The sequence below is a fragment of the Rhodococcus sp. PAE-6 genome (assembly GCF_025290685.1).
GTDB classification, from domain to species: Bacteria; Actinomycetota; Actinomycetes; order Mycobacteriales; family Mycobacteriaceae; genus Rhodococcus; species Rhodococcus pyridinivorans.
This window is the reverse complement of record NZ_JAOCLZ010000012.1, coordinates 1-115343: the sequence shown is the minus strand read 5'-3', so window position 1 is coordinate 115343 and position 115343 is coordinate 1. Positions and strand designations below refer to the sequence as shown.

The window sequence follows — 115343 nt, the reverse complement described above, 5'->3', positions numbered from 1 at the left end:
GGTCTGGTCCTCAACGCCGCGGGTGGCGGGCTCGCCGCCTACGTCCGGACGATCCTGCTCGGCGTGGGGTTGCTGGTCCTTGCGTCGCTGGTGGGGTGGACGACGCGACTGTCCGACCTCGTCGACGCCCTGCCCGTGTTGTTCGCCCCGCTGCGACTGTTACGGCTACCCGTCGACGAATGGGTGACGGTGTGCGCGCTGGCACTGCGGATGCTGCCGACCGTGCGTGCCGAGATGCGGGTGCTGTTCGCTGCGCGCAAGGTCCGCGGCCGGCCCGGCATCCGCAATCCGGCGGGATGGTGGCAGGAGGTGGCCGACTCCGTCGGCGCGGTGGTGTCGGTGTCGATGCGGCAGGTCCGCGATCTCGGCGATGCGCTGTCGGTGCGGGGTCCTCGATCGGCGACCCGCCGGGGTCCTCGATCGGCGACCCGCCCGCCACTGCGACTGCGGCTTGGAGACGTCGTCACCGTCCTGGTCGTCGCGGGCACGTGCACGGTGATCACCGTGTGGGGCTGAGCCGTCAGTCGCGGCTCTCCGAAGCACTGTCCTTCGACCGCGAGCGGATCCGCTTCACGAGCGCGTAACCGATCACCGCGACGACGACGGCGATCACGACGTACTGCAGCACCGAGGCATACGGTTCCACGGCGCTCCAGTTTTCGCCGAGCTGGTAACCGGCCAGCACGAAGATCGAGTTCCAGATCAGACTGCCCGCGGTGGTGAAGGCCAGGAACTGCCAGATCGGCATCTGTGTGACACCGGCGGGGATGGAGATGAGACTGCGGAAGACGGGCACCATCCGGCCGAAGAAGACAGCCTTGCGTCCGTGCCGCTCGAACCACGCGGTCGAACGATCGAGGTCCTCGACGTCGACGAGCGGCAACTTCCGCACGACCTTACGGATCCGGTCCTCACCCACCCAGCGGCCGATCGAATACAGACCGAGAGCGCCGACCACCGAACCGAGGGTCGTCCAGAACAGCGCACCGAACAGGGTGAAGCTGCCCAGGCTCGCGGCGAACCCGGCGAGCGGCAGGATGACCTCGCTGGGCAGCGGAGGAAAGAAGTTCTCGAGTGCGATGGCGATGCCGGCACCGACACCGCCGAGGCGGTCCATCAGATCCAGCGCCCATCCCGCGAGACCGTCGGTGGGGGCTGACTGTGAATCCGCGACACTCATCCACCCGACCCTACCGAGGGGTCGTCGAGGTTTCCGCTCGTACGGATCGAAACAGTTCCGGTCTGCTCGATCGGCGAGAAGGATGGCGGCGAATGTCGCTCTCCACCCCGAGGGCCGATCCGGAAGGTGATCTCCAGTGACGATCGTTGTCGTCGCGGGCAACCCGAAGCCCGCGTCCCGCACCCTCGACGCCGGAGCCCGCCTCGCCACGGCCCTCACCGGACGAGAGCCCGATCACGTTGTGGATGTGATCACACTCGGTGGTAGAACTGGGCGCTACACCCCGGCCTCCGGCCTGTATCTTCACGATTCGACCTACACAACCGATACCCGTATCGCGGACAACGCTGGTCGCCGATGCTGTCCGCCGCACTCCGAAACGAGGCCGCCTCATGACCACTCTCGACGGACCGTCTCTGCGCCAGGCATTCGCGCACGTCCCCTCGGGCGTCGTCGCGATCTGCGCGGAGGTGGACGGGGAGCGGATCGGGATGGCGGCGAGCACTTTCGTGCCGGTCTCGCTCGACCCGCCGCTCGTCTCGTTCTGCGTACAGAACACCTCGACCACCTGGCCGCGACTGTCGGCGCTCCCTCACCTGGGCATCAGCGTGCTCAGCGAGGAACACGACGGTGCGGCACGGGTGCTCGCCGCGAAGAACGGCGATCGCTTCGCCGGCATCGACATCGAGAGCCGCGAAGGCGGCGCGCTGTTCGTCTCGGGCACGAGCGTGCGCATGGACGTGACCGTGCAGCAGGAGGTTCCGGCGGGCGACCACGCGATCGTCGTACTGCGCATCAACGAACTGCTCACCGACGCCGATGTCGAACCCATCGTGTTCCACCGCAGTTCGTTCCGTCGACTGCTCGCGTCCTGACCTACATACGATCGATTTCGGTGGTTCACCCCCGCTCAGCGCGGGTGAACCACCGAAGTTCTCTAGGGCGGTGGTGTTCCGACCGATCGTCGCGGCAGCCGTCCGGTTCCGAACAGCGCCGCGATCGCGAGGAGCGCTGTCACAGCGAACGCGGTGCGCAGCGCGTCGAGTCGCGCATCGGCGTTGACCGCGACGAGTGCTTCCGTTGTGGACGGGTCGACACCCGCCTCGTCGAGCCCGGTCCGCAACTGGGTCGTGGACAGGAACGGCACACCGGTGGCCAACTCGGTGGTCGCCTGCTGCTGTACCGACGGCGGGACGCCGGGGTTGTTCTCGATTCCGGCGACGACCGACGTGGTGAGGGTCGCGATCAGAATCGATCCGATCAGCGCGGTGCCCAGCGACGCCCCGAGGTTCGTTGCGGTGTTCTGCAAACCGCCGACCTCGGCGCTCTGGGAATCCGGTACCGACGAGACCGTGACCGCGCCGAGCTGAGAAGCCAGCGCCCCCAGGCCGAGACCCATCAACAACATGGGTATCGACACGACGGACGCATCGGCACCCGGGTCCATACCGGCAACGAGGATCAGGATCCCCAGGATCATCGAGCCCAGGCCCAGGCGCACCACACGTCGGGGATCGGCGTGGGGTCGCACCTTCGGAATCACCGTTGCGGCCAGCACCAGCGCGATCGACAACGGCAGGATTCGGACACCTGTCTCGACTGCGCTGAGTTCGAGTACGACCGACAGGAAGAGAGGGACGGAGAAGAAGACTCCGGCCTGCACCGCGAACTGCGCGAAGAACATCGTCAGACCACCGACGAGCTGTCGGTTGGCGAACAGCCCCGGATCGACCAGCGGGTCGCGGCCCTTGCTCATGAGAGCGCTCTGCCACCGCATGAACGCGTAGAGCACCAGCGAGCCCGCAACGAGAAGCCAGATGACCGGGGACAGGCCCAGTACGGCGGGTGCGCCCGGCTCGGCCCGCACCCAGCCCCACTCGCTCGAGCGCAGGACGCCGTAGACGACGGATCCCAGACCGAGCACGGACAGTGCGGATCCCACGAGGTCGAGGTGGACGCGATGAGGGGGAACGTCCTCGATGCGGCGCAGCACCAGCAGGATCAGCACTACCAGGACGACCTCACCGAAGAAGACGTAGCGCCACGACGCGAACGTCGTGACGGCCCCGCCCAGCAACGGCCCCACAGCCACGGCCGACGCACCGGCCGCCGCCACCAGACCGTACGCTGCGGAACGTCGCTCGGGAGCGAAGTTGGCCGCGACGAGCGAGACGATCGCCGGCATGATCAGGGCCGCGCCGATGCCTTCGAGCAACGACCAGCCCACCAGTAGGACCGCGAGGTTCGGGGCGAGCCCGGTGGTGAACGAGCCGATGCCGTAGATGACCAGTCCGATACCGAACGCGCGACGTCGACCGAGGATCGTGCCGACCTTCCCGCCGGTGATCATCAAGGATGCCATCACCAGGGTGTAGAGGGTGATCGCGGTCTGGATGCCGGTGATCGTGGTGCCGACGTCCTGCGCGACGGTCGCCATCGACACGTTCATCACCGAGCTGTCGAGCGTCATCAGGAACTGGCCCGACGCCAGCACTGCGAGTACCAGTGTCGAACCCGAGCGGACCTCCGGCTGCGACGACACCTGTCCGTCCTTCAGCTCAGGTCGCCGGCAACGGCCGACAGGAGCTACTGCCGCTACCGGTGGGCACCGACATCCGATGCGACATGACTTCTATTCTTCGCGTTCGAACGTCACGAGCATTCCCTCGACGCCACCGGGACCGATCCGTCCCTTGATGTCGGCGGAGGTGATCGCCTTCAGGCGCCACCCATCTCGGGCATGATCGTTGAGGATCTTCTCGAGCTTGCCGCCGGACATCTTCCCGCCGAGCATGCCCTCTCGGATCTCGATCACCTTGTACGAGTACACCCGTTCAGCTTACGGTCGTCCCGCGAGAATCTCGTCGAAATCCGACGGCTGTACGTGACACTGGAAGGCGACGTTTTCGAAACCCGGAGGCAGCAGTGGAGACGATGCCGGACCGTCGGACTCTCGAGTCGGCAGTTGCGCTCGCGGGTCGCGCGCCGTCGCTTCACAACAGCCAGCCGTGGCGGTGGACTCTGGACGCGGACGAGCTTGCGCTGTTCAGCGACAGTGATCGCATCCTTCCGGCCACCGATCCGTCCGGTCGTCAGATGTTGTTGTCCTGTGGAGCGGTGCTGCACCATCTGCGGGTGGCGCTCACCGCCCGGCGCTGGGCCACGGTGGTCGAACGGATGCCGGACGCGACGAATCGTCGTTGTCTCGCGACGCTGCGCTTCCGCCGAGTTGACGCGGTGACCGACACCGACCTCCGGATGGCAGAGGCGATCGGCCGCCGACGTACCGAGCGGTTACCGATGGGCGCTCCGCAGGAGTGGGCTCGGACCGAGAGCGCTCTGCAGATGCTCGTCGAGCCCGCGGGTGTCCGCCTGAGTGCCATCGCCGAACACGAGCGACCTGCACTGGAAGAGTTGTCCCGTCGCATCGGCGGTGAGCGTCGCTCCGATGCGGCCTACCAGACGGAACTTTCCTGGTGGGCCGGGCACGGGATGTACCCGGACGGAATACCTCCGGACGCACTCCCACCGGGACGGCGCATGGTAGCGACGGAACGGGAGTTCCCTCCCGGCAACGCGACCGGCGAGTCGGCAGAGACGGAGGACCGAGCCGCGATACTTCTCCTGTCGACCACGACGGACACGCGGCTCGACTGGCTGCGGAGCGGTGAAGCCCTATCGGCCGTGCTCCTCGCGTGCACCGCCCGTGGACTGGCCACCTGCTCCGTCACGCACCTGACGGAATCCGAATCCTCACGTGCGTTCCTGCGGGAAACGGCCCGCATCGAGGGCGTGCCGCAAGTGATGATCCGGGTCGGTGTACGCGCGGGACCGGGTCCGGATGCGGCGACGCCGCGCCGTCCGACTTCCGCGATTCTGTTCCGCAAGCAATCCTGATCCCGAACTTCGGTGTTCCCGACCGCGCTCAGCGACGTCGAAACCACCAGAATCGTTCGAGGACAACAAAAGCCCGGATCAGCGGGCGGCGCCGTAGAAGCGGGAGACCCGTACACGCAGCAGCAACCTGCGATCGGCGACCATCGCGGCCCGGAAGTCGTCCCAGTCCGGATGCTCGCCCTGCACCGCTCGATACAACTCGACGAGCTGCTCGACGGTGTCGTCGTGGGGGTCCGCGGCCACCGGCGTCAGCTCGGCCTCGCCCTCCGCGACGGCGTAGGACCACTTGTCGTCGGAGTCGACGAACAGGCTCACACGCGGGTCGCGGCGCACGTTCCGGGTCTTTGCCCGGTCGTCGGTGATGGAGACGGAGAACGTGCGGGTCGCGGGCTCGTACCGGTAGGTGACGTTCGACAACTGGGGTCGCCCGTCGCGCTTGATCGTCGCGAGCACAGCGACACCGGTGGGAGGGAACAGGGCTTCGAGTGCGCTCTCGTCGGCCGGCATGGCGCCCAGACTACGGCCGACCGTGCAGAATCGGGGCGGGTATCGGGCCGAGCACGAAGGGTAGGCATGCTGGACTACGCGCGTTACTGCGGAGAGATCGTCGAACAGACGGAACTGCTGGTGGACTCACTGGCCGGGCAGGACATGACCACACCGGTGCCGTCGTGCCCGGGATGGAACCTCGGTCAGCTCGCCCGGCACATCGGCTACGGCCACCGCTGGGCGAGCGAGGCGGTCCGCGGTGAAGGGGCGATGCCGCGCACCGACCGCGCGATGCAGGAGTTGGCGGACTACGTCGACGAGGATCCGGACGAGCTGATTCCGTGGTTACGGGAAGGAGCGCGCGAATTCGGGGCCGCGTTGCGGGAGGTCGGTCCGAACATGCGGGTGTGGACACCGATCCCGGGCGGCAAGAAGACCCCGGAGTTCTTCGCCAGGCGCTTCGCCCACGAGACCGTGGTGCATCGCGCCGACGCCGCGCTCGCACTGGGAGCGGATTTCGAGCCGGCTCACGATCTCGCCGTGGACTGCGTGGACGAATGGCTCGACCTGGCGGTGGTCACCTGGCCACGACTCGATGTCGAACGGCACCGCGCGTTGCACGGACCCGACCGGACGCTGCACTTCCACGCGACGGACACGTCGGCGGAGTGGGTCGTGGACCTGTCCGGCAAGGACTTCGCGTGGCGGCATGCCCACGAGAAGTGTGTCGTGGCGGTACGCGGCCCGCTGACGGAACTGCTGTTGGTGCTCTATCGTCGGCGCGCTGTGGGCGCAGCCGACGTGGAGGTCTTCGGCGACTCCGGGTTCCTGGCGTCCTGGCTCGACGTCAGTCCCTTCGGATAGAACGCACAGCGGGTGGCCGCACCGCGACGTTGAGGCGCGGCTACCCGCCTGCGAGTCAGACCGACAGGCGCGAGGCCGAGTACGCGTGGCGGATCGCGTCGAGTGCGCTGGTGCAGGGAATATGAGCTTCCTGCAGCGAATGGATCACCTCGGCGATCGGTCCGGACTGCTCGAAGGCGCTACCGGCGGCCACGGCCCAGGCGACTTCGCCGGGCTCGAACGTCCGGGTGGGCTTCCATCCTCGCTGAGGAGCGAGCTCGCGCAGAGTGCTCCAGTGCGCGACCTCGTCCGCATCCGGACGTCCGATGAAAAGTAGGCGGTCGTGTCCCACGATGAACCCCTTCGTTCCTTCTCGTGCTTCGACAGGTAGGTCGTCTTCACTGTGCGCTTCGTTACATTCACCTGATCGAGAAGCGTCGCAGGTTTAGGACCTTCCACTATGTGGTACACCCGCCCGAATCCGACGGACCTGTCCGACAAGGGCGATCATCCACCGCCGTAGCGAGCCGCGAACGCGCCCGGCGTCATGCCCATGACCCTCGCGAAATCACGTACGAAATGCGGCTGGTCGGCGTAACCGAGGACCGCGGCGACCTCCGACAACGAACCGGGTTTCTCGCGCAGGCGACCGGCGGCCTCCTGCAGTCGCCGCCGCTGGATCAGCCACTTCGGCGTCAGCCCGATCCGTCGCTGGACGAGGCGTTGCAGCGCGCGCTCGCCGAGACCGAACTCCGCGCGCACCTGCTCGACCCGCAGGACGTCGGAGTTCTCCTCGACGAACGCCACCACCCGGTTGACCAGTCGCCCCTCCTCATCGATCGGCAGATGGGCGCGCAGCACGTCGTCGAACGCCTCCGTCGCGGCGCGGTGCGACTCGCGAGAGTCCGGGCCGTGTGCCATCGCCTCCCGAACCCGCGTGATCAGACGCGCGCCGGCATCGCCGAGGACATCGGTGAGGTCGACGGCCCGGTCGGTGAACGCCGCGAGCGAGGTGCCCGTGATCAGTGCCCCGGCCGCCGGGCTGAGCATGGACCCGACCGCCCAGCCCTCGCCGGTGAGGGTGACCGTGGACAGTCCGTGTTCGACACCGTAGAAGCGCGCGTAATCGTGCGCAACCACCAGTTGGCAGACCGGATAGCGCAGCACCCGCTGCGGTGCCTCCCGCCCGGCCGGCACCGACCACACGGGAATCCAGTACCGCTGCATCAGATCCGTGAGGTCGGACGCGGCGGGATAACGGTGGATGGTGTGCGAGGCATCGCGCGGATCCTTCAGGTGGGCACGTTCGGTGCCGTCGCGACCGCCGACGCGGTCGGTGCCGTCGCGACCGCCGAGGGGGTCGCCGCCGTCGGGTTTCATCAATACCTCACGCTCGCCGGTCGTCAGTATCGAGTCATGAATACAACAGCACTGCGACACGCAGAGGCCGACAAGCCGCTCACCGACGTGATCTCGTCGCTCCTCGGCACCGACTGGGATGCGCAATCGCCGTGTGAGGGGTGGACGGCGCGCGACGTCCTGGCCCACGTCATCGACACGCAGCGGGACTTCTTCGCCGGACGCGGTGTCGAGATGGGGGAGCGGCCCGAGACCGACCGTCCTGTCGAGGCGTGGAGGACGCACACGGCACGGATCGCCGAGATCCTCGCGGACGACTCGTTCGTCTCGACGACATACGACGGATACTTCGGGCCGACCACGGTGGGTGCGACCTTCGAACAGTTCTACCTCTGGGACATGCTCGTGCATCGCTGGGACATCGCACGCAGCGCGGGGGTCGATGTGACCTTCTCGGACGCCGAACTCGACCGGATGGAGGCCGGCGCCGACAGTTTCGGCGACGCGCTCTACATGGACGGTGTCTGTGCTTCGGCGGTGCCGGTTCCCGAGGACGCAGACCGCACGGCCCGGATCCTCGCGAAGATGGGACGTCGCACGGCCGCGTCGATCGGTTAGGCCGCGTTATCGTCGGTCGTATGAGCGAAACGATCCGCGTCGCGGACTACGTGCGCGAAGCGATCGCGGCCGGACGGCCGGTCGTGGCGCTCGAATCGACGATCTTCACACACGGCCTCACCCGGCCACGCAACGTCGAGGTCGCCCTCGGGGCCGAGAAACGTCTGCGCGATTCCGGGGTGCTGCCCGCGACCATCGGGGTTGTCGACGGCACGCCGACGGTCGGTTTGTCGGAACAGCAGATCCGCATGCTCGGTGCCGAGGACGTCCCGGTCGTCAAGCTCGGTATCCGCGACCTGCCGGTCGCGGCGGCGAAGGGATTGCACGGGGGGACCACGGTGTCGGCGACGGCGCTGCTCGCGCATCGCGCCGGGATCGACGTATTCGCCACCGGCGGCCTGGGCGGCGTGCATCGGGGGGCTTCGTCGACCTTCGACGAGAGCGCGGATCTCGTTGCGCTGGCGACACTTCCGATCCTCGTGGTGAGCGGCGGCGTCAAATCCGTCCTCGACATCCCTGCCACACTCGAACGGCTCGAGACGCTCGGGGTGGTCGTGGTCGGCTATCGGACCACGCGTTTTCCCGGCTTCTATGTGCGCGACAGCGGCTGCGATGTCGACGAGGTGGAGTCGGCGGAGCAGGCCGCGGCGGTGGCGCGGGCGCGGGACGGGCTGGGTCTGCGGGCGGCGGTGCTCGTCGGGAATCCGGTGGCGGCCGAGGCTCAGATCGATCCGGAACTGCACGATCGCGTGCTCGCCGAGGCCGAACACGCCGCAGCCGAGGCCGGGACACGCGGCAAGGCGATCACCCCGTTCCTGCTCGAACACATGCACCGGGCCACCGAGGGGCACTCGCTCGAGACGAATGTCGCGGTCTATCGCGGGAACGTCGCGGTCGCCGCGGAGATCGCGCACGCGCTGGCGTCCTGATTCTTCATTGCAGGCCGACGGCCTGATTTCTCACTGCAGGAGGAAGGCGGCGGTGGACGACGGCAGGGGAGTGCCGCGCCGGCGGTAGATCTCGGCGGGCCGGCCCGTGCCCTCCCTGTGCAGTTCGCCGGTGGGTTCGAGGCCGTGCAGCAGGTGCCGGCGGAAGGTGTCCTTGGGATAGCTGCGGGCATAGACGGTCTCGTACAGCAGCCGCAGGTCGAGCACGGTGAACTGCTCGCCGAGGAAGTTGCCGGGGTCGACCTCGGCGGAGTACCTGCGTCGCAGGTCGGCGACGGCCAGGTCGACGATCTCGGCATGGTCGAAGGCGAGGTCGGAGGTCTCGGTGGTCGGCACGAGATACGCCTCGGCGGGGATCTCGGCGACCGGCACCGCGGCGCCGTGGGCCATCGACAGCACCCACCCGCGGTCGTCGCGCTCGGGATCGTCGAGCATGGCCAGCTGGTGGAAGTCGACACCCGTGAGTCCGGCCTTGTCGCGCAGGGCGCGTTCGGCGGCCTCGGCGAGTCGCTCACCGGGGTGCAGGAAGGTGCCCGGCAGGGCGAAGGTGCCGTCGGGACGTTCGACGACCAGTACCTTCAGTACTTCGTCGATGGTGAGGACGGCGACGTCCACGGCCACCGAGGGGCGCGGGTAGTCGGTGAGCGACCTGCCGGTCGAGTCGGTCGGTGTGCCCATGATGGACATTCAATCATTGATGCGCTAACTTTAGCGCAGACTTGATCGAATGGAGGGGTTCATGGAAACAACCGCAGCACAGAACGACCGGGCAGCCGGAGTCCTGCTCGCCACCGCAGCAGGCGACGCACTCGGGGCCGGGTACGAATTCACGTATCCGACGGACACCACGCCCATCGACATGATCGGCGGCGGACTCGGGCCGTTCGCGCCCGGTGAGTGGACCGACGACACCTCCATGGCCCTCGCGATCGCCGAGGTCTCGGCGACCGGCGTCGACATCGGTGAGGGCGCCGGACTCGACGCGGTCGCGGCGCAGTTCCTCCGCTGGTACGCCACGAACCCCAAGGACATCGGCAACCAGACGCGTGCCGTCCTGCGCGAGGCGGGCCCCACCGCCGTCACCATGACGGCGCGCGCCCGCAGCCTCCCCGGACGCACCGGTGGCAACGGATCGCTCATGCGCACCGCACCCGTCGGGCTCGCCTACCTCGACGACGCCGAGCGGTGCCTGTCCACGGCGCATGCGATCAGCAGCCTCACCCACGCGGACGAGCAGGCATCCGAGGCATGCCGACTGTGGTCGTTCGCGATCCGTCACGCCGTCCTCCACGGCACCTTCGACGGGGTGCGGGTCGCCCTGTCCTGCCTGTCCCAGCCCGCCGCACAGCGGTGGACGGCACTGCTGGACGAGGCGGAGACCGCGCCGAGTCCGCGCGTGTTCGACAACAACGGCTGGGTCGTCCACGCCCTGCAGGCGGCGTGGTGGGCGATCACGCACGCCCGCACCGACGGCCCCGGACACCTGCCGGAGGCGCTCGAACTGGCCGTGCGCGCAGGCAACGACACCGACACGGTCGCGGCCATCGCGGGCGGACTGCTCGGCGCCCGCTGGGGTGCGTCCGCGGTGCCGGAACGGTGGCGTCGCATGCTGCACGGATGGCCCGGTTACCGCGCGGACGACCTCGAGCGCCTCGGGCTGCTCACCGCGCGGAAGGGCTCCGGGGCAGGCGGGGATGTACTACGGGTCGTCCAGAGCTGAGACTCCCCGAGATCCGCCGGATGTCTCCACTCGCGGTTGTGATGCGGTAGACACGACCCGTCCGACGGATACTCGAGGAGGGATCGCACGTGGCTTCCATCGCACTTCCACGCATCATGCGCGTCGGCGGGGGCGCCGTCGAGGAGATCGGTGAGGTAGTCGCCGGACTCGGACTCGCCCGGCCCCTGGTGGTGACCGACAAGTTCCTGGTCGGCACCGGTGCGGTGGATCGGATGGTCGCGCAGCTCGAGGCCGCCGGACTGCGGCCGGCCGTCTTCGCCGAGACCGTTCCCGACCCCACCACCGCCTCGCTCGACGCGGGTATCGCAGCGGTCGCCGAGCACGACGCCGACTGTGTGATCGGGTTCGGTGGAGGAAGCCCGATGGACACGGCCAAGGCCCTCGGCCTGCTCGCCCGGAAGGGCGGTCACATGCGCGACTACAAGGTGCCGCGCGACAACATCGGCCCGGCGCTACCGGTGATCGCCGTGCCGACCACGGCGGGAAGCGGCTCGGAGGCAACCCAGTTCACGATCATCAGCGACAGCGAGTCCGACGAGAAGATGCTGTGCACGGGCCAGGCCTTCCTGCCGGTCGCTGCGATCGTCGACTATCGGCTCACCATGACGATGCCCCCGCGCCTGACGGCGGACACCGGTGTGGATGCACTCACCCATGCCATCGAGGCCTATGTCAGCAGGAAGGCGAACCCGTTCTCCGACAGCCTCGCGCTCGTCGCGATCGACACCATCGGACAGGTACTGCGGCGCGTCTACGCGGACGGGCAGGACGCCGAGGCGCGCGAACGGATGATGCTGGCCGCCACGCAGGCGGGCATCGCGTTCTCCAACTCCAGCGTCGCGCTCGTGCACGGCATGAGCCGTCCGATCGGGGCGCACTTCCATGTTGCGCACGGACTGTCGAACGCGATGCTGTTCCCGGCGGTCACCGAGTTCTCGGTGGATGCCGCCGAGTCCCGCTATGCCGACTGTGCCCGCGCGCTCGGCGCGGCCTCGACGGACGCCTCGGATGCGACCGCCGCCGCAGACCTGGTCGTCGCGCTGAAGGAACTGTGCCGCGACGTGGAGGTGCCGACACCGAAGTCGTACGGCATCGACAAGCAGACCTGGGACGAGAGGCTCCCGGTCATGGCCGAGCAGGCGCTGGCGTCGGGATCCCCGAACAACAACCCGAGGATCCCGACGGCCGAGGAGATCCGCGATCTCTACGGGCGGATCTACGCCTGAGGCCGGCTCATTCGGGAGCCTGATCGTCGGGCTCGACCTTCTCCGTCCTCACCCGGTCCGCGACGTTGCCGGGCGCACCCTCCTCCTCGCGTTCCTTCTCGACCTTCTGCTCGAGCTTGTCGACGAGATGCTTGATCTTCTGCCCGGTGAGGTCGTCGTTGTCCTCTGGGCGGCCCGAACCGTGCTTGGGGGCGTTGTCCATCGACGTCCGTCCTTCGTTCGTAGGGTGCAGGGGAGCGGTACCCGAGCGCCGGAACGGTCAAACGGGCAACGGTTCTGCTTACACCGATCACCACCGGCAAGCTCGATGAGACCGTTCCCGCCGCCTAGCTCATCCCGCCCGCTCGGCTGCGGCGGCGATGTCGGCGAGGTCCTGTTCGAGGGCCTTGCGGGTCGCGCGTTTCGCGAGCGGCGCGAACAGGGTCATCGCAAGCTGCGCGAAGGCGCCGAGGGGTCCGCTCTCGCCGGAGAACTCCACGGACAGATCCGTGCCGCCCGCCGAGGGGGTCAGATCGAAGACGGTCCGGTAGCGGGCGCCGCGGGATTCGGCGACGACGACGGTGCGCCGCTCCGGATCCGCCTCGGCGACCTGCATCTCCTCGGTCGCCGACTGCCCGAACATCACGCGGGTCTCCCGCCACCGTGTGCCCACCTCGTAGCCGGTGCCGTCCAGTCGTTCCACGGCCTTCACCGCACGCAGGGTGGTGGGCGCCTCGTCCAGCGCGGTGAGCACCCGCCACACCGCGGATGGCGGTGCGGCGATGTTGCGCGAGACCTCGATGCGTTGTTCCACTTCTCTCCTCGTGATCGTTCGGGTCAGAGCGGGAGCTCGGTCTCCTGCAGCCCGGGCGGAACACCGCGGCGCCGGAACCATTCGACACCGAAGGCGGCCCGCAGGTGTTCCTCGGGCATGTTCAGCATCGGCCCGAAGTCTCCGATCTGCGACTCGTAGCCGATCATGGCAGCGCGTTTGGCGCCCAGTGCCATCGACACGTCCACCGCGGTGGTCAGTTCCGATTCCGGTAGACCGAACGTCTCGAGGTCCGGTGGGCGCACGTCGTCGGGGGTGCCCGGCAGCGCCGAGAGCAGCCGCATCAGGTGGTCCCGGTTGCTCGATGCCTCATAGACGGCGTCGTGTCCGGTGATCCGTTCGGCATGGATCCCGGCCCGGTGGACCTGGACGTGATCGGGATGGCCGTAGCCGCCGTGCTCGTCGTAGATCGTGACGACATCGGCGCGTTCCTGCTCGATCACGGCGGCCAGTCTGGCTCCCACCTCGCTCGGATCGGCGTTGGCGAAGGCATTCGGGTCGTGGTTGCCGGCGGTGCCGGCCATCCCCGAATCGCCGTAGCCGAAGGGCACCACCCTCGCCGCACCCAGCGCCCGGGCGGATTCCTCCAGCTCCTTCGTGCGCCGGGCGGCGAGGGATTCGCCGGGCGCGAGCAAACCGTCGGGATACTCGCCGCGGGCACCGTCGGTGGCGACGACGAGGACGACGCGATGCCCGGCGTCGGCGGCTCGGCGCATCACGCCACCGGTGAGGAACACCTCGTCGTCGGGGTGTGCGTGAAAGCACAGCAGAACGCTCATGGCGTTCATGCTGACACGCTGCTCGTGCGGTGCAGCGGTCAGTCCGACTCGCCGTAGTGGGCCGCGAGATTCTCGGGCATCGGTTCGTGCCGCAGATACTGGCGGGCGAAATCGGCGGTCCCCTGCGTGATGGCCCGCAGTTCCACCGGATAGCGGCCGAGTTCGAGCTCGGGAACCTCCGCGCGCAACAGGGCGATACCCGGCTCGGGGGATTCGGTGCCGAGCACCCGTCCGCGCCGGGCCGACAGATCGCCGAGGACCGCGCCGAGATACTCCTCCGGCACGATCACCCGCACGGCAGCGACCGGTTCGAGTACGCGAACGGTGCTGTGTGAGGCCGCATCCCGCAAGGCCAGCCCGGCGGCGGCCTGGAAGGCCGCGTCGGACGAATCCACCGAGTGGGCCTTGCCGTCGACCAGGGTGACTTGCACGTCGACGAGCGGATATCCCGTCGTCACGCCCTTCTCGGCCTGCGCGTACACGCCCTTCTCCACGGACGGGATGAACTGGCGCGGAACCGCACCGCCCACCACCTTCTCGGCGAACACCACCCCGCTGCCCACCGGCAGTGGTTCGACCTCGACGTCGACGACCGCGTACTGACCGTGCCCGCCGGATTGTTTGACGAGCCTGCCGTGGCCTTTCGCGGGGCCGGCGAAGGTCTCCTCGAGCGGCACCCGATGCTCGACCGTGTCGACCTGGACACCGTGCCGGGTGCGCAACCGTTCGAGGACCAGTTCAGCGTGCGCTTCACCCGTGCACCACAGCACGAGCTGATGGGTCTCGGGATTCTGCTCGACGCGCAGCGCGGGATCCTCGGAGGCGAGGCGCGACAGGGCCTGGGACAGCTTGTCGTCGTCGGTGCGGGTGTGTGCTTCGATCGCGACGGGGAGCAGGGGAGTGGGGGTGGGCCACCGGTCGAGCGGGACCGGATGGTCGGGGTCGTACAGGACGTCACCGGGTTGTGCCGTCGCGAGCTTCCCGACGGAGGCGATGTCTCCCGCCACGGCTTCACCGACCGGGCGCTGTTGCTTGCCGAACGGGCTCGTCAGGGCGGGAATGCGTTCGCGGCTGTCGCGGTCGCCGTCGGCCAGCGCGACGATCGTGTCGGGTCGCAGCGTGCCGGAGTACACGCGCACCAGGCTGATCCGCCCGACATAGGAGTCGCCGGCCACGCGCACGACCTGCGCGGCGAGCGGACCGTCCGGATCGCACGGCGGTGCACCACGACCGCGCTGCGTCGGTGCGGGGAATCCGGTGGTGATCAATTCGAGCAGTTCGACGGCACCGATCCCCGTCTCGTCGGCGGGAACGGCCGGGTGCAGGGTGCACGCCAGGATCTCGCGGGTGAGTCCTTCCTGCAGGGAGGCCGTGTCGAGTTGCTCGCCGGCGATGAACCGCTCCATGAGCGTGTCGTCCTGGCCGGAGATGGCCTCCACGAGGCTCTCGCGCGCTTCGGTGGACACCGGGCACGGACTGGGTTCGCCGTAGCTGCGGCCCGTCAGCAGACCCATCGACCCGATCGGGCGGTCGCCGTCGTAGACGGGATAGAACATGGCCCTCAGGGTGTCCGGTCCCAATCCGAAGGCGACGTGACAGTCGGTGAGCATGTCGTCGAAGCTGTGCCGGGCGACATCGAGTTTGTTCACCACGATCGCGCGGGGGATCGCCTCGTCGTCGCATTCGCGCCAGAGCGCGCGGGTCGCTGCGCTGATGGGATCGGTGGCGGAGACGACGAAGATCGCCGCGTCGGCCGCGTGCAGGGCTGCGCGGACCTCGGCGTCGAAGTCGGGGTGTCCCGGCGTGTCGATCAGGTTGATCTTGATGTCGTTCCATTCGAGGGGGACGACGGACAGCTGCACCGACCTGCGGTGGCGCTGCTCGATCCCCTCGTAGTCGGACACCGTGGTGCCCTCTGCCACGCGCCCGGCGCGCCCGACGGCGCCCGCTGCGACGGCGAGGGATTCGGTGAGGGTGGTTTTCCCGGAGCCGCTGCACCCCACCAGGGCAACGTTGCGGATCCGGTCGGGACTGTCGGCGGTCGGTGCCTGCCGGCTGCGTGCTGCGGAGCGATCGGGCATCGAGCTACTCCCTCGTGTGACCTGCAGCACAGTCTAAGGCATTCCGATGGTGCCTCCGGGGAGGTTCGCAACACGCGCTCGGGGCTCGCAACGCCACCGGTGACCGATGGTGTTGCGAGCCTCGCGGCGGCGGTGCGTACCCCCGGCCTGCTCAGTACACGTCGCGCACGTACCGCTTCTCGCGCTTGAGGGTGGTGACGTACTCGGCGGCCTGCTCGTCGTTCATGCCGCCGTGCTCGGCGACGATCTCGTGCAGCGCACGGTCGACGTCCTTCGCCATCCGCGACGCGTCGCCGCAGATGTAGAAGTGTCCACCCTCCTCGAGCCACGCGAACAGTTCCGCGCCGTGCTCCTTCATGCGGGTCTGCACGTAGATCTTCTCGGCCTGATCGCGGGAGAACGCCAGGTCCAGGCGCGTGAGCACACCCGAGTCGGCGAACTCGGCCAACTCCTGTTCGTAGATGTAGTCGCAGCCGCGCTTCTGGTCGCCGAAGAACAGCCAGTTCTTCCCCGTCGCACCCCGTGCGCGACGTTCCTGCAGGAAGCCGCGGAAGGGTGCGATGCCGGTGCCCGGACCGACCATGATCATCGGTGCGGTGTCGTCGGCGGGCACGCGGAAGGCCTTGTTCTTCGACACGAAGATGCCGACCTTGCCTTCACCGACACGATCGGCGAGGAAGGTCGAGCACACCCCGCGACGCTCGCGGCCGTCGGTGCCGTAGCGCACCGCCGCGACCGTCAGGTGCACCGAACCGTCGCACGCGTTCGGGCTCGACGAGATCGAGTACGCCCGGTGCTGCAGCGGACGCAGCAGCGCCAGGAACTGCTCGGCCGACAGCTCGGGCGCAGGATCGAGCAGCAGCACGTCGAGAATGTCGCGGCCCCACAACCATTCGTCGAGCGCGGCCTTGTCACCGTGCCGCAGCACATAGGTGAGTTCCTCGTTACCCGTGTGTTTCTCGATCTCCTCGAGGAGATCGACGGACGGAGCGGTGATCTCGTAGTTGTAGGTGAGGAGGTGCTCGAGCGTGTCGTCGTGACCCTCGGGGACGGTCGCGCCGTCGAGACCGAGCCGACCGAGGATCGCGTGCACGAGTTCGGTGTCGTTGACGGGCACCACGTTCAGCGCGTCGCCCGCTTCGTATTCGAGACCGGAATCGGCGAGCGCGAACTCGTAGTGCCGAATCTCCTTGGCCGAGTCCTCCCCGGACAGGAGCACGTTCGACGTCAGCACCGCCGGATAGGGATTCTTGCGGGTCCACTGCGACTTCGCCCGGGCCGGCGCCGCGGGGGCGGGAGCGTCATCGCCCACGATGCCCTCGACGGCCGCGACGAGCGGCAGCGTCTCCGCGATCCACGTCGCGGCGAGCTCCTCGAACTCGACGTCGCAGTCCACCCGCGGCACGATGCGCTGCGCACCGAGCTGCTCGAGACGCATGTCGATGAGCTTGCCGGCCTGGCAGAACCCGTCGTACCCCGTGTCACCGAGAGCGAGCACCGCGAAGTTCATGCCGTCGAGGCGCGGCGCGCTCTCGGCCGACAGCGCATCCCAGAACAGCTCGGCGTTGTCGGGCATCTCGCCCTCGCCGTAGGTGGATGTGACGATCAGGACCTGGCCCAGACCGGCGAACCGGTCGAGGTCCATGTCGTCGAGAGCGCACACGACGGGCGCGAAGCCCTGGGTGCGCGCTGCAGCCGCGGCGTCCTCGGCGACGGCTTCGGCATTGCCGGTCTGCGAGCCGTAGAGCACGTGCAGAGCAGGCGCCGAGCCGACGGTCCCGGCATCGGCGGCGGGACCACCGGAGAACAGGCGGGTCTGCATCCCGGCGACGAAGCCGGAGAGCCACGACCGCTGATCGGCGGTGAACGGAGCGTCGAGGGGAATGAACGGGCCGGTGGTGGTCACGCGGAGACTCCCATCGTGGAGGTGAGGACGTTCGGGACGGCGTTGCGTGCGAACAGTTCCTCGTAACCGGGCAGGCGACCTGCGGCGTCGAGATTCTTGCGGCTCTGCAAGAGGATCCAGCCGTAGGTACCCGGCGCATCGACCGAGCGGACGTTGCGCAGGGCCAGGGCCTGCTTGTAGTCGTTCAGGCGCTTGTCGGCGACCAGCGCCGCGAGCTGCTCGTCGGTGTGATCGGCGATCGCCGCGAGGGCGTAGCGCTCGAGCTTCGCGACGAGGAAGAAGTCCTCCGTGAGCAGCAGATTGCGAGCGGCCTTCTGCACCGCCGGATCCGACACGTCGGTGGCGCCGGGGACCTTCTGCAGCGCCATCTCCTGCGCGGCGGCGAGCACCGTGTAGTTGTTGAGCAGCGCGTACATGGCCTCGGTGTCGGTCGCGTCCGGGGTGACACCACCGGCGACGGGAACACCCGAGCGGTAGTTCTCCTTGAACTTGCGCACCTGGTGCGCGACCAGCGCCGTGGCGACCTCGGCGGCGAGGTCCTTGCGCGACGCTGCGGCGAGGATCTCGTCGAGGTCCTGGTACTGCAGCAGCGCGCGCGGCATGCCGTACGCGAAGCGGTGCTGCTCGACCTGCCAGTTGTCGATCAGGAAGCGGGCCTTCACCGAGCCGGTCGCCTCGACGTGCAGGTGCAGCAGCTGCAGCACGGCGGCGTTGTGGATCGCGGCCTGCGGGTCGTCACCGGTGATCGACCCGAGGACGATCGAGTCGGCGCTGGCCTTGCGGGGGAGCAGGCCCTCGGGGTCGTACTGGTAGACGAACCCGCCCGACATGCCGTTGCCGAAGCCCTTGCCGAACTCGCCGATGTTGAGCACCGCGCCGTTGGTCATGTACTCGCAGGCGAACTCGCCGACACCCTCGACGACGGCGGTGGCGCCGGAGTTGCGCACCGCGAAGCGGTCGCCGGCCTCACCCTCGACGAACAGGCGACCACCGGTCGCACCGAAGAGCGCGAAGTTGCCGATGAGCACGTTGCCGCCGCGTCGGTCGCTGCCGCCGCCGGGGGAGTGCAGCACGATCTGCCCGCCGCACTGGCCCTTGCCGACGCCGTCGTTGGCGGTACCGGTGTGCTCGATGTGCATGCCGTCGTTGCAGAACGCCCCGAAGGACAGGCCCACCGAACCGGAGGTGGTGATGGTGACGGTGCCGTCGCGTAGCCACCGGCGTCCGCGCTCGTCGTCGAGCACGGCCGGCAGGGCGCCGAGATCCTCGTGGTTGAGCATGCGCTCGATGTCGATCGCCAGCTGCGCGCCGACGCTCTTGTTGTTGTTCGTCAGCTGCACGCCGTCGCCGAGCGAGACGGTGAGCTCCTTCGCATCGACGAGGGCCTCGCGCAGCCGGGCCACCCACGCCTCGTCGAGCGAGTAGTCCTTCTCCATGTAGACCGGATTGTCGATGTGCACCTCGGGCAGCACCGCGAGCATCGCCCGCAGGTCCAGCCGGCCCACGCTCGACGGGTGGTCGAGCAGGTGCAGCAGGTCGGCGCGGCCACGTGCGTCGCGCAGCGACCGCAGACCCAGGCGGGCGAGCAGCTCTCGGGTCTCGTGCGCGACGTTGAGCAGGTACTGGGCCATCGCCCGCGGATCGCCGTTGAACACTTCGGGATTCGTGGTCAGACCTGCCGGGCACTTGACGTTGCAGTTCTTCGCCATGACGCAGCCGAGCATCATCAGCGCGGTGGTGCCGAACTCGAAGCTGTCGGCGCCGAGCAGCGCGGAGACGATGACGTCCGACGCCGTCTGGTGCGCACCCGAGCAGCGCAGCACGACCTTGTCGCGCAGACCGTTGGCGGTGAGGGCCTGGTGGACCTCGGCCACACCGATCTCCGCGGACCGGCCCGCGTACTTCAGCGAGGTCACCGAGGCGGCACCCGTGCCGCCGGTGTTGCCGGCGACGTTGATGACGTCGGCGCCGGCCTTCGCGACACCCACGGCGATCGTGCCGATGCCCTCCGAGGAGACGAGCTTGACGATTACCCGCACCCGCGCCGCCTTGGCGTCGTGGATGAGCTGGGCGAGGTCCTCGATGGAGTAGGTGTCGTGGTGCGGCGGCGGCGAGACCAGCTCGACGCCCGGGGTCGCACCGCGCGCCGCGGCGATCTCCACCGTGACCTTCTTGGCGGGCAACTGGCCGCCCTCACCGGGCTTCGCGCCCTGCGCGATCTTGATCTCGATCTCCTCGAGCATCGGATCGGCGAGATAACCGGCCCACACACCGAAGCGGCCGGACGCGAACTGCTTGATGCGCGACCCGCGGATGGTGCCGTAGCGGGAGATGTGCTCGCCGCCCTCACCGCAGTTCGACATGCCGCCGACCATGTTGGTGCCGTGGGCGACGGCCTCGTGGGCGTTGGAGTTGAGCGCGCCATGGCTCATCGCACCCGACGCGAGCGCCGGGGTGATCTCGTGCGCCGGCTGCACCCGGTCGAGCCGCACGCTCAGCGGGGCCTGGCGGACCTGCTCGAGATAGCGCGCGGCGTCACCGATCGCGTGCACGGTCAGGGTGTCGCCGTAGCAACGGTGCGAGACGATGCCGTCACCGAAGCGCGCGACGAGCGAGGCCGCGAGCGCATCGGGACGACGGTGGTCGTCTGCGAGCGGACCGGTCAGACGCAGGACGAATTCGCTCTCACCGACCCGCGCCGCGGAGATCCCGCGCACGAGCATCGAGTTGTTGCCGAACCGCGCGAAGCGGCCCATCTCCTTGGTGAAGTCCTCGGCGGTGACGGCGTAGGTGACGTCGGCGGGCAGGGCGAGCACGTCGCGCAGCGCCGCGGGACGCTGTGTGCGCTCGTCGGCCATCGTGCGGGCGAACGCGCGGTAACCCGGGGTGATCTCGAAGGCATCGATCTCGGCGGGTGTCAGGGCGCGGAAGCCGCCGTAGCGGTACGACGCGTCGTCGAGACCGTGCGCGTCGGAGAGCCGGTGCAGCGGCAGCAGACGCAGCGCGTCGGTCAGATCCGGCTCGGCCTCCTTCTCCACGGGCAGCGCGAAGGGCTCCTCGGTCATGTCCACGAAGCCGCGCACGGCGGTCGTGCCGAACGAGTGACCGGCGCCCTCGGCGCGCTCCTTGAACAGACCCAGCAGCGGGACGTCCTTCTCCGTCTCCACGGTGAGAGCGCGACGGTGCCAGTCGGCGACGGCCTGCGCGAGGGTGGTGAAACCGACACCGCCGACCGGGGACTTCACGTTCGGGAACCAGCGCGCGAGCACCTCGTCACTCGTGTCGAGATAGCTCGGCTCGAAGAACTCACCGCCGATGTACGACTCGACGGTGCACAGGCCGACGCGTCCCATCGTCTTCATGAGCGACTTCTCCGCAGCCTTGCGGAACTTCAGGAACGCGGCGTCGGCATCGTCGCCGAACTTCTCCTCGGCGCGCATCTGCACCGTGAGCGGATACACCGCAGCGGCACCGAAACCGAGGGTCGCGGCGATGTGATGCGACGAGAACAGCTGTCCGGATTCGACGATGACGGACACGCGCAGACGCAATCCCTCGTCGATCAGGCGCTGGTTGACCGCGGCGACGGTGAGCACCATCGGCAGTCCGGCGCGGTCGGTGGAGACGTGGCGGTCGGTGAGCACGGCGATGCCACCGGATTCGCGGGCGAAATCGGCAATGGCCTCGGCCGTACCGTCGATCGCGGCGGCGAGCGCGGCCGCGTTCGCCTTGGCGTCGTCGAAGACGGGGGAGTACAGCATCTCGAAACGCCGCACCGGGGTGTCGGACTGCTCGCGGATACGCAGCATGTCGAGGTGCGTGAGGATCGGGGTGGGCACCACGATCTGGGTCGCGGACGAGACGGGAGCACCGCTACCGGGGCGAGCACCGAGCGCGACGCGCAGGGTCATGCCGTCCGCTTCGCGGATCGAGTCCAGCGACGGGTTGGTGACCTGGGCGAAGCGCTGCGAGAAGTACTTGGCCACACCGCCTTCCTGATCCGACAGCGCGTTGATGGCGTTGCCGTAACCCATCGCGGAGATGCGCTCCTGACCCGACGCGAGCATCGGGTCGAGCATGAACCGGAAGGATTCCTGGTTGATGCTGTAGGACACGTAGCGCTGGTAACGCTCGAGATCGCCGTTGTAGCGCAGCGGGGAACCGGCCTTCTCGGCGGGAACCTCGGGCAGGGCATCGAGATTGCGGCGGGCCTCGTCGACGAGCGACGCGTAATTCTGCCGGGCAGCAAGAAGTTCGAGCGCCTCATCCGCTCCGTAGGAGCGGCGCGTGCGGTGATCGAAGTACAGCATGCCACCGGCCTCGATGCGGCCGCGACGCAGCACGGTCTCGGGCGCGAAGTCGAACTGGCCGGCCTCGGAGGTGACGGCGAGGTACTCTTCGGTCTCCACGGTGCGCAGCGGACGCAGGCCGAGGCGGTCGAGGCGCGCGCCGACGACGGTGCCGTTGCCGAAGATCAGCGCCGCGGGGCCGTCGTTCTTCTCCTCGTACAGGGAGAAGAACTCGAGCATCGCGCGGACCTGTGGCGACAGCTCGGTGTCGTTCTCCCAGGCAGGCGGCATCATCTGCACGACGGCGGTGACGAGGTCGAGTTCGTTGTGGGCGATACGCGAGGCCAGGGTCTGGTCGAAGCGGCAGCTGTCGGACTGTCCCGGCGGGCGAATGATGTCACGGCCCATCGCGCGGGCGAGAGCGCCCTCGAACAGCCGGTTCTTGCGATCGGTGTTCAGCTCACCGTTGTGCGCCATGAGGCGGAACGGCTGCGCCATCGTCGGATGCGGATCGGTGTTCGTCGAGAACCGGGTGTGGAAGAACAGGGTGTGCACCGCGTGCCGCGGATCGGTGAGATCGCGGAAGTACGGGATGACCTCGTGAGAGTTCAAGCGGTTCTTGAGAACCTGCGTGCGCGCACTGAGCGAGAGCGGGTACAGCCCGCCCAGTTCCGGCTCGGTGTAGGCGCGGGCCTCGACCTCGAGGAGCACGCCGTGCAGCAGTCGGTCGAACTCGTCGACGGAGTCGCACGCATCGGGCCGCGTGAAGATCCACTGACGGATCGGCAGCTGGTATTTCGTTGCGGCAGGACGCAACACGCTGTCGTCGACGGGGACGTCGCGCATCGTGAGCACGGTGACCCCGGCTCCGGCGAGTGCCGACGAGACGAGTTCCTCGGCATCGGCATGCGCCGCGGGATCGGTGGGGAGGAAGAAGTTTCCGACACCGAAGTGCGCTTCCTGCAAGGGTTTTCCGGTGATCTCGGAGAAGAAGGCGACCGACAGGTCCACGTTGATGCCGGCTCCGTCGCCGACACCCTCGGCGGACATGCCACCGCGGTGCGGCACGACGCACAGGGCCTCGTGACCGCGGGTGAGCACGTCGTGGGTCTGCACGCCGTCCTTGCGGGTGATGAAACCGACACCACAACTGCTCTTGTCCAGCGTGCTGTCGTACAGGCCGGTGTCACTGGCGTGCGTCACGGACGTCCTCCTCGGTGCATCGAATTCGACGTCGACCGGCAGTGACGATGCGAAGAAGGGGAACGCGTGGGAAGGCGCAGCTCCTGAGGTGCATAGACGTGTGCCGGAGACGATGTGTGTGAATGCAGACGTCTTTGTCCGAATGCGCCGTGCGTTGCGACGGTGGAGCGCGCGAGCAGCAATGGCAAGTGTAGCGCACGTGTTAACTCCGGTGACGGCGGGATACATCACAACCCGCCGGGAGTAAACGCTTTATTGCGGGAGGGTCTTCGCTACGCTCGCGCCCAACGGCGTCGACAGGCCGGACTGCGAGCAGGGAGAGCGATATGACCGACATTCTCGACCGCACGAAGATCTACATCGACGGGCAGTGGGTGGACTCCGACGGCGCCGGCCGCATCGAGGTCGTGAACCCGACGACCGAAGAGGTCGTCGCCGCGGTCGCCGAGGGTGCCGCCTCCGATGTCGATCGGGCGGTCGCCGCAGCGAAGGCGGCCTTCCCGGCCTGGTCCGCGCTCAGTGGTGCGTCGCGCGCCGCCTACCTGGAGAAGGTCTCCTCGCTGGCGAACGAGCGTGCCGACGAACTCACGAGCGTCGTCTCCCAGGACATGGGGATGCCCGCTCACTTCGCGCGTGCCATCCAGGTCGGGATGCCGCTGAAGAATATTGCCGCCTATGCGTCGCTGGCCGGAACGTACGACTTCGACGACCAGGAGATCGGCAACGCCCTGGTCGTACGCGAACCCATCGGGGTCGTCGGGGCGATCACCCCGTGGAACTACCCGCTGCACCAGGTGGTGCTCAAGGTGTTCGCCGCGCTCGCCGCCGGGTGCACCGTGGTGCTCAAGCCCACCGAGGTCGCGCCGCTGGTGACCTACGCGCTCGTCGACATCGTCGACGAGGCCGGCCTGCCGCCGGGCGTGTTCAACCTCGTCAGCGGTTACGGACCGGTCGTCGGCGAGGCCATCGCCGCACACCCCGACGTCGACATGGTGTCGTTCACGGGCTCGACGCGTGCCGGCAAGCGCGTCTCGGTCGTCGCTGCGGAGACGGTGAAGAAGGTCGCGCTCGAACTCGGCGGCAAGTCGGCCAACATCATCCTCGACGATGCCGACCTCACCGCCGCCGTCACCGAGGGTGTCGGCAAGTGCTTCCTCAACTCCGGCCAGACCTGCACCGCCCTGACCCGCATGCTCGTCCCCGCCGACCGTCTGCAGGAGGCCACCGCCGTCGCCGAGCAGGTCGCGCGGGCCTACACCCTCGGGCTGCCCGACGATCCGTCGTCGAAGCTGGGCCCGCTCGTCAGCGGCACGCAGCAGGCACGCGTGAAGGCGTACATCGACAAGGGCGTCGAGGAGGGGGCCGAACTGGTGCTCGACGGACGCGAAACCGAGTTCACCACCGGCTACTTCGTCGGCCCGACCGTGTTCACGAACGTCGCGCCGGAGATGACGATCGCCCGCGAGGAGATCTTCGGGCCGGTGCTGTCGATCATCGGATACCAGGACGAGGACGATGCGGTGCGCATTGCCAACGACAGCGAGTACGGCCTGTCCGGTGGGGTCTGGTCGGCCGACCCAGCGCGAGCGGAGGCCGTGGCCCGCCGTATGCGCACCGGTCAGGTCTACATCAACGGCGGCGCCTTCAACACCGACGCACCTTTCGGTGGTTACAAGCAGTCGGGTATCGGACGCGAGGCCGGTGTCTTCGGGCTCGAGGAGTTCCTGGAGATCAAAACGATCCTGCGCTGACGGCGGTGCCGTCGAATCTTGCGCTGACGGCGGTGCCGTCGAATCTTGCGCTGACGGCGGTGCCGTCGAATCTTGCGCTGACGGCGGTGCCGTATCGTTTCGTCGGACCGGTCAGTAGTAGACCGCGCCGGGTATGCCGCCGCCCACGGCGATCGCATCGCCGGTGATGCCGATGCTGCGCGGGCTCGCGAGGAACGCGACGACGTCGGCGACCTCGCTCGCGTCGATGAGGCGGTTCACGGAGTTCTTCGCGATCTGCCGTTCCAGTTCGGCTATCGGCGTGCCCGTCTCGGCGGACTCCTCGGCCAGTCGCGCCGCCAGCCGTTCGGTGCGGGTGCGGCCGGGTGGACCACGGTGACGTTGATGCCGTGCGGGCCGAGTTCGTCGGCGAGGTTCTTCGTCACGGCTGCAACGCTGACGTTCCGGACCGTCTGGGCGATGGAGTTCGCGCTGCGCGCGCCGAGCCCGCTGATGTTGATGATCCGGCCCCAGCCCTGCTCGATCAGGTAGGGGGCGACGGCGCGTGCGGTGCGCAGACAGCCGAGGATCTTGATCTCGACTTCGTTGCGCACGATGTCGTCGGTGGTCGCGGCGAAACTCGTCGGCTTGTCGGCGGTCCAGGGTGTGGGGGCGGAGTTGACGAGGATGTCGACGCCACCGAGTTCGGCGACGGCCCGCGCGACGAGTGCGTCGACCGAGGCCTGGTCGCTGGTGTCGGTGGGCACGGGAACGATTCGTCGCCCGGTCTCCTCCGAGAGGGTCTTCGCCGCGATGTCGAGATCGGCCGCGGTACGGGCCGCGATCACCACGTCGGCACCTTCGGTGGCCAGTGCCCGCGCGATGGCGTAGCCGATGCCGCGGCTACCGCCGGTGACGATGGACCGCTTGGCAGCGAGTCCGAGATCCATGCTGCCTTGTCCGTTCTTCGGGGATGTCCCGACGGTATGCCGACAGGGGAGCGGGCGGCCACATTTGCGACCGGCGTGATGCGAAGCGGTGGACGGCTACGGCGACGGCCCCCGCACCATGTGGTGCGGGGGCCGTCGGTGGTAGGTCTCAGGCCTTGCGGGTGCGGCCGAGGCGCAGCAGCGTCATCGCGAGCGTGCTGCCGTCGGTGCCGAGTTCGGCGAAGCGTCCCATGACGGCCATTTCCTCGGCCTGTGCTTCGCGGCTGGCGTCGGTGCCCTTCGCGGATGCGCCGGCGCGCTGAACGAGCTCCGAACGCCGCTTGATCACCGCGAGCAGCTGAGCGTCGAGCTCCTTGATCTGCTCGAACAGCTCCCCGAGCTCTGCCTCGGCCGACGAAGCTTCGCCGACGGACGCAAGGCCAGGCGAATCAAGCTGGACAGTCATGCAGACTCCTCCGGTCTCGTCTGAATCGTCACAGATTGTGTCGTGCTTACACCTATAGGTGTTACCGACACGTAGGGAAAAATTCTCGCGAGATTCTCCCATGCGCGTCCTGTTCCTTCATAAACGGCCGTGACCTGGTTCAACACCCTGATGGCCGGGGGGTATGTTAATTGTCACACCGACCGGTGCCAACTCGTGTGTCCGTCGGTGACGCCGCGCCCGAAGGGTCCGCATCGGGTCCGCCGCTCGAGGTAGCGTTCCGGCCGACCGGCAGGGCCGAGGACGTCGGGGCTCCTCGGTGCACCTGGAGGGGAGACCGATGCGACGACCTGTTGTCCCGTGGGGTGGGCGCGGCACGGAGGCTGCGACTTCCGGTACCGAACCGACTTCCGGTACCGAACCGACTTCCGGTACCGAACCGACTTCCGGTGCCGAACCGACTTCCGGTGCCGAACCGACTTTCGGTGCCGAACCGACATCCCACATCGAACCGCCGAGCGAATGGCAGCACGGCACGCGCAATCTGCACGTGTACGCAGCGGCCGGTGCGGCGGTGCTCGTGGCGATTTTCGCCGCGGCCCGCGGAGCGAGCGCGTGGGGCACCGATTCGGTGGGCGCCGACCGCTTCTATTCGATCCTGGCGGTGCTGATGCTGCTGACGGCGGCCTTCGGCGCCACCTTCTGGTGGCCTGCCGGATCTGGGGCCCGGCGACCGTCGTCGTGGCCTCCGAGCCGCACACCGCGGTTCCGGTACGTCGAGACGGCCCATCGCGGCAGTACCGAGATCGCGGGCCGTCGCCCCGTCTTCGGTCTGCTGCTCGCGATGGTGCTGTGCGGGACGTTCCTCTCGCTCGGCGCAGCCGTGGAGATCGTGGTCGGGAACGAGGGTCTACCTCTCGTGGCGCTGGTGCTGGCGCTCGTCGCCGGGGTGTGTCTGGCCTTCCTCGTGGAGGTGGCACTCGGGCGCATCCGGGCCGGTTCGCTGGTTCTCGGGCCGGACGGGATCAGGCTGCGCGGCTGGTTCGTGGAGTCCTATCTGCCGTGGGTGTCGGTGCGGGGTCTTCGTGCGGTCGACCGGGGGTTCCCGGAGATCTGGATCGAGGGGCACGGGTCGGCGGCGTGGGCGCGTCGGCGCACGAGTCGGGTGTTCCCCTTCGAGCGCCTGCCGTCCGAGCCCCGGATCGAGGTGGACTCACGGCATCTGGCCGTCGATCCGGTGCAGTTGTACCGTTTCCTCGAGTTCTACGTGGAGCACCCTCGCCACCGCCGTGAACTGGGCACACCGGCGGCTGCGGAACGTCTCGCGGAGGGCCCTCCGTTCACCGTCGACGACGAGTGGAAATAACGTAGTCCGTATTGCAGAATGGCGTTTCCGTTCCCGTTCCTGCAACTCGTGTTCGGACCTTCACAAGTGCGGCACTCGGTGCCGTAGCATCGAGTCAGACGCTTCGGGAGGACGCCTTCCCGAAGATCTGTGCGCTCGGCGGTGCCGGCGCGTGGACCCCAGGTGTTCGACCAGATTGGACGAGAAATGACCGCTCCGGAACGCATCGTCATCGTCGACGGCGCACGCACCCCCGTCGGCAGCTTCGGCGGCGCACTCAAGGACGTACCCGCGCACGAACTCGGCGCCACCGCGGTCCGCGAGGCGCTGCAGCGCGCGGGTGTCGCAGGTGAGGACATCGACGAGGTTGTCATGGGTTGCATCGGCCAGGTCGGTGCCGACGCCTACAACGCCCGTCGCGTCACCCTCGCCGCCGGACTTCCCGTCTCCACCCCGGCCCTCACCGTCAACCGCCTGTGCGGCTCGGGTCTGCAGGCCGTGTGGTCCGCAGCCCAGGAGATCCGTTGGGGTGCCGCGGAGATCACCGTCGCCGGTGGCGACGAGAGCATGTCGCGCATGCCGTTCTACGACTTCGGTGCCCGCAACGGTTACAAGCTCGGCAACCGCGAGCTCGTCGACGGCACCGTCGGCATGCTCACCGATCCGTTCAGCGGACTGCACATGGGCGTCACGGCCGAGAACGTCGCCCGCGAGTACGGCGTCAGCCGCGAGCAGCAGGACGAGTTCGCCCTCGAATCGCAGCGCCGCGCCGCCACCGACGCCGCGAAGGCCGCCTTCGCCGAGGAGATCACCCCGGTCGAGATCGGTGGCCGCAAGCCCGTCACCGTCACCGAGGACGAGCACCCCAAGCCCGACACCACCCTCGAGGTGCTCGGCAAGCTGCGCTCGGCGTTCATCAAGGACGGCACCGTCACCGCCGGTAATGCCTCCGGGATCAACGACGGCGCTGCCGCGCTCGTCCTGGCCAGCGAGTCGGTCGCCCGTGAACGCGGTCTCGGTGCCTCTGTCGTGCTCGAGTCGGTCGTCACCTCGGCGATGGAGCCCGAGCTGATGGGCTACGCCCCGACCCTCGCCCTGGTGAAGCTGTTCGAGCAGAACGGCCTGACCCCGGCCGACATCGACACCGTCGAGCTCAACGAGGCCTTCGCCTCGCAGGCCGTGGCGGTGGCGCGCGACGCCAAGCTCGACCCGGAGAAGACCAACCCCTACGGCGGTGCCATCGCCCTGGGCCACCCGGTCGGCGCGACCGGCGCGATCCTGACGCTGCGCGTCGCCAAGGACCTGATCCGTCGCGATCTCGAACTCGGCGTCGTCACCATGTGCATCGGTGGCGGACAGGCACTCGCCGCGCTGCTGCGCCGCGTATCCTTATCCGGGCAGGTTTCGACGGACCGACCGGGTGGGGCGCGATCCGTATCGCTCCCACCACTGTCATGTCTGCAGCTCGGTGAGCGGTCGGAGTTGCCGGACGCGCCCGTCCCAGTGCACGCGGGTCGTCACGGCCGCGCCGTCGGCGAGTCGCCGGACCTCGTAGACGTCGAGCTCGGGCACCTCCGGCACACAACCCCACAGTGCGTGCCCGGTCATGACGAAGTCGATATCCTGCCGTACGAGCAGACCCATGAGTTCACCGATCGTCGGGTCGTCGATCTTGGCGAACGCGTCGTCGAGCAGCACGAGCCGCAGTGCGGTGCCGGTGTCGGGTAGGCCCGAGAGATAGCCGTCCGCCGCCGCGAACAGCGCCACGTACGACACGAATCGGGTCTCACCCTGGGATATCTTGGCGCGCGCGGAGATCCGCCTCTCCCGGTCCGGTTCGGGGCCGAGGATGGTCACCTCGACCTCGTGCCAGCGCCGGTAGTCCAGTGCCTGCGACAGGTGCTGCGCGTAGCCGGCGGACGGATCGGCGGTGTGGGCGGATTCCACCCGGCGCCGCAGCATCCCGACCAGTTCGGACGCATCCTCGGGTGACCGCTCGGTGGCGGTGAGCAGCTGCGTCAGCCGCGCCGCGTCGGCGTCCTCGCCACCGGGGCGCCACTCGATCCTCACGCCGATCCCGTGCGTCGTGCGGCTGTCGGCGAGACTGTCGTTCATCGCGGCGATCACCTGTCGTGCCCGCTCGATCCGCCGGCGCAGTTCGTCGGCCACACCGCCGAGCACGAATCCCGTGAACACGTCGTGTTCGCGTTGCGACAGTGCCCGCCGGCCGTCCTCGACCTGCCGGGTCAGGGTGGCCGAGACACCCGCGGGCGTGGTGTCGTCACCCGCCCCGGCGATCCGGACGCGATGGGCGCCGTGCGTCACCGTGTGCTCGATGTCGAACCGGGCCGTGAGGTCGCGGTCGAACTGTTGCAGCGCGACGAGCATCGCGTTCTCGTCGACTCCCGTGCGTGGCGGCAACGTGGCCAGCAGGGTGCGGGCCACGGAGAGCACGTGATCCGGATCCTCGAGGTGGACGGGAGGCAGAACCGTCCGGGCAGAGGCGGAGTCCGACTCCGGATCCTCCTCGAGTGCGCCGCGTAGTTCGGGCAGCTGCAGGTGAGCGGCGAGCAGTTCGGCGGCCGCGGCGAGTTCGCGACGGTCGCGGTCGAGCCGTTCGCGTGCGGCAGCACATCGCTGCAGCACCTCGGCGACGGCACGGCCGAGATGGTCGCGATGGGCGACCGTGCGCCGGAACTGTTCGTCGGCGCGTGCCCGTTCGGCCTCCGAGTCACGCAGTTCCTGCGCCAGGTCGGCGGCGTCGACGTCGACAGCGGCGGTCTGGGCAGCGACCACCGCGGCCTTCGCGTGCCATTCGTAGCGGCACGATTCGGCGATCTCCTCCGAGTCGATCCGCTCGGCGGTGGCCTGCACGCACCGTTCGGCGGCATCCGTGAACCGGACGTGGGCAGCAAGGACGTCACCGAGATCGCGTGCCAGCTCGGTGCACAGTGTCTCTGCGGAAGCGCATCCGGCGACCAGCGCCTCGAGTTCCGGAACATCGCCGGGCACGCCGAAGTACTCGCACGCCGTGCGGTGGGCGTCGAGCTCGGCGGTCCAGCGAGCACGCAGTGTCGTCGCCCGCTCACGCAGTTCCACCGCGGTGTTCGCTGCGGACCGCACATGCGCGTACGCGTGCCGACGTCGTTCGAGCGCGGAGCGCAGGGCGTGCGAGGTCGGCGCGGTCGACAGGTGCGCGTCGATCTTCGCCCGCCGGTGCGCCGCGTCGGGATAGTCGACGCGCAGCTGTTCCACCGCCAGGTCGATCCGGGTGAGTTCGGCGCGGATCTCGTCGAGACGCACCCGCCGTGCCGCGGTCGCGGCCTCCCGGGCCGGCCTGCCGATGCAGCCCGGGGTCTCGGCGGTGTGGCGCCCACGCAGAACGCCGTTGTGCCAGCGGCCGTCCCGCGAGACGGAGGCCACCGCGGTGGCGTCCTCGAATCCGATCGTGTTGAGGACCGCCTCGACCGCCGGGCGCGGCACGTCGGCCTCGGGGTCGGGACGCAGGACCGTCGACAGGGGCTGCGCCGGTGGTTCACCGCGCGGCGAGACGAGGACCTGGCCGCCCAGTGCACGCAAGCGGCCCTCGCCGTCGACCGTGGCGGTGAGGAAACCCGCGGAGAGCAACGCCGCCTCGATTCCGGCGCGATCGTCGTCCCCGAGGGTGTCGACGAACTCGACCGCCCGCCACAGCGGGACACCGTCGGTGCGCACGTGCCAGGGTGCCTGTTCCGGTCCCTCGCCGATCGCGTCGAGTGCCGCCTGTTCCCGGACGAGGTCCTCGCGCGCGGTCCGCGCCTCACGTTCGCGGCGCTCGCGATCGGCCGGGGCGCCGACGAGGTCGCTCAGAGCGGACCGAGCGGCAGCCGCGGGCAGCGAATCCAGCTCGGCGAGTGCCGAATCGACGTCGACGTCCTCGGAGTCCGTGTCGCCGGCGTCGGTGGGGGACGAGTCGATCAGTGCGTCGAGTCGCGTGGACAGTCGGCGCATCAGGATGACCCGATCCCGATCGAGTTCCGGCAGCAGAGCCGTCGTGCGGTCGGCGGTGATCCACTCGCGCCACCGGTGCTGCAGACCGGCGGCGGCCGCACCGACACCGGCATCCGTCTCGGCGGCCTCGACGGCACGCTGCTCGGCGTCGCGGGCCGCGCGGTCGGCCGCCGCCTCGGCTTCCCGGACCGCATGCGCGGCGGCGTCGAGTCGACGCGCCTCGAGCAGTCGCCGACCCGCCTGGTCCCGCCGGCGACGGGTCGCCTCAGCGGCACGCAGGATCGCGCCCCGGACCTCGTCGACGTGCCCGGCGTCGAGGGAGACCGTCGCGACCACCGGCCGCACCACCTGCTCGGTGGTGTCGTCGATGCCGGTGCGCACGGGCTCGAGCACAGCGGGTGGACGGTCGGCGGAGAAGTGCAGCGTGGTCGGCGCGGTGTCGTGCGGAAGACCCACCGACAGCAGGTCGCGACCTACCGTCGCAAGCCGTCTCGCGGCACGCGTGACCGAGCAGGTCAGTTCGTCGAGGAGGCGGGCCGCGTGGTCGGTGTGGCGCCGTTCCTGCAGGCGGCTGCGATCGGCGGCGGCGGTCGCGTGCTCAGCGGCGCGGCGGAGCGCATCGACGGCGAGCTGGCGCTGCGCGAGATCGTCCGCGGACCGGAACATCTCGTGGGTCTCGAGTCCGCGGATCGCGCGGTCGAGTTCGGCGACCTGGTCGCGGCGCTCCTTCAGGCGGGTGTCCACGGCGGCGGCCTGCGCGTCGAGGTCGGCCGCCTCGGCTTCCGCGACGGTGAGTGCGCGTCGCGTCTCGACGACCCGCTGCGCGAGGTCGCGCGCGGTCTCGGCGCCGGCGCGCAGCAGATCCGCAGCGTACTGCCGGTACACCTCGTGGAACCGCAGCACGTGTGCGTGCGCCGCTTCGAGACGGACCTGTTCCTGGCGGGTGTCACCGAGCAGGTCGAGGCGACCTCCCGCTTCGGCGAGCATGTTCTCCGTCAGCGGTGGCAGCGCATCCGACAGGATCTGAGGGAGGCGTCCCTCGTCGATGCGGTGGCCGACATCGGGTGAGCGCAGGGTGTGCAGCAGTTGCAACAAGCCGTCGTAGCGTTCGCGTCCCGTCTCCGCGTGCAGGCCGAACACCGACTTCCGCACGGTCTCGCGATGCCGCTCCGGATCACGGGTGAGGTTGTCGGCACCGACGAGTTCGGCGAGTCGCTCCCGCGAGAGCGGGATGCGGGCGTCATCGACGAGGTGCAACTCGGTGCCGACACGCAAAGGTGTCGTGAAGAAGTGCACGTCGCTGCGACGGGCGTCGGCGCGGTGCCGGACCTGCGCCCCGACGGTGAGATGTCCGCTGGGGCGCGCCAGTTCGAGCCAGAGATAGCCGACACGGTCGGTGGTGTCCGAGGCCCCGGTACGCATGAGTTCGTCGAGATCGACCTTCGCGGCGCCCGTCGCGTCCATGCGCCTGCGGTCGGCGTCGAGCAGGAAGGGCAGCAACATCTCGAGGGCGCGGGACTTCCCCGATCCGTTGGTGCCGCGCAGGATCATCCGCCCACCGGACAGGACGAACTCGACGTCCAGGTAGTGCCACACGTTCACGATGCCGGCGCGGTGGAGACGCCAGCGATCCGGGAAACGGGGTGGAGAGTTCTCGTCGAGGGCGGACGGGTCGGACGAGTGGGTCATCGACACTTGCTTTCGGCGGGGACGGGGCGGTAGCGGGCGGCGGGTGCGGTCAGTTCGAGTCCGTTCTCGTGCGGGCGCGCCAGCCCGAGCCGGAAGAGCAGAGCGACGACGTCCCGGCGCAGGAGCGCGAAATCGCGGACATAGATGCTCTTCCAGGTGCGGGAACGCGCGGCGGCGAGATCGGCGAGAACCGAGTCGAGGGTGTGCGCGTCGACGTGCAATGTGGTCGCCGCCGAGTCGCCGAACCGTTCGGTGAGTTCGGCCAGGAGCAGCAGGCTGGCGTGCTTCAGGGTGCCCGACCCCGGGAACGCCTCGTCGGTGAGCACGCCGGCCGGGTCGTACGCGAGCGCGCCCTCGGCACGCACCTCGAGCACGAGGCCGAAGTCGTTCTCCAGCATCCGGGCGAGCTCGTGCCGGTCGCCGGCGAGGATCGTCGCCGACTCGTCGTCCAGTTCGTCGCGCGCGACGAACGGGTCCTCGACGAGCCTGCGGTACAGGCGGAGAGCGGCGGGTTCGTGCTCGTGACGTGCGAGTGCCGCTGCGGGACCGGGCATCCCATGGAGGGGAGTGTCGAGCAGCTGGGAGAGCAGGTCGCGGTGGACGTCGAGATGCGGCCCGTCGCCCCTCACCTCGTCGCCACTCACCTCGTCCCCGTGACCGGACTCGGCGATCACGCCCCATTCCTCGAGGACGCGCAGGGCCGCAGCGAGGTTCCGCTCCTCGGACACCGGGTCGCCGAACACGATCCCGTTCTCGCGCGCATCGGCGCGCACCTGCTCGAGCAGGTCGTCGACGGACACCCTCTCGCCGGTCCCGGGTTCGAGCAGTGCCGCGCACACCAGCGCGAGACACGCGTAGGTGATCGCGCCGAACTCGGTGCCGTCGGCGTGGCGGAGCGCCCGGTGCGGTGAGGTGGGCCCGAGCGGTGCCTTGATCAGACGGGCGAAGGTCGGTTCGACGACGAGCCGGTATCCGAGGCGGTCGGCGAACATCGACTTCAGGGCCGGGGCGTGGCGCCGAACGAGGTCGAAGGTCTCCCGTTCGCTCGCGGCGGTGACGATCGGCTGTTGCAGCAGCGCCCGCGCCGCGTCCCGCCGACCGGAGACGTCCCCGGACACCGTGCTCGCGTACGAGGTGCTCATGGCGCCGCCGCACTGTGATCGAGCGAAGCCGTGACCGACGTGCGCAACGAGAAACCGTGCACGGTGAGATCGCCGTCGGGGGAGTGCACCACGGTGTCGGCGCCGGGCTCCGCCGTCAGCGACAACCCGAGATCGGGATCGTCCACCTGCACCGGACCGTCGGTGGTGAGGTGGCCCGCGAGCGCGGCGGCGAGGACGTCGAGCAGGACGTCGCGCGCCTCCGCCGACAGGTCCGCTCCGTGCAGATCGCCCGCCGCACTCAGTTCGGCGACGGCGTCGGAGCGGCGGCGCGACTCTCGCCGGGCGAGTTCGTCGGCCCGGACCCGGCCGGGCATCGAATCGGGGAGTCGGCCGACGGCCCCGAGGGACGTGTGGTCGCCGCGTTCGCGCAACGACACGGGCACGACGACGGGATCGGCCCGCCACCACGACATGCCTGCACCCACTCGCGGGTCGGTCTCGTCGGGGCCGAGCAGCAGGTGCCGGCTCGGGAAGGCACCGAAGGTCGCGGCGAACAACCGGTGGCCCTGCTCGTCGGAGGACTCGGTGAACCACCGGGCCAGGCGCAGGAGATCTGCGCGGTGCGAGAAGCCCGGTGTGCTCGCCATGATCCGCCGAGTGCGCACGAGCAGCCGGTTCAGCGCCTCCGCCGCTGCCTCGCGCATGCGGCGCGGGCCGGCGTCCTCGGCGTACCACTGCGCCAGTTCGTCCCAGTCGGTGCGACGGCGACCGGGGGACCCGGGCACGGTGTTCGGCAGGCCGGACTCGCGCAACGCGGCGAGCAGGGAGTCCAGACGCGGCCTGATCCGGTCGAGCCTGCCGGCGACGAGAGGGGCGAGGCGCTCGACGTCCGAACCGATGACGTCGACGTAGTCGAGGAGCAGGTTCTTGGTCTCCGCGTAATCGTCGACCGCCCCGGCGCGTTCGCGATCGGATGAGTGTTCGGGACGGCCGGAGTGCTCGAGACGGCTCAGGATCTCGGCGAGGTGCGAATAGAAATCGGCGACGCTGTCGGTGAACATCCGGTGGTGCGCGAACAGGGCGGTGACGTGGGCGGCCAGCTCGTCCCGATCGGGCACGTTCCCGTCGTCCACCAGCAGCTCCTCGATGCGGGCGAGCCCGTCCGCGACACAACGGAGCGACACGCGTGCCACGCCGCGCACGTCGTCGGAGGTGGAGAGAAGCCTGCCGGTCTCGCGGTGCACCCGCAGCCCGGCCGGTGTCGGCCGGTATCGGGCACGGACCTCGGTCGAGGCGGTCTCGGGAGCGCTCCGCCGGTGGGAGCCGCCACCGTCGGTTCCGCCGCTGGTGAGTGCGAGATTGCCCCACCGGACCAGGCTGCGACACCGGGCATCGACGACCGCGATGTCGAGCGCCACCCCGCGCCGCGCACACGAGACCGCGATATCGTCGGCGGACAGATCGGCGAGCAGGAGGTCGGTGAAGCAGTCCATCACCGCGAGGTACTCGTCCGCTTCGTCGGCGACGAGATGACGGAACAGGTCGCGACCGATGTGTTCGCCCATCCGACCTCTTCTCCCGAGTGCTGACGCCGTACGGACAGACAGGCTAGCCCGGTGAACGCCGAGCGGGGCGGACGAGTTCACCGGGTGCGCGCACGGGCTGTGGAGAGGCAGGCCGGAAATCGGCAGGACACCGCGCGGATTCGTGCCGTGCCTCACTCGCGTTTATAGTTGCCCTGTGCAACACAATCGGCAGGCCCGGCGGCCGTCTACGGACGGCGTTGCCCGCGTATACGAGGAGTTCGTGCTTCTCGTGCGCTTCCTGACGTCCGGAGCACGAACGCAGGACAGCGGACTCTCGCTGGTCCAGCATTCGCTTCTCGGCTTCATCTCCCGAAATCCGGGCTGCCGCGCCACCGACATATCCGAGGTCTTCGGTGTCCACCGCTCGACCGTGTCGCGCCAACTGCGTCACGCCGTCGATGCGGGCTGGGTCGAGGCGGGGACGGGTCCGGCACGTGCCGGACATCCGCTCCGGCTCACCGACCACGGAGCGACAGTTCTCGAAGGTGCGGTCGTGCGTCGTCTCGACGACGTCCGCGCCGGCCTCGAGGGCTGGGACGAGAACGAACTCGAACGCTTCGTGGATCTCCTGCGCCGCTTCCGCGCAGGAATCGATTCCGACGACCGGACTCCCGACCAGAACGATGGAGATTGCAGTGCGTGAGTACTCGACCCCGGCCCCGTTCACCATCGGTGACGACGAATCGGTCGTCCACACGGTGTTCACCCATGCGGAGAAGACTCCGCACCGCGTGATGTACTCCCGGCCGCAGGGTGACGACTGGGTCGCGGTCACTGCGCAGCAGTTCGCCGACCAAGTGAAGGCCGTCGCAAAGGGCCTGATCGCCAACGGTGTGCAGCCCGGCGATCGTGTCGCGCTGCTCTCGGCCACCCGCTACGAGTGGTCGCTGTTCGACTACGCGATCTGGACGGCCGGCGCGGTGTCGGTACCGATCTACGACTCCTCGTCCACCGAGCAGATTCGCTGGATCCTCCAGGACTCCGGGGCCGTCCTCGCCGTCGTCGAAACCGTGCGGCACGAGAAGCTCTTCGTCGACATGCCCGACACCCTCCGTCGCATCCTGCAGATCGAGGACGGCGCGGTGAACACGCTTGCGGCCGATGGTGCCGAGGTCGACGACGCCGAGATCACCACGCGTCTGGCCGGAATCCGTTCCGGCGGCCTGGCTTCCCTCGTCTACACCTCGGGAACCACCGGGCGACCCAAGGGCTGCATGCTCACCCACCGCAACTTCCTCGCCGAGGTCCGGTCCATCCTCACCTCGGACATCGGTATCGTCGCCAAGCCCGGCAACCGCGGCCTGACCTTCCTGCCCCTCGCGCACGTGCTGGCGCGCGCGGTGTCGCTCGCGCTCTTCGAAGCAGGCACGGCGCAGGCTCACTGGGCGGACTTCTCGACCGTCTCCGCGCAGTTTGCCCGGTACTCGCCGAACATCATCCTCGGTGTGCCGCGCGTCTTCGAGAAGGTGCGTGACGCGGCAGCGGGCAAGGCGGCGGCCGGCGGACCGGTCAAAGCGGCGATCTTCGATTTCGCCGAGCGCACCGCCATCGCCTACAGCGAATCGCTCGACCACGGCGGCCCCACCTTCACGTTGAAGGCCAAGCGCGCCCTCGCCGACAAGCTGGTCTACTCCAAGCTGCGCGAGGCCATGGGCAACGAGTGCTGGTACGCGATCTCCGGCGGCGGTGCCCTGAGTGCCCGTCTCGGTCACTTCTTCCGCGGCGTCGGCGTGCCGATCTACGAGGGCTACGGCCTCACCGAGACCACGGCCGCACACAGCGTGAACACGCCCGGCGCGCAGAAGATCGGCACCGTCGGGCGTCCCATGGGCGGGAACTCGGCGCGCATCGCGGATGACGGCGAGATCGAGCTGCGCGGCATGGTCGTCTTCGACGGCTACTGGCGAAACGACGAGGCCACTGCCGGTGCCTTCCACGACGGCTGGTTCCGTACCGGCGACCTCGGCTCGCTCGACGAGGACGGCTACCTGTCCATCACCGGGCGCAAGAAGGACCTCATCATCACCGCCGGCGGCAAGAACGTCTCACCCGGGCCGATCGAGGACCGCATGCGGTCGCACACCCTCGTCTCCCAGGCCGTCGTCGTCGGCGACGGACGCAGCTTCGTCACCGCTCTGGTGACCGTCGACCCGGACGTCTTCGAGAACTGGAAGACGGAGAACGGCAAGCCCAGCGGTGCGACGATCGCGGACCTGCGCCACGACGCCACGCTGCGGGACGCGATGCAGACCATCGTGGACGACGCCAACACCCTCGTCTCGCACAGCGAGGCGATCAAGAAGTTCGCCATTCTCGACCGCGATCTCACCGAGGAGTCCGGCGAGCTCACGCCGACGCTGAAGATCAAGCGCAACGTCGTCACCGAGCATTTCGCCCACGAGATCGACGCCCTGTACGCGAAGTGATGCTTTAGGGGCGCGTACCCGAGCAGCGGCCGCCGATCCGGCATCCGGATCGGCGGTCGCAGTGTTCGTGTGGTGTCACTCCACCGGGGAGGTGTCTCCGGAGACTGCCCGGGCCAGTCGCGCGAATCCGTCGTGGTCGACGAGATCCTCGACGAGCACGACCTTGCCGCGGGCATCGGCGAGCGGAACCCGCCAGTTCGGATACTCGTCGACGGTGCCCGGCTGGTTCTGGCTGCGACGCTCGCCGGTCACATCTGCCAGCGAAACGCCCAGCAGCGCAGACGGACTCGCCGCGATCAGCCGGTGCAGCGCCTCGACCTGGCGATCGACGTCGGTCTCGCCTTCGTCGAGCAGACCCCGTTCGACCGCGAGCGCCAGAACCGAGTCGCGTTCGGCCGCCGCATCGGTGAGTTCGGCGTCGAGGTCGCCTTCGAGCAGGCCGAGCTCCGACCGCAGCCGGATGTGGTCGCCCGCAAGGTATCCCGCGGTGGGCGCGAGGTCGTGTGTGGTCACCGAGGTCAGGCACAGGGTGCGGTAGGTTTCCGGCCCGCGTGGGGAGTCCTCGTCGCGTTCGAACCACAGGATCGACGTCCCGGCGATCCCCCGCTCGGCGAGATACTCCTGCACCCACTCCTCGAAGACCCCGAGGTCCTCCCCAACGACCACGGCGCCGGCGCGATGCGCCTCGAGCGCCAGGATGCCGACGAGTGCCTCGTGGTCGCTGCGGACGTACGCGCCGTCGGCGGGCGACATCCCCTCCGGTACCCACCAGGTGCGGAACAGTCCCAGGATGTGATCGGCCCGGACACCACCCGCGTGCCGCAACGCCGAGCGCACCACGTCGCGGAAGGGGATGTATCCCAGCTCCGCGAGGCGATCCGGCCGCCACGGCGGCTGATTCCAGTTCTGGCCGTTGCGGTTGAAGTCGTCGGCGGGGGCGCCCACCGTGACGCCCGACGCCAGCGCGTCGCCCAGCGTCCAGGCGTCGGCGCCGTGCGGACCGACACCCACTGCGAGGTCGTGCAGGATTCCGATATCGGAACCTGCTGCAAGCGAAGCAGTCTGAGCGTTCGCGAGCTGCTCGTCGCACAACCACTGCAGCCGGCGGTGGAAGTCGATCCGCGAGGCCAGTCGCTCGCGCAACCGGGTGACCTTCGGGTCGTCGGGGCTCGGAGCGCGTGACGCCCACCGGTCGGCGCGGTCGCCGAACTTCTCGTACAGCGCGCACCACAGCGCGAAGTCGTCGAGCGCCTGCCCGCCCTCGGCGCAGAACGCCTCGTACCGTGCGCGGCGGGCCGGGCCGAGCGGCACCCGGTACACGCGCTCGAGGACGTCGAGTTTCGCGCGGAAGGTCGCGTCCCGGTCGAGACGCCGCGCCTTCCGGTTCGCCTTCGCCACGCGCTGCGCGTGCTCGTCGAGTTCCTTGCGGTGTTTCGCGGGGAGGTAGGCCGCCTCCGGGATATCCTCGATCCGCAGGTACAGCGGGTCGACGAAACGCCGCGACGACGGCAGGTAGGGCGACGGTTCGTGCGGTGGCACGGGCTCGGCCGCGTGCACGGGGTTGATCAGGACGAAGTCGCCGCCGTAACCGGCCGTGATCGCCGCCAGATCGGCCAGGTCGGCGAAATCACCGATGCCCCACGACCTGCGGCTGCGCACCGAATAGATTTGGGCCGCAAGGCCCCAGCGCTTCTTCTCGAGCAGCCGGTCGGCGGTGGACAACCGGCGCGGGGTCACGACCAGGACCGCGGTGGTCTCGATGTCGTTGCTGCGGGCGTGCACGACATGCCAGCCGAGGGGCAGCCGCGGAACGGCGAAGGTCGCGCGGCCCACGAGCCGGCCGTCGACCGTACGCGGGTCCACCCACACGTCGAGTTGCTCGACATCGACCTCCGCCCCGTCCTCGGCGACGACCCACACCGACACCGGGTCGCCGTGCGGCACATGCACCGGGAACGTCCGGTCGTCGCCCTCGACGACCACGAGCGCGGGCGGGAGCATGCAGCGCCACGGGCGGTCGTCGAAGTCGGCGAGCGATGCCACGACCTCGTCGTCCGTCCCGGCCGGGACGTCGAGCGCGGCGAGTACGCGCCGCAATGTCTCGTCGGAGACATCGTGGTCGCGTCCCCCCCATCCCGTGTAGGTGGTGGTGATGCCGTGCTTTCCGGCCAGTTCGCGCAGCTTCGCCGAGGACGTCACGGTCCTGAATCATGCCAGCAAAACGACTCGGGGGCAGCGTGCGGAACATAGGGTCGACAGGGTGACCGCTCTCGACATCGCGCACGGCGACATCACCACCATCGCGGTGGATGCGATCGTCAACGCCGCGAACTCCTCCCTGCTCGGTGGCGGGGGAGTGGACGGTGCGATCCACCGGGCCGGAGGCCCGGAGATCCTCGCGGCCTGCCGCGAACTCCGCGCGACCTCGCTACCCGACGGACTCGAACCGGGCCGTGCAGTGGCGACAACCGCGGGGCGTCTCCCGGCGCGATGGGTGATCCACACGGTGGGCCCGGTGTGGTCGGCGCACGAGGACCGATCCGGGATCCTGCGTTCGGCGTACCACAACAGTCTGCTCGTCGCGCACGATCTCGGTGCCCGTACGGTGTCGTTCCCGCTCGTCTCGGCCGGCGTCTACGGCTGGCCGCTCGACGACGCCGCCCTGCAGGCCGTCACCACCATCCGGGAGACACAGACGGGCGTGGAGACCGTCGTACTCGTCGGCTTCGACAACGCCGCTGTCGACGCGCTCCGTCGCGCCGTGTCCCGGGCGGGATCGGCTCAGGAGTAATCGCCGAAGCCGTCGAAGAGGGTCGGTTCGTCGGGGTTGTCGAACAGTGCGGGCTGCTCGGGCGCCGACTCACGGCCGGCGCTCGGCTTCGACGCGCGTGAGCCGGCCGAATCGGTGCCCTCGCCCTGTTCGAGGAACTGCAGGGCCTCCGCGAGCGAGCGGCTCGTCGCCTCCCATTCGAGTGCCCGCGCCCGTGCCTCGCGAGCACCGTCGGTGTTGAGCGCCGCCTCGCGGGTCTGCGACTCGCCGTCCCACCACACCTGCAGTTCGGTGCTGATGGTGAGGAACCGCCGCAACTGCTCGGGATTGCGATCGCCGATCGCCGCGACGGTGCTCGCGGCGACATCGGTCGCGCCGTCGAGATGGAAGTCGCGCACCGCGAGCAGGGCCACCGGCAGATCGTCCTCGGCGTCGGGTAACTGCGAGACGTCGCCCCAGGGCGGATCGGCCGCACCACCCGTCGCCCCGTCGAATCCCTGATCGCGCAGCAGCGAGCCACCGATATGGGTGGCGAACGAACTGTCGACGGTGTCGAGGAACCGAGTGATGGTCTCGAGCGATCCGAGCAGGTGCGCCGGAGCGAACGGCGCGGCCGGAACGTGGTCGACGATCGCGAGGCGGTCGTCGACCAGCACGAACTTCAGGTGCGGCCACCGGCGGTTGAGGTCGACGCAGATCTCGGCGGCCCGCGTGCGTCCGGTGATGGAATGGACGATCGGTGCGAACAGGTCGACGGTGCCGCCTCCGGGGCCGACACCGACGAACACCAGGACCCCGGCGATCCGCAGGACGAGATCGCCGTCCTCGTCCCAGGCGGGCAGATCGTCGATCCGCTCGTGCAGGGTGGATTCGATCAGTTCGCGCACGTGGTCGTCGCCGCTGGGGACGACCGCGAGCGGCACCTCCGGGGCCTGCGTGCGACCGGCCTGCGGCGTCTCGGGCACGAGGAACGAGGTGAGCTCGGCGACCGAGCGCTCCGTCCCGAATGTCTCGGCCCGCAGGAAGAGGGGATGGGGAACGCCCCACACCGAGCGCAGGGCACGCACGGCGATGACGGCGAGCTGATCGGCCCAGCTGCCCGGACGATCGATCCAGAACGCCGGGGATCCGTCGTCCTCCGGATCGTCCGGTCCGCGGGAGGGCGCCTTCAGCCCGAGTTCGAGGAGCATCTGCTCGTCGACCGGCGTGAGGTGCCGGTCGGGGGCGAGGTGGGCGTTGGACGGGACCTCGCAGCGGACGAGCCGGTCTCCCCACGCGTAGAACTGCACGCACGGCCCCGCCGGGCCGCCGGCCTCGTCGGTGAAGGGTTCGAGGACCAGGCCGTCGCCATCGCTCATGGCCGCGACATGGTCGGCCAGGCGCGTGCGGAACTCGCGCCAGGCCGCATCGACGTCCTGGTCGAACCGGGTCTGCGCGTCGGCCATGATCGGACCCCCTTCTCTGTGCGGTCGAGCCGAGAGAAAGACTAGTCGCCGGTACCGACAGGCCTTCCTCCGCTCGGTCGCACGAGCGACAGCTCGCGGGAGCGCACGGTGCGCGGTCGCCGGCGGCCCGCGCGAGCGCACGGTTCTCGGCCGCCGACGGCCCGCCGGAGTGTTCCGATCCCGGCGAGCGAAACCGTGTCGATCCGTCCGGAGATGGTCGACCATCGACGCATGATCGACGCCATCATCCGTCTCGTCCGGACGCTGCCGGCCCGCATCCCCGCAGTACAGTCGGCAGATCCGTTCGTGGAGATCGTCGCCATATCGGCCGGGGTGGCCGAATGCACCGCAGATGCCGTGGCGGACTACGCGATCCGCGTGTCGATATGACCGTCAGCGGCGGGACGGAGATCGACACCGACGTCCTCGTGCTCGGCGGGGGACCGGCCGGTACCTGGGCGGCGCTCGCGGCCGCCCGGGCCGGGAGTCGCGTGGTCCTCGCCGACAAGGGCTACTGCGGGACGAGCGGCCCGACCGCGTCCGGCGGCAACAACCTCTGGTACCTGCCGCCCGGACCCGAGCGCGCCGCGGCCGTCGACCGCCGCCACATCGAAGGGGGACTGCTCTCCGATCCCGCCTGGATGCACCGGGTGCTCGACGAGACCTATCGACGCGTCGACGACCTCGCCGTCCACGGCCGTTATCCCTTCGGCGTGGACCCGGAGACCGGACGTCGCCGGGGCAGCAGCCTGCAGGGACCCGAGTACATGCGGCGGATGCGCCGCCTCGTCCACCGCGCCGGCGTGCGCATCCTGGATCAGTCGCCCGCCCTGCAGCTGCTCGTCGACACCGACGGTGCGGTGGCCGGCGCGACCGGTGTCCACCGCCGGCAGGGGTACGAGCCGTGGACGGCGCGTGCCGGTGCGGTCGTCCTCGCCACGGGAGGCTGTGCCTTCCTCTCCGGCAGCTTCGGTACCGACGTCGACACCGGCGACGGTCACCTCATGGCCGCCGAGGCCGGTGCCGAGTTCTCCGGGATGGAGTTCTCCTCGGCCTACGCGCTCGCGCCTTCCTGGAGTGGGCACACGAAGGGACTGTTCATGCAGTTCGCGACGTTCTACGACGACGCCCGTGTGCGGCTCGGCGACGACCGCGCGACCGCCATGCGGTACCTGCTCGACGGTATCCCGGTCCACGCCCGTCTCGACCGGGCACATCCCGACCACCGCGAAGCGATGCGTCGTTCCCAGCCCAACTACTTCCTGCCTCTGGACAAGGCCGGGATCGACCCGTTCACCGAGATGTACCCGGTGCGGGCGGTCCTCGAGGGAACGGTGCGCGGTACCGGTGGCCTACGGATCACCGGGACGGACTGCAGCACGACGGTCCCTGGTCTGTTCGCCGCCGGCGACGTCGCCACGCGCGAGCTGATCACCGGGGGCCGCAGCGGTGGAGGCAGTCACAACGGGGCCTGGGCGATGTCGTCGGGTTCGTGGTCCGGGGCGGCCGCCGCAGAGTTCGCCCGGAACCGCGGTGTCCCGGACGTGGCGAGACCGATCGGCGGGGTCGGCCTCGAGGGTGACCCGGACCGCGCCGCGACCCGCGCGATCATCGGCCTGGTGCAGGAGCACACGCTCCCGCTCCGACGTAGTTTCCGGCGGACGGCCCGCAGTCTCGAGGACAGCATCGCCGCACTCGACGACGCGTGGACCGCGGCGCCCGTCGTGCTCGGCGGACGAGGGCGGGAGCTGGTACGAGCCCGGTCCGGTGCCGCGCTCCTCGCCGTCGCCCGGTGGGTGAGCCGCACCGCCCTCGCGCGTACGGAGACGAGGGGCATGCACGTGCGCACCGACCACCCGGACACCGACCCCGACCTGCAGTACCGCCTCGTGACGAGCGGTCTGGACCGCGTGGACGTCCGTGCCGAAGGACACCTCGTGCGACGAGGAGCGAACCGATGATCGAGGTGATCGTCGCGGAGCGGTGCATCTCGTGCGACATCTGCATCGCGGTGTGCCCGACCGACGTCTTCGAGCGTGCGCCCGACGGGCTTCCCGTTGTCGCGCACCAGGAGGACTGCCAGACCTGCTTCATGTGCGAGGTCAACTGCCCCGCCGACGCTCTCTACGTCGCACCCTATTCGGCTGCGGTGAGCGAGGATTCGCCACACCGGGACGTCGATGCGCTCACGGAGTCCGGTGCGCTCGGGCGCTACCGCGCCGTCGTCGGATGGGGTCGGGGACGACGAGCCGGTGCCCGTGAGGACCGCAACGACCTGTTCACGGGCCGGGCCTGAGGGCAGCGGCACCCGGGGAGCGGGTTCACCGCAGTTCACGCACGAAGCGGCCGATCTCGGCGATCGCGCGGCCGCTCTCCGGGACGACCCCCGCCGCGGCCTGGAAGGCGTGCACCTGTTTCTCCCACACCTGGAGTTCGGCGGAGACCCCGGCGAGTTGCAGTCGCCGGGCCATCAGCTCGGCGTCGACGTAGGTCATCTCCTCGGATCCGGTCTGGATGAGTGCGGGAGGCATCTCCGACAGATCGAGATCGACGGGGGAGGCGACCGGTTCGTCGCCTTCGCCGCCGAGGCGTTCGGCGCGTTCGACGAGGGTGGACAGCACAGCGACGGCGCGTCGCGGGAAGACGGCACACCGGTGCGAGTTGGGATGGTCGAGTTTGCCCCGCGGGTCGAGATCGGTGAGCGGCGACAGTGCGACGGTGCCGGCCGGGCGGCCGATGCCGAGTCGTACGGCTTCGTGGGCGACGGCGAAGGTGAGGAAGCCGCCGGCGGAATCCCCGGCGATCACGACACGCTCGGCCGGGTGGCCGTGCGCCACGAGCCAGCGCAATCCGTCGAGGCCGTCCTCGACCGCGCGCCGGATCGGATGGCGGGGCAGCATGCGGTAACCGACGGCCAGGACCGGCGCGCCGGTGGTGGCGGAGATGCGGGAGACCAGATGGCGGTGCGTGGTGAGGCCACAGCACAGGAACGCGCCGCCGTGCAGGTACAGGACGGCGGTGCCGTCCATACCGCCCCCGACGGCGGTGCCGTCCATACCGACTTGCGCAGCCGGGGGTGCGGCACCCGGCGCCCAGAGCAGTTCCGCGGGGCACGTCGGGAGGTCGACCCGCCGGCGGTGTGTGCCGGGCACGGGCACGAGAGGGAACGCGAGGTGGTCTATCGCCGACGCCGGCCAGGGGAGGGTCGGGGCGTACGACCATGCCTCGATGAACGGCCGCACGGTACGGCGCACCGAGAAGGACAAGGCACGGGACCGAGTGCTCACCCCCGCGAACTCGCGCGTGGTCGCGTGGTGCGTGGGCAGAGGGAGCAACTCGGTGCGGGCGACGCTCATGACCAGCACCTCCTCGGTCTGCCCGGAGTCGTGGTCGGACCCGGTCGGGGTGGCTGCACGAACTTCGGATTTACGAGGATACGCCCGTTCATCCAGGTCGCGAGGGTTTGCTGAGCAATCGTTGTGGTCCTGGTCTCAGAGTGACGATTCCGGGCGGAGGCGGGTTCTCGGCGATGTACCTTCTGTCAGGTACCGGCAGTGCAAAAAGTTTTCCGGACCTTCTACACATCCCGTACTTTTCGGGCCACACTGACTGTATGTTTCGACTGCGGCGCGCGGCCCGGCGTCGCTCCTGGGGGACGAACGAAGGCGAGATGTTGCGTAAATTCGACGTTGCAAGCATGAATGCCGACGAGATCACCGCGGCGGACCTGCCCCGGATGGTGGCGGACGCCGCGGCATGCGAGCCCGACCGGATCGCCGTGGCGCACGGCATGGACACCACCACCTACGCCCGCTTGCACGATGAGGTCGTCAAGCTCGATGCGGCCATGGGGATCCTGCTGGGACAGGCCTCGCTCGTGCCCATCGCGCTCGCCACCGTCTTCCCGGCGCTGGCCGACTCGGCGCGCGGCGACCTGCGCAACGTGCTCGACGCACTCGTGATCGACCTCGTCGACTGCGTGGCCCCCGCGCCTCTTTCCGCGGCCGGCTGACGAACCGCCCGGTATCCACCATCATTGAATCGGTAGGTCGACGAATGAAGTGATCGGTGCTGCACGACAGTACCGGTTCGGGTGGGAGGTCACATGGACGACGACACGCTCACCGTCGCCTGCAAGTACGGCGAAGTCCGGGGGTATCGCGACGGCGAGGTCTACGTCTGGAAGGGCATCCCGTACGCGGCCCCGACCGGTTCCCGGCGGTTTCGGGCGCCGCTACCGCCGGAACCGTGGGACGGCGTCCTCGACGGCGCACGGTTCGGACCGATAGCTCCGCAGAGCCGACAGAGCCCGATCGGGATCGACCCCGAGATGACGTTGAGCGAGGACTGTCTCTCGCTCAACATCTGGGCGCCCTCGCCCGACGGACGCCGACGCCCCGTCATGGTCTGGATCCACGGTGGCGCCTACGTGCTCGGTTACTCCGGTCAGAAGATCTACGACGGCCGAAACCTGTGCGAGAGCGGCGATGTCGTGATCGTCACGATCAACTACCGGCTCGGCGCGCTCGGCTTCCTCGACCTGTCGTCCTTCTCCACGCCCGGGACCACCTTCGAATCCAACGTCGGCCTCCGGGACCAGATCGCCGCCCTCGAATGGGTGCGCGACTGCATCGCCGACTTCGGTGGCGATCCGGATTGCGTGACGCTCTTCGGCGAATCGTCGGGTGCGGGGTCGATCACCACGCTCATGACGGTCCCGAAGGCCAAGGGCCTCTTCCATCGTGCGATCGCCCAGTCGCCGCCCGCCACCTCGGTGTACGGCAGCGACCGTGCCGCGACCGTTGCACAGCGCTTCCTCGAGATCCTCGACCTGTCGCCGTCCCGGGCCGCCGAACTACTCACGATGTCGACCGACACGCTGGTCGAGGCGTCGGAGGTGCTCGTCGCCGAGACTCCGACGAAGGTGCCGGGGACGCTCGCCATGACACCGGTCGTCGACCGCGGCCTGGTGCCGAAATATCCGGTCGCGGCCTTCCAGAAGGGGCTGTCGCACCGGATCCCGCTGATCATCGGCTCGAACAAGGACGAGCCGTCCATCTTCCGCTTCATGAAGTCCCCGCTGATGCCCGTCGACGACACGGCGGTGCAGGCCATGTTGGCGGCGTTGGCCGACGACCGGACGGATCTGCCTGCCGAGCGACTCGCCGAGATCGTCGCGGCGTATCCCGACCTGCCCAAACCCATCGGGGCGATGGCGCTCTCGCGCGACGCCGGTTTCCGCATGCCGGTGCTGTGGGTCGCCGAAGCGCACAGCGCGCATTCGCCGACCTGGGTGTACCGCTTCGACCACGCCACCCCGATGCTCAAGGCCGCCCGGATCGGAGCCGGGCACGCGACCGAATTGCCATATGTCTTCGGAAATTTCGGCACTCTCGGCCGGGATCCGTCCTTCTGGCTCGGCGGCCGCAAGGCCGCCGGTGAGGTCTCCGGTCGCGTGCAGCGGCGCTGGTTCGCGTTCGTGCACCACGGTGTGCCGGCGGCACTGGACGGTTCGAAGCACTGGCCGCAGTACGAGGCGGAGGAACGCTCGACCCTGCTCATCGACTCCACGGACAGGGTCGAGTCGGATCCGGACGGCGAGATGCGCCGGGTCTGGGGTACCGAGGTCATGGCCTTCACCTGAGCGCGCCCGCGCACCGGTGCGGCACGTGCTCCGATGGCACATGCCGTGAGATGACACATACGATGCGTTGACCGGGTTGAACACGTGTGCAATCCTTGAAACGTGCATTCAACCGCCGCCGGTGACGACCTCACCACCCGTGCACGGATCCGCGACGCTGCCATCCGGTGCATCGCCGCGTACGGGGTCGGCGTGTCGCTGCGGACCATCGCCGCCGAGTGCGGCGTCAGCGCCTCGCTGATCGTGCACCATTTCGGATCCCGCGCCGGATTGAAGGAACACTGCGACCGGTACGTGCTCGACGGGATCCGGCAGGCGAAGAGTGCCGTCCTCGACCCGAAGGTCGGACCGGCCGCGCTGAACGACCAGATGGAACACATCGAGAACTACGCGACCACGGTCGCCTACCTCTTCCGCACCCTCCGGACCGGCGGCGCCCCCGCCGCCGACTTCCTCGACCGGCTCGTCGCCGACACCGAGGCCTATCTCGAGGAGGCTGTGGCCGCCGGAACCGTGCGGCCCAGCCGGTTCCCCTCCGAACGAGCACGTGCCCTCATCTCGTTCAGCGTCGGCGCCGTGCTCATGGACCTTCCCGGTCCCGACGAATACCTCGACCTCGAAACCTTTCCTGCCAGGCTGCGCGCCTACACCGAACGCCTCGCGCTGCCGATGCTCGAGCTCTACACCGAGCCGTTGCTGACGGACTCGACCCTTCTCGACGCCTGTCTGGCAGCGCGTGAGGCACCCCCCGACTCCTGACGGAGGAAAGATGGACACCCCTCTTATCGAAATCCGCGACATCGTCAAGACATTCGGAACCACCAGAGCTCTCGACGGGTTCTCGATGACCGTCGAACGCGGCACCGTCGCGGGATTCCTCGGACCGAACGGCGCCGGCAAGTCCACGGCGATCCGCGTGCTGCTCGGAATGCTGCGTGCCGATTCCGGCACCGCCCGTGTCCTCGGATTCGACCCGTGGACCGACGCCGTCGCGATCCACCGCCGACTCGCGTACGTGCCCGGCGACACGAATCTGTGGCCCACCCTCACCGGGGGCGAGATCATCGACGTCCTCACCCGCATCCGCGGGGGAGAGGCGCGCACGCGTCGTCGCGCCGAACTCCTCGAACGGTTCGAACTCGACCCGACGAAGAAGGCCCGCACCTACTCGAAAGGCAACCGGCAGAAGGTCGCACTCGTCGCCGCCCTCGCATCGGACGCCGAGCTCTACCTGCTCGACGAACCCACCTCGGGTCTCGACCCGCTCATGGAGGCGGTCTTCACCGACGAGGTGCGAGGGCTCCGCGACCGCGGCGCGACCGTGCTGCTGTCCAGCCACATCCTCGCCGAGGTCGAGAAGCTCTGCGACACGGTGACGATCATCCGGGCCGGACGCGACGTCGAGACCGGCACCCTCGCACAACTGCGGCACCTGACCCGCTCGTCCGTGCGGGCCACGACCACCGCCCCTGCCGAGCGACTGGCCGGGCTCTCCGGAGTCCACGACCTCTCCACCGACGACGGCAGGCTCGCGTTCGACGTCGACAACACCGCCCTCGCACCGGTCCTGCAGGAACTCGCCGGACTCGGCGTCGAGAACCTCACCATCACACCCCCGTCACTCGAAGAGCTGTTCATGCGGCACTACGGCGACACCTTCGACACCGGGGACGGGAACGGTGCCGGTGCCGGTGCCGGTGCCGTGGAGGAGGTGTCCTCATGATGACCACGACGACACCGACAGCAGTGCCGACCCCGAGCGGTACCTCCGCGACGTCCGCGGCACCGTTCACCGGGCTCGGCACACTGCTGCGGTTCTACCTGCGGTTGGACCGCGTGCGGATCACCGTCTGGACCCTCGCGCTCGCCCTCACGGTGTGGTCGACCGTCCTCAGCCTGGCCGCGGTCTATCCCGACGAGGCCTCCCGGCAGGCCCGCGCGGCCCTGCTGGAGAATCCGGCAGCCGTGCTCATGACGGGACCGGCCTACGGGATCGACAACTACACGCTCGGGGCGATGACTGCGAACGAGCTGAGTCTGACCGTCTTCGTCGCGACGGCGATCATGAGCATCCTGCTCGTCGTCAGGCATACCCGAGCGCAGGAGGAATCCGGCCGGCTCGAACTCCTGCGGGCTCTGCCCGTCGGGTCCTACGCCCCGCCGGCGGCCGCCCTGCTGTTGGTCTCGGTCGCGAATCTCGTGGTGGGTACCGGCATCACCGTCGCGCTCATCGCCGGCGGACTCGATGTCGTCGGCTCGATCGCCTTCGGTGTGGCCTCCGCCGTCACCGGGGTGCTCTTCGGCGCAGTCGCCGCGGTGACCGCCCAGTTCGGCGAGCACTCCCGCTCGGCCACGGGCACCGCGCTCGCAGTGCTCGCCGCGGCCTTCTTCGTCCGCGGAGCCGGCGACATCATCGAGGCCACCGGGTCGTGGCTGTCGTGGCTCTCGCCGATCGCCTGGGCCCAGCAGACCCGGCTCTACGTCGACGAGCGGTGGTGGCCGCTGCTGTTGTCCGTCGCCACGACGGTCGTGCTGCTCACCGTCGCCGTTGCGCTGTCGCGGCGCCGCGACCTCGGAGCCGGTCTACGGGCGCCGAAACCAGGCCCCGCCGAGGCCGATTCCGCGTTGCTCGGTCCGGTGGGGTTGATCCGGCGCCTGCTGCGCGGAGCGTTCGTGGGATGGCTGACGGGACTGGTGCTGTTCGGTGTCGCGATGGGCGCCCTCGCCAGTTCCGTGGAGGATCTCATCGACGAGATGCCTCAGGTGCTGGACATGGTCGGCGTGGATCCCGACGCCCTCACCGCCTCCTTCGCCGGGATGATGCTGATGTTCCTCGCCCTCGGCGCCACCGCCTTCGGTGTGTCCGCGGTGGTGCGAATGCGCAGCGAGGAGGACGGCGGACGGTCCGGTCTCGTGATCATCACCGGAACCGGGCGCAGCGCATGGCTGTCCGCGGCACTCGGTGTGATCGTCGTCCAGACGGTCGTGGCGCTGCTCGTCTCCGGCGCCGCGACCGGACTGGGGGTCGCATTCGCGGTGGGCGACTGGGCGTGGGTGCTGCGGATGATCGCGGCGTCCCTGGCCTACGCGCCGGCGGCGATCCTCGTCGTCGCCGTGGCGTTCGCGCTGCTGGGCTGCGTGCCGCGCGCGACCGGGCTGGTGTGGGTGCTGGTGGTGTGGACGGTGTTCGTCGCGTGGCTCGGCGAGATGCTCGACCTACCCGACGAACTCGTCGCACTGTCGCCGTTCTCGCACATCCCGCTGGTGCCCGCAGAGAATGCGACGGCGATGCCGCTGATCATCCAGGCGGTCGCGGCGGTGCTGCTCGTCGCAGCGGCGATCGTGGGTTTCCGCCGCCGCGACGTGCAGGTGTGACGGATCAGTTGCGGTATTCGGGATGTTCGGAGACGAACTTCTCGACGTACGAGCAGGACGTACCGATCTTCAGTCCCTGCTTCTTGGTCTCGTCGAGGGCGTGCTTCACCACGATCCCGGCGAGACCCTTACCGCGGAACTGCGGGTCGGTGACGGTGTGGTCGAAGTCCCGCAGGTCGCCGTGCTGCGTGTAGTCGGCGTAGGCCGCGAGGTCGTCGCCGAGATAGAGCGCGAAGCGGGCCTTGTCGGCGTCGTGCTCGATCCGGGGTTCGGTGCCGTCGATGTTCTGCGTCATGATGTCACCGTACTCGGGGCGTGCTCTGGAGGAGTGTCGACGACGATCGCGTCGTCGTCGGTCAACGCCACGTGCTCGACGCCGTGCTCGCGCAGGTACAGCAGGGTCCGCTGTATCCCGTCGTCGGCCAGCAGCGAGTCGCCGGCGTGCGGCACGATCGCGTGCTCGACCCAGCCGAGTCCGTCCCACAACACCGGGATACCGCAGGTCGCGGCGACCTCGTCGGGGTCGTCGGAGAACTCGATGCCGCGCAGCGACGGTGTCGCGACACAGGCCCCGGCGCTGTATCCCCCGTACACGAGACGGTTGCTGCGCACCAGATCCGTGAGCACGGCGTCGCCTCCACTGCGGGCCAATTGCGCTCGCAGGACGAAGGTGTTGCCGCCGCGCACCCACACGGACGTGAAGCCCGACAGTCGCTGCCGCAGCGAGTCGGGATCGTCGAGGTGATCGCGCAGATCCACCTCCTCCGGAGCGAAGCCGAGCGACCGCAGCGGGCCCATCTCGCTCGTGACCGCCGCCGCGCGGGCGGAGGCCGGCCACGCGTCGGCGGCGTTCGCGATCACCGCGATCCGGCCCGGCGCCGCCAGACGGACGAAGGTGTCCGGGTCGGCGCCGAACCGGTAGGAGGACAGGAACAGCCGCACGACGTCAGATCGTGAACGCGAGGTTGTCGACGATGCGGCGCCCGACCTCGGTGTCGCCGCCGAGGGTGATCTCGTCGATTCGGTCCTCGGCGCGCACGCGTCCTCCGGCGAGCCGAACGAACAGTCCCGAGTCCATCGCGATCGTCGTGGTGGCCGGTTCGGAGTGGGCCGGGACCTCGGTGGCCCGTCCGTGCACCTCGACGTGGACGGTGCGTGCGAGGGGACCGGAGAGCTCGATCGTGATGCGTGCTCCCTCGGGGGCCTTGCCGCGCTTGCCCACAATGAACGGAACCGCACCGAAGACCTCCGCGGATCCGAGTTCGGCACGCGGGCCGCCCTCGCTGCCCGTCCTGCCGAGAGCGTCGCAGATGTCGAGTTCGTGGAGCCAGCAGTCGAACACGCGGATCCGCATGAAGCGTCCGTAGGGCGCCGGCCCGACGGGAGTGTTCGACTGCTTCCCGAAGTCCGCCTGGGTCATCGCGCCGAGTTGCTCCGTGCGTAGGGCGACGATCTCCCGGTAGCGCTCGAGCACGTCCGGGCCGGGAACGGGACGCAGCGACTCCACCCACAGTTCGTTGAAGGCCGCGATGTCGTTGCGGACGTGGTCGAACGAGCGCACGTCGCGTTCGATGCGCGGCGCTTCGATGCCCGCGAGCATCGACTCGGTGCCGATGAGATGCGCAGTGATGTCCTTGACCGTCCATCCCGGTAGGCAGGTGGCGGTGGTCCACTCGTCCTCGGTCGGTCCCGAGAGCAGATCGTCGAGCACGGCGAACTGCTCGAGCAGCAGCGGCCGGATCGTGTCGATCGGGAACTCGGCAGCGGAGGTATCGGGGGTGGTGTCGGGCTGCGATGTCACTGGTGCTCCTCGGCGGTGAGACGTTCGAGACCGGCGCGGATGAGTGCCGCGGTGGTCTCGGGGTCGTGGGGTCGACGGCGGACCAGACCGATACCCATCCGGACACGATCGCCGTTCCAGCGGGGCAGGACGTGCAGATGAGTGTGGAAGACGGTCTGGAAGGCTGCCCGTCCGTCGTTCAGGACGAGATTGGTTCCATCGGTGGCGAGTTCGGAACGGGTCATCGCCCGGGCGATCCGCTGTCCGGCGCGGAAGACGGCCGCGCCCGACGCCGGATCGAGGTCCTCGAGGCGTGCGGCGTGCACGCGCGGGATCACGAGGGTGTGCCCGCGCGCGATCGGCCGGATGTCGAGGAAGGCCACGACCTCGTCGTCCTCGTACACCCGTGTCGCCGTACCGCTGCCGTCGGCTATGGCGCAGAACACACAGGAACTCACCGGGTCACCTTAACGCGGTGTGTCGGTCCCGATCCTCAGCGCGTCGACGAGGGCGGGAAGACCCACGGCGGCCGTGGTGCGCCAGGCGTGGTCGACCTGATCGCTCAGATCGGTCTCGCGCGGATCGATCTGTACCACCGGCACGCCGTGACTGCGCGCGAGCGACGGCAGGCCGGCCGCCGGGTAGACGACGCCCGAGGTGCCGACGACCAGCAGCAGGTCGGCCTCGCGCAGGGACTCGGTCGCGGTCTCCCACGGGTCCTGCGGCAGCATCTCGCCGAACCACACGACGCCCGGCCGGCCGTCGCCTCCGCATGCGGGGCACGACGGCGGATCGAGACGGGCGACGGGATCCTCCGGCGGATCGGGGAGGTCGACGGCACGCTCGCACCGGCTGCACCGCGGGGCGAACAGGCTCCCGTGCAGATGGGTGACCTCGTGGCTTCCGGCCCGCTCGTGGAGGTCGTCGACGTTCTGCGTCACGATCTGCACGTGGGCCGCCCGTGCCCAGTCGGTGAGGGCCCGGTGTCCGGCATTGGGCTGTACACGCCGGACGAGCGCGACCCGCCACTGATACCAGGCCCAGACCGTCGCGGGATCGTCCGCCCACGCCGCTGGTGTGGCGAGGGCATTGGCGTCGAAGTTCTCCCACAGTCCGGTCTGCGCATCGCGGAAGGTGGGGACACCGCTCTCGGCGGACATCCCGGCGCCGGTGAGGACGGCGACGCGGCGGGCCGAGCGGGCGAGGTCGAGGACGGGTTCCGGCACGTTCATGGGGCCAGGTTAGGTGCTCGGGTCAGGAGGGATCCGGGATCGGGTGCTCCCTGCCGCATCGCGGGCACGGTTCCTCCTCGGAGGTGAGCATCGCCCCGCAGTCGGGGCAGAGGAGATGGAGCCAGCAGACCGGGTCGCCGCCGAGGTCGGCCGTGCCGGGGTCGTCGTCGCCCGTGAAGTCGGCGGGCGTGTCGTTCGCGGGGTCCTTCCGAGGTTCGTGTGTCACGGACACCCCCCTACGCGGGCTGCCGGACGAGCGCAAAGGCCGGGTCCGGTGACCGAATATCTGAATCGATTCCGAAGTGTTCTGAATCGGTACACACCGCCGTTCGGTACACACGGAACGAATCTGTTTGCACTCCGCCTTCTTTCGCATCGGGGGCCGCTCCCGGGCCGTTTTCGGGACCGATTCCGATCGTCCTGCACGGTCTTGCTCACCGGAGGAAAATGGCATTTGTGAGGTGAGCTGCCTCACAAACTTGCGCCGTCTTGCTGTTCGGACTCGATTCAGATGATCTGACCAGGTTGCGAGGTCACGGGAGGGCACGGTAGGTCTGCTTAAGCCTTTCAGTGCATGACAGGCCGTCACATGGCCTTCGATAACGCATCTTTCGCCGCCGATCGCGGCACGACGCGCACTTTCATCGACGCAGGAGTCAAGAATTGAGTACCGAAGGATCGAACACGGGGAGCGGAGCGCACCGCCGTCCGACCGTCGGCGTGGTTCGTGAGACGAACGACGGGGAACGGCGGGTCGCGCTCGTGCCGAAGATCGTGCCCTCCTTGATCGGCAAGGGTCTCGACGTCGTCGTCGAGTCCGGTGCCGGCCAGGGCGCGCTGATTCCGGATGCGGCCTACAAGGAAGCCGGCGCGACCGTCGGCGACGCCTGGTCCGCCGACATCGTCGTCAAGGTCGCTCCGCCGAGCGACGCCGAGATCGCCCACCTGAAGTCCGGCCAGCGCCTGATCGGCTTCCTCGCCCCGCGCAACGCAGACAACCAGATCGGCGCCCTCACGCAGGCCGGAGTCGAGGCGTACGCCGTCGAGGCCATTCCGCGTATCTCCCGCGCGCAGGTCATGGATGCCCTGTCGTCGCAGGCCAACGTCGCCGGCTACAAGGCCGTGCTGGTCGCGGCGAGCGAATCCACCCGCTTCTTCCCGATGCTCACCACCGCCGCCGGCACCGTGAAGCCGGCGACCGTGCTGGTGCTCGGGGTGGGCGTCGCGGGTCTGCAGGCGCTGGCCACGGCGAAGCGTCTCGGGGGCCGCACCACCGGTTACGACGTGCGTCCCGAGGTCGCCGACCAGGTCCGGTCGGTCGGTGCCCAGTGGCTCGACCTCGGCATCGACGCCGCGGGTGAGGGCGGCTACGCACGCGAGCTCACCGAGGCCGAGCGGGCCCAGCAGCAGCAGGCGCTCGAAGACGCCATCAAGGGCTTCGACGTCGTCATCACCACAGCGCTCGTGCCGGGCCGCCCGGCGCCGCGCCTGGTGACCGCCGCCGCGGTCGAGGGGATGAAGCCGGGTTCGGTCATCGTCGACCTCGCCGGCGAGACCGGCGGCAACTGCGAACTCACTGAGCCGGGGCAGACCGTCGTCAAGCACGACGTCACCATCTGCTCGCCGCTCAACCTGCCCGCGACGATGCCGGAGCATGCCTCCGAGCTCTACTCGAAGAACGTGTACGCGCTGATCGAGCTGCTCCTCGACGAGTCGGGTGCCCTGGCCCCGGACTTCTCCGACGAGATCCTCGAGGCCGCCTGCGTGACGCGTTCGAAGGAGAACTCCTAGATGTACAACGAACTACTCGCGAACATCGCGATTCTGGTCCTGGCCGGATTCGTCGGTTTCGCCGTCATCTCCAAGGTGCCGAACACGCTGCACACGCCGCTGATGTCGGGCACCAACGCGATCCACGGCATCGTCGTGCTCGGCGCTCTCGTCGTGCTCGGTCATCTCCCCGGTGATGCCCACTGGGGCATCAAGATCATCCTGTTCGTCGCTCTGGTCTTCGGCACCCTGAACGTCGTCGGTGGCTTCGTCGTCACCGACCGCATGCTCGGGATGTTCAAGCAGCGCAAGGACTCCCCGGCTGCACAGAAGAAGGGGGCTGACGCCTGATGGGCTACCTCGTCTCGGTCCTGTACATCATCGCCTTCGCGATGTTCATCTACGGTCTGTCGGGTCTGACGGGCCCGAAGACCGCAGTCCGCGGCAACTACATCGCCGCCGTCGGTATGTTCATCGCGGTCGTCGCGGTGCTCATCGACATCCGGGAGACGGAGAACTGGGGTCTGATCATCGGCGGTCTGGCCGTCGGCATCATCCTCGGCGTCCCGCCGGCACTGAAGACCAAGATGACGGCGATGCCGCAGCTGGTCGCGCTGTTCAACGGCGTCGGTGGTGGCACCGTCGCACTCATCGCGTGGGCCGAATATCTCGAGTCCACCAGCTTCACGACGTTGGACGACGACCCGACCGTGGTCATGATCGTCGGTTCACTGTTCGCCGCGATCATCGGCTCGATCTCGTTCTGGGGTTCGCTCGTCGCCTTCGCGAAGCTGCAGGAACTGCTGAACAAGAATCTCGAGCGCAAGCTCGTCGCGTCGGCGAAGCTGTTCCAGCTCGCCAACATCGTGCTCGTCCTCGCGTCGATCGCCATCGCCGTCTACATCGGCATCAGCGCCGACGGTGACCCGCTGGCCTCGTGGTGGATCCTGGCGCTGCTCATTGCCGCCGGTCTGATGGGTCTGTTCGTCGTGCTGCCGATCGGTGGCGCCGACATGCCGGTCGTCATCTCGCTGCTCAACGCCCTGACGGGTCTGTCGGCAGCAGCTGCCGGTCTCGCGCTGAACAACCAGGCCATGATCGTCGCGGGCATGATCGTCGGTGCTTCGGGCACGATCCTGACCAACCTCATGGCCAAGGCCATGAACCGGTCGATCCCCGCGATCGTCTTCGGCGCCTTCGGTGGCGGCGAGGCGGCGGCCGGTGTGGCCTCGGCGTCGGGTGGCACGGTCAAGGCCACCTCGGCCTCGGACGCCGCCATCCAGATGGCGTACGCCAACCAGGTCATCGTCGTCCCCGGCTACGGTCTGGCCGTCGCCCAGGCGCAGCACGCCGTCAAGGAGATGGCGGCGCTGCTCGAGGACCGCGGTGTCGAGGTCAAGTACGCGATCCACCCGGTCGCCGGTCGTATGCCCGGCCACATGAACGTCCTGCTCGCCGAGGCCGACGTCGAATACGACGCGATGAAGGAGATGGACGATATCAACGGCGAGTTCGGCCGCACCGATGTCACCATCGTCATCGGCGCGAACGACGTCACCAACCCGGCTGCCCGCCTGGACTCGACGAGCCCGATCTACGGCATGCCGATCCTCAACGTCGACCAGTCGAAGTCGGTCATCGTGCTCAAGCGCTCGATGAGCTCCGGTTACGCCGGTATCGACAACCCGCTGTTCACCGCCGACAACACCTCGATGCTGTTCGGTGATGCGAAGAAGATGGTCTCGGAGGTCACCGAGGAACTGAAGGCCCTGTAGGCCTTCCGGACCTGTCGCTGCTCCGTCACGGCGCCCACGCGGATCACCGCGTGGGCGCCGTCGGCGTCAGTACGGGAGCCAGCAGTGCGGCGAGGAGCACGCATGCGAGCGGTACGACCATCGCCGTCGTGAGGGAGGTCGCCTCGGCGATCCATCCGATGCACGCAGGGCCGGCCAGGAAACCCAGATAACCCAGACCGACGACGCGGGACATGTTCGCGCCGGGGGATCCCGAATCGAGATTGCCCGCGGCGCTGAACAGCTGCGGGAGGGCACCGGACAACCCCAGGCCGAACAATGCCCATCCGGCGAGTGTGAGGACCAGCCACGGCGACAGTGCCACGGCGCCGATCCCGACCGCGGCGACCAGCGTTCCGTACCGGATGACGGCGGCGCTGCCGAACCGGGCGGTGACCCGGTCGGCGACGAAGCGCCCGATCGTCATGGTCGCCGAGAACGCACCGAACGCGAGCGCGGCCACCGACTCCGGACTGCCGAGCCGTTCCTGCACCTGCAGCGCGCTCCAGTCGTTCGCGACCCCCTCGCACAGCATCAGCGCGAACGCCACACCTCCGAGCAGCACCACGCGGCGCGAGTAACCGGCCCGGGGCCCCGGTGACGACGATCGGATCGGCGGCTCCGTCCGGACGAGGCGCGGCCCCGCCCGGCCCACCACCGCGGCCGCGACGACCCCGGCGACCGCGAGCGTGAGCGCGGGGCGAACCCCGGCGGCCAGGGCGGCCGCGCCCACCAGCGACCCGGCGATCCCGCCCGCGGAGAACAACCCGTGGAAGGCCGACATGATCGGTCGCCGGTACCGCTGTTCGACCACGACCGCCTGGGAGTTCATCGACACGTCCAGCGCGCCGTTCGCGAAACCGAACACTGCGAGAGCGAGTCCGAGCTGCCACGGCGCCGCGGCCAGGCCCGGCCCGACCACCGTCAGAGACAGCATCAGAACGAAGACGATCGTCGTGCGGTGGCTACCGATCAGGTCGGCGAGCCGACCCGTCACGTGCATCCCGCCGAGCGCCCCGAGGGCGAGCAGCAACAGCAACGATCCGAGTGCCGCGTGATCGATGCCCACCCGTTCCCGGATCGCCGGGATGTGGACGACCCACAGGGCGAGCAGGAAGCCGTTGAGCCCGAAGATCGCGAACACCGCCGCCCGGGCGTGCGTGAGCCGGTCCGTCGTCCGCTGCGAATCCACCACGTGGAGGCACGCTACCGAGCGTTCGCGGCCCCTACGTATCGGCGAGCAGCATGGGCACGGGATCGCCGAGGAACGCACCGATCGTCGCGAGTGCCCGTCCCGCCTGCTCCCCGTCGACGAGCCGATGGTCGAACGACAGCGACAACGTGACCACCTTCCGGATCGCGAGAGCACCGTCCACGACCCACGGGCGGTCGGAGATCGCTCCGACGGCGAGGATCGCCGACTCGCCGGGATTGAGGATCGGTGTTCCCCCGTCCACCCCGAACACCCCGACGTTCGTCACCGAGACCGTCGAACCCGTCAGCTCGGACGGCGTGGAGCGGCCCGTCCGCGCGCGGTCGGCGACCTCGGCGATCGACCGGGCCAGACGCGGCAACGACAGGCGCTGGGCCTCCCGGACCACGGGGACCTTCAGGCCGTCGGAGGTCGCAGTGGCGATCCCGAGATGCACGTCGTGGTGGAGCACGATCTCGCCCGTGTCGTCGTCCCAGTGCGCATTGAGCGACGGCTCGTCAGCGATCGCGTGCAACAGCGCGCGGGTGACGATGCTCAGCGCCGTCGGACGGACGCCTTCGAAGGCCGACGACGCGCGCAGGGTCGACACCAGGTCGACGGTGGCGGTCGCGTCGCACGTGAGGAAGACGCTCGCGTGCGGGGCGGTGAAGGCGCTGCGGGAGACTGCCTCGGCGGTCCGCTTGCGCACCCCTCCGACGGGTATCCGTGTGGTCCGTTCGGGGGACGCCTCAGGGGCGGGTGAGTGTGGTCGTTCGGCGGTGGGTTCTTCGCCGTGGCCTGCGGTAGGTTCGTCGCCGTGTCCGGCGGTGCGCCGCACGTCGTCGCGCGTGATCACACCGCCGCGGCCGGTGCCCGTCACCGTGTCCAGATCGACCTCGAGGAGAGCCGCGAGTTTGCGTGCGCCGGGCTTCGCGTCGGGTCGTGCGGGAGGGGGATCACCGTCGCGGGCACGACCGGCGTCCGCCGAGGCACGGCGGGTCGCACGTCTGCTCTGCGGGGCGTCGCCGGGTCCGTATCCGACGAGCACCGACGGTCGGGACGGGCCGCCGCTGTCACCGGCCGGCTCGGCGGGTCCGTCCTCGGTGGCGATCCGCAGCAGGGGTGCCCCGACCGGCACCGTCTGTCCCGGCTCGACCAGCAGTTCCTCGACCGTGCCGCCATAGGGCGACGGCAGTTCCACCGTGGCCTTGGCGGTTTCGACCTCCCCGATGACCTGGTTGAGTTCGACACGATCGCCGACCGCGACGGCCCAGTGCACCCAGTCCGCATCGGTGAGTCCCTCACCGAGATCGGGGAGACGGAATTCCTGTACTGCGCGGGCGGGATTCGTCATCGGTGCGCCTCACGCTGCGAGTGCGCGGTCGACCGCGTCGAGGATGCGATCCGGGTCGGGGCGGTGGTGGGATTCGAGTTTGGCCGGGGGGTAGGGGATGTCGAATCCGCCGACCCGCAGGACCGGTGCCTCGAGTTGGTAGAAGCACCGCTCGGTCGTGCGGGCGGCGATCTCCGCGCCGATGCCGCAGAAGACCGGCGCCTCCTGCACGACGACGAGCCGGCCGGTTTGCCGCACCGACGCCTCGATCGTGTCGAAGTCGATGGGGGACAGCGACCTCAGATCGACGACCTCGAGCGAATGTCCTTCCGCTTCGGCGATGTCGGCTGCGCGTAGCGCGGTAGCGACCAGCGCACCGAAGGTCACGATCGTCGCGTCCGAACCGGACCGGACGACCCGCGCGGACGTGAGCGGCAGGTCGGGTGCGGTCTCCGTGTCGATCTCACCGCGTTCCCAGTAGCGGTGCTTCGGTTCGAGGAAGATCACCGGGTCGTCGAGCGCGACGGCCTGCTGGATCATCGAGTACGCATCAGACGGGGTACTCGGGCTCACGACCCGCAGACCCGCGGTGTGGGTGAAGTACACCTCCGGTGATTCCGAATGATGTTCGACCGCACCGATGCCGCCGCCGTAGGGGATCCGGACGGTGAGCGGGGCCACCACGGCACCGGCCGTGCGGTAGTGGATCTTCGCGACCTGCGAGACGATCTGGTCGAAGGCCGGATAGACGAAGCCGTCGAACTGGATCTCGCACACGGGTCGGTAGCCGCGCAGCGCCATCCCGAACGCCGTTCCCACGATCCCGGATTCGGCGAGGGGAGTGTCGATCACACGACCTTCACCGAAATCCTTCTGCAGGGTGTCGGTGATGCGGAAGACGCCGCCGAGGGTGCCGACGTCTTCACCCATGATGACGACCTTGGGGTCGCGTTCGAGTGCGCGGCGGAGTCCGGCGTTGAGGGCACCGCCGAGGGTCATCGTCGTGGTGGTCATCGTCGCGCCTCCTCCGTGGGGCCGAAACTCGCCAGATATTCGGCGTAGTCCGCGCGTTCCTGTTCGACGAGCGGATGCTCGGTGGTGTAGACGTGGTCGAACAGGGCGGCGGGTTCGGGGTCGGGCATCCCGAGCGTGCCGCGCCGGAGCCGCATCGCGGTGTCGTCGGCGGCCGTCCGGACCTCGTCGAAGAAGTCGTCGTCGGCGTGCCCTTCGCGTTCGAGCAGTCGTCGCAGCCGATCGATGGGGTCGCGTGCCTGCCACTCCTCGAGATCGGCGGGTGTTCGGTAGCGGGTGGGGTCGTCGGAGGTCGTGTGCGGGCCCATGCGGTAGGTGAGTGCCTCGATGAAGAACGGACCGGCACCCTCGCGGGCGTGCCGGACGGCACGCCGGGTCACCGCCAGGACTGCGAGAACATCGTTGCCGTCGACCTGCACGGCCGGCATCCCGAATCCGGCGGCGCGCCGGGCGAGGGGGACCGGGCTCTGCACGTGGGTGGGCACGCTGATCGCCCAGTGGTTGTTCTGGCAGATGAACACCACGCCGACGCCCCAGCTGACGGAGAAGACCATGGCCTCCGAGAGGTCGCCCTGGCTCGTGGCGCCGTCGCCGAAGTACACGACGGTGGCGATCTCGGCTCCGTCGAGCTTCGCGCCCATCGCGTAACCGGTGGCGTGCAGGCCCTGGGCTCCGACGACGATGGCCGGGTTGGTGGTGGCGACCGTCTGCGGATCCCATCCGGACAGGCCGCACCCACGCCACAGGCGGGTCATGTCGGCGGGGTCGACGCCGCGGCACAATGCGACGGCGTGCTCGCGGTAGCTGGTGAAGACGTAGTCGTCGGGCGCGAGTGCCCGGGCGGAGCCGACCTGCGCGGCCTCCTGGCCCTGGAGCGGCGCCCAGAGGCCGAGCTCACCCTGCCGTTGGAGAGCCGTCGCCTCAGCGTCGACGCGTCGCGCGACGACCATGTCGCGGTAGAGCCCGCGCAGTTCGTCGGGGCCGACGTCGGCGACGAGTGGGCCGTACTCGGTGTCGAGGACGCGTCGCCCGTCGGGTTGGATCAACTGGACCGGATAAGCGGTCGGTACAACCATCGGATCACCTCGTCGGTGCGGATCCAGCGTGCCCTCGTGAGGCCCGACCGGATGATGTGTGCCGTACATCACATCATCCGGGCAATTCGCGCGTGCGCAATCGATCCGCTCCCAACCGTGCAGAAAGCACGGTTTCGGGGTGCTCCTAGCTGGCAGACTGCGGAAAATGACCAGTCTGGATGCCACCGATGCGCGTCTGCTGCTCGAACTCACGCGCACACCACGGGCCACGGGAGTCGAGCTGGCGCAGCGTCTCGGGTTGTCCCGCAATACCGTCCAGGCGCGCCTTGCCCGATGGGAGGCCGAGGGCGTGCTCGCCTCGTTCGACCGGCGGGTGGATCCCGTCAGCCTGGGTTATCCGCTTGCCGCCTACGTGGCCACCCGCGTCGATCAGCACCGTCTCGACGAGGTCGTCGACGAACTCGCACAGATCCCCGAGGTCACCGAGGTCTACGGGCTGACCGGGCAGATCGACCTGTCGGTGAAGGTGGTCGCCCGTGACGCCGACGACCTCTATCGGCTCGCGGGCCGGATCCTGAAGATCCGCGGCGTCGAACGCACGGACATGTCGCTGGTCATGCAGGACCTCGTCCCGCAGCGCACAGCTCCGCTGCTGAACCGGGCCGCCGGGCGCAGCGGAGACGAGGCGACCTAGAGCACTAGCGGCCCGCGTTCGGGGTGGCCAACTGGGCGGCGGCCTTGCGGATCTGATCGGGGATCGGGACGGGGCGGCGCGTCTGCGGATCGACGTAGACGTGGACGAACCGGCCGGTCGCCGCCGGGATCAGGGTGTCGTCGGCCTCCCGGAAGATTGCGAGCGAATAGGTGATCGACTGTGTGCCCAGACGTTCGACCGCCAGTCCGACCTGCAGGCGGTCGGGGAAGGACAGCTCGGCGAGATAGCGGCAGGAGGTCTCGGCCACGACCCCGATCGCGTCGAGTTCGCGGATGTCGACACCGGTGGTGGAGATGAGCCACCCGTTGACCGCCGAGTCGAAGTACGAGTAGTACGTGACGTTGTTGACGTGGCCGTAATGGTCGTTGTCGGCCCAACGCGTCTGCATGGGCCACAACACCGGGAACTGCTCCGGCTCAGGCGGGGCGGCTGGGCTCGTCGGTTGGCGGTTGCTCACGTCTCGACGATAGTGCTCTCCGCACGTCAAATCAGACCAACCCCCGCGCCAATCCCGAACCGAGACGCAAAACCCCCGAATCGGACGTGCACAGGGCGTGTCCGCCCGCCGGGGTCGTCCCGGCACGCACGGCGTGTCGCCCCAAAGCCGGAACGGCGTGTGCCGTTCGTGTCAGGATCGGGTCATGTCCGATACCCCCGTTCTTCTCTCCACCGTCGAACTCGCCGAGATGATCGAGCAGGGCCGGTCGCCGGTGATACTCGACGTCCGCTGGGCACTCGGCGACAGACACGGACGGGACCGATTCCATGAGGGGCACATCAGCGGAGCGGTCTACGTCGACCTGGACGAGGATCTCGCCGATCCGCCCGCACCTGAGCTCGGTCGTCATCCGCTGCCCGACATCGACCGTTTCCAGGCCATCGCACGCCGGTGGGGGATCGACGACGGTGCTCTCGTCGTCGCATACGACGACAGCGGCGATCTCGCCGCGGCCCGCGCGTGGTGGCTGTTGCGCTGGGCGGGGCACTCCGAGGTGCGATTGCTCGACGGCGGACTGCAGGCGTGGATCGCCGGCGGGCACCCTCTCGCCGCAGGACCGGGCGGCGAGAAGAAGCCCGGCAACGTGACGTTGAGCCCCGGCCACATGCCCACCATCGGTCCCGATGAGGCCGCGACCTACGCGACCCACGGAGTTCTGCTCGATGCGCGCGCCCACGCGCGGTACCGCGGCGACGAGGAGCCGGTGGATCGCCGGGCGGGCCACATCCCCGGCGCAGTCAGCGCGCCGACCACCGAGAACCTCCGTCAGGACGGGTCGTTCCTGCCCGCGGATCAGATCGCGCACCGCTTCTCGACGCTGGGCGTGAAGCGCACCGACGTCGCCGTGTACTGCGGATCGGGAATCAACGCCGCACACGAGATCGCCGCGCTCGAGATCGCGGGCATCGACGCCGCGCTGTATCCGGGTTCGTGGTCGCAGTGGTCGGCGGATCCGAAGCGGGAGGTCGCCACCGGCAGTTGAGCGGCGATCCGCCGGCCGATGCGCAGTTCTCGTCGACGATTCGCAACATCGCCGACGAGAACTGCACTCCGGAGGCGGGACCACCGGTCGTGAATGGGACTCGCGGAGCATCCCGGAGAAAAGGCCGGCAAATCAACGCAAATGAAACACTTCGCCCGAGGTCGTACGGCTGCCACGGTAGGTGCTGCAGTCCTGGCGACCCTGCTCGGAGCGATCGTCGCCCACCTCGTCGAGGCCGCACCGGTGATCGCCGGCGAGTGCGAGGCGACCTACGGCGTCGACCTCGGCCCGTTCTTCACCGGCTGGTTCGTCGGCGACCTGGGGGCGACACCGAGACCACCACGTTCGTGTTCCAGTCGGCGCGAACGGCCGCGTGGGTCAACAACTTCGATCTGCAGAACCCCCGCCACGCACGACATCATCCGCGTCGAGATGACCGTCGCGGTCGATGCCGCCGCCGTGGTGCTCGACGGTCTCGAACAGGGCCATATCGTCTGACGGCCGAGTCCTCCTCGGTCCCGACCGTTCAGGAACGGGAGTACTCCGACGCGCGGCGCACCTGCTCGCGCGTCGGGGTCACTCCCGTGTAGAGCTCGAACTGCAGTGCCGCCTGCAGCGCGATGACCTCGTCGCCCGTGATCACCGGGATGTCGTGCTCGCGGGCGAATCGGACGAGCGGGGTGTCCGGCGGCACGGCCACGACGTCGAAGACCGTCGACGCTGCGGCGACGAAGTCGTGGGGCAGCGGCAGGTCGACCGATTCGGCACCGCCCGCCATCCCGATCGGAGTGGCGTTGACGATCAGCCCGGGTGCGACGTCGCTCGTGTCGGCGCGCCATTCGTAGCCGTACTTGCGCGCGAGCGGCCGTCCGGTGTCCTCGTTGCGCGCGACGATCGTTCCGTCGGTGAATCCGTTGTGGCGCAGCGCCGCTGTCACCGCCTTCGCCATGCCGCCGCTGCCCACCACCGTGACGGGCAGGGCGGAATCGACGCCGTGCTCGACGAGCAGATCGCTCACCGCCTGGTAGTCGGTGTTGTAAGCGTGCAGGACGCCGTCGTCGTTGACGATCGTGTTCACGGACTCGATGGCCCGCGCCGAATCGTGCAGCACGTCGACGAGGGGCAGCACGGCTTCCTTGAACGGCATCGACACCCCGGCGCCGCGGATGCCCAGGCCGCGTATCCCCGCCACGGCGTCCTCGATGTTCACGGGCGCGAACGCCTTGTAGACGAAGTCGAGGCCGAGTTCCTCGTAGAGATGGTTGTGGAACCGGGTGCCGATGTTGCTGGGACGGCCGGACATCGAGATGCACAGCCGGGTGTCCTTGGAGATGCGCTCGAGCATTTGCTCACCGTAGACCCTACATGTTCGGAAACAGCGATTTTCTCAGGAGAGCACGTTGTTCTCACAACAAAGAACAAGATACTGTCCGATGCAAGGGAGACGATCTGGGTGCAGGAGGACTGAGATTCGAACGGGAAGGCGCGATCGTCTGGTGCATCATCGACCGGCCCGCAGCGCGCAACGCGTTCACCCCGGCGATGTACTGCGGACCCGAACGTGCGGTGCGACTGGTCGATTCCGATCCCGACCTCGCCGCCCTCGTCATCTCCGCCGTCAACGGCATCTGCCAGGCGGGGAGACTGCTGGTCGCGATGATGTCACGGGCACGACTCCGCCGCGCCCACCAAGGCACGGTGGTCGTCGACCGTGATCGGCAACGCGTAGCGCACCGCCACGGTCAGGTACCGGCCGGCGAACCAGCAGCGGTAACCGGGAGCCGGTGGCAGCCACTGGGCCGGCGTGCCGTCGCGCTTGTCGAGGTTGGCCTGCCCGTCGACAGCGACGAGGTTGTAGGTGATGTCGTTCGCGAACCGGAGTCGACGTTCGGCGGGCCATGCGGCGGCACCGAGATCCCAGGCCGCGGCGAGCGGATAGATGTGATCGATGTGCACGGCGTTCGCCTCGGCACGCCGGAACTCCACGCGCGCACCGGTGTACGGATCGTTCAGGACCCCACTCGTCACGACACAGTCGTCGGTGCCGGCCCGGAAGGTGGGGGAGGTGAGGTCGCGCGCGAGGACGTTGTTGCGGGTGTCGCAACCGTCGTGCCCACCGGCCCCGGGATGGTCGTCGGACCAGGCCGGACCGAACACGCATCGCTCGCCCGCGCCGCAGCCCCGCTGATAGCCGGGAACCTTCCGGCGCTGATCGACCACCGTCACCTGCTCGAGCAGGAGATGCACCTCGGCTCGGGTGGGGCTGCCCGGCACCGTCCCGGACCCCGGCGCGGTGCGGTCCCACAACCAGGACACCGCCACCGCGACCACCACTGCCGCCACCCACCACGTCGCGTTCCCCCCACGCACGCGGCGATCCTGACATGCCCTGCCGACAGGATCTTCAGGGCACGGTGACGACGATCTTCCCGCCGGCGTGCCCGGACTCGACGAGTTCCAGCGCAGCCCCGGCCTCGGTGAGCGGAAAGGTCCGCTCGACGCGCGGCGTCAGAACACCACGCTCGACGAGCGCCACGACCTGCTCGAACACCTCCCGGGTCCGTCGCCGCGTGATTCCCGAACCGCCCAGCTCCTCCGCGCGTGCAGGGTCGGCGACACTCACGACCCGTTCCGGCGCCCGCGTCAGCGCGACCGCCCGCTCGAGTACGTCGCCGCCGACGAGGTCGACGACCGCGGTCACCGCCCCGCACCGTTCCGCGGTGGCCGCGACTCGCGCGTCGAACCCGTCGCCGGACTCGATCCACATTCCGCCGCACGATTCGAGGAGCTCCCGTTTCCCCGCGCTCGTCACGCCGAGCACAGCGGCACCTGCGGCGTGCGCGAGCCGCGTCGTCGCCGACCCGACGCCACCACCGGCACCCAGGACGAGGACGGTGTCCGCATCGACGATCTCGAGGTGCTCGACGATGTCGAAGGCCGTTCCGGCCGCGACCGGGAGGGTCGCCGCCACCTCGAACGGCACCGACTCGGGCACGAGCGCGGCAGCCCGCGCGTCGACGAGGGTGTACTCGGCGTAGCCGCCGTAGCCCTCCGCGGTGGCCCCGAAAACGGCGTCGCCCGGCCGGAAGCCGGTGTCCGGACCGGCGGCCTCCACCACACCGGCGACCTCCCGGCCGAGGACCGCCGGGAAGTGCACCGTGACGCTGCCTGTGCGCCGTCCGGACCGCACCTTCCAGTCGGCGGGATTCACGCCCGCGGCCCGGACTGCCACGAGGAGCTGCCCCGGACCGGGCGGTGGGACGGGGGTGTCGAACAGCTGCTGTGTCTCCGGACCGCCGTACTCCACGAAGCCGTATGCGCGCGCCATGGGACCCAGCCTGCCATCGGGGTCGGGTGCGGCTGGCACGATAGTGGGCATGTTGCACGGGCTGTGGTCACCGGGATCCGGCCTGATGCTGTGGTGGGACCCCGCCGCAGAGCCCGATCCCGACGCGCTGCCGTCTGCGCTGCGCCGGTGGATCGACCGCCCGTTCCGCCATCGCATCACCCTCACCTTCCCTACGGAGACCGAGCCGAGCACGCTGCCCGCCGTCGCGGTCGCACCGGCGGACGCAGCCGAGCTTCTGCTGGACATGCCGCGGCGTCCCGGGGGTGTCGGCGGCGATCTGCGATATCTCGCGCACGTCGCCCGTGGCATCGAGAGGTGGGCGCAGGCCGGCCGCGTCGCACCGGAGCTCGTGCGTGTCGAGAAGCAGTGGTGGGCGCGGTGGCGCCTGCTCGGCGGCGAGAAGACGCGGGCCTGGTCCGCCGAACTCGCGGCCGCGATGTCTCCCGCGCAACGACAGCTCGGACGGCCCGTCGATCTCCTCGACGATCTGTGCCGCGAACTGACCGACCCCATCGTGCGCACCCTCTACGGCTCGTCGACCTCGCTGCACCCCCTCGTCGCTGCACTGGCCGAGGGCAGTCCCCATCCCCGCGGGACCCAGCGCATGGCCGATGCGCTCGAGGAATGGCGCGCCAGCCTCGCCGGATACGAACCCGACCTCGTGCTGCGCCTCGTCGAACCGGACGACGTCGACGACGGGGTCGGAGCCGACTCCATCTGGCGGCTCGAGGTGTGCCTGCGTCCGGAGGGACAGTCCCCGACGCCGCTGCCCGTCGAGGACACCGACCCGCACCTGCTCCAGATCGGCGTGCGCAAGCTCGGGACCGCGCTCCAGGCCTATCCCCGCCTGCAGGACGTGCCCCGCGATCCCGACAGTCTCGACCTGCTGCTGCCCACCCCGGTCGTCGTCGATCTCGTCGAGCACGGCGCCCGGGAGCTCGACGCCGCGGGCATCGCGGTGCTGCTGCCGCGCGCCTGGACCCGGGTCGATCCGTCCCTGCGTCTGCAGGTCGAGTCACCCGTCGCCCCCGTGAGCGCCGACGACAGCGTCGTCGGGATGAGCGCGATCGTCTCGTACGAATGGCAGCTCGCCGTCGGCGACATGCTGCTCACCCCGTCGGAGATGGAAGAGCTCGTCGCGGCCAACAGCGACCTGGTCAAGCTGCGCGGCAAGTGGGTGCGGGCAGATGCCGAGGCACTGGCCCGCGCGGCCCGGTACGTCACCGCGCATTCCGCCGAGGATGCGACCCTCGGGTCGTTGTTCGCCCAGTTCACCGGCGACGATGCTCCGCCCGCGGAGGTCACCGAGATCTCCGCCTCCGGCTGGGTCGAGATGCTGCTCGACGGGCAGGCGCACCCCGAGCCCGTCCCCGTGCCGGCGGGACTGAACGCCGAACTGCGTCCCTACCAGCAGCGCGGCCTCGACTGGCTCGCGTTCATGAGCCGGCTCGGTCTCGGCGCCGTGCTCGCCGACGACATGGGCCTGGGCAAGACCATCCAGGTGCTCGCGCTGCTCGCCCACGAACGAGAGTCGGGCCTGCGGAACGCCCCGACCCTGCTGGTCTGCCCGATGTCGGTGGTGGGCAACTGGCAGCGTGAGGCCGAACGGTTCGTGCCCGACCTGCGGGTGCACGTCCACCACGGCGCCCAGCGGCTGAGCGGACCGGCGCTCGCCGCCGCTGCCGCCGACCACGATCTCGTGGTGACGACCTACGCCATCGCCGCCCGCGACGTCGCGCAGCTCGCGACGCTGACCTGGCAACGCGTGGTCCTCGACGAGGCCCAGCACGTGAAGAACACCGCGACCGCGCAGTCCCGCGCCACGCGCGCCGTGCCCGCGGCGCACCGGATCGCGCTCACCGGCACACCGGTGGAGAACCGGCTCGAGGAACTGCGCGCGATCCTGGACTTCGCGAATCCGTCCCTGCTCGGCACCGCGGCGTCCTTCCGGGCCCGCTTCGCGGTGCCGATCGAGCGCGACCACGACGCCGTCGCTGCGGCGCGGTTGCGGGCGTTGTCCGCACCGTTCGTGATGCGCCGCGTCAAGACCGACCCCGACGTGATCTCCGATCTGCCCGAGAAGTTCGAGCAGACCGTGCGCGCCAACCTCACGGCCGAGCAGGCCGCCCTGTATCGGGCCGTCGTGGACGACATGATGCGCCGGATCCGGGACAAGGAGGGCATGGCCCGCAAGGGCGCGGTGCTCGCGGCGCTGACCCGGCTCAAGCAGGTGTGCAACCACCCCGCGCACTATCTGGGCGACGGCTCGCCCGTCCTGCGTCGCGGACGGCACCGCTCGGGCAAACTCGGCCTGGTCGAGGACATTGTCGAGTCGGTGCTGGCCGACGGCGAGAAGGTGTTGCTGTTCACGCAGTTCCGCGAGTTCGGTGAGCTCGTCGTGCCCTATCTCGAGGAGCGGTTCGCCACGACGGTGCCCTTCCTGCACGGGGGAGTGTCCAAGGGCCGGCGCGACGCGATGGTCGACGGCTTCCAGAGCGAGGGCGGTCCGCCGATCATGGTGCTCTCGCTCAAGGCGGGCGGCACCGGACTGAACCTCACCGCCGCCAACCACGTCGTGCATCTCGACCGGTGGTGGAATCCGGCGGTGGAGAACCAGGCCACCGACCGTGCGTTCCGGATCGGGCAGCGTCGCGACGTCCAGGTCCGCAAGCTCGTCTGTGTGGGAACGGTGGAGGAGCGTATCGACGAGATGCTCACCGGCAAGCAGGAACTGGCCGAGATCGTGGTCGGGGCAGGGGAGAACTGGATCACCGAGCTGTCCACCGATCAGCTGCACTCCCTGCTCACCCTCGGCGACGACGCGGTGGGGGACTAGATGGCACGGGGCAACGTACGCCGCTACGGCACGGCCCGCCGGATCGACGGCGGCATCGAGGCGCGCACCAAGCGGGGCTCGATCGGCCGCAGCTGGTGGTCGAAGGAACTGATCTCGGCGATGGAGGAGGTCGCCGAGAAGGGGCGACTGACGCGGGGCCGTGCGTATGCACGCGCCGGCCAGGTGATCTCCATGCGGCTCGAACCCGGAGCGGCCGTCGGCGACGTGCAGGGCAGTCAACTCACCCCGTTCACCTCGGCGGTGCGGGTGCGCACGCTCGACGAGGAGGCGGTGGGAGAGCTCGTCTCGCTCGTCCGCTCGTCGCCGGGCATGCTGGCGCGACTTGCGGCGGGCATCCTTCCCGAGGAACTCGGATCGGCCCTCCTCCCGCGACGCGCGGGTGAACTCGACTTCGACTGCACCTGCCCCGACGACGGGTGGCCCTGCAAGCACGCCGCGGCCGTCGCCTACCTGCTCGCAGAACACGTCGACGACCAACCGTTCGCGGTCCTGACCCTGCGCGGGGTGGACCTCGCGACGCTGATCGGCGGCGTCGACGATGCGGACGCCGACGAAGAGGTGGCCGCGGCGCGGGACTTCTACGGCGACGACACCGAGTTGTCCGAGCTGCCCACGGAACGGTTCCGTCCCGCGCTCGAGGACCTCGATCCGATGCTGCTGCGCCGCGCGTTGCGGGCCGGCGGAACCGACGAAGCCGTGGTGATCCGGGGGATCATCGACCTCGAGGATCTCTACCGCCGCATGCGTTGACCTCGATCGGTCGCCGGTGGTTGTGTCGTCCGTCCCCGGGGTATGCCGCCCATGAAGGTGACGGCTCCGGTCGCGCCACCGACAGCACATGCCACGAGTGGAGGATTCATGCGGACTCCGGAAGCATCGTCGACAGCGCGGGAGAACGCCGAACGTGCGGTCGATGCGGTCCAGCAGGAGGCCGACACCTATCGGAACGGGGAGGATCGACCCCTTGGTGGATATGCGGTGCTCATGTCCGTGTACCTCACCACTGTCGGCACGCTCGGCGCCGTCGCGGCAAAGCGCGGGCGGCCGATGCCGAAGCCCGATGCCGGCGATCTCGTGGTGACCGCGCTCGCGAGCCACAAGGTCTCCCGGATCGTGAGCAAGGCGGCGGTGACCAGTCCCGTCCGCGCACCGTTCACGAAGTTCGACGGCCCCGGTGGTCCGGCCGAGGTGATGGAGCAGCCCCGCAAGTCGTCGCGGGTCCGTCACGCCGTCGGGGAACTGCTGGCCTGCCCCTTCTGCCTCGACCTGTGGACGGTGACGGCGATGGTCTTCGGCCGCGTCTACGCTCCGAATCTCACGCGTCTGGTGGCGGGTTCGTTCGCGGCGCTGACCGGAGCCGACTTCCTGCACCTGGCGTACGCGAAGGCGCAGCAGATCGCCGAGGGCTGATATCGGCCCCTCGAGCATCGGCCCCTCGCGCATCGACCGTGCGTGAGGGTGCCGGCCGATCCGGTCCGGTGTGACGGTAGACATACGTGGACTTCCAACTATAGGATGAGCGAAGACTTCGGGCCTCGGCCCGTTCGTGCCGAAATCGCACACCCCACGTCATCGCACACCAGTAAAGGACGGGATCGGACATGAGCGTTCGAGAATTGACCCACTTCGTCGGCGGGCAGCACGTCGCCGGCACCTCCGGCCGCTTCGCCGACGTCTTCGCCCCCAACACCGGAGAGGTCCAGGCTCGCGTGCCGCTCGCGGCCGACTCCGAGGTCGACGCCGTCATCGCCAACGCCGCCGAGGCGCAGAAGGTGTGGGCGTCCTGGAATCCTCAGAAGCGCGTGCGTGTCCTCATGAAGTTCGTGTACCTCGTGCAGGAGAACATGGACGAGCTCGCCCACCTTCTGTCGAGCGAGCACGGCAAGACTGTCCCCGACGCGAAGGGCGACATCCAGCGCGGCCTCGAGGTGATCGAGGTCGCCATCGGAGCCCCGCACCTCCTCAAGGGTGAGTACACCGAGTCCGCCGGCGGTGGAATCGACGTGTACTCGATGCGTCAGCCCCTCGGCGTCGTCGCCGGGATCACCCCGTTCAACTTCCCGGCCATGATCCCGCTGTGGAAGGCCGGCCCGGCGCTCGCCGCCGGAAACGCGTTCGTGCTCAAGCCTTCCGAGCGCGACCCCTCGGTGCCGCTCCGCCTGGCCGAGCTGTTCCTCGAGGCCGGCCTGCCCGCCGGTGTGTTCAACGTCGTCAACGGCGACAAGAGCGCCGTCGACTACCTGCTCGACGACCCGCGCATCAAGGCGATCGGCTTCGTCGGCTCGACCCCCATCGCGCAGTACATCTACGAAACGGCCGCGAAGAACGGCAAGCGCGCACAGTGCTTCGGTGGTGCGAAGAACCACGCGATCGTCATGCCCGACGCCGACCTCGACCAGGTCGCGGACGCACTCGTCGGCGCCGCCTACGGCTCGGCCGGTGAGCGCTGCATGGCGCTGTCCGTCGCCGTCCCCGTGGGCGAGGAGACCGCGGATCGTCTCGTCGCCAAGCTCACCGAGCGCATCGCCGAACTGCGTATCGGCACCAGCTTCGACGAGAAGGCCGACTTCGGTCCGCTCGTGACCGCCGCCGCCCGCGACCGCGTGCACGGCTACATCGCCCAGGGCGTCGAAGAAGGCGCCGAGCTGGTCGTCGACGGCCGCGACTTCGTCCTCGAGGGCCACGAGAACGGCTTCTTCTCGGGCGCCACCCTGTTCGACAAGGTCACCCCCGAGATGTCCATCTACAAGGAGGAGATCTTCGGCCCCGTGCTCACCGTGGTGCGTGCGCGCGACTACGAGGACGCCCTGCGCCTGCCCACCGAGCACGAGTACGGCAACGGCGTCGCGATCTTCACCCGCGACGGCGACACCGCCCGCGACTTCGCGGCCCGCGTCGAGGTCGGCATGGTCGGCATCAACGTCCCGATCCCCGTCCCGATCGCGTACTACACCTTCGGCGGCTGGAAGGCCTCCGGCTTCGGCGACCTCAACCAGCACGGCCCCGACGCCTTCCGCTTCTACACCAAGACCAAGACGGTCACGCAGCGCTGGCCGTCCGGTGTCAAGGAAGGCGACATCGAGGGTGCGCACGTGGCCGACACCGACCACTTCGTCATCCCGACGATGAACTAGGCGGTCCATCGATGTTCGTTCTCACCGACGACGACCGGGCGATCCGCGACACCGCCCGGGACTTCGCCACCGAATATCTGGCCCCGAACGCGGTCGAATGGGACCAGAGCAAGCACTTCCCCGTGGACGTGCTGCGCAAGGCCGCCGAACTGGGCATGGGCGGGATCTACGTCCGCGAGGACGTGGGCGGATCGGGGCTGCGACGCCTCGACTCCGTCCGCATCTTCGAGGAGCTCGCGAAGGGTTGCCCGTCCATCGCCGCCTACATCTCCATCCACAACATGGTCACGTGGATGATCGACAAGTTCGGCAACGACGACCAGCGCAAGCAGTGGATCCCGAAGCTCTGCACGATGGAGCACCTCGCGAGCTACTGCCTCACCGAGCCGGGCGCCGGATCCGATGCGGCGGCCCTGAGCACCAAGGCCGTTCGTGACGGCGACGAGTACGTGCTCACCGGAGTCAAGCAGTTCATCTCCGGGGCCGGCACGTCCGACGTCTACGTGGTCATGGCCCGCACCGGCGATACCGGCGCCCGCGGTATTTCGGCGTTCATCGTCCCGAAGGACACCGCCGGGCTGTCCTTCGGCGCCAACGAGAAGAAGATGGGCTGGAACGCGCAGCCCACCCGCCAGGTCATCCTCGACGGCGCCCGCGTGCCCGCCGAGAACCTCCTCGGCACCGAGGGCGGCGGCTTCCGGATCGCCATGCACGGCCTCAACGGCGGCCGCATCAACATCGCCGCGTGCTCGGTGGGCGGCGGCCAGACCGCCCTCGACCGGGCGGTCGCCTACCTCGCCGAGCGCAAGGCATTCGGCGAGCGGCTGCTCGACTCGCAGGCGCTGCAGTTCCGCCTCGCCGACATGCGGATCGAACTCGAGGCCGCACGCACGATGCTGTGGCGTGCCGCCGACGCTCTCGACCGTGGCGCCGACGACGTCGTGGAGCTGTGCGCGATGGCCAAGCGCTTCGCCACCGACACCGGTTTCGAGGTCGCGAACGAGGCGCTGCAGTTGCACGGCGGATACGGTTACCTTGCCGAGTACGGGATCGAGAAGATCGTCCGCGACCTGCGCGTGCATCAGATCCTGGAAGGAACCAACGAGATCATGCGGGTGGTCGTCGCGCGGAGCGTGGTGGCCGCAGCGCAGAACGGAGCGGCATGACCGGGCAGGAACCCGAGATCCTCATCGACGTGAAGGACGGCATCGGCCGTATCACGCTCAACCGGCCCAAGGCCATCAACGCCCTCAACCACGCCATGGTCCTCGAGATGTCGAAGGCCCTGAGCGCGTGGGAGAACGACGATTCGGTGCGTGCCGTGCTGGTGCGCGGTGCCGGTGAGCGCGGCCTGTGCGCCGGCGGCGACATCGTCTCGATCTACCACGACGCCAAGGACGGCGGCACGGGATCGCAGGACTTCTGGCGCGACGAGTACATCCTCAACGCCGCCATCGGTCGTTACCCGAAGCCGTACATCGCGATCATGGACGGCATCGTCATGGGCGGCGGCGTCGGGATCTCGGCGCACGGCAACGTCCGGATCGTCACCGAACGCTCGAGCATCGCGATGCCCGAGACCGGAATCGGATTCGTTCCCGACGTCGGCGGCACCTACCTGCTCTCGCGCACCCCCGGCGAGATCGGCACGCACATCGCGCTGACCACCGGACGGATGAAGGCCGGCGACGCCGTCACCCTGGGCTTCGCCGACCACTACCTGCCGTCCGATTCGCTCGACAAGTTCGTCGCCGCACTCGAATCCGGCCCGCTCGAGGACGCGCTCGCCGAATACTCGCAGCCCGCACCGGAATCGGCGCTGCTGGGGCAGCGCGAATGGATCGACGCGGCGTACTCCGCCGACACCGTCGAGGAGATCGTCGAACGCCTTCGGGCTTCCGATGTTCCGGAGGCACGGGAGACCGCCGGCCAGGTGCTCGCGAAATCGCCTGTCGCGCTGAAGGTGACCCTCCGCTCGCTGCGTCACGCCCGGCAGCTCGGCAGCCTCGAAGAGGTGCTGAACGAAGAGTTCCGGGTCTCGACCGCCTCGCTGAAGTCGCACGACCTCGTCGAGGGCATCCGCGCACAGGTCGTCGACAAGGACCGCAACCCGCAGTGGTCGCCGGCGACCCTCGCCGATGTCACCGAGGCCGACGTCGACGCCTACTTCCAGCCGCTCGGCGATCTCGAACTCGGGCTCGCCGCTCCCAAGGAGAACGACCGATGAGTGAACTTCCCACCGTCGCCTTCCTCGGCCTCGGACACATGGGTGGGCCGATGGCCGCGAACCTCGTCCGCGCCGGGTACACAGTCAACGGTTACGACCCGGTTCCCGCTGCGCAGGAAGAGGCCACGAAGAACGGCATCACCGTCGCCGAGACCGCGACCGACGCGGTGCGCGGCGCCCAGGTCGTGATCACCATGCTGCCCAACGGCAAGCTCGTCCTCGACCTGTACGACGAGATCCTGCCTGCGGCCGAGGCGAACACGTTGTTCGTCGACAGCTCGACCATCGACGTCGCCGATGCCCGCGCGGCGGCGGAGAGGGCACGCAAGGCCGGTCACCGTGCCGTCGACGCCCCGGTCTCCGGCGGTGTCGCCGGTGCCGCCGCAGGCACCCTCGCGTTCATGGTCGGCGGCGGCGAGGACGACTTCGCCACCGCGAAGCCGCTGCTCGAGGCCATGGGACGTAAGATCGTCCACTGCGGCGGGTCGGGCAACGGCCAGGCCGCGAAGATCTGCAACAACATGATCCTGGGCATCTCGATGATCGCCATCAGCGAGGCATTCGTCCTCGGTGAGAAGCTGGGCCTCGACAACCAGGCACTGTTCGACGTCGCGTCCAACGCGTCCGGTCAGTGCTGGGCGCTGACGAGCAACTGCCCGGTGCCGGGCCCCGTCCCGACCACCCCCGCGAACAACGACTACACGCCGGGCTTCGCGGCCGCGCTCATGGACAAGGATCTCGGACTGGCCGCGAACGCGGTGCGCGCCAACGGTGTCGAGGCCGAACTCGGACTGCGTGCAGCCGAGCTCTACCATCGTTTCAACACCGAGGGTGGTGGAGGACTCGACTTCTCCGCCATCATCACCGACATCCGAGACCGCTCGACCGTGAAGGACAGCCAGTGACCGATTTCGAGACCATCCTGCTCGACCGCAAAGGCCGCGTCGGCATCGTCACCCTCAACCGGCCGAAGGCGCTCAACGCCCTCAACAGCGAGTTGATGCGTGAGGTCGTCGCCGCCGTCGAGGAACTCGACGCGGACGACGAGATCGGTGCGATCCTGCTCACCGGCTCGGAGAAGGCGTTCGCCGCCGGCGCCGACATCAAGGAGATGGCTCCGAAGACCTTCGCCGAGGTCTACGCGGAAGACCTGTTCTCGCAGTGGGATCGGCTCTCGTCCGTCCGCAAGCCGATCGTCGCTGCGGTGTCGGGCTACGCGCTCGGTGGCGGTTGCGAGCTGGCGATGCTGTGCGACTTCATCATCGCGTCCGACACCGCCAAGTTCGGTCAGCCCGAGATCAAGCTCGGCGTCATCCCGGGCATCGGCGGATCGCAGCGTCTCACCCGCGCCGTGGGTAAGGCCAAGGCCATGGACATGTGCCTGACCGGCCGCAACATGGACGCCGAGGAAGCCGAGCGCGCCGGACTCGTCTCGCGCATCGTTCCCGCCGCCGAACTGTTCGACGTGGCGCTCGAGACGGCGACGACCATCGCGTCGATGTCGCTGCCGGTTGCGATCATGGCGAAGGAGGCCGTCAACCGGTCCTTCGAGACGACGCTGGCCGAGGGCGTGAAGTTCGAGCGCCGCGTGTTCCATTCGACGTTCGCCACCGCCGACCAGAAGGAAGGCATGGCGGCCTTCGTCGAGAAGCGCGCGCCGGAGTTCAAGCACGCCTGATCCGCACCACCCGTACACGACGAAGGGCCGCCCCGAACGGGGTGGCCCTCCTCGTTTCTCGGCAATCTCTCGCGCCTCACCACTTGGAAGGCGCACCGCCGGTGTCGAAGTCGCCGGCGTCGTGCCGCATCGTCGCGATGATGCGCAGCAGTGTGTCGATGTGCTCCTCCGGAATGCCGGGCCGGGCGAAGACCTCCGTGTTGAGCTTCTCCGTCGCCTGGATCGCCAATGCCCGTCCCTCGTCGGTGAGTTCGATGAGTGTGGCCCGTCGATCGCTCGGATGCGGGGTACGCCGGACCAGTCCGGCCTTCTCGAGCCGGTCGACGGCATTGGTGACGCTGGTGGGGTGCACCTGCAGGCGCGCGCTGGCCTTCGCCATCGGCAATGCTCCCGACCTGGTGAAATGCAGCAGCGTGAGCAGTTCGTAGCGGGCGAAGGTCAGGCCGAAGGGTTTGAGCACCTCCTCGACCCGCGCCATCATGATCTGCTGTGCCCGCATCACCGAGGTGACCGCGGCCATGCCGTCCGCGACTTCGCCCCAGCCGTGGGCGGTCCACTGGCGGTGGGCTTCGGCGATGGGGTCGAGGGGGAGTGGTGCGGGCATGCCTCCATCATCCCACGGACGAACGCGCAGGTAGCCAGGGCACACCGGTTTCCGGTGCCTTTCCTGCCGGGTTCAGCGGTACGCGTAGTCGCGGAAACGTTCGTCGACCTCGCCCACACTCAGCCCGAACTCCTCGAGCGTGTACCGGTGCGCGGGTTTCCTTGCCCCGCTGCGGCTTTCTTCGTGCAGGTCGGCCATCGCGCGTTCGGCCTCCGCGGTGAACGGCAGACCGAACCGGTCGTACAGGCCGCCGACGGTGCCGAGCGGATCGGCGACGAAATCCCGGTAGTCCACGTCGACGAAACGGGCGGGATCGTGCCGGCGGCGCACCTCGGTGAAATGATCGAAACCCCGTGCCCAGAGGTCGAGCTGGCTGCGCCCGATCGTCTCACCGACGAACGCGTCGGACCATCCCTCTGTGGCCTGCGCCGCGAGGCTGCACACCGACGGGATCACGGTGCGCGGATCTCGATGGGTGACGACGACGAGCGCGTCCGGATACACCGTGAGCAGTTCGTCCAGTGCGAACAGATGACTGGGATTCTTGAGCACCCAACGCTTGTCGGCGTCCGGCAGTCCGATGAGCTGCAGATTCCTCCGGTGCCGGGCATAGGCCGCGGTCCAGTCCTGCTCCGCGAGCCACTGCGAATAGGTGGGCAGGTGGGCCAGGCACTCGTAGGAGATCGAGCGGAACGACTGGCGCAGCAACTGCCAGCATTCCTCGACCTCGGCGGCCGACATGTAGTGCACACCCATGAATTCGGGATGCTCGACGTGGTGCTGTGCGAATCCGGCCTCGATCCCGGCGAAGACGGGATTCTCCGCCCAGGTCTCGCGACGAGGTCGCGGTTGCGGCATCTCGGTCAGCCACATCTCGAGCCCCTGATGGGCGGGATCCGCGGCGAGTAGGCGGTGCAGTGCCGTCGTGCCGGTACGGGGCAGGCCGGTGACGAAGATCGGCCGGGTGACCGGGACGTCCGCGTGCTCGGGATGGGCAGACCAGGCAGATTCCGACAGCAACCGCGCCACGAGGGCGCCGCGCAGGAAGACCCGTGACATCTTGCTGCCGAGCGGGGTGAGCTTCTCGTCCCGCGCATACGACTCGAGCAGGACCTCGAGCCCGTCACGGTAGTCGTCGTCGCCGAAATCGGTCAGGCTCGTCAGGCGGGTCGCGGAAGCGTGCAGATCCTCGACGGTGCCGACGGTGGTGCGTTCGCTCATGTGCTTTCCCGTTCAGTGGTGGTATTCGCCGCAGTTGACGTCGAGGCACTGGCCGGTGATCGCCGACGCCATCGGCGAGGCCAGGAAGATCACCGCATCCGCGATTTCCTCGGTTGTCGGGAGACGCTTCAGATCGGAGGTGGCGGCGGTGTGCTCGTAGATCTGTTCGACGGTGGTGCCGTACTTTCCCGCCTGGTGTTCGAAGTACCCCTGCAGGATCGGCCCCCAGATGTACCCCGGTGCAACGGAGTTCACCCGGATTCCCTGCGGTCCGAGTTCCGTCGCCAGGGACTGCGACATCGCCAGCAACGCCGACTTCGCGAGTTTGTAACTGCCGTAACGTTCCTGGGAGTGCCGCAGCACCATCGAATTGATGTTGACCACGGCGCCGGCCGACTCGGCGAGGGCGGGGGTGAACAACTGCGTGAGCCGCAGCGCGCCGAGGACGGTGAGCTCCACGCTGTCCCGGATCTGCTGGAAGTCGGTGCGCGCCAACAGTTTCATCGACGGAACGGAGAACGCGTTGTTGACGAGCACGTCGACACCACCGAACTCCGAGACCGCAGACTCGACAAGGGCGGCGGCGGACTCGTCGTCGGTGATGTCGGTGGGCACGACCAGGGCCCGGCGGCCCGTGCTCTCGACTTCCGCTGCAACCTTCTCGAGCCGCTCCCGGGTCCGGGCGGCGAGCACCACGTCGGCGCCTTGTTCGGCGCACCGCAGCGCGAGGGTGCGCCCCAGTCCCGGGCCGACACCGGAGATCACGACGACGCGGTCGCGGAGCAGTCCCGCTGCCGCGCTCATGCGAGCATCCGATCGGCGACGCCCCGCTGACGGTCCGCGATGCGCTGCGCCCAGGCCTCGGGAGTGATGCGGTTCGAATCGTGGAAGGGCAGGACCTCGGAGAGCCGGTCGAACGGCACCACCTCGGCGGTCGGGCCGTCGGCTGCGGTGAGTTCGCGATCGAGGCGCTGCCAGCGGAACTGCAGGATCCCGCGGCTGCGGCCGAGGGTCTCGACCCAATTGGTCAGCCCCGGATCGCGGGCCGAGACCACGATCCGGACCATCCCGTCGGGATCGACCTGCGCCTGACTGTTGTTCAGGGAGGTCTGGTGGTGGATGTAGTCCAGGGAGATGTACCAGAGGCTGCCGATCTGGAAGCCCAGATAGGGCGCGTCGCTCGCCGGGAGGGTCAGGACCATCGCCTCGTCGTCGCCGAGTTCGTAGTGCCCGACGGATGAGTACTGCGTGTCGAGACCACCTGGGGTGCGGCGCGGCTCGGTGACCGTGTTCACCGGCAGCTTCAGGTAGAACCACTCGGGGAACTGCAGCCAGGTCTTCACCCGCGAGACCAGTGCGCGACCGGCGCGTTCGTAACGGGTGACCGCGTCCTGGTGGGTGGGTTCGGGTGCCGGGGTGCCGAGACTGTCGAGCCGGTGGATGCTCAGCATGCCGCGGCGCTGCGTCCAGTCGCTGTAGACCTCGCGGACCACGAGCTGCGACGAGCCGGGCGCGAGCGGGAAGTAGTTACGTTCCGGGTCTCGTGGGCCGGGTCCGAACCGCACCTGGAAGGTGCCGTCGTCGGCGATGGTCAACGCGCGGTCGTCGAAGGCCGTGACGTTGCCGGGCACCTCGGCGTCGGTGTAGTTGCCGGCCAGCACCTGGAAACTGAGATCGCAGGTCGTGCCGCGGCGCCCGGCGACGACGTACTCGGCGTCGTCGCGGATCGATGCGCCCCAGTACAGGGTGTCGGGATTGTCGAGGCCCATCTTCGCGTAGGGGCCGGTGCCGGTGACGAAGACCGGATGGGATCGGCTGTACGCGAAGGTGGCGTGGATGCACGCCGAGATCCCGCCCGCCAGATATCCGTATCCCTCGACGAGGTCCTGTTCGGTGCGGATGTGCGGGGCTGTGGCGACGAGCTTCTCGGCCTCGGCTATCGCCGCGGTGAGCGGATCGGTGAGCACTACGATCTCCTGTGGTCCAAATATGTACCGCTGCGGTAGTCTTCCGTTGCGCCGAGAGTAGAACGTGTTCCAGGGAGGGTCAATGGCTCGTCGCGAGACCGAGACACTCGGGAAGCCGACCGCCGGGGCGGGAGCCGCCCGCCGGTCGCCGCCCACGGAACGCGTCGTGCAGGTCCTCGACCACCTCGTCGCGCGACCCGGCGTCCGTTTCGGACTGTCGGAACTGGCGCGCGAACTCGATCTGAGCAAGCCCACCTGCTTGGGCATCCTCACCGTGCTCGCCGACGCGGGTTATCTGATCCGCGACCCCGTCGACAAGACCTACGGTCTCGGGTCGGCACTGATCGTCGCGGGACGCGCAGCCCAGCGCGGCTTCGCGTCCGGGCCGGTCGCCCACCGGCATCTCGCCGCCCTCTCCGAGGAGTTCGCCGTGATGTGCTCTGCGTCGGCGGTCGTCGGCGACCGGATCGCGGTGCTCGACGTCATCGGTGGCCACGGCACGGCCGCGGCGGCACGCGTGGGGGAGGTGTACCCCTTCGCGCCCCCGGTGGGGCTGATGTACGTGCTGTGGGACACCGACGAGCGCATCGAACAGTGGCTGCGGCGAGAGCCGACCCTGCCCGTGACCGTCGACCGCGACGAGCTGTGGCGGATCGTCACCGAATGTCGCCGGACAGGTTATCTGGCGGAGTCCCTCACTCCCGGCGGCCGTCGCCTGTACGCCCTCATGGCGGGAGTGGTCTCGCACGACCTCGCGCCCGAGATGAGGGAGATGCTGGCGGAACTCGTGGCCAGCCCCGGCGAGCGCGTGCTGCTGCCCGACGCCTTCGCCGCGGGGGAGAAGCGGGCGGTCAACCTCGTGGCCGCCCCGGCCTACGATCCCGACGGCCACCAGTCGCTCGTGCTCACGCTGCACCTCGAGCGGGAGGTGGACGCCGCCGGGATCGAACGGTACGGCGCGGCGCTCGTGGCGGTCGCGGATGCGATCACCGCAGATCTCGGCGGACACCGGCCACCGCGCTGACGGAGGGCTGCGGAGACCACCCGTTGACCTGGAATTGAAACTCGTTCTACTGTTGCGGAGTAATCTTCGACCGCATCGGTACACATGTGTACCGAGCCGGGTGAGAGGGGCGCGAGTGACCACGGTGCCACCGCAACGACCACCGACCTACGAACTTTCGCTGCTCGGTGCGCTCGAAGCCGAGTCCGTGCACATCTTCCGCGAGGTCGCCGCGACCTTCTCCCGTCCCGTCCTGCTGTTCTCGGGTGGTAAGGACTCCGCGGTGATGCTCCACCTCGCGGCCAAGGCGTTCTGGCCGGCGCCGCTGCCGTTCCCCGTCCTGCACATCGACACCGGGCACAACTTCGACGAGGTGATCGACTTCCGCGACCGCACCGTCGAGCGCCTGGGGATCCGGTCGATCGTCGCCTCGGTGCAGGACGACATCGATGCCGGGCGTGCCGTCGAGGACGACGGACCGCACGCGACCCGCAACCGGCTGCAGACCGGAACCCTCCTGCGCGCGTTGCGGGAAGGGGGATTCGACGCCGTCTTCGGGGGTGCTCGTCGCGACGAGGAGAAGGCCCGCGCGAAGGAACGCGTCTTCAGCCTGCGCGACGAGTTCGGGCAGTGGGACCCGAAGGCGCAGCGACCCGAACTGTGGCAGCTGTACAACGGCCGGCACCGCCGCGGCGAACACATGCGGGTCTTCCCGCTGTCCAACTGGACCGAACTCGACATCTGGCGCTACATCCGCGACGAGGGCGTCGACCTGCCGTCCCTGTACTACGCCCACCGGCGACCGGTGATCGAGCGCGACGGAATGCTGCTCGCGCACAACCGTTTTCTTACCCCTCCTCCCCGGGGAGACTCCGCGCGAGAGCCTCGTCCGGTTCCGCACCGTCGGTGACGCGACGTGCACCGGCTGCGTCGAATCCGCCGCCACCACCGCGGACGAGGTGGTCACCGAGGTCTCCGCCAGCAGGGTCACCGAACGCGGCGCCACGCGGGCGGACGACCGGATCTCCGACGCCGGAATGGAAGACCGCAAGAGGGAAGGCTATTTCTGATGTCCCACCTGCTGCGCATCGCCACCGCCGGCAGCGTCGACGACGGCAAGTCCACGCTCATCGGCCGATTGCTGTTCGACTCGAAGGCCGTCTTCGAGGACCAACTCGAGGCGGTGACCCGCACGAGCCTCGACCGCGGCGCCGACCGCGCCGATCTCGCGCTGCTCACCGACGGCCTGCGCGCCGAACGCGAACAGGGCATCACGATCGACGTCGCCTATCGCTATTTCGCCACGGCGCACAGAACATTCGTCATCGCCGACACTCCCGGTCACGAGCAGTACACGCGCAACATGGTCACCGGGGCGTCCACCGCAGACCTGGCACTCGTCCTCGTCGACGCCCGCAACGGCATCGTCGAGCAGACCCGCCGGCACGCCTTTCTCGCGTCGCTGCTCGGGGTGCGGCACGTGGTGCTGTGCATCAACAAGATGGACCTGGTGGACTGGTCGCAGAGCCGGTTCGACGAGATCTGCGACGAGTTCCGGAATCTCGCGGCGAAGCTCGACATGCCCGACCTCGCCTTCGTTCCCGTCTCCGCCCTGCACGGCGACAACGTCGTCTCCCGCACCGCGAACATGCCGTGGTACGAGGGGACTTCGCTGCTGCACCATCTCGAACAGGTCCACATCGCGTCGGACACCAACCTCATCGATGCCCGACTGCCCGTGCAGTACGTCATCCGGCCGGGCGAGGGTGAGCACCGCGACTTCCGCGGCTACGCCGGGACGGTCGCCGCCGGCGGATTCGCGCCCGGCGATGAGGTGGTCGTTCTCCCTTCCGGTTTCGGAACGCGGGTGCGAACGTTGTGGGGGCCGGGCGGGACGGAACTCGAGCACGCCTTCGCCGGTGCGGCGGTGTGCGTCGAACTCGAGGACGACCTCGACGTCGGACGCGGCGACATGCTGTGCCGCCCCAACAATCGTCCGCTCGTCGGCCACGAGATCGACGCCATGGTGTGCTGGTTCGACGAACGCTCCGCCCTCGATCCGGACGCCCGCTACGCCCTGCTGCACACCACGCGCTCGACCACCGCGCGGGTCGCGCGGCTGGACTACCGCCTCGACGTCAACAGCCTGCACCGCGACGAGGCCGCGACAACGCTCGGTCTCAACGAGATCGGCCGCGTGCAATTGTGGACGCAACAGCCGCTGCTGTTCGACCCCTACCGGCGCAACCGCACCACCGGAAGCTTCGTGCTCGTCGACGAACGTACCGGCAACACCGTCGCGGCCGGAACGATCACCGGCCCGACACTCGCCGACACGGCGGTGGTCTGGCACTCGGCGGCGGTCTCACGGCCCGAACGGGGGAGGGCCGGGGCGACGGTATGGCTCACCGGGCTGTCCGCCTCCGGCAAGTCCACCCTCGCCGTCGAACTCGAACGACGACTGCTCGCCGAGGGCATCCCCGCCTACCGCCTCGACGGCGACAACCTCCGGCACGGCCTCAACGCCGACCTCGGCTTCGGTCCGGAGGACCGCGCGGAGAACGTCCGCCGCGTCGGTGCGGTCGCACAGCTGATGGCCGACGCCGGACTCGTCGCGATCTGCGCGCTCATCAGTCCCTACCGTCAGGACCGCGACCGCATCCGCCGGCAGCACGAGGAGTCCGGGATCCGGTTCGTCGAGGTCTTCGTCGATACGCCGCTCGCCGACTGCGAGGCCCGCGACCCGAAGGGCATGTACGCGCGGGCACGTGCCGGTGAGATCACCGGTTTCACCGGCGTCGATGATCCCTACGAACCACCGTCCGATCCCGAGCTGGTCGTGCGCCCCCACGACGGCACGCCTGCCGTGCAGGCGGGCCTCGTCGTGGAATTGTTGAGGCCATGACGCACGACAACAGCGACGACGCTCGGCTCGCGGCCGAGACGGCTTCCGGCGCAGGTGAACTGCTGCTCACGGTCCGCGCCATCGAATCGGATGCCCTTACCGGGCGCGAGCTGGGCCGGCGCGGCGACCACGCCGCCAACACCTACATCCTCGAACGGCTGGCGACCGCGCGGCCCGGCGACGCGGTGCTCTCGGAGGAATCCGCGGACGATCCGGCCCGGGTCGGCGCCGACCGCGTCTGGATCATCGACCCGCTCGACGGGTCGAAGGAGTACGGGATGCCCGACCATGTCGACTGGGCGGTCCACATCGCGCTCTGGGAGGCAGGACGAGGGCTCACCGCCGCCGCGGTCGCGCAACCGGCGATCGGCGTCGTCCACAGCACCGCAGATCCGGTCCCGGCGCCGCGGCCGGCCCGCCGTCGCCCCCGCATCGTCATCAGCGGGAGCAGGCCGCCCGCCTTCGTCTTCGATCTGGCCCGCGATCTCGGTGCCGATCTGATCCGGATGGGGTCGGCCGGTGCCAAGGCCATGGCGGTGGTCCGCGGGGAGGCCGACGCCTACATCCACGCCGGAGGTCAGTGGGAGTGGGATTCGGCGGCGCCGGTCGCGGTCGCGCGCGCTGCGGGTCTGCACTGCGCGCGGATCGACGGCAGCGAACTCGAATACAACCGGCCGCACCCGTATCTGCCCGACCTCGTGATCTGCCGCGCAGACTGGGCACCGGAGGTGATGTCCGCGCTGGCCGCGCACGCCACCGGGCCGACCGACAGCCCCCGCGCCGCGATGGCACGCGCATACATCCGATCCCTGGTCAGCCACGACGCGTCCCACGTCCGGCTCGCCGAGGACGCCTGGCGGGTCGAGAACGGGGAACGCACCGGCGACAGCGGCATCGAGATCCGCGACCGCCTCGAGAACGGCCCGGAATACCGGCCCATCCGCCGCGTCCGCGACCTGCAGTTCCGCGAATGGCACCACAGTGTCGTCGCGCGGTTCGTCCTGGACATCGCAGCAGGTCCGGGCGCCGAGACGTCGGTCGCGGTGACCGAGCACTTCGACATCCCGGCGGGGGAGATCCGATCGATCGTGGCGATCATCGAGCCCGCGCAGGGTAATAGTTGAATTCATTGTTGTAGCTTTCGAACGAAAGTCACCATGATCGAGAGGCATCACCATGGCCGAAGCGCGTGATATCGGGGACGGCATCCACGTCGTTCCCGTCCCGGTGGCGGACCTGCCGGTCGGCGACACCCAGGTCTACGTGATGGAATCCCCGCGTGGCGTCGTTCTCGTCGACGTCGGCTGGAACGACGACCGGTCGTGGGCGGCGCTGCAGGACGGCCTGGCCACCGCGGGCCTGTCGGTCACCGACGTCGAGGGCGTGGTGGTCACCCACTTCCATCCCGACCACGTCGGGCTAACCGGACGCATCCGGGAGGCCTCCGGGTGCTGGGTCGCGATGAACGAGGCCGACTTCGCCCACCTCGAGGTCATGCTCTCCGACGACGATCGCCGTCCCCAGGAAGCCGAACTGCTGCGCCGCGCAGGGGCACCCGAGGACGCGATCGAGGAGTCGCTGGCCACCCTCGTACCGGCGGTCGGCCGTCCCGACGCGCTGCCCGACCGCAAACTCGGTGCCGACGAGACGATCCCGCTGACGGGACGATCCCTGCGCACCGTGCTGACCCCCGGCCACACCGCCGGCCACGCGTGTTTCCTGCTCGAGGAACACGGCGTGCTGTTCAGCGGCGACCACGTCCTCGCGACCACGACCCCGCACGTCGGCGAGTTCGATTTCCCTCTGCCGCAACGCGACGCGCTGGGGGAGTACCTCGACTCGCTGCGCGCGGTCGCCGGCCTGCCCGTGCGACGCGCACTGCCCGCGCACCGGCAGCAGATCGACGACCTGCCGCACCGCGTCGGCGAATTGATCGCCCATCACGACCAGCGCCTCGACGATCTCTACGACGCGTTCGGCGACGAGGAACTCACGCTGTGGGAGGCCACCGCCCGCATGCGCTGGTACCGGCCGTGGGACGAGACTCCCTTGCACGGCAAGCGGATGGCGCTCGCAGAGGGCTCGGCGCACGTCCGGCAGCTCATCGAGCGGGGACGGGTCCGTCGCGTGCCCGGTACGGAACCCGCCCGCTTCGCGCGCGTGCAGACCCGATGAGCCCCGACGAGCTGGTCACCGAGTTCTGCCGTCGCTGGGCCGATCCCGATCCTGCCGAGCTCGCGGCCTTCTTCGCCGAGGATGCGGTCTTCCACAACATCCCGATGGAACCGATCCGCGGCCGCGCGGCGATCGAGAAGTACATCGTGGGCTTCGTGACGTCCTTCGGGGCCATCGACTACCGCATCCACCACCAGGCGGTCTCCGGCAACGTCGTGCTCAACGAACGCACCGATGTGTTCACGATGAACGGCCGGACGATCGAGCTGCCCGTCACAGGCGTCTTCGAGATCGTCGACGGTAAGATCGCGGCCTGCCGCGACTACTTCGATCCCACACCCTTCACCACCGGAAACTGACCGGCCTCTGGGACACCGAAGGCCCTGGAACACCTGAAGGCCCCGCTTCATGAGAAGCGGAGCCTTCGTGGTGCCCTCGGCAGGATTCGAACCTGCGACTTCTTGCTCCGGAGGCAAGCGCTCTATCCCCTGAGCTACGAGGGCGTCCGGACCACCGGATGACCGGAGGTGCGGGAGTTAGCCTAGCGCATCGAACGCTCAACTCCACATCGCCAGGTCAGAGCCGGTTTTCGGCCCGAAGTCGCGGTTCGCCCGCGCGAAGACTCAGTTGAGGGGCAGCGGTTCGGCGCCGCGCTCGGCGAGCAGCGACCTCATCAGGTCCGACTCACCCTGCTGCGTCGCGACCATCGTGCCCGCCAGATTGCGCACTGCCGAGGTGCTCGCGTACTGCTCGCCGTACTCCATCATCGGCAGACCACCCTCGTGGTGGCGCAGCATCAGCTGAAGGAAGAGCACGTCCAGTTCGGGACCGCGAGCGGCCCGGAGATTCGCGAGATCCTCGGAGGTCGCCATCCCCGGCATCAGGTGCGAGCCGTCCGAATCCTCGGACTCGGCGGTCGCACCGTGATCACCGTGTCCGTGACCCGTCTCCGTCTCGGTCATCCACTCCATGTACTCGCCCGTCGGCAGCGCCGGCTGTCCCCACAGTGACAACCAGCCCTGCATCTGGCCGATCTGGTTCTGCTGGGTGGTGAGGATGTCGTACGCGATGTTGCGGATCCGATCGTCCTCCGAGTTGGAGACCACCACGGCGGCCATCTCGACGCCCTGGTCGTGGTGCACGATCATGTCCTGCGCGAATCCGACGTCCACCGAGCCGGCCTCCGGCGCCGCCTGCGCGGAGTCCTCGAAGGGGATCCGGGACAGGAACCCCGCGAGGAAACCGACGGTGACCGCAGCGACGGTGAGCAGCACCAGCAGCAGCCGGTTGTGCCCACCACGCTCGGGGGTGGAGATGTCCGAGGAGGTCTCGCTCATCGTCAGCTCCCGGCCGGTGCCTGCTGCATGTCGCCCGCGGTCTCCGCGTTCATCGGCACCGCGTCGGGGCCGGGCTCGGAGGCGTCGAAGGCCGGCGGGTTCGCCGGATCGAACGAACCGGGGATCGTCGAGCAGCTCGCACCCACCTCGGGGTAGGTGTACTGGTTCAGGCGCAGCGCGCTGATGAACTGGTCGATGCGCTCGTCGTCGACGCTGTCGACCTCGAGCCGGTGACCCCACGACTGCAGTGAGACGGGAGCCTCGAGTCCCGGATACGGTGACATCACCATGTAGGTGCGGCCGTCGACCTTCGCGCGGAGCGTGTCGACCGCGGCGTCGTCGAGCAGATCGGGGTTGTATGCCACCCACACGGCGCCGTGCTCGAGCGAATGCACCATGTTCTCGTTCCGCACAGGCTGCTCGTAGACCGTTCCGGTGCAGGTCGCCCAGACGGAGTCGTGAGGGCCACCGAACGGCGGCGACTGGTCGTACGCGACGCGCTGGCCCGGCGCGACGTGCACACCGGCCGGGTACTCGATCTTCAGCACGCCCTCGATGTCGTCCGACGGGTCCTGGTTGGACTCCGACGGCGTCCACGCCGACATCTCCTGCTGGTTCTGATACTTCGGGATGAGGCTCACAGCGATCACGGCGACCAGCACGACGACCAGGGCCACGCCGCCGATCGTCAACCACGGGATCTGGCGCTGCGCGGAGACCCCGGGAGCGCCGCCGCTCTTCTTCTTGGCGGCCTGAATGGCCTTCGACGACTTGGCTCCGGTCTTCTTGTTACCGGAGCCGCCACTAACCGAACCGCTGGGCATCGCTGTGTGCTCTTTCGACGGGTGGACAGGCGGACGCGCGCCCATCGGGCGCACAAACACCCACAACTCTACGGGCGTGCTCTCGCGCGGTGCCCGGACCTGCCGGTAGGGGGAGCGTCGGCGCCGCGATCGACCAGCCAATAGGATGGACACCTGTGACTCCCTCCGACCTTGCTCAGCTGCTCCGCGGAACCGCCGCCGGTGTCCTCACCGACCGTGGTCTCGACGCGTCCGTTCTTCCCGAGACCCTCACCGTCGAGCGCCCGCGCAATCCGGAGCACGGCGACTACGCGACCAACGTCGCGATGCAGGTTGCGAAGAAGGTCGGCGTCAATCCCCGCGAACTCGCCACCTGGCTCGCCGAAGCCTTGACCGCCGCCGACGGCATCGACTCCGCCGAGGTCGCGGGCCCCGGCTTCCTCAACATCCGGCTCGCCGCCGACGCCCAGGGAGCGATCGTGGCGAAGGTGCTCGCCGAGGGCGCCGCCTACGGCACCGGCAGCGACCTCGCGAACACGAGGATCAACCTCGAGTTCGTCTCCGCCAACCCCACCGGCCCGATCCACCTCGGTGGCACCCGCTGGGCCGCGGTCGGCGACGCGCTCGGACGCATCCTTACCGCCCAGGATGGCGAGGTCACCCGCGAGTACTACTTCAACGACCACGGCGCGCAGATCGACCGCTTCACCCGGTCGCTCATCGCCTCCGCACTCGGACAGCCCGCCCCCGAGGACGGCTACGCCGGCGCGTACATCGTCGACATCGCCTCCTCCGTGCTCGAGCAGCGCCCCGACGCCCTCGAGCTCCCCGAGGACGAGCGGCACGAGACGTTCCGCTCGATCGGCGTGGACCTGATGTTCGCGCACATCAAGCGCACCCTCCACGAGTTCGGCGTCGACTTCGACGTGTACTTCCACGAGAACTCCCTCTTCGAGAGCGGAGCCGTCGAGAAGGCCGTCGAGACCCTGAAGGCGTCGGGCAATCTGTACTTCGACGACGGCGCGTGGTGGCTCAAGAGCACCGATTACGGCGACGACAAGGACCGTGTCGTCATCAAGTCCGACGGCAACGCCGCCTACATCGCCGGCGACATCGCCTACTTCCAGGACAAGCGCTCGCGCGGCTTCGACCTGTGCATCTACATGCTCGGTGCCGACCACCACGGCTACATCGCGCGTCTGAAGGCCGCCGCGGCGGCGTTCGGCGACGACCCCGACACCGTCGAGGTGATGATCGGCCAGATGGTCAACCTCGTCCGTGGCGGCGAGGCCGTGAGGATGAGCAAGCGGGCCGGCACCGTGATCACCCTCGACGACCTCGTCGAGGCGATCGGCGTCGACGCCGCCCGCTACTCGCTCGTGCGTTCCTCGGTGGACCAGAGCATCGACATCGACCTCGAGCTGTGGGCGAGCACCACGAACGAGAACCCGGTCTACTACGTCCAGTACGCCCACGCACGACTGTCGTCGATCGCGCGCAACGCCGCCGATCTCGGCCTGACCGCCGAGGGCGCCGACTTCTCGCTACTCACCCACGAGCGCGAGGGCGACCTCATCCGCACCCTCGGCGAGTACCCCCGGGTGCTGGCAAAGGCGGCCGAACTGCGCGAACCGCACCGCGTCGCCCGCTATCTCGAGGAACTCGCGGGCACCTACCACCGCTTCTACGACGCCTGCCGGATCCTGCCGCAGGGCGACGAGGAGGCCGGACCGCTGCACACCGCGCGACTCGCGTTGTGCGCGGCCGCACGCCAGGTCCTCGCCAACGGCCTCGGCCTGCTCGGCGTCACCGCCCCGGAGCGGATGTGAACGCGCACCCCGCGGGACCGCGTCACGCCCAGATCCCGCACGCCCCCAACCTGCCCGAGCGCCCGGCCGACACCGCGGCGCTCAACGCGCTGGCCCCGCACGTGTGGCCCCGCAATGCCGCGCGCGGCGAGGACGGCGTCATGCGCATCGCCGGTATCCCGGTGACCGAGCTCGCCGAGAAGTACGGCACCCCGCTGTTCGTCGTCGACGAAGACGACTTCCGCTCCCGCTGCCGGGAGATCGCCGAGGCCTTCGGCCCGTCGGCGAAGGTGCACTACGCGTCGAAGGCGTTCCTGTGCAGCGAGATCGCACGGTGGGTTCATCAGGAAGGGCTCTCGCTCGACGTCGCGTCCGGCGGTGAGCTCGCCGTGGCCCTGCACGCCGGATTCCCCGCCGGGAAGATCGCGATGCACGGCAACAACAAGTCCGTCCGCGAACTGCAGGCCGCCGTGACCGCCGGGGTCGGGCACATCGTGCTCGACTCGCTCGCCGAAATCGACCGGCTCGACGCGGTCGCCGGTGAGGCCGGTGTCGTCCAGGACGTGCTCATCCGCGTGACCGTGGGCGTCGAGGCCCACACCCACGAGTTCATCTCCACCGCGCACGAGGACCAGAAGTTCGGGCTCTCGCTCGCCGGTGGCAACGCCATGCAGGCCGTGCGCCGCGTCTTCGCGGCCGACAATCTCCGCCTCGTCGGCCTGCACAGCCACATCGGCTCGCAGATCTTCGATGTCGACGGCTTCGAACTGGCCGCCCACCGCGTCATCGGCCTGCTGCGCGACATCGTCGCCGAGTTCGGTGTCGACAAGACCTCGCAGATGAACATCGTCGATCTCGGCGGTGGTCTGGGCATCTCGTACGTGCCGAGCGACGACCCGCCGCCGGTCGCCGACCTCGCGGCGAAACTGGGCGACATCGTCCGCACCGAGTCCGCGCTCGCCGGGCTGCCGGCCCCGACCCTCGCGGTCGAACCGGGCCGCGCCATCGCCGGACCGGGCACAGTGACGCTCTACGAGGTGGGAACCCTCAAGGACGTCGAGGTCGGTTCCGGGCACGTCCGCCGCTACATCAGCGTCGACGGCGGCATGAGCGACAACATCCGCACATCGCTGTACCAGGCGGAGTACGAGTCGCGCCTCGTCTCCCGCGTGAGCGACGCCGAGCCGGTGGTCTCGCGCGTCGTCGGCAAGCACTGCGAGAGCGGCGACATCGTCATCCGCGACGCTTGGATGCCCGCAGACGTCGCAGCCGGTGATTTACTGGCGGTCGCGGCGACGGGTGCATACTGCTACTCGATGTCGAGCAGGTACAACCTGCTTCCTCGCCCCGCCGTCGTGGCGGTCAAGGACGGCGTCTCGCGCGTTCTGCTGCGCCGCGAGACCCTCGAAGATCTGCTCAACTTGGAGGTTTCGGAGTGACCAGTGTAACGGCGACCGATGCTTCGGGCCGGCGTCCGGTGGGTGTGGCGGTTCTCGGACATGGCACCGTCGGTGCCGAGGTCGCGCGGATCATCCGCGAGGACGCCGCGGATCTCGAGGCGCGCATCGGTGCCCCCCTCGAGCTGAGGGGCGTCGCCGTGCGCGACGCCGCCCGCGACCGGGGTCTTCCCGCGGAACTGGTCACGACGAACGCCGAGGCGCTGATCCGCCGCGACGACGTCGACATCGTCGTCGAGCTCATCGGTGGCATCGAACTGCCCCGCAAGCTCGTGCGCACGGCGCTCGACGCCGGCAAGTCCGTCGTCACCGCCAACAAGGCACTGCTCGCCGCCTACACCGGCGAACTGGCCGAGGTGGCCGAGGCCCGCAACGTCGACCTGTACTTCGAGGCGTCCGTGGCCGGCGCGATCCCGGTGATCCGCCCGCTTACCCAGTCGCTCGCGGGCGACAAGGTCAACCGGGTCGTCGGCATCGTCAACGGCACCACGAACTACATCCTCTCGGCCATGGACGAGACGGGCGCCGACTACGGCGAGACGCTCGCCGAGGCGGGCCGCCTCGGATACGCCGAGGCCGATCCCACCGCCGACGTCGAAGGCTTCGACGCCGCCTCGAAGGCGGCGATCCTCGCGTCGATCGCCTTCCACACCCGCGTGACGGCCGCCGACGTCTACCGCGAGGGCATCTCCTCGATCACCGCCGCCGACCTCACCTCTGCGCGCGCGCTCAACTGCACGATCAAGCTGCTCGCGCTGTGCGAGCGCGTCCCGTCCGCAGACGGCAAGGACCGCGTGTCCGCCCGGGTCTACCCGGCCCTCGTGCCCCGCGAGCACCCGCTGGCCTCGGTCAACGGCGCGTTCAACGCCGTCGTCGTCGAAGCGGAGTCCTCGGGTCGGCTCATGTTCTACGGCCAGGGTGCCGGTGGCGCCCCCACCGCCTCCGCCGTGATGGGCGACCTCGTGATGGCCGCCCGCAATCGGGTGCAGGGCGGTCGTGGTCCGCGTGAATCGAAGTACGCGCAGCTGGAAATCGCGCCCATGAGTGACATCCTCACCCGCTACTACGTCAATCTGAAGGTCGCCGACCGGGCCGGCGTGCTCTCCGCGGTCGCCGCCGAGTTCGCCACGCGGGGCGTGAGCATCGCAGCGGTCCGCCAGGAAGGCGCGGGCGACGCTGCCCGTCTGGTGGTACTCACCCATCAAGCCACCGACCGTGCGCTGGCAGATACCGTCGCAGCGCTCGACAAACTCGAATCCGTGATCGCTGTGACCAGCGTCCTGAGACTGGAGGGATCCGCCGAATGAGCGCGGCCGAGAAGAACACCACCCCCGTACACACGCCGTGGCCGGGCCTGATCGAGGCGTACCGTTCGCGCCTGCCGATCGGTGACGACTGGAAGACGGTCACGCTGCGCGAGGGTGGCACGCCGCTGCTCCCGGCTCCGCGCCTGTCGGAGATCACCGGCTGCGAGGTGCATGTCAAGGTCGAGGGTCTCAACCCCACCGGCTCGTTCAAGGACCGCGGTATGACCATGGCGGTCACCGAGGCCCTCGCGACCGGCAAGCAGGCGGTGCTGTGCGCGTCCACCGGCAACACCTCGGCCTCGGCCGCCGCCTACGCCGCGCGCGCCGGCATCGGCTGCGCGGTTCTCGTCCCGCAGGGCAAGATCGCGATGGGCAAGCTCGCCCAGGCCGTCATGCACGGCGCGAAGATCGTGCAGGTCGAGGGTAACTTCGACGACTGTCTGGAACTGGCACGCAAGACCACCGCGGAGTTCTCCACCATCGGTCTGGTCAACTCCGTGAACCCGGTGCGTATCGAGGGCCAGAAGACTGCCGCCTTCGAGATCGTCGACGGGCTCGGCGACGCCCCCGACGTGCATGTGCTGCCCGTCGGCAATGCCGGCAACATCACCGCCTACTGGAAGGGCTACAGCGAGTACGCCGCCGACGGCCTCAGCACGCGCCGCCCGCGCATGCTCGGCGTCCAGGCCGCTGGTGCCGCGCCGCTCGTCCTCGGCCATCCGGTGAAGGATCCCGAGACCATCGCGACCGCCATCCGCATCGGCGCTCCCGCATCGTGGAACGGCGCGGTGGCCGCCAAGGAGGAGTCGAACGGCGCATTCCGTGCGGCGACCGACGAGGAGATCCTCGAGGCGTACCGGCTGCTCGCGAAGTCCGAGTCGATCTTCGTCGAGCCGGCCTCGGCCGCCTCCATCGCAGGTCTGCTCGCCGCGAGCAAGGAAGGCTGGCTCGAGCGCGGCCTGAAGGTCGTGTGCACCGTGACCGGCAACGGTCTCAAGGACCCCGATACGGCCCTGCGCGACGTGCCCGTGGTCGAGCCCATCCCGGTCGACCCGGTCGCGGTCGCCTCCGCGCTCGAGTTGGCCTGAGTTGACCGCCACGCCTTCCTCTGTTGGGAATCAGGACATGACGCAGACGTTGCCCGTGGGGCTTTCGGTGACGGCACGGGTTCCCGCTTCGAGCGCGAATCTCGGTCCCGGTTTCGATTGTCTGGGTCTCGCCCTCGGTCTGTACGACGAGATCACCGTCACGACAACGGCTTCCGGGCTCGACGTGAAGGTGGAGGGGGAAGGCGCCCAGGAGGTTCCGTGGGGACCCTCCCATCTCGTGGTCCGTGCCGTCGAGCGGGGACTCGAGGCCGCCGGTGTGTGGGCGGACGGACTGGACGTCGTGTGCCACAACGTCATCCCGCACTCGCGTGGCCTGGGATCCTCCGCCTCGGCGGCGGTGGGAGGGCTGGCAGCGGCCAACGGGCTCGTCCGCAAGATCGCTCCCGAGCGCGTCCTCGACGACGAGCAGCTCGTGCAGCTCGCCTCCGAGTTCGAGGGCCATCCCGATAACGCCTCCGCGAGCGTCCTCGGTGGGGCAGTGGTGTCGTGGACCGAGGTCGAAGTCGACTCCGAACAGCGGACCTACCGCGCGGTGAGCCTGCGTGTGCACCCGGACATCAAGGCGTACGCCTTCGTCCCGTCGGTCCGTTCGTCGACGGCCCACACCCGGGGCCTGCTGCCCGGACTCGTCCCACATCGGGACGCGGCGTTCAACGTCAGCCGAGCGGCTCTCGCGGTCGTCGCGCTCACCGAGCGGCCCGAGCTGCTGATGCCGGCAACGCAGGATCTGCTCCACCAGGCCCAGCGGGCACCCGCACTCCCGCTCACCACCAAATGGGTGGCCGCACTGCGCGAGGCGGGCATCCCCGCCGTCGTCTCGGGTGCCGGGCCGACCGTGCTCGCGCTCACGACCTCCGCGCTGCCCGACGAACTGCAGGCCGCCGCCGAGGCCGACGAACTGACGGTGCTCGAACTCGAGATCGCCGAGGGCGTCCAGGTCGACTGAGTAGACGCGCAGTGCTGGGGGACCGACGGATGGTGCCGGATGGAGGTCGACGGGTGGTGCAACACACACGTCCCATCCGGCACGGCGATTCTTGCTCTACGTACAGATCGTCGCTATTCTGTGGGGTGTCCGCACGTCGTGCGTATCAGTCGCCGGATTCTCCAGGGTAATCACTCCAGCTCCATCGGGGCGTCGAGCCTGGATCGATCCTCACCTGCTCCCGGATCCGGGAGGGGGACAGACCGCACCTACCGGATTTCGGTGTGGTGGCGGACGTGCCGACCGTTCGTTTTCCCTGAACTCGTACGGCAAATCCCAGCTCAGTGGACGAACTGATCTGCGGGACGAACCCTCTGCTGCGCATGAGCGAGCGAGGGAAGGAAGGATCTCCGTGACAGATACGGACCTGATCACTACACCTGCTCTCGACATTCCCGAGGCCGGTAGCCGGACGACCACGCGCGGTCGCCGCGGAGCAGGCCTTTCGGGCATGGTGCTTGCCGAGTTGCGGACTCTTGCCGCCGAGCTCGGAATCAAGGGCACCTCCGGGATGCGCAAGGGTGATCTCATCGCTGCGATCAAGGAGAAGCAGGGAGGCGGCGCCGCCGCACCTGCCGAGCAGCCTGCAGCCGAGAAGACCGCTGCCCCCGAGAAGACCGACGCGGCAGCGAAGACCGAGACGGCGGGGAAGCCCGAGACTGCCGACAAGCCCGAGGGAGCACCCTCGCGTGGCACCCGCGGTCGCCGTGGCCGTGCCGCCACCGACGAGACCGCCGCGCCCGAGCAGAAGGCCGACGCCGCACCGGCCGAGCAGAAGGCCGACGCCGAACAGGCCGAGCAGAAGGCCGACGTGAAGCACGGTGAAGAAAGCTCGCAGGAGAAGCTGCAGGGCGGCCAGACCCCCAGTGGCGACAACGAATCCGACGGTAACCGCCGCGGCCGTGGTCGTCGCGGACGCCGCGGTGGCGACAACGCCGACCAGAACCAGCAGACCGAGGGTGCCGACGCGTCCGAGGACGGTCGCCAGGATCGCGACTCGCAGCGCGACAAGGTCCAGGATCGCGACTCGCACCGCGAGCGTGGCCAGGACCGTAACTCCGGCGACGGCTCCTCGCGCCGCGACCGTAACCAGGGTGACCGCAACCAGGGCGACCGCAACCAGGACGCCGGCGATCGCGACGGTGGTAACCAGGGTCCGCGCCAGGGCCAGGACAACCGTGGGGGAGACGACGAGGAAGGTGGCCGCGGTCGCCGGGGTCGTCGCTTCCGTGAGCGTCGTCGTGGACGCGACCGCGGCGAGAGCGGTTCGGACTCGCGCGAGCCCGAGATCCGCGAGGACGACGTTCTGCAGCCGGTCGCCGGCATCCTCGACGTCCTCGACAACTACGCGTTCGTCCGCACCTCCGGCTACCTCGCCGGCCCGAACGACGTGTACGTGTCGATGAACATGGTGCGCAAGAACGGCCTGCGCCGCGGCGACGCCATCACCGGCGCCGTGCGGGTCCCCCGTGAGGGCGAGCAAGGCAACCAGCGTCAGAAGTTCAACCCGCTGGTTCGTCTCGACACCGTCAACGGCCGCGAGGTCGACTCGGCCAAGCGCCGCCCCGAGTTCAACAAGCTCACGCCGCTGTACCCCAACCAGCGACTGCGCCTCGAGACCCAGCCGAACATCCTCACCACGCGCGTGATCGACCTGGTCATGCCGATCGGTAAGGGTCAACGTGCACTCATCGTGTCGCCGCCGAAGGCCGGTAAGACCACCGTCCTCCAGGACATCGCGAACGCGATCGCCGTCAACAACCCCGAGTGCTACCTGATGGTCGTGCTCGTCGACGAGCGTCCCGAAGAGGTCACCGACATGCAGCGTTCGGTGAAGGGTGAGGTGATCGCCTCGACCTTCGACCGGCCGCCGTCGGATCACACCTCGGTCGCCGAGCTCGCCATCGAGCGTGCGAAGCGTCTCGTGGAGATGGGCCAGGACGTCGTGGTGCTCCTCGACTCCATCACCCGTCTCGGCCGCGCGTACAACAACTCGTCGCCGGCATCCGGACGCATCCTCTCCGGTGGTGTCGACTCGACCGCGCTGTACCCGCCGAAGCGTTTCCTCGGTGCCGCCCGCAACATCGAGAACGGCGGATCGCTCACGATCATCGCCACCGCGATGGTCGAGACCGGTTCCACCGGCGACACAGTGATCTTCGAGGAGTTCAAAGGCACGGGTAACGCCGAGCTCAAGCTCGACCGGAAGATCGCCGAGCGGCGCGTGTTCCCGGCGGTCGACGTCAACCCGTCCGGTACCCGCAAGGACGAGCTGCTCATGAGCCCCGACGAGTTCGCCGTGGTGCACAAGCTCCGCCGCGTGCTTTCGGGCCTCGATTCGCACCAGGCGATCGATCTGCTCATCGACCGGCTCAAGAAGTCCAAGACGAACATCGAGTTCCTCATGAATGTGGCGAAGACCGCACCGGGGGCACTCGACGACTGACGTCGGCGCCCCGGGGAATTTCCTCCCGGGGCCCTACGTTTGGCATAATCGGCAGGCTCAGTCCGGCTCCGGTTCACGTCTTCGACCCGCGAAGGCGACCCGGCGGCCATGAAAGGGACACCATGAAGGCAGGAATCCACCCCAACTACGTGACGACGACCGTCGTCTGCGGTTGCGGTAACACGTTCGAGACGCGCAGCACCAAGGAGTCGGGACGTATCAACGTCGAAGTCTGCTCCAACTGCCACCCGTTCTACACCGGCAAGCAGAAGATCCTCGATACCGGTGGACGCGTCGCGCGTTTCGAGGCTCGCTACGGCAAGCGTGCGCCGAAGAAGGCCGCTTCCGACAGCTAGCTGTCACGCCGACGCCCGGTACTGCCCTCGTGCAGGCCGGGCGTCGGCTTTTTCATTGCAAGACCGAAATCAGAGCGGAGCACACTCATGGCGGGGCAGACCAAGCCGTCGGCCATCGACGACATCCTGGCCGAATACGCGGGTCTGGAGCAGCAGCTGTCCGACCCGTCGCTGCACGACGATCCTGCGGCAGCGCGTCGGGTGGGCAAGCGGTTCGCCGAACTCGCCCCCGTGATGTCGACCTACAACGCTCTGAAGCAGGCCCGCGAGGACCTCGAGGCGGCGCGCGAACTCGCCGCCGACGACGCGACTTTCGCATCCGAGGTCGACGACCTCGAGGCGCAGGTCGCCGAGCTCGACCGCTCGCTCACCGACCTGCTCGCCCCGCGCGACCCGCACGACAGCGACGACGTGGTCCTCGAGGTCAAGTCCGGTGAGGGCGGCGAGGAATCCGCCCTGTTCGCCGGCGATCTCACCCGGATGTACACGCGCTACGCCGAACGTGCCGGTTGGCGCGTCGAGGTCCTCGGTGCCACCTACTCCGATCTCGGCGGCTACAAGGACGTCACGCTGTCGATCAAGTCGCGGACCGACGTGCGCGACGGCGTGTGGTCCCGCCTGAAGTTCGAGGGCGGCGTGCACCGCGTCCAGCGTGTGCCCGTCACCGAGTCGCAGGGACGCGTGCACACCTCCGCGGCCGGCGTCTTCGTCTACCCCGAGCCCGACGAGGTCGAGCAGGTGCAGATCGACGAGAGCGACCTGCGCATCGACGTCTACCGGTCGTCCGGCAAGGGTGGTCAGGGTGTCAACACCACCGACTCTGCTGTGCGCATCACGCACCTTCCCACCGGCATCGTGGTGACCTGCCAGAACGAACGCTCGCAGCTGCAGAACAAGGCCCGCGCGATGCAGGTCCTCGCGGCGCGCCTGCAGGCAGCGGCCGAAGAAGCTGCCGAGGCCGAGGCGTCAGCGGGTCGCGCCAGCCAGGTCCGGACCGTCGACCGGTCGGAGCGCATCCGCACCTACAACTTCCCGGAGAACCGGATCACCGATCACCGCATCGGCTTCAAGTCCCACAACCTCGACGCGGTGCTCGACGGCGAACTCGACGCACTGCTCGACGCCCTGGGCGCCGCAGACAGAGAGGCCCGGCTCGCGGCGGAGTAACCGCGAACCGGGCTCGTCGCCAGGGGATCAGGCAGGAGTGTCGTCGCCCTGACCGGCCTCGCCGTCCTCGACCGCCGCCGGTGGAACGTTCGTGAGATCGACGCCCGGCAGCAGGAAGCAGCCCTCGCCGCCGGCGTTCTGATGGGCACCCCAGACTGCGCTGACGACGAGTCCGTCACCGGTCTGGAGAGCGACGGCAGGTTCCTCCTCGTCGATTGCGTCCGGAAGGACACCACCGCCCAGCTGCAGCGTCCTCAGGTTCACCCAGCTGATCTGGCCTCCTCCGCTGCCCTCCTGCTCGATCTCGTACTCGATCTGGCCGGGCTCCGCGTCCTCCTCGGCGAGAGCGGTCTCCGTGTCGACCACGCCGATACCCGCCGGGCATCCGATGGGGATCGGCTGGAAGTCGATGGGCTCGGCACTCGCGAGAGCAGGGGCCGCGAAGGCGGTCGCACCCGCAGCGGCAAGGACGGTGATTCCACGCACAGTCCGCGTCTTCATGGAGCAATCCCTTTCTGTCGATGAAACCGACCGGAAGGTATCGGTCCTCGTTCGGGTGCCCATCCCGCCGTGCCGTCAATCACGTTGTCGGAAACACCCTCGATGTCCGGTCCGGGTGTTCTGCGTGCAATGCGAGGGCTACCTCGGCGTAGTGCAGGTACGAGGTCGTGGCACGCTGTAAGGCGTGAGCCGTCAACCTCTGCGCCTGGCCATCATCGAAGCGGCATCGGTCCTCGAGGAAGCCGGAGTCCCGAGTCCCCGGGTCGACGCCGAACTTCTCGCAGCGCACCTGCTCGGCATCGAGCGCGGGCGACTCGGTCTGGTCCCGCTCGTCGAGGCGACGACCATCGACGCCTACCGCTCGATGGTCGAACAGCGGGCGAAGCGGATTCCTCTGCAGTACATCACCGGCACCTCGCCGATGGGGGAGATCGACCTGGCAGTGGGGCCGGGGGTGTTCGTCCCGCGACCCGAGACGGAACTGCTGCTCGGCTGGGCGCTGGCCTTCCTCGAACGCCACGGCAGCCGCAACCCGGTCGTCCTCGACCTGTGCACCGGATCCGGCGCGCTGGCGCTGGCGATCGCGCATGCGCGTCCCGACGCCGAGGTCCACGCCGTCGAACTCGAAGCGAAGGCTCTCGCCTGGGCGCGTCGGAACGCCGAGACCCGCGCGGAGGAAGGGGACACCCCGATCCGGCTGTACCAGGGCGATGTCACCGACCGCATGCTGCTCACCAACCTCGAAGGCAGTGTCGACCTGGTGGTCGCCAACCCGCCCTACATCCCGGAAGGAGCCGACCTCGAACCCGAGGTGGTCGAACACGATCCGCACTCGGCGCTCTTCGGGGGAGCGGACGGACTGTCCGTCATCCGGCCCATGGTTTCCAACATTGCGCGGTGGCTGCGGATCGGGGGAGCGGCAGCGGTCGAGCACGACGACACGCACAGCCTGCTGGTCGCCGAACTGTTCGAGCAGCGTCGGGTGTTCGGCGACGTCGTGCGGCACCCCGACCTCGCCGGGAAGGCCCGCTTCGTGACCGCGCACCGTGTTCCCACGTCGGTGGAGGCCGACCGCATGAAGTCGGTACGGTCTGCGGCGGACGGCTGACGGGCAGGACCCGTCCGGTGCCGATTGCGGCCGAAGTGGAAGGATGAGCGCGTGAGCACCGTGTACGACTGCAACAACGAAGCTTCGCGCGCCGCCGGACTCAACGCGGCGCGCGGCGCACTCAAGGCCGGACGACTCGTCGTCGTACCCACCGACACGGTGTACGGCATCGCTGCCGACGCCTTCGACTCCGACGCCGTAACGGCGCTCCTGCGCGCGAAGGGGCGCGGCCGCGACATGCCGGTGCCGGTCCTCGTCGGCTCCTGGACGACCATCGACGGTCTCGTCGCCTCGGTGCGTCCCGAGGCGCGGGAGTTGATCCGCGCGTTCTGGCCGGGCGGACTCAGCCTCGTGGTGCACCAGGCACCGTCCCTGGCCTGGGATCTCGGCGACACCCGCGGCACCGTCATGCTCCGCATGCCGCTGCACCCCGTCATCCTGGAACTGCTGCGCGAGGTCGGTCCGCTCGCGGTCTCCAGCGCCAACGTCTCCGGTCGGCCCCCCGCCACGAACGTCACCGAGGCGCGCGAGCAACTCGGAGCATCGGCGAGTGTCTATCTCGACGGTGGCCCGGCAGAGCACGGGGTCGCATCGACGATCGTCGACCTCACGGGCGACCGCCCGCGCATCCTGCGCGAAGGCGCGGTGACGGCCGAAGCACTCGCGGAGGTGCTCGGTGACGATCCCGAGCGCCTTCGGTCCGGCGGGGAGTAGCGGCGGAGGAACGGAGCACGTGACTGCAGCCGACACCACCGCCGTACTGCTCGCCCAGGCCGGGCGCGGCGCCGGCGTTCCCATCCGGGAGCTTCTCCTCGTCCTGCTCACCGCCGCGGTGGTGACCTTCCTCGCGACCGGTGTGGTGCGGATCCTCGCGCTGAAGTTCGGAGCGGTCGCCGTTCCCCGCGACCGCGACGTGCACGTGACCCCGACCCCGCGGATGGGTGGGGTCGGCATGTACATCGGCCTCGTCGCGGGAATCGTCTTCGCTCAGCAATTGCCTGCCCTGACAAGGGGTTTCGAATTCACCCCGGATATGGGGGCGGCGCTCGCCGCGGCCTCGATCATCGTCGTCGTCGGCATCGTCGACGACCGGTGGGGACTCGACGCGCTCACCAAGTTCGTCGGCCAGGTCACCGCGGCCGGCGTGCTCGTGATCATGGGCGTGAGCTGGATCGTCATCTACGACCCGTTCAGTGCCTCGACACTCGTACTCGACCAGCTCCAGGGCGGTCTCATCACCGTCGCCGTCGCCGCGGTGACGATCAACGCGATGAACTTCGTCGACGGGCTCGACGGACTCGCGGCCGGACTGGGTCTCATCGCCGCACTCGCGATCTGCGCGTTCTCCGTGGGTCTGCTGCTCGATCAGGGCGGCGACGTCTCCGCCTACCCGCCGGCCCTCATGGCCGCGGCCCTCGCCGGCGCCTGCCTCGGCTTCCTGCCGCACAACTTCCAACCCGCCAAGATCTTCATGGGCGACTCCGGGTCCATGCTCATCGGTCTCATGCTCGCCGCAATCTCCACAAGCGCCTCGGGCCTCATCCCGCTCAGCGCCTACGGTTCGCGCGACCTGCTCGGTCTGCTCTCGCCGCTGATCCTGGTCGGTGCCGTGATGTTCATCCCGATCCTCGACCTGCTCCTCGCGATCGTGCGGCGCACCCGGGCCGGCGTCAGCCCCTTCAGCCCCGACAAGATGCACCTCCACCACCGCCTGCTGCAGATCGGGCACTCGCACCGTCGCGTGGTGCTGCTGCTCTACCTGTGGGTCGGAATCCTGGCCTTCGGGGCTGTCGGTTCCTCGCTGCTCGACCGGCGGGCGGTGGTGTTGATCCTCGCGGGCGGTCTCGTGTTCGCCCTCGTCGTGACCGCTGTGCCGTCGCTGCGGCGGCACGACGAGTCGGGGGAGACGCCGCCGGAGCACTCCCGAGAGGTCGGTTAGGCTCGGATATCGTGACGAACCCGGATCATCCCGAACCCGACCACGGCCTGCCCTCGCTGCCCGACCCGATCGCGCCGATGCGCGCGGCCGTGCGGTACGGCGCCCTCGGTCTTCTCGCGCTCGCCGTCGTGGCGTCGGTGATCTCGGTGCTCGTCGCCGGGATGCCCGGTCTGTGGGGTGCACTCATCGGAGCGGCCGTCGGCGGAGGGTTCATCCTCTTCACCGCACTCGGCGTTCTCCTGACGTCGAAGATGCCGGCGATGACCGCCGGAGCCGTACTTCTCGGCACCTGGCTGCTGAAGCTGATCCTCGCCATCGTCGTGATGGGCTCGCTCGACTCGCTCGACTTCTACAACCGCAACGCGCTCGTCCTCACCATCGTGTTCGCCCTGGTCATCGTTCTGGGAGCCGAGACCTACGGGGTGCTCTCGCAACGTGCCCTGTACGTCGATCCCCAGGCGTCGTCCGGATCCGACAACGACGATCGGTAGTAGCACCGCTTGTCCATAACCCCCCACGTAGGAACCCACCTACGCACTGTCGTAGAGCAGTTGGTAGGGTGAGTTCTACGAGAGTGACGCTGCCCGCATCGGGTTCGAAGAGGGTGCGCAGTTGTGACTTCGTAGGCGGTCGTGTTCAAATGGCCGCCGAGTCGACGAGAGTCGCCGACACCGGCAGGAAGCGGGACCGTTCACGCGGTTCGGACCACTGGCGAATACGCGAGCCGACCTGGTCGACTTCTGGATCGTCAATGTCCGATCGAACCGCAGACGGCATGCCTGCGGCCGACTACGGGAGAGAGCGCTGAGCGTCACCACCTTGGCAGCCGGAGAATTCCACGCGCCGTCACTAGCTGATTTTTTCCCACCGGCAGTCCTGTTCGAAGGAACCCCCTTCGAGATGGACCGGTTGATGCTCATCCGCGTCGCCGTCGCCCTGATCGTCGCGCTGTTCTTCTTCTTCGCGTTGCGGAGTCCGAAGATCGTGCCGCGGGGCGTGCAGAACGTCGCCGAGATCATGCTCGACTTCGTCCGGATCCACATCGCCGAGGACATCCTCGGTAAGGAACAGGGACGCCGGTTCCTCCCGGTGATCGTCACCATCTTCTTCCTGGTGGTCGGTCTGAACCTGACATCGGTCATCCCGTTCCTCAACATCTCGTCCAACGCACGAATCGGTATGCCGATCGTGCTCGCGGCACTCGCCTACATCGTCTTCAACTATGTGGGCATCAAGAAGTACGGATTCTTCCGCTACGTCAAGAGCAGCATCGTCATCCCGAACCTGCCGCCCGCTCTCCACGTGCTGGTGATCCCGATCGAGTTCGTCTCGACGTTCATTCTGCGGCCGTTCACGCTGACCATTCGTCTCATGGCCAACATGCTGGCCGGTCACATCATGCTCGTGCTGTTCTTCAGTGCCACGCAGTTCTTCTTCTTCGATTCCGACGGCTTCATGAAGGTGTTCGGCATCGGTTCTCTCATCGGCGGAATCGCGTTCACCTTCTTCGAGCTCCTGGTGATCGTCCTGCAGGCCTACATCTTCGCGCTGCTCACCGCGGTGTACATCGACCTGGCCCTGCACGCCGAAGAGCACTAGCTCGACGAACGGCACGACCCACATCTACACAAAGACTGACTCGGTTGCCGACTCCCGGGGCCGAGCCACAAGAAAGGGAATGGAACACCAATGAGCGTTGCGCTTCAGGCAGCAGACGTCCTCGCCCAGGAGACCACGATCTCGGGTGCAGGCGCCATCGGCTACGGCCTCGCCGCCATCGGCCCCGGCATCGGCATCGGCATCGTCGTCGGCAAGGCGATCGAGGGCATGGCTCGTCAGCCCGAGATGGCCGGCCAGCTGCGCACCACGATGTTCCTCGGTATCGCCTTCACCGAGGCCCTCGCGCTGATCGGCATCGTCGCCGGCTTCATCTTCTGATCCGACGATCACAATGGCTGACAGCATCCTGATCCTCGCGGCAGAGGAAGGGGAGACTCCCAATCCCCTTCTCCCCGCGACATACGACATCGTCTGGTCGCTGGTCGCCCTGATCCTCGTCGGATTCGTCTTCTGGAAGTTCGTGCTTCCGATGTTCCAGAAGGTGCTCGACGAGCGTTCGGAGCTGATCGAAGGCGGCATCAAGAAGGCAGAGGAAGCTCAGGCGGAGGCTGCGGCCGCGCTCGAGCAGTACCGTAGCCAGCTCGCCGAGGCTCGCACCGAGGCGGCGCAGATCCGTGAAGAGGCCCGTGCACAGGGCCAGCAGATCATCGCCGACATGAAGGCGCAGGCCCAAGAGGAGAGCGACCGTATCGTCGCCGCCGGTCACAACCAGCTGCAGGCCCAGCGCCAGCAGATCGTGGCCGAGCTGCGTAGCGATCTCGGACGCAGCTCCGTGGATCTCGCCGAGAAGATCCTCGGCGAAGCGCTCGCGGACGACGTGAAGCGTGCCGGCTCGATCGATCGGTTCCTCGACGAACTCGACTCCCTCAGCGCTGACTCTGCATCCGGAAAGTGAGCACCATGTACGCAGCAAGCCGTGAGGCACTCGCTCATACGCGTTCCGCGTTGCAGTCCGCCCTGGGCTCGGGTGCCGCGACTGCCGCTGCGGCTCAGGCCGGTTCCGAACTCTTCTCGGTGGTCGAGGCGCTCGACAGCCAGCGCGCCCTCCGGACCGCGCTGGCCGACGCCTCGGCCCCGGCTGCCGTTCGCGAGCGGCTGGCCGAGCAGGTCTTCGGCGGCAAGGTTTCGGCCCAGACCCTCGCGACCGTCAAGGCCGCAGCGGGGCAGGACTGGTCGGCACAGTCCGACCTGACCGACTCGCTCGTCCAGCTCGGCCGTGAGGCACTGCTGAAGGCCGCAGCGGACCAGGACCAGCTCGACACCGTCGAGGACGAACTGTTCCGCCTCGGTCGCATCGTGGCAGGCGACCCGGAGCTCGAGCAGACGCTCTCGGATCGCAGCACCCCGGCTTCGGCCAAGCGTGATCTGCTGACGCGCCTGCTGTACGGCAAGGTCACCGCAGTCACCGAGGCGCTGGCGGTCCACGCGGTCGGTCGGCTGAGCAAGTCGCCGGCCGAGACGTTCGACGAGTTGTCGGCGCTCGCCGCGGCCCAGCGGGACCGTGCCGTCGCGCACGTCCGCAGCGCGGCACCGCTCGATGCGAAGCAGGAGGAGCGGCTCACCGCGACCCTGACCCGCATCTACGGGAAGCCTGTGACGGTTCACGTCGAGGTCGATCCCGAGCTTCTCAGTGGATTGGTCGTCCGGGTGGGCGACGAGGTCATCGACGGTAGTGCCGCGGGTCGACTCGCTGCAGTGCGCAAGAGCCTCACGTAGTCCACTACCGAACACACACATAGATCTTTTCGAAGACCAGATACCGAGAGCAGGAAGAACATGGCGGAGCTGACGATCTCCTCCGACGAGATCCGTAGCGCGATTGACAATTACACCGCGAGCTACTCCCCGGAGGCCTCCCGCGAGGAGGTCGGCGTGGTCGTCGACACCAGTGACGGCATCGCGCACATCAGCGGTCTGCCGTCGGCGATGGCCAACGAGCTGCTGGAGTTCCCCGGTGGCGTCCTCGGCGTGGCCCTCAACCTCGAGGCCACCGAGATCGGTGCCGTTATCCTGGGCGACTTCCAGACCATCGAGGAAGGCCAGGAAGTCAAGCGGACCGGCGACGTTCTGTCGGTGCCGGTGAGCGACAACTTCCTCGGTCGCGTCGTGAACCCGCTCGGTCAGCCGATCGACGGCCTCGGCGACATCGAAGCCGATGAGACCCGCGCCCTCGAGCTGCAGGCCGCGACCGTGCTGGAGCGCCAGCCGGTCGAGGAGCCGCTGCAGACCGGCATCAAGGCCATCGACGCGATGACCCCGATCGGCCGTGGCCAGCGTCAGCTCGTGATCGGCGACCGCAAGACGGGCAAGACCGCCGTCTGCATCGACGCGATCCTGAATCAGAAGGCGAACTGGGAGACCGGCGACCCGAAACAGCAGGTCCGCTGCATCTACGTCGCGATCGGCCAGAAGGGCTCGACCATCGCGGGTGTCAAGCAGGCACTCGAGGAGAACGGCGCGATGGAGTACACCACCATCGTCGCGGCTCCGGCCTCCGACTCCGCCGGCTTCAAGTGGCTCGCCCCCTACACCGGTTCGGCCCTCGGCCAGCACTGGATGTACCAGGGCAAGCACGTCCTCATCGTGTTCGACGACCTGACCAAGCAGGCCGAGGCCTACCGCGCCATCTCGCTGCTGCTGCGTCGCCCGCCGGGCCGCGAGGCATACCCCGGCGACGTCTTCTACCTGCACTCGCGTCTGCTGGAGCGCTCCGCCAAGCTCTCCGACGAGCTCGGTGGCGGCTCGCTGACGGCCCTGCCGATCATCGAGACCAAGGCGAACGACGTGTCGGCCTACATCCCGACCAACGTCATCTCCATCACCGACGGCCAGGTCTTCCTCGAGTCCGACCTGTTCAACAAGGGTGTCCGCCCCGCCATCAACGTCGGTATCTCGGTTTCCCGAGTCGGTGGCGCCGCCCAGACCAAGGGCATGAAGAAGGTCTCCGGTTCGCTGCGTCTCGAGCTCGCGCAGTTCCGTGAGCTCGAAGGCTTCGCCGCCTTCGCCTCCGACCTCGACGCCGCGTCGAAGGCGCAGCTCGAGCGCGGTCAGCGTCTCGTCGAGCTCCTCAAGCAGGACCAGTACGCGCCCATCGCAGTCGAGGACCAGATCGTGTCGATCTACCTCGCCGGCGAAGGTGTCTTCGACTCGGTTCCGGTCGAGGACGTGCGTCGCTTCGAGACCGAGCTCCTCGAGGATCTGCACCGCAACGCCGCAGGCGTCTACGAGCAGATCGCCGGTGGCAAGGCCCTGTCCGACGAGTCGATCGAGGCCCTCCGCGCCGCGACCGCCAAGTTCAAGGAGGGCTTCATCGCCTCCGACGGCAGCCGTGTCGTGAACGAGGCAGAGGCCGAGGCCCTCGGTGCCGACGAGATCCAGCAGGAGCAGGTCTCCGTCAAGCGCACCACCGTTCGCAAGTGAGCGGGGAGTCCATGACCCAGCGTCCAGTGAAGGGAGTGTGATCGACGAATGGCGAACTTGCGCGAACTGCGCTCGCGGATCAAGTCGGTCAACTCGACCAAGAAGATCACCAAGGCGCAGGAACTGATCGCGACGTCGCGTATCACGAAGGCCCAGGCCCGAGTGGCAGCGTCCAAGCCGTACGCCGAGGAGATCACCAAGGTGCTCTCCGAGCTGGCGAGTGCGTCGGCCTCGTTGGATCACCCCCTGCTCAACGAGCGCGAGAACCCCAAGCGTGCCGCAGTGCTGGTCGTGACCAGCGACCGCGGTATGGCCGGCGGTTACAACTCCAACGTCCTCAAGGAAGCCGAGGAGCTGCGTCAGCTGCTCCTCAGCGAGGGCAAGGAGCCTGTGCTGTACGTGATGGGCGGTAAGGGCCTCGGCTACTACACGTTCCGTGAGCGTGAAGTGGCCGCTGCCTGGACGGGCTTCTCGCAGGACCCCCGTTACACGGACGCCGCGAAGGCGAGCCGTCACCTGGTCGAGCTGTTCATGGCGGGTTCGGGCACCGAGGTGCCCGCACCGAACGGCGAGGGCACCATCGAGGGCGTCGACGAACTGCACATCGTCTACACCCGCTTCGTGTCGATGCTGACCCAGACCCCCCAGGTTCGCAGAATGGCTCCGCTCGAAGTGAGCATCACCGAGGACGAGATCGACCTCGGCGAGGACATGCTCACCGACGGACGCCGCGCCACGGACAACGAGGGACCGCAGGCCGTGTACAACTTCGAGCCGGAGGCCGGAGTTCTGCTCGAGGCTCTCCTGCCGAAGTACATCAGCACGCGCATCTACGCGTCGCTGCTGGACGCGGCGGCCTCCGAGTCGGCAGCCCGTCGTACCGCCATGAAGGCCGCGACGGACAATGCCACGGAATTGGTGAACACCCTCAGCCGTCAGGCGAACCAGGCCCGGCAGGCCCAGATCACCCAGGAAATCAGCGAGATCGTCGGCGGTGCCGGTGCGCTCGCCTCGAGTGCAGGAAGTGACTGAACCACAATGACCGCAGCAGTAACCGACAACAACGCCGGTGCGGCGTCGGCCCTTGCCGGGCGCGTCGTCCGCGTCATCGGCGCCGTCGTCGACGTGGAATTCCCGCGTGGCGCCGTGCCCGAGCTGTTCAACGCCCTGCACGCAGAGGTCACTCTGCCGTCCGTGGCGAAGACCCTGACCCTCGAAGTCGCGCAGCACCTGGGTGACAACCTGGTCCGCACGATCTCGATGCAGCCCACCGACGGCCTGGTGCGTGGCGCCCCCGTCAGCGACACCGGCAAGCCGATCTCGGTTCCCGTCGGCGACGTCGTCAAGGGCCACGTGTTCAACGCGCTGGGCGACTGCCTCGACGCGCCGGGCACCGGACGCGACGGCGAGCAGTGGGGCATCCACCGCAAGCCCCCGGCCTTCGACCAGCTCGAGGGCAAGACCGAGATCCTCGAGACCGGCATCAAGGTCATCGACCTGCTGACCCCGTACGTGAAGGGCGGCAAGATCGGTCTGTTCGGTGGTGCCGGTGTCGGCAAGACCGTTCTGATCCAGGAGATGATCACCCGTATCGCGCGTGAGTTCTCCGGTACGTCGGTGTTCGCCGGCGTCGGTGAGCGCACCCGTGAGGGCACCGACCTCCACCTCGAGATGGAAGAGATGGGCGTCCTCCAGGACACCGCCCTCGTCTTCGGCCAGATGGACGAGCCGCCGGGCACGCGTATGCGCGTCGCCCTGTCGGCCCTGACGATGGCGGAGTACTTCCGCGACGTCCAGGGACAGGACGTGCTCCTGTTCATCGACAACATCTTCCGCTTCACGCAGGCCGGCTCGGAGGTTTCGACCCTCCTCGGCCGTATGCCGTCGGCCGTGGGTTACCAGCCCACGCTCGCGGACGAGATGGGTGAGCTCCAGGAGCGCATCACCTCGACGCGTGGCCGCTCGATCACCTCGCTGCAGGCGATCTACGTGCCCGCCGACGACTACACCGACCCCGCGCCGGCCACGACGTTCGCTCACCTCGATGCGACCACCGAGCTCTCGCGTCCGATCTCGCAGATGGGTATCTACCCCGCTGTGGACCCGCTGACGTCGACCTCGCGAATCCTCGAGCCGGGCATCGTCGGTGCCGACCACTTCCGGGTGGCCAACGAGGTCAAGCGCATCCTGCAGAAGTACAAGGAACTGCAGGACATCATCGCCATCCTCGGTATGGACGAGCTCTCCGAAGAAGACAAGGTCACGGTCGCCCGTGCCCGTCGTCTCCAGAAGTTCCTCGGCCAGAACTTCATCGTCGCCGAGAAGTTCACGGGTCAGCCGGGTTCGGTCGTGCCGCTCGCCGACACCATCGAGGCCTTCGACCGCGTGTGCAAGGGCGAGTTCGACCACCTGCCCGAGCAGGCGTTCAACAGCTGCGGTGGACTCGACGACGTCGAGGCTGCAGCCAAGAAGATCGCCGGAAAGTAGGCCACCGTGGCTGAGATGAGCGTGGACATCGTTGCCGTCGAGGAGCGTGTGTGGTCCGGATCGGCGACTCTCGTCACCGCCCAGACCACCGAGGGCGAGATCGGCATCATGCCCGGTCACGAGCCCGTGCTCGGCCAGCTCGTCGAGGGTGGCGTCGTGTCCGTCAGGACCGCGGACGGTGAGCGGATCGTCATGGCCGTCCATGGCGGATTCCTCTCGGTGACCGCGACGACGGTGACGGTGCTCGCCGAAGCCGCCGACCGCGTGGAGGACATCGACGTCGAGGCAGCCAAGTCGACTCTGAACGATGCAGATCGTGACGAGTCGGAGATCGCAGCGGCCCGCGGCCGCCTGCGGGCTGTCGAACGAGCCTGATCGTCGAACAACGAGAAGCCGCGACGGAGCCGACGAGCAGTGTCACCTGGATTTCTGATTCTCAGTATCCTTGTGGTGCTGCTCGCGGTCTCCGTCGCGGCTTTGTTGTACCGCCTCTTCGCCCTGCGCGGCGGGGGTACCGCCGCCATTCTGCGAGTGATGCCTCAGAACGAGGGTTCCGGCTGGAGGCACGGAATCGTTCGGTACGGCGACGAGACACTCGCGTTCTACAAGCTTTCGAGCCTTCGGCCCGGACCCGACGTACGACTGACCCGTCAGGGCATCGATGTGCGTTCGCGACGGAAGCCAGAAGGCAGTGAATTCGACATCATGACCGAGGACATCGTGATCCTCGATGTGATCGACCGCGACGACTCGTACGAGATCGCGCTCGACAGCGGAGCTTTGATGGCCTTCATGTCCTGGGTCGAATCCAGGCCCGACGGCCGGTCGCAGCGCCGCCGCCCCCTCTAGAGGGACTTCTTCACGCGCCCGCTCCCGGCTTCCACAGCACGTCGCCGTCCGGGTTCGCGATCCGGCCCAGGATGAACAGCAGATCCGAGAGCCGGTTCAGGTACTTCGCGGGCAGGACGTTCGTGTCGTCCGGAGCCGCGTCCACCGCCGCCCACGCCGACCGTTCCGCACGTCGTGCCACCGTCCTGGCGGTGTGCAACAGAGCCGCCCCCGGCGTGCCGCCCGGAAGAATGAACGAGTTGAGCGGTTCCAGCTCCTCGTTGAATTCGTCGCACCAGCCCTCGAGCCGGTCGATGTACTGCTGGGTGATCCGCAGCGGCGGGTACTTCGGGTTCTCGACCACGGGCGTCGACAGATCGGCGCCGGCATCGAAGAGATCGTTCTGGATCTGCCGGAGTACCAGGACGAGCCGTTCCGGGAGCGCTCCCAGTGCGAGCGCCACACCGATCGTCGCGTTGGTCTCGTCGCAATCGGCGTAGGCGACCAGACGAGGGTCGTTCTTCGAGACGCGCGAGAAGTCGCTGAGTCCCGTCGTTCCGTCGTCTCCGGTACGCGTATAGATCCGTGTCAGGTGGACTGCCATGAGCGTCACGGTACCGGCTCTGCTCTTCCTGCGGACACGCCCGTTACGCTGTGTCGTTGTGAGTGAACGCTTTCTTGTCACAGGTGGGAACCGCCTTTCCGGCGACGTCGTCGTCGGGGGTGCCAAGAACAGCGTCCTCAAGTTGATGGCCGCGGCACTGCTCGCCGAGGGCACCACCACGATCACCAACTGCCCCGACATCCTCGACGTGCCCCTGATGGCCGATGTCCTGCGTGGACTCGGCTGCGAGGTCGAACTCGAAGGCGACGCCGTACGCATCACGACGCCTGCCGAACCGGAGTACCGCGCCGACTTCGCGGCAGTGCGGCAGTTCCGGGCGTCGGTCTGCGTACTCGGTCCGCTGGTTGCACGCTGCCGCAAGGCGATCGTGGCGCTGCCCGGCGGCGACGCCATCGGCTCCCGTCCGCTCGACATGCACCAAGCAGGTCTGCGACTGCTCGGCGCGCATTCGTCGATCGAGCACGGATGCGTCGTCGCGGAAGCGGACGACCTGCACGGTGCCACCATCCGCCTGGCGTTCCCTTCGGTGGGAGCGACGGAGAACATCCTCATGGCCGCGGTCCTCGCCAAGGGGGACACGACCATCGACAACGCGGCCCGCGAACCCGAGATCGTCGACCTGTGCAACATGCTCGTCCGCATGGGGGCACGGATCACCGGTGCGGGCAGTACGACGTTGCGGGTCTCGGGAGTCTCGTCCCTCCGTCCCACCGAGCACCGGTGCATCGGCGACCGGATCGTTGCGGCGACGTGGGGGATCGCAGCAGTGATGACGCGGGGCGATATCGCCGTCCGCGGCGTCAATCCGAAGCACCTCGCGTTGGTGCTGGACAAGTTGCGCAGTGCCGGCGCCGAAGTCGTGCCCTTGGCCGACGGATTCCATGTCGTGCAGAAGGAGCGGCCCCGTGCCGTCAACTTCGCGACGCTGCCGTATCCGGGATTCCCCACCGACCTGCAGCCCATGGCCATCGGACTCGCGGCCATCGCCGACGGGACGTCGATGATCACCGAGAACGTCTTCGAAGCACGGTTCCGGTTCGTCGAGGAGATGGTGCGTCTCGGTGCGGACGCCCGCACCGACGGCCATCACGCGGTTGTGCGGGGAGTGGAGCAGTTGTCGAGTGCTCCCGTGTGGGCATCGGACATCCGTGCCGGCGCAGGTCTGGTGCTCGCCGGCCTGTGTGCGGATGGGGTCACGGAAGTGCACGACGTCTACCACATCGACCGTGGTTATCCGCGGTTCGTCGAGATCCTCCAGGAGCTCGGCGGAACCATCGAGCGGGTGGGTGTCGAGGAAGGCCGGCTCCTGTCGCACTAGGGAGAAATCCCTGGTCGGGCCCTGTGTCCGGCGTCACCGGGAGCGATTTCGGTCCGGTCGGCGCCTTTCGGAGACATCCACCTGGGCTTTCCTCGAGGGCTACCCCCTCTGACCAGGCGATTTGGCAGGCAGTTGATCCTCGCGTAACTTATTCCAGGTCAAAGCGACACGGACACCGACCCGGGCCGAGAGGAACGGGACAACGAGGTTGGACGAAGGCGCCTGAACTTGGTTACGAGCCCCCGATTCTTCTGGTAAGGTCGGTGGCCCCGGAGGTCGAAGAGACCTCCTGATGAACAGTCACCCCGGAGTGAACGAACCGGAAGGTTCGGGATCGATGGTGTGTGCGTGTTCTTTGAGAACTCAACAGTGTGCCGATGAATGTCAGTGCCAAATATTTTTGGTACTCCGC

104 protein-coding genes, 1 tRNA gene and 5 pseudogenes (1 of these 110 running past the window's edge) are annotated in these 115343 nt (G+C 68.7%); 66 read left to right on the top strand and 44 right to left on the bottom strand.

Annotated features, from left to right (window positions below; genetic code table 11):
- Nucleotides 1-516 carry the 3' portion of an energy-coupling factor transporter transmembrane protein EcfT gene (locus NVV99_RS21145; RefSeq protein ID WP_041803634.1) on the top strand. It extends 258 nt beyond the left edge of the window, so only the last 516 of its 774 coding nucleotides appear in the window; its start codon lies beyond the left edge, outside the window; the stop codon is at nt 514-516.
- Between the two features lie 4 nt (nt 517-520).
- Here the strand turns inward: NVV99_RS21145 and NVV99_RS21140 are convergent, their stop codons facing one another.
- Nucleotides 521-1180 carry a DedA family protein gene (locus tag NVV99_RS21140; protein ID WP_024103636.1) on the bottom strand — a complete coding sequence of 220 codons (660 nt, stop codon included), beginning with the start codon at nt 1178-1180 and terminating at the stop codon, nt 521-523.
- Between the two features lie 136 nt (nt 1181-1316).
- Here NVV99_RS21140 and NVV99_RS21135 point away from each other — a divergent pair.
- Together NVV99_RS21135 and NVV99_RS21130 are read left to right on the top strand one after the other, a co-directional pair.
- A pseudogene (locus tag NVV99_RS21135) lies at nt 1317-1576 on the top strand (hypothetical protein).
- Entirely contained in the window at nt 1573-2055 is a 483-nt protein-coding gene (locus NVV99_RS21130) for a flavin reductase family protein (RefSeq protein ID WP_024103637.1), read from the top strand. The pseudogene NVV99_RS21135 and the gene NVV99_RS21130 overlap by 4 nt, the downstream one beginning before the upstream one ends.
- Nucleotides 2056-2117: 62 nt before the next feature.
- On the opposite strand, the gene NVV99_RS21125 is transcribed toward NVV99_RS21130, so the two are convergent.
- Complete coding sequence (locus NVV99_RS21125) at nt 2118-3722, bottom strand: MFS transporter (RefSeq protein WP_041803636.1); 1605 nt, start codon at nt 3720-3722, stop codon at nt 2118-2120.
- A gap of 90 nt (nt 3723-3812) precedes the next feature.
- On the bottom strand, nt 3813-4010 hold the full coding sequence (locus NVV99_RS21120) for a DUF4177 domain-containing protein (protein WP_006552868.1): 198 nt from the start codon (nt 4008-4010) through the stop codon (nt 3813-3815).
- A 104-nt stretch (nt 4011-4114) separates the two neighbouring features.
- Between NVV99_RS21120 and NVV99_RS21115 the strand changes: the two genes are divergently transcribed.
- A complete protein-coding gene (locus tag NVV99_RS21115; RefSeq protein WP_041804071.1) occupies nt 4115-5077 on the top strand; it encodes a nitroreductase family protein in 963 nt (320 codons plus the stop codon).
- A gap of 78 nt (nt 5078-5155) precedes the next feature.
- Here NVV99_RS21115 and NVV99_RS21110 read toward each other — a convergent pair whose 3' ends face one another.
- Entirely contained in the window at nt 5156-5584 is a 429-nt protein-coding gene (locus NVV99_RS21110; protein ID WP_033098018.1) for a PPOX class F420-dependent oxidoreductase, read from the bottom strand.
- Nucleotides 5585-5650: 66 nt separating this feature from the next.
- On the opposite strand from NVV99_RS21110, the gene NVV99_RS21105 reads away from it, so the two are divergent.
- Nucleotides 5651-6430, top strand: a complete 780-nt coding sequence (locus NVV99_RS21105; RefSeq protein WP_041803639.1) for a maleylpyruvate isomerase family mycothiol-dependent enzyme — start codon at nt 5651-5653, stop codon at nt 6428-6430.
- 55 nt (nt 6431-6485) lie between these two features.
- Here the strand turns inward: NVV99_RS21105 and NVV99_RS21100 are convergent, their stop codons facing one another.
- Nucleotides 6486-6761, bottom strand: a complete 276-nt coding sequence (locus NVV99_RS21100; RefSeq protein ID WP_006552872.1) for a hypothetical protein — start codon at nt 6759-6761, stop codon at nt 6486-6488.
- 155 nt (nt 6762-6916) lie between these two features.
- Nucleotides 6917-7789 (bottom strand): AraC family transcriptional regulator, encoded by an 873-nt coding sequence (locus tag NVV99_RS21095; RefSeq protein ID WP_024103642.1) that lies wholly within the window; start codon nt 7787-7789, stop codon nt 6917-6919.
- 36 nt (nt 7790-7825) lie between these two features.
- Between NVV99_RS21095 and NVV99_RS21090 the strand changes: the two genes are divergently transcribed.
- Nucleotides 7826-8386: a maleylpyruvate isomerase family mycothiol-dependent enzyme gene (locus NVV99_RS21090; RefSeq protein ID WP_041804072.1), complete on the top strand. Its 561-nt coding sequence runs from the start codon at nt 7826-7828 to the stop codon at nt 8384-8386.
- Between the two features lie 20 nt (nt 8387-8406).
- Nucleotides 8407-9315 (top strand): pseudouridine-5'-phosphate glycosidase, encoded by a 909-nt coding sequence (locus NVV99_RS21085; protein WP_024103644.1) that lies wholly within the window; start codon nt 8407-8409, stop codon nt 9313-9315.
- 30 nt (nt 9316-9345) lie between these two features.
- Here NVV99_RS21085 and NVV99_RS21080 read toward each other — a convergent pair whose 3' ends face one another.
- Nucleotides 9346-10011, bottom strand: coding sequence for an NUDIX domain-containing protein (locus NVV99_RS21080; protein WP_024103645.1), 666 nt, complete (start codon nt 10009-10011; stop codon nt 9346-9348).
- 61 nt (nt 10012-10072) lie between these two features.
- On the opposite strand from NVV99_RS21080, the gene NVV99_RS21075 reads away from it, so the two are divergent.
- Nucleotides 10073-11053 carry an ADP-ribosylglycohydrolase family protein gene (locus tag NVV99_RS21075; protein ID WP_006552877.1) on the top strand — a complete coding sequence of 327 codons (981 nt, stop codon included), beginning with the start codon at nt 10073-10075 and terminating at the stop codon, nt 11051-11053.
- A 116-nt stretch (nt 11054-11169) separates the two neighbouring features.
- Nucleotides 11170-12300 carry an iron-containing alcohol dehydrogenase gene (locus NVV99_RS21070; RefSeq protein WP_041804074.1) on the top strand — a complete coding sequence of 377 codons (1131 nt, stop codon included), beginning with the start codon at nt 11170-11172 and terminating at the stop codon, nt 12298-12300.
- Nucleotides 12301-12307: 7 nt separating this feature from the next.
- On the opposite strand, the gene NVV99_RS21065 is transcribed toward NVV99_RS21070, so the two are convergent.
- The 6 genes from NVV99_RS21065 to NVV99_RS21040 form a co-directional block, all read right to left on the bottom strand.
- Nucleotides 12308-12502 (bottom strand): hypothetical protein, encoded by a 195-nt coding sequence (locus NVV99_RS21065; RefSeq protein WP_006552878.1) that lies wholly within the window; start codon nt 12500-12502, stop codon nt 12308-12310.
- 129 nt (nt 12503-12631) lie between these two features.
- Nucleotides 12632-13093 carry an SRPBCC family protein gene (locus NVV99_RS21060; protein ID WP_024103647.1) on the bottom strand — a complete coding sequence of 154 codons (462 nt, stop codon included), beginning with the start codon at nt 13091-13093 and terminating at the stop codon, nt 12632-12634.
- A 23-nt stretch (nt 13094-13116) separates the two neighbouring features.
- The gene (locus NVV99_RS21055) at nt 13117-13890 is read right to left on the bottom strand and encodes a PIG-L deacetylase family protein (RefSeq protein ID WP_024103648.1); all 774 of its coding nucleotides are present in this window, start codon (nt 13888-13890) and stop codon (nt 13117-13119) included.
- A gap of 38 nt (nt 13891-13928) precedes the next feature.
- On the bottom strand, nt 13929-15971 hold the full coding sequence (locus NVV99_RS21050; RefSeq protein WP_024103649.1) for an elongation factor G-like protein EF-G2: 2043 nt from the start codon (nt 15969-15971) through the stop codon (nt 13929-13931).
- Nucleotides 15972-16122: 151 nt separating this feature from the next.
- The gene (locus NVV99_RS21045; RefSeq protein WP_024103650.1) at nt 16123-17877 is read right to left on the bottom strand and encodes a sulfite reductase subunit alpha; all 1755 of its coding nucleotides are present in this window, start codon (nt 17875-17877) and stop codon (nt 16123-16125) included.
- Nucleotides 17874-23369, bottom strand: coding sequence for a glutamate synthase-related protein (locus tag NVV99_RS21040; RefSeq protein ID WP_024103651.1), 5496 nt, complete (start codon nt 23367-23369; stop codon nt 17874-17876). Before NVV99_RS21040 ends, NVV99_RS21045 begins: the two co-directional genes overlap by 4 nt.
- A gap of 326 nt (nt 23370-23695) precedes the next feature.
- Here NVV99_RS21040 and NVV99_RS21035 point away from each other — a divergent pair, with 326 nt between their 5' ends.
- The gene (locus tag NVV99_RS21035; protein WP_024103652.1) at nt 23696-25120 is read left to right on the top strand and encodes an aldehyde dehydrogenase family protein; all 1425 of its coding nucleotides are present in this window, start codon (nt 23696-23698) and stop codon (nt 25118-25120) included.
- Between the two features lie 111 nt (nt 25121-25231).
- Here NVV99_RS21035 and NVV99_RS21030 read toward each other — a convergent pair.
- Nucleotides 25232-26028 (bottom strand): annotated as a pseudogene (locus NVV99_RS21030) (SDR family NAD(P)-dependent oxidoreductase).
- Between the two features lie 148 nt (nt 26029-26176).
- Entirely contained in the window at nt 26177-26473 is a 297-nt protein-coding gene (locus NVV99_RS21025; protein ID WP_019288919.1) for a chorismate mutase, read from the bottom strand.
- A gap of 319 nt (nt 26474-26792) precedes the next feature.
- Here NVV99_RS21025 and NVV99_RS21020 point away from each other — a divergent pair, with 319 nt between their 5' ends.
- Together NVV99_RS21020 and NVV99_RS21015 are read left to right on the top strand one after the other, a co-directional pair.
- On the top strand, nt 26793-27818 hold the full coding sequence (locus tag NVV99_RS21020) for a hypothetical protein (RefSeq protein WP_041803641.1): 1026 nt from the start codon (nt 26793-26795) through the stop codon (nt 27816-27818).
- Nucleotides 27819-28004: 186 nt separating this feature from the next.
- Nucleotides 28005-29183: pseudogene (locus NVV99_RS21015) on the top strand (acetyl-CoA C-acyltransferase); the annotation flags it as partial.
- A gap of 66 nt (nt 29184-29249) precedes the next feature.
- Here the strand turns inward: NVV99_RS21015 and NVV99_RS21010 are convergent.
- The 3 genes from NVV99_RS21010 to NVV99_RS21000 are packed head-to-tail and all read right to left on the bottom strand — an operon-like array spanning nt 29250 to nt 36144.
- A complete protein-coding gene (locus NVV99_RS21010) occupies nt 29250-33476 on the bottom strand; it encodes a TIGR02680 family protein (RefSeq protein ID WP_024103655.1) in 4227 nt (1408 codons plus the stop codon).
- The gene (locus NVV99_RS21005) at nt 33473-34618 is read right to left on the bottom strand and encodes a TIGR02678 family protein (RefSeq protein WP_024103656.1); all 1146 of its coding nucleotides are present in this window, start codon (nt 34616-34618) and stop codon (nt 33473-33475) included. The genes NVV99_RS21010 and NVV99_RS21005 overlap by 4 nt, the downstream gene beginning before the upstream one ends.
- Complete coding sequence (locus tag NVV99_RS21000) at nt 34615-36144, bottom strand: DUF2397 domain-containing protein (protein ID WP_024103657.1); 1530 nt, start codon at nt 36142-36144, stop codon at nt 34615-34617. The genes NVV99_RS21005 and NVV99_RS21000 overlap by 4 nt, the downstream gene beginning before the upstream one ends.
- Before the next feature lie 175 nt (nt 36145-36319).
- Between NVV99_RS21000 and NVV99_RS20995 the strand changes: the two genes are divergently transcribed.
- Entirely contained in the window at nt 36320-36808 is a 489-nt protein-coding gene (locus tag NVV99_RS20995; protein ID WP_024103658.1) for a MarR family winged helix-turn-helix transcriptional regulator, read from the top strand.
- On the top strand, nt 36801-38591 hold the full coding sequence (locus NVV99_RS20990; RefSeq protein ID WP_024103659.1) for a long-chain fatty acid--CoA ligase: 1791 nt from the start codon (nt 36801-36803) through the stop codon (nt 38589-38591). The genes NVV99_RS20995 and NVV99_RS20990 overlap by 8 nt, the downstream gene beginning before the upstream one ends.
- 75 nt (nt 38592-38666) lie before the next feature.
- Here the strand turns inward: NVV99_RS20990 and malQ are convergent, their stop codons facing one another.
- Complete coding sequence (malQ, locus tag NVV99_RS20985) at nt 38667-40790, bottom strand: 4-alpha-glucanotransferase (RefSeq protein WP_024103660.1); 2124 nt, start codon at nt 40788-40790, stop codon at nt 38667-38669.
- Nucleotides 40791-40851: 61 nt separating this feature from the next.
- Here malQ and NVV99_RS20980 point away from each other — a divergent pair, with 61 nt between their 5' ends.
- Nucleotides 40852-41382, top strand: coding sequence for an O-acetyl-ADP-ribose deacetylase (locus tag NVV99_RS20980; RefSeq protein WP_006552898.1), 531 nt, complete (start codon nt 40852-40854; stop codon nt 41380-41382).
- Here the strand turns inward: NVV99_RS20980 and NVV99_RS20975 are convergent.
- The gene (locus tag NVV99_RS20975) at nt 41373-42806 is read right to left on the bottom strand and encodes a hypothetical protein (protein WP_006552899.1); all 1434 of its coding nucleotides are present in this window, start codon (nt 42804-42806) and stop codon (nt 41373-41375) included. The two genes, NVV99_RS20980 and NVV99_RS20975, sit on opposite strands and share 10 nt — an antisense overlap.
- 231 nt (nt 42807-43037) lie before the next feature.
- Here NVV99_RS20975 and NVV99_RS20970 point away from each other — a divergent pair, with 231 nt between their 5' ends.
- From NVV99_RS20970 to NVV99_RS20960, 3 genes are read left to right on the top strand one after another with little or no spacing between them, the layout of a single operon-like run.
- Nucleotides 43038-43196 carry a hypothetical protein gene (locus NVV99_RS20970; protein ID WP_019288929.1) on the top strand — a complete coding sequence of 53 codons (159 nt, stop codon included), beginning with the start codon at nt 43038-43040 and terminating at the stop codon, nt 43194-43196.
- Nucleotides 43193-44767, top strand: coding sequence for an FAD-binding protein (locus NVV99_RS20965; protein WP_024103662.1), 1575 nt, complete (start codon nt 43193-43195; stop codon nt 44765-44767). Before NVV99_RS20970 ends, NVV99_RS20965 begins: the two co-directional genes overlap by 4 nt.
- The gene (locus NVV99_RS20960) at nt 44764-45102 is read left to right on the top strand and encodes a ferredoxin family protein (protein WP_006552903.1); all 339 of its coding nucleotides are present in this window, start codon (nt 44764-44766) and stop codon (nt 45100-45102) included. The genes NVV99_RS20965 and NVV99_RS20960 overlap by 4 nt, the downstream gene beginning before the upstream one ends.
- A 25-nt stretch (nt 45103-45127) precedes the next feature.
- Here NVV99_RS20960 and NVV99_RS20955 read toward each other — a convergent pair whose 3' ends face one another.
- On the bottom strand, nt 45128-46162 hold the full coding sequence (locus tag NVV99_RS20955) for an alpha/beta hydrolase (protein ID WP_041804077.1): 1035 nt from the start codon (nt 46160-46162) through the stop codon (nt 45128-45130).
- 257 nt (nt 46163-46419) lie between these two features.
- Here NVV99_RS20955 and NVV99_RS20950 point away from each other — a divergent pair, with 257 nt between their 5' ends.
- The 5 genes from NVV99_RS20950 to NVV99_RS20930 all read left to right on the top strand — a co-directional run bounded on the left by NVV99_RS20950 (nt 46420) and on the right by NVV99_RS20930 (nt 51825).
- Nucleotides 46420-46818 carry a non-ribosomal peptide synthetase gene (locus tag NVV99_RS20950; protein WP_235367329.1) on the top strand — a complete coding sequence of 133 codons (399 nt, stop codon included), beginning with the start codon at nt 46420-46422 and terminating at the stop codon, nt 46816-46818.
- A gap of 93 nt (nt 46819-46911) precedes the next feature.
- Entirely contained in the window at nt 46912-48450 is a 1539-nt protein-coding gene (locus tag NVV99_RS20945; protein ID WP_024103665.1) for a carboxylesterase/lipase family protein, read from the top strand.
- 102 nt (nt 48451-48552) lie between these two features.
- Entirely contained in the window at nt 48553-49209 is a 657-nt protein-coding gene (locus NVV99_RS20940) for a TetR/AcrR family transcriptional regulator (protein WP_024103666.1), read from the top strand.
- Nucleotides 49210-49219: 10 nt separating this feature from the next.
- The gene (locus NVV99_RS20935; protein ID WP_024103667.1) at nt 49220-50173 is read left to right on the top strand and encodes an ABC transporter ATP-binding protein; all 954 of its coding nucleotides are present in this window, start codon (nt 49220-49222) and stop codon (nt 50171-50173) included.
- Nucleotides 50170-51825, top strand: coding sequence for an ABC transporter permease (locus tag NVV99_RS20930; RefSeq protein ID WP_024103668.1), 1656 nt, complete (start codon nt 50170-50172; stop codon nt 51823-51825). The genes NVV99_RS20935 and NVV99_RS20930 overlap by 4 nt, the downstream gene beginning before the upstream one ends.
- Before the next feature lie 4 nt (nt 51826-51829).
- On the opposite strand, the gene NVV99_RS20925 is transcribed toward NVV99_RS20930, so the two are convergent.
- From NVV99_RS20925 to NVV99_RS20900, 6 genes are read right to left on the bottom strand one after another with little or no spacing between them, the layout of a single operon-like run.
- Entirely contained in the window at nt 51830-52120 is a 291-nt protein-coding gene (locus tag NVV99_RS20925; RefSeq protein WP_006552909.1) for a GNAT family N-acetyltransferase, read from the bottom strand.
- Nucleotides 52117-52767, bottom strand: coding sequence for a Type 1 glutamine amidotransferase-like domain-containing protein (locus tag NVV99_RS20920; RefSeq protein WP_024103669.1), 651 nt, complete (start codon nt 52765-52767; stop codon nt 52117-52119). Before NVV99_RS20920 ends, NVV99_RS20925 begins: the two co-directional genes overlap by 4 nt.
- A 4-nt stretch (nt 52768-52771) precedes the next feature.
- Nucleotides 52772-53626, bottom strand: a complete 855-nt coding sequence (locus tag NVV99_RS20915; RefSeq protein WP_041803646.1) for a maleylpyruvate isomerase family mycothiol-dependent enzyme — start codon at nt 53624-53626, stop codon at nt 52772-52774.
- Nucleotides 53623-54063, bottom strand: a complete 441-nt coding sequence (locus NVV99_RS20910) for an HIT family protein (RefSeq protein ID WP_024103671.1) — start codon at nt 54061-54063, stop codon at nt 53623-53625. The genes NVV99_RS20915 and NVV99_RS20910 overlap by 4 nt, the downstream gene beginning before the upstream one ends.
- 9 nt (nt 54064-54072) lie before the next feature.
- A complete protein-coding gene (locus NVV99_RS20905) occupies nt 54073-54837 on the bottom strand; it encodes an NAD-dependent deacylase (RefSeq protein ID WP_024103672.1) in 765 nt (254 codons plus the stop codon).
- Between the two features lie 22 nt (nt 54838-54859).
- Nucleotides 54860-55063: a hypothetical protein gene (locus NVV99_RS20900; RefSeq protein ID WP_144376989.1), complete on the bottom strand. Its 204-nt coding sequence runs from the start codon at nt 55061-55063 to the stop codon at nt 54860-54862.
- Nucleotides 55064-55500: 437 nt separating this feature from the next.
- Between NVV99_RS20900 and NVV99_RS20895 the strand changes: the two genes are divergently transcribed.
- From NVV99_RS20895 to NVV99_RS20885, 3 genes are read left to right on the top strand one after another with little or no spacing between them, the layout of a single operon-like run.
- Complete coding sequence (locus NVV99_RS20895) at nt 55501-56628, top strand: Re/Si-specific NAD(P)(+) transhydrogenase subunit alpha (protein ID WP_006552915.1); 1128 nt, start codon at nt 55501-55503, stop codon at nt 56626-56628.
- The gene (locus tag NVV99_RS20890; protein ID WP_006552916.1) at nt 56629-56958 is read left to right on the top strand and encodes an NAD(P) transhydrogenase subunit alpha; all 330 of its coding nucleotides are present in this window, start codon (nt 56629-56631) and stop codon (nt 56956-56958) included.
- Entirely contained in the window at nt 56958-58382 is a 1425-nt protein-coding gene (locus tag NVV99_RS20885; RefSeq protein WP_024103674.1) for an NAD(P)(+) transhydrogenase (Re/Si-specific) subunit beta, read from the top strand. Before NVV99_RS20890 ends, NVV99_RS20885 begins: the two co-directional genes overlap by 1 nt.
- Nucleotides 58383-58425: 43 nt before the next feature.
- On the opposite strand, the gene NVV99_RS20880 is transcribed toward NVV99_RS20885, so the two are convergent.
- Genes NVV99_RS20880 through pdhA form a run of 4 tightly spaced genes read right to left on the bottom strand, consistent with a single transcriptional unit; the run spans nt 58426 to nt 63033 of the window.
- On the bottom strand, nt 58426-59595 hold the full coding sequence (locus tag NVV99_RS20880; RefSeq protein ID WP_024103675.1) for an MFS transporter: 1170 nt from the start codon (nt 59593-59595) through the stop codon (nt 58426-58428).
- A 31-nt stretch (nt 59596-59626) separates the two neighbouring features.
- Nucleotides 59627-60946, bottom strand: a complete 1320-nt coding sequence (locus NVV99_RS20875) for a dihydrolipoamide acetyltransferase family protein (RefSeq protein WP_024103676.1) — start codon at nt 60944-60946, stop codon at nt 59627-59629.
- Nucleotides 60947-60955: 9 nt separating this feature from the next.
- Entirely contained in the window at nt 60956-61939 is a 984-nt protein-coding gene (locus NVV99_RS20870; protein WP_024103677.1) for an alpha-ketoacid dehydrogenase subunit beta, read from the bottom strand.
- Nucleotides 61936-63033, bottom strand: coding sequence for a pyruvate dehydrogenase (acetyl-transferring) E1 component subunit alpha (gene pdhA, locus NVV99_RS20865; RefSeq protein WP_024103678.1), 1098 nt, complete (start codon nt 63031-63033; stop codon nt 61936-61938). The genes NVV99_RS20870 and pdhA overlap by 4 nt, the downstream gene beginning before the upstream one ends.
- Before the next feature lie 166 nt (nt 63034-63199).
- Between pdhA and NVV99_RS20860 the strand changes: the two genes are divergently transcribed.
- Nucleotides 63200-63688: an Lrp/AsnC family transcriptional regulator gene (locus NVV99_RS20860; RefSeq protein ID WP_019288945.1), complete on the top strand. Its 489-nt coding sequence runs from the start codon at nt 63200-63202 to the stop codon at nt 63686-63688.
- Nucleotides 63689-63692: 4 nt separating this feature from the next.
- Here the strand turns inward: NVV99_RS20860 and NVV99_RS20855 are convergent, their stop codons facing one another.
- On the bottom strand, nt 63693-64166 hold the full coding sequence (locus NVV99_RS20855; protein WP_024103679.1) for a thioesterase family protein: 474 nt from the start codon (nt 64164-64166) through the stop codon (nt 63693-63695).
- 184 nt (nt 64167-64350) lie between these two features.
- Between NVV99_RS20855 and NVV99_RS20850 the strand changes: the two genes are divergently transcribed.
- Both NVV99_RS20850 and NVV99_RS20845 read left to right on the top strand, forming a co-directional pair.
- On the top strand, nt 64351-65190 hold the full coding sequence (locus tag NVV99_RS20850) for a sulfurtransferase (protein WP_006552551.1): 840 nt from the start codon (nt 64351-64353) through the stop codon (nt 65188-65190).
- Nucleotides 65191-65331: 141 nt separating this feature from the next.
- Complete coding sequence (locus tag NVV99_RS20845) at nt 65332-65688, top strand: hypothetical protein (RefSeq protein ID WP_024103680.1); 357 nt, start codon at nt 65332-65334, stop codon at nt 65686-65688.
- Nucleotides 65689-65716: 28 nt separating this feature from the next.
- Here the strand turns inward: NVV99_RS20845 and NVV99_RS20840 are convergent, their stop codons facing one another.
- Nucleotides 65717-66535: a shikimate 5-dehydrogenase gene (locus tag NVV99_RS20840; protein ID WP_024103681.1), complete on the bottom strand. Its 819-nt coding sequence runs from the start codon at nt 66533-66535 to the stop codon at nt 65717-65719.
- A 104-nt stretch (nt 66536-66639) separates the two neighbouring features.
- Between NVV99_RS20840 and NVV99_RS20835 the strand changes: the two are divergent.
- Nucleotides 66640-66855, top strand: a pseudogene (locus tag NVV99_RS20835) (enoyl-CoA hydratase/isomerase family protein); the annotation flags it as partial.
- Here the strand turns inward: NVV99_RS20835 and NVV99_RS20830 are convergent.
- Nucleotides 66853-67524 (bottom strand): HNH endonuclease family protein, encoded by a 672-nt coding sequence (locus NVV99_RS20830; RefSeq protein ID WP_006552554.1) that lies wholly within the window; start codon nt 67522-67524, stop codon nt 66853-66855. The pseudogene NVV99_RS20835 and the gene NVV99_RS20830 sit on opposite strands and share 3 nt — an antisense overlap.
- Nucleotides 67525-67594: 70 nt before the next feature.
- On the bottom strand, nt 67595-68518 hold the full coding sequence (locus tag NVV99_RS20825) for an NADP-dependent oxidoreductase (protein WP_024103682.1): 924 nt from the start codon (nt 68516-68518) through the stop codon (nt 67595-67597).
- A gap of 49 nt (nt 68519-68567) precedes the next feature.
- On the opposite strand from NVV99_RS20825, the gene NVV99_RS20820 reads away from it, so the two are divergent.
- From NVV99_RS20820 to NVV99_RS20785, 8 genes are all read left to right on the top strand, one after another.
- Nucleotides 68568-71375 carry a DEAD/DEAH box helicase gene (locus NVV99_RS20820; protein ID WP_024103683.1) on the top strand — a complete coding sequence of 936 codons (2808 nt, stop codon included), beginning with the start codon at nt 68568-68570 and terminating at the stop codon, nt 71373-71375.
- The gene (locus NVV99_RS20815) at nt 71376-72146 is read left to right on the top strand and encodes an SWIM zinc finger family protein (protein WP_024103684.1); all 771 of its coding nucleotides are present in this window, start codon (nt 71376-71378) and stop codon (nt 72144-72146) included. It begins immediately after the preceding gene.
- Nucleotides 72147-72254: 108 nt separating this feature from the next.
- Entirely contained in the window at nt 72255-72806 is a 552-nt protein-coding gene (locus NVV99_RS20810; RefSeq protein ID WP_006552558.1) for a DUF1360 domain-containing protein, read from the top strand.
- A gap of 191 nt (nt 72807-72997) precedes the next feature.
- Complete coding sequence (locus NVV99_RS20805; protein ID WP_006552559.1) at nt 72998-74530, top strand: CoA-acylating methylmalonate-semialdehyde dehydrogenase; 1533 nt, start codon at nt 72998-73000, stop codon at nt 74528-74530.
- A gap of 11 nt (nt 74531-74541) precedes the next feature.
- Nucleotides 74542-75696: an acyl-CoA dehydrogenase family protein gene (locus NVV99_RS20800; protein WP_024103685.1), complete on the top strand. Its 1155-nt coding sequence runs from the start codon at nt 74542-74544 to the stop codon at nt 75694-75696.
- On the top strand, nt 75693-76757 hold the full coding sequence (locus NVV99_RS20795) for an enoyl-CoA hydratase/isomerase family protein (RefSeq protein WP_024103686.1): 1065 nt from the start codon (nt 75693-75695) through the stop codon (nt 76755-76757). The genes NVV99_RS20800 and NVV99_RS20795 overlap by 4 nt, the downstream gene beginning before the upstream one ends.
- Nucleotides 76754-77662, top strand: coding sequence for a 3-hydroxyisobutyrate dehydrogenase (mmsB, locus tag NVV99_RS20790; protein WP_024103687.1), 909 nt, complete (start codon nt 76754-76756; stop codon nt 77660-77662). Before NVV99_RS20795 ends, mmsB begins: the two co-directional genes overlap by 4 nt.
- Complete coding sequence (locus NVV99_RS20785) at nt 77659-78435, top strand: enoyl-CoA hydratase (RefSeq protein WP_024103688.1); 777 nt, start codon at nt 77659-77661, stop codon at nt 78433-78435. Before mmsB ends, NVV99_RS20785 begins: the two co-directional genes overlap by 4 nt.
- 76 nt (nt 78436-78511) lie before the next feature.
- Here NVV99_RS20785 and NVV99_RS20780 read toward each other — a convergent pair whose 3' ends face one another.
- From NVV99_RS20780 to NVV99_RS20765, 4 genes are all read right to left on the bottom strand, one after another.
- Nucleotides 78512-79039, bottom strand: a complete 528-nt coding sequence (locus tag NVV99_RS20780; RefSeq protein ID WP_006552564.1) for a MarR family winged helix-turn-helix transcriptional regulator — start codon at nt 79037-79039, stop codon at nt 78512-78514.
- Nucleotides 79040-79111: 72 nt separating this feature from the next.
- A complete protein-coding gene (locus NVV99_RS20775; protein ID WP_024103689.1) occupies nt 79112-80260 on the bottom strand; it encodes a sulfotransferase in 1149 nt (382 codons plus the stop codon).
- Nucleotides 80261-80272: 12 nt separating this feature from the next.
- The gene (locus NVV99_RS20770; protein ID WP_024103690.1) at nt 80273-81064 is read right to left on the bottom strand and encodes an SDR family oxidoreductase; all 792 of its coding nucleotides are present in this window, start codon (nt 81062-81064) and stop codon (nt 80273-80275) included.
- Nucleotides 81061-82227 carry a hypothetical protein gene (locus tag NVV99_RS20765; RefSeq protein ID WP_006552567.1) on the bottom strand — a complete coding sequence of 389 codons (1167 nt, stop codon included), beginning with the start codon at nt 82225-82227 and terminating at the stop codon, nt 81061-81063. The genes NVV99_RS20770 and NVV99_RS20765 overlap by 4 nt, the downstream gene beginning before the upstream one ends.
- 82 nt (nt 82228-82309) lie before the next feature.
- On the opposite strand from NVV99_RS20765, the gene NVV99_RS20760 reads away from it, so the two are divergent.
- From NVV99_RS20760 to NVV99_RS20735, 6 genes and pseudogenes are all read left to right on the top strand, one after another.
- Nucleotides 82310-83251, top strand: a complete 942-nt coding sequence (locus NVV99_RS20760) for an IclR family transcriptional regulator (protein ID WP_024103691.1) — start codon at nt 82310-82312, stop codon at nt 83249-83251.
- Nucleotides 83252-83366: 115 nt separating this feature from the next.
- A pseudogene (gene cysD / locus NVV99_RS20755) lies at nt 83367-84300 on the top strand (sulfate adenylyltransferase subunit CysD).
- On the top strand, nt 84300-86135 hold the full coding sequence (gene cysC, locus NVV99_RS20750; protein WP_024103692.1) for an adenylyl-sulfate kinase: 1836 nt from the start codon (nt 84300-84302) through the stop codon (nt 86133-86135). Before cysD ends, cysC begins: the two are co-directional and overlap by 1 nt.
- Nucleotides 86132-87259 (top strand): 3'(2'),5'-bisphosphate nucleotidase CysQ, encoded by a 1128-nt coding sequence (locus NVV99_RS20745; protein WP_006552572.1) that lies wholly within the window; start codon nt 86132-86134, stop codon nt 87257-87259. The genes cysC and NVV99_RS20745 overlap by 4 nt, the downstream gene beginning before the upstream one ends.
- Nucleotides 87260-87311: 52 nt before the next feature.
- Entirely contained in the window at nt 87312-88310 is a 999-nt protein-coding gene (locus tag NVV99_RS20740; protein WP_024103693.1) for an MBL fold metallo-hydrolase, read from the top strand.
- Nucleotides 88307-88669: a limonene-1,2-epoxide hydrolase family protein gene (locus tag NVV99_RS20735; RefSeq protein ID WP_006552574.1), complete on the top strand. Its 363-nt coding sequence runs from the start codon at nt 88307-88309 to the stop codon at nt 88667-88669. The genes NVV99_RS20740 and NVV99_RS20735 overlap by 4 nt, the downstream gene beginning before the upstream one ends.
- A gap of 68 nt (nt 88670-88737) precedes the next feature.
- Here NVV99_RS20735 and NVV99_RS20730 read toward each other — a convergent pair.
- The 3 genes from NVV99_RS20730 to NVV99_RS20720 form a co-directional block, all read right to left on the bottom strand.
- Nucleotides 88738-88813 (bottom strand) — tRNA-Arg (locus tag NVV99_RS20730).
- A gap of 120 nt (nt 88814-88933) precedes the next feature.
- Entirely contained in the window at nt 88934-89647 is a 714-nt protein-coding gene (locus NVV99_RS20725) for a DUF305 domain-containing protein (protein WP_006552575.1), read from the bottom strand.
- A 2-nt stretch (nt 89648-89649) separates the two neighbouring features.
- Complete coding sequence (locus tag NVV99_RS20720; protein WP_024103695.1) at nt 89650-90471, bottom strand: DUF3105 domain-containing protein; 822 nt, start codon at nt 90469-90471, stop codon at nt 89650-89652.
- Nucleotides 90472-90626: 155 nt separating this feature from the next.
- Between NVV99_RS20720 and argS the strand changes: the two genes are divergently transcribed.
- The 8 genes from argS to prfA all read left to right on the top strand — a co-directional run bounded on the left by argS (nt 90627) and on the right by prfA (nt 101085).
- On the top strand, nt 90627-92279 hold the full coding sequence (gene argS, locus NVV99_RS20715; protein ID WP_024103696.1) for an arginine--tRNA ligase: 1653 nt from the start codon (nt 90627-90629) through the stop codon (nt 92277-92279).
- Nucleotides 92276-93697, top strand: coding sequence for a diaminopimelate decarboxylase (lysA, locus tag NVV99_RS20710; RefSeq protein WP_024103697.1), 1422 nt, complete (start codon nt 92276-92278; stop codon nt 93695-93697). The genes argS and lysA overlap by 4 nt, the downstream gene beginning before the upstream one ends.
- A gap of 38 nt (nt 93698-93735) precedes the next feature.
- Nucleotides 93736-95022, top strand: coding sequence for a homoserine dehydrogenase (locus tag NVV99_RS20705; protein WP_016693794.1), 1287 nt, complete (start codon nt 93736-93738; stop codon nt 95020-95022).
- Nucleotides 95019-96110 (top strand): threonine synthase, encoded by a 1092-nt coding sequence (gene thrC / locus NVV99_RS20700; RefSeq protein ID WP_024103699.1) that lies wholly within the window; start codon nt 95019-95021, stop codon nt 96108-96110. Before NVV99_RS20705 ends, thrC begins: the two co-directional genes overlap by 4 nt.
- Before the next feature lie 37 nt (nt 96111-96147).
- On the top strand, nt 96148-97077 hold the full coding sequence (gene thrB / locus NVV99_RS20695) for a homoserine kinase (RefSeq protein ID WP_024103700.1): 930 nt from the start codon (nt 96148-96150) through the stop codon (nt 97075-97077).
- A gap of 490 nt (nt 97078-97567) precedes the next feature.
- Complete coding sequence (gene rho, locus NVV99_RS20690; RefSeq protein WP_024103701.1) at nt 97568-99562, top strand: transcription termination factor Rho; 1995 nt, start codon at nt 97568-97570, stop codon at nt 99560-99562.
- A gap of 122 nt (nt 99563-99684) precedes the next feature.
- Nucleotides 99685-99918: a 50S ribosomal protein L31 gene (gene rpmE, locus NVV99_RS20685; protein WP_006552583.1), complete on the top strand. Its 234-nt coding sequence runs from the start codon at nt 99685-99687 to the stop codon at nt 99916-99918.
- Between the two features lie 87 nt (nt 99919-100005).
- Entirely contained in the window at nt 100006-101085 is a 1080-nt protein-coding gene (gene prfA, locus NVV99_RS20680) for a peptide chain release factor 1 (protein ID WP_024103702.1), read from the top strand.
- 27 nt (nt 101086-101112) lie between these two features.
- On the opposite strand, the gene NVV99_RS20675 is transcribed toward prfA, so the two are convergent.
- Complete coding sequence (locus tag NVV99_RS20675) at nt 101113-101586, bottom strand: hypothetical protein (protein WP_006552585.1); 474 nt, start codon at nt 101584-101586, stop codon at nt 101113-101115.
- A gap of 184 nt (nt 101587-101770) precedes the next feature.
- Between NVV99_RS20675 and prmC the strand changes: the two genes are divergently transcribed.
- The 13 genes from prmC (at nt 101771) to NVV99_RS20610 (ending at nt 113009) form a co-directional block, all read left to right on the top strand.
- The gene (prmC, locus tag NVV99_RS20670) at nt 101771-102694 is read left to right on the top strand and encodes a peptide chain release factor N(5)-glutamine methyltransferase (protein ID WP_024103703.1); all 924 of its coding nucleotides are present in this window, start codon (nt 101771-101773) and stop codon (nt 102692-102694) included.
- A gap of 51 nt (nt 102695-102745) precedes the next feature.
- Entirely contained in the window at nt 102746-103408 is a 663-nt protein-coding gene (locus tag NVV99_RS20665) for an L-threonylcarbamoyladenylate synthase (protein WP_024103704.1), read from the top strand.
- Nucleotides 103409-103427: 19 nt separating this feature from the next.
- A complete protein-coding gene (locus tag NVV99_RS20660) occupies nt 103428-104633 on the top strand; it encodes an MraY family glycosyltransferase (RefSeq protein WP_006552588.1) in 1206 nt (401 codons plus the stop codon).
- Nucleotides 104634-104644: 11 nt separating this feature from the next.
- Nucleotides 104645-105124, top strand: coding sequence for a hypothetical protein (locus NVV99_RS20655; protein ID WP_006552589.1), 480 nt, complete (start codon nt 104645-104647; stop codon nt 105122-105124).
- Nucleotides 105125-105533: 409 nt separating this feature from the next.
- Nucleotides 105534-106232 carry a F0F1 ATP synthase subunit A gene (gene atpB / locus NVV99_RS20650; RefSeq protein WP_006552590.1) on the top strand — a complete coding sequence of 233 codons (699 nt, stop codon included), beginning with the start codon at nt 105534-105536 and terminating at the stop codon, nt 106230-106232.
- 90 nt (nt 106233-106322) lie between these two features.
- Nucleotides 106323-106571, top strand: a complete 249-nt coding sequence (locus tag NVV99_RS20645; protein WP_006552591.1) for an ATP synthase F0 subunit C — start codon at nt 106323-106325, stop codon at nt 106569-106571.
- A 13-nt stretch (nt 106572-106584) separates the two neighbouring features.
- A complete protein-coding gene (locus NVV99_RS20640) occupies nt 106585-107148 on the top strand; it encodes a F0F1 ATP synthase subunit B (RefSeq protein WP_006552592.1) in 564 nt (187 codons plus the stop codon).
- 5 nt (nt 107149-107153) lie between these two features.
- On the top strand, nt 107154-107969 hold the full coding sequence (locus NVV99_RS20635) for a F0F1 ATP synthase subunit delta (protein ID WP_024103705.1): 816 nt from the start codon (nt 107154-107156) through the stop codon (nt 107967-107969).
- A 60-nt stretch (nt 107970-108029) separates the two neighbouring features.
- Nucleotides 108030-109673, top strand: coding sequence for a F0F1 ATP synthase subunit alpha (gene atpA, locus NVV99_RS20630; protein WP_006552594.1), 1644 nt, complete (start codon nt 108030-108032; stop codon nt 109671-109673).
- 48 nt (nt 109674-109721) lie between these two features.
- Nucleotides 109722-110705 (top strand): F0F1 ATP synthase subunit gamma, encoded by a 984-nt coding sequence (locus NVV99_RS20625; protein ID WP_006552595.1) that lies wholly within the window; start codon nt 109722-109724, stop codon nt 110703-110705.
- A 6-nt stretch (nt 110706-110711) separates the two neighbouring features.
- Complete coding sequence (gene atpD / locus NVV99_RS20620; RefSeq protein ID WP_016692470.1) at nt 110712-112160, top strand: F0F1 ATP synthase subunit beta; 1449 nt, start codon at nt 110712-110714, stop codon at nt 112158-112160.
- Nucleotides 112161-112166: 6 nt separating this feature from the next.
- On the top strand, nt 112167-112535 hold the full coding sequence (locus tag NVV99_RS20615; protein ID WP_006552597.1) for a F0F1 ATP synthase subunit epsilon: 369 nt from the start codon (nt 112167-112169) through the stop codon (nt 112533-112535).
- A 39-nt stretch (nt 112536-112574) separates the two neighbouring features.
- Nucleotides 112575-113009, top strand: coding sequence for a DUF2550 domain-containing protein (locus NVV99_RS20610; protein WP_024103706.1), 435 nt, complete (start codon nt 112575-112577; stop codon nt 113007-113009).
- A 10-nt stretch (nt 113010-113019) separates the two neighbouring features.
- Here NVV99_RS20610 and NVV99_RS20605 read toward each other — a convergent pair whose 3' ends face one another.
- Complete coding sequence (locus tag NVV99_RS20605; RefSeq protein WP_024103707.1) at nt 113020-113592, bottom strand: cob(I)yrinic acid a,c-diamide adenosyltransferase; 573 nt, start codon at nt 113590-113592, stop codon at nt 113020-113022.
- Between the two features lie 58 nt (nt 113593-113650).
- On the opposite strand from NVV99_RS20605, the gene murA reads away from it, so the two are divergent.
- Nucleotides 113651-114931 carry a UDP-N-acetylglucosamine 1-carboxyvinyltransferase gene (gene murA / locus NVV99_RS20600; protein WP_024103708.1) on the top strand — a complete coding sequence of 427 codons (1281 nt, stop codon included), beginning with the start codon at nt 113651-113653 and terminating at the stop codon, nt 114929-114931.
- Nucleotides 114932-115343: the final 412 nt, after the last annotated feature.

What these genes read in the sequence shown, in the direction of transcription:
- NVV99_RS21140 (WP_024103636.1), bottom strand. Translation starts at nt 1,180, where the DNA reads ATGAGTGTCGCGGATTCACAGTCAGCCCCCACCGACGGTCTCGCGGGA.
- NVV99_RS21130 (WP_024103637.1), top strand. Translation starts at nt 1,573, where the DNA reads ATGACCACTCTCGACGGACCGTCTCTGCGCCAGGCATTCGCGCACGTC.
- NVV99_RS21115 (WP_041804071.1), top strand. Translation starts at nt 4,115, where the DNA reads ATGCCGGACCGTCGGACTCTCGAGTCGGCAGTTGCGCTCGCGGGTCGC.
- NVV99_RS21110 (WP_033098018.1), bottom strand. Translation starts at nt 5,584, where the DNA reads ATGCCGGCCGACGAGAGCGCACTCGAAGCCCTGTTCCCTCCCACCGGT.
- NVV99_RS21105 (WP_041803639.1), top strand. Translation starts at nt 5,651, where the DNA reads ATGCTGGACTACGCGCGTTACTGCGGAGAGATCGTCGAACAGACGGAA.
- NVV99_RS21095 (WP_024103642.1), bottom strand. Translation starts at nt 7,789, where the DNA reads ATGAAACCCGACGGCGGCGACCCCCTCGGCGGTCGCGACGGCACCGAC.
- NVV99_RS21090 (WP_041804072.1), top strand. Translation starts at nt 7,826, where the DNA reads ATGAATACAACAGCACTGCGACACGCAGAGGCCGACAAGCCGCTCACC.
- NVV99_RS21085 (WP_024103644.1), top strand. Translation starts at nt 8,407, where the DNA reads ATGAGCGAAACGATCCGCGTCGCGGACTACGTGCGCGAAGCGATCGCG.
- NVV99_RS21080 (WP_024103645.1), bottom strand. Translation starts at nt 10,011, where the DNA reads ATGGGCACACCGACCGACTCGACCGGCAGGTCGCTCACCGACTACCCG.
- NVV99_RS21075 (WP_006552877.1), top strand. Translation starts at nt 10,073, where the DNA reads ATGGAAACAACCGCAGCACAGAACGACCGGGCAGCCGGAGTCCTGCTC.
- NVV99_RS21070 (WP_041804074.1), top strand. Translation starts at nt 11,170, where the DNA reads ATGCGCGTCGGCGGGGGCGCCGTCGAGGAGATCGGTGAGGTAGTCGCC.
- NVV99_RS21065 (WP_006552878.1), bottom strand. Translation starts at nt 12,502, where the DNA reads ATGGACAACGCCCCCAAGCACGGTTCGGGCCGCCCAGAGGACAACGAC.
- NVV99_RS21055 (WP_024103648.1), bottom strand. Translation starts at nt 13,890, where the DNA reads ATGAGCGTTCTGCTGTGCTTTCACGCACACCCCGACGACGAGGTGTTC.
- NVV99_RS21050 (WP_024103649.1), bottom strand. Translation starts at nt 15,971, where the DNA reads ATGCCCGATCGCTCCGCAGCACGCAGCCGGCAGGCACCGACCGCCGAC.
- NVV99_RS21035 (WP_024103652.1), top strand. Translation starts at nt 23,696, where the DNA reads ATGACCGACATTCTCGACCGCACGAAGATCTACATCGACGGGCAGTGG.
- NVV99_RS21025 (WP_019288919.1), bottom strand. Translation starts at nt 26,473, where the DNA reads ATGACTGTCCAGCTTGATTCGCCTGGCCTTGCGTCCGTCGGCGAAGCT.
- NVV99_RS21020 (WP_041803641.1), top strand. Translation starts at nt 26,793, where the DNA reads ATGCGACGACCTGTTGTCCCGTGGGGTGGGCGCGGCACGGAGGCTGCG.
- NVV99_RS21010 (WP_024103655.1), bottom strand. Translation starts at nt 33,476, where the DNA reads ATGACCCACTCGTCCGACCCGTCCGCCCTCGACGAGAACTCTCCACCC.
- NVV99_RS21005 (WP_024103656.1), bottom strand. Translation starts at nt 34,618, where the DNA reads ATGAGCACCTCGTACGCGAGCACGGTGTCCGGGGACGTCTCCGGTCGG.
- NVV99_RS21000 (WP_024103657.1), bottom strand. Translation starts at nt 36,144, where the DNA reads ATGGGCGAACACATCGGTCGCGACCTGTTCCGTCATCTCGTCGCCGAC.
- NVV99_RS20975 (WP_006552899.1), bottom strand. Translation starts at nt 42,806, where the DNA reads ATGGCCGACGCGCAGACCCGGTTCGACCAGGACGTCGATGCGGCCTGG.
- NVV99_RS20970 (WP_019288929.1), top strand. Translation starts at nt 43,038, where the DNA reads ATGATCGACGCCATCATCCGTCTCGTCCGGACGCTGCCGGCCCGCATC.
- NVV99_RS20965 (WP_024103662.1), top strand. Translation starts at nt 43,193, where the DNA reads ATGACCGTCAGCGGCGGGACGGAGATCGACACCGACGTCCTCGTGCTC.
- NVV99_RS20960 (WP_006552903.1), top strand. Translation starts at nt 44,764, where the DNA reads ATGATCGAGGTGATCGTCGCGGAGCGGTGCATCTCGTGCGACATCTGC.
- NVV99_RS20955 (WP_041804077.1), bottom strand. Translation starts at nt 46,162, where the DNA reads ATGAGCGTCGCCCGCACCGAGTTGCTCCCTCTGCCCACGCACCACGCG.
- NVV99_RS20950 (WP_235367329.1), top strand. Translation starts at nt 46,420, where the DNA reads ATGTTTCGACTGCGGCGCGCGGCCCGGCGTCGCTCCTGGGGGACGAAC.
- NVV99_RS20945 (WP_024103665.1), top strand. Translation starts at nt 46,912, where the DNA reads ATGGACGACGACACGCTCACCGTCGCCTGCAAGTACGGCGAAGTCCGG.
- NVV99_RS20935 (WP_024103667.1), top strand. Translation starts at nt 49,220, where the DNA reads ATGGACACCCCTCTTATCGAAATCCGCGACATCGTCAAGACATTCGGA.
- NVV99_RS20930 (WP_024103668.1), top strand. Translation starts at nt 50,170, where the DNA reads ATGATGACCACGACGACACCGACAGCAGTGCCGACCCCGAGCGGTACC.
- NVV99_RS20925 (WP_006552909.1), bottom strand. Translation starts at nt 52,120, where the DNA reads ATGACGCAGAACATCGACGGCACCGAACCCCGGATCGAGCACGACGCC.
- NVV99_RS20905 (WP_024103672.1), bottom strand. Translation starts at nt 54,837, where the DNA reads ATGAACGTGCCGGAACCCGTCCTCGACCTCGCCCGCTCGGCCCGCCGC.
- NVV99_RS20890 (WP_006552916.1), top strand. Translation starts at nt 56,629, where the DNA reads ATGTACAACGAACTACTCGCGAACATCGCGATTCTGGTCCTGGCCGGA.
- NVV99_RS20885 (WP_024103674.1), top strand. Translation starts at nt 56,958, where the DNA reads ATGGGCTACCTCGTCTCGGTCCTGTACATCATCGCCTTCGCGATGTTC.
- NVV99_RS20875 (WP_024103676.1), bottom strand. Translation starts at nt 60,946, where the DNA reads ATGACGAATCCCGCCCGCGCAGTACAGGAATTCCGTCTCCCCGATCTC.
- NVV99_RS20870 (WP_024103677.1), bottom strand. Translation starts at nt 61,939, where the DNA reads ATGACCACCACGACGATGACCCTCGGCGGTGCCCTCAACGCCGGACTC.
- pdhA (WP_024103678.1), bottom strand. Translation starts at nt 63,033, where the DNA reads ATGGTTGTACCGACCGCTTATCCGGTCCAGTTGATCCAACCCGACGGG.
- NVV99_RS20860 (WP_019288945.1), top strand. Translation starts at nt 63,200, where the DNA reads ATGACCAGTCTGGATGCCACCGATGCGCGTCTGCTGCTCGAACTCACG.
- NVV99_RS20850 (WP_006552551.1), top strand. Translation starts at nt 64,351, where the DNA reads ATGTCCGATACCCCCGTTCTTCTCTCCACCGTCGAACTCGCCGAGATG.
- NVV99_RS20845 (WP_024103680.1), top strand. Translation starts at nt 65,332, where the DNA reads ATGAAACACTTCGCCCGAGGTCGTACGGCTGCCACGGTAGGTGCTGCA.
- NVV99_RS20840 (WP_024103681.1), bottom strand. Translation starts at nt 66,535, where the DNA reads ATGCTCGAGCGCATCTCCAAGGACACCCGGCTGTGCATCTCGATGTCC.
- NVV99_RS20825 (WP_024103682.1), bottom strand. Translation starts at nt 68,518, where the DNA reads ATGGCGCGCGCATACGGCTTCGTGGAGTACGGCGGTCCGGAGACACAG.
- NVV99_RS20820 (WP_024103683.1), top strand. Translation starts at nt 68,568, where the DNA reads ATGTTGCACGGGCTGTGGTCACCGGGATCCGGCCTGATGCTGTGGTGG.
- NVV99_RS20815 (WP_024103684.1), top strand. Translation starts at nt 71,376, where the DNA reads ATGGCACGGGGCAACGTACGCCGCTACGGCACGGCCCGCCGGATCGAC.
- NVV99_RS20810 (WP_006552558.1), top strand. Translation starts at nt 72,255, where the DNA reads ATGCGGACTCCGGAAGCATCGTCGACAGCGCGGGAGAACGCCGAACGT.
- NVV99_RS20805 (WP_006552559.1), top strand. Translation starts at nt 72,998, where the DNA reads ATGAGCGTTCGAGAATTGACCCACTTCGTCGGCGGGCAGCACGTCGCC.
- NVV99_RS20800 (WP_024103685.1), top strand. Translation starts at nt 74,542, where the DNA reads ATGTTCGTTCTCACCGACGACGACCGGGCGATCCGCGACACCGCCCGG.
- NVV99_RS20795 (WP_024103686.1), top strand. Translation starts at nt 75,693, where the DNA reads ATGACCGGGCAGGAACCCGAGATCCTCATCGACGTGAAGGACGGCATC.
- mmsB (WP_024103687.1), top strand. Translation starts at nt 76,754, where the DNA reads ATGAGTGAACTTCCCACCGTCGCCTTCCTCGGCCTCGGACACATGGGT.
- NVV99_RS20780 (WP_006552564.1), bottom strand. Translation starts at nt 79,039, where the DNA reads ATGCCCGCACCACTCCCCCTCGACCCCATCGCCGAAGCCCACCGCCAG.
- NVV99_RS20775 (WP_024103689.1), bottom strand. Translation starts at nt 80,260, where the DNA reads ATGAGCGAACGCACCACCGTCGGCACCGTCGAGGATCTGCACGCTTCC.
- NVV99_RS20770 (WP_024103690.1), bottom strand. Translation starts at nt 81,064, where the DNA reads ATGAGCGCGGCAGCGGGACTGCTCCGCGACCGCGTCGTCGTGATCTCC.
- NVV99_RS20760 (WP_024103691.1), top strand. Translation starts at nt 82,310, where the DNA reads ATGGCTCGTCGCGAGACCGAGACACTCGGGAAGCCGACCGCCGGGGCG.
- cysC (WP_024103692.1), top strand. Translation starts at nt 84,300, where the DNA reads ATGTCCCACCTGCTGCGCATCGCCACCGCCGGCAGCGTCGACGACGGC.
- NVV99_RS20745 (WP_006552572.1), top strand. Translation starts at nt 86,132, where the DNA reads ATGACGCACGACAACAGCGACGACGCTCGGCTCGCGGCCGAGACGGCT.
- NVV99_RS20740 (WP_024103693.1), top strand. Translation starts at nt 87,312, where the DNA reads ATGGCCGAAGCGCGTGATATCGGGGACGGCATCCACGTCGTTCCCGTC.
- NVV99_RS20735 (WP_006552574.1), top strand. Translation starts at nt 88,307, where the DNA reads ATGAGCCCCGACGAGCTGGTCACCGAGTTCTGCCGTCGCTGGGCCGAT.
- NVV99_RS20725 (WP_006552575.1), bottom strand. Translation starts at nt 89,647, where the DNA reads ATGAGCGAGACCTCCTCGGACATCTCCACCCCCGAGCGTGGTGGGCAC.
- NVV99_RS20720 (WP_024103695.1), bottom strand. Translation starts at nt 90,471, where the DNA reads ATGCCCAGCGGTTCGGTTAGTGGCGGCTCCGGTAACAAGAAGACCGGA.
- thrC (WP_024103699.1), top strand. Translation starts at nt 95,019, where the DNA reads ATGAGCGCGGCCGAGAAGAACACCACCCCCGTACACACGCCGTGGCCG.
- thrB (WP_024103700.1), top strand. Translation starts at nt 96,148, where the DNA reads ATGACGCAGACGTTGCCCGTGGGGCTTTCGGTGACGGCACGGGTTCCC.
- rho (WP_024103701.1), top strand. Translation starts at nt 97,568, where the DNA reads ATGGTGCTTGCCGAGTTGCGGACTCTTGCCGCCGAGCTCGGAATCAAG.
- rpmE (WP_006552583.1), top strand. Translation starts at nt 99,685, where the DNA reads ATGAAGGCAGGAATCCACCCCAACTACGTGACGACGACCGTCGTCTGC.
- prfA (WP_024103702.1), top strand. Translation starts at nt 100,006, where the DNA reads ATGGCGGGGCAGACCAAGCCGTCGGCCATCGACGACATCCTGGCCGAA.
- NVV99_RS20675 (WP_006552585.1), bottom strand. Translation starts at nt 101,586, where the DNA reads ATGAAGACGCGGACTGTGCGTGGAATCACCGTCCTTGCCGCTGCGGGT.
- atpB (WP_006552590.1), top strand. Translation starts at nt 105,534, where the DNA reads ATGGACCGGTTGATGCTCATCCGCGTCGCCGTCGCCCTGATCGTCGCG.
- NVV99_RS20645 (WP_006552591.1), top strand. Translation starts at nt 106,323, where the DNA reads ATGAGCGTTGCGCTTCAGGCAGCAGACGTCCTCGCCCAGGAGACCACG.
- NVV99_RS20640 (WP_006552592.1), top strand. Translation starts at nt 106,585, where the DNA reads ATGGCTGACAGCATCCTGATCCTCGCGGCAGAGGAAGGGGAGACTCCC.
- NVV99_RS20635 (WP_024103705.1), top strand. Translation starts at nt 107,154, where the DNA reads ATGTACGCAGCAAGCCGTGAGGCACTCGCTCATACGCGTTCCGCGTTG.
- atpA (WP_006552594.1), top strand. Translation starts at nt 108,030, where the DNA reads ATGGCGGAGCTGACGATCTCCTCCGACGAGATCCGTAGCGCGATTGAC.
- NVV99_RS20625 (WP_006552595.1), top strand. Translation starts at nt 109,722, where the DNA reads ATGGCGAACTTGCGCGAACTGCGCTCGCGGATCAAGTCGGTCAACTCG.
- atpD (WP_016692470.1), top strand. Translation starts at nt 110,712, where the DNA reads ATGACCGCAGCAGTAACCGACAACAACGCCGGTGCGGCGTCGGCCCTT.
- NVV99_RS20605 (WP_024103707.1), bottom strand. Translation starts at nt 113,592, where the DNA reads ATGGCAGTCCACCTGACACGGATCTATACGCGTACCGGAGACGACGGA.